Origin of the sequence: Amycolatopsis sp. ATCC 39116 (genome assembly GCF_000231075.2) — a bacterium.
In the GTDB taxonomy this organism is placed as follows: Bacteria; Actinomycetota; Actinomycetes; order Mycobacteriales; family Pseudonocardiaceae; genus Amycolatopsis_E; species Amycolatopsis_E tucumanensis.
The window spans coordinates 218,962-300,560 of sequence record NZ_AFWY03000004.1 but is presented as its reverse complement, the minus strand read 5'-3'; the positions used below and the strand labels follow the sequence as shown (position 1 = coordinate 300,560).

At 71.4% G+C, this 81,599-nt stretch carries 77 protein-coding genes, 1 tRNA gene and 1 pseudogene (1 of these 79 running past the window's edge); 38 read left to right on the top strand and 41 right to left on the bottom strand.

Features of this window, described 5'->3' with window-relative positions; genetic code table 11:
- The first annotated feature begins 272 nt into the window (after nucleotides 1-272).
- The 5 genes from AMY39116_RS0307625 (at nucleotide 273) to AMY39116_RS0307605 (ending at nucleotide 4,592) form a co-directional block, all read left to right on the top strand.
- Entirely contained in the window at nucleotides 273-1,379 is a 1,107-nt protein-coding gene (locus AMY39116_RS0307625; RefSeq protein ID WP_020417093.1) for a PrsW family intramembrane metalloprotease, read from the top strand.
- 146 nt (nucleotides 1,380-1,525) lie between these two features.
- Entirely contained in the window at nucleotides 1,526-2,419 is an 894-nt protein-coding gene (locus AMY39116_RS0307620; RefSeq protein WP_027935730.1) for a Rossmann-like and DUF2520 domain-containing protein, read from the top strand.
- The gene (panC, locus tag AMY39116_RS0307615) at nucleotides 2,416-3,300 is read left to right on the top strand and encodes a pantoate--beta-alanine ligase (protein WP_020417091.1); all 885 of its coding nucleotides are present in this window, start codon (nucleotides 2,416-2,418) and stop codon (nucleotides 3,298-3,300) included. Before AMY39116_RS0307620 ends, panC begins: the two co-directional genes overlap by 4 nt.
- A 2-nt stretch (nucleotides 3,301-3,302) precedes the next feature.
- Entirely contained in the window at nucleotides 3,303-3,800 is a 498-nt protein-coding gene (panD, locus tag AMY39116_RS0307610; protein ID WP_017985424.1) for an aspartate 1-decarboxylase, read from the top strand.
- Between the two features lie 6 nt (nucleotides 3,801-3,806).
- Nucleotides 3,807-4,592 carry a type III pantothenate kinase gene (locus tag AMY39116_RS0307605; RefSeq protein ID WP_020417090.1) on the top strand — a complete coding sequence of 262 codons (786 nt, stop codon included), beginning with the start codon at nucleotides 3,807-3,809 and terminating at the stop codon, nucleotides 4,590-4,592.
- Here AMY39116_RS0307605 and AMY39116_RS0307600 read toward each other — a convergent pair.
- Nucleotides 4,589-5,344: a class I SAM-dependent methyltransferase gene (locus AMY39116_RS0307600; RefSeq protein WP_020417089.1), complete on the bottom strand. Its 756-nt coding sequence runs from the start codon at nucleotides 5,342-5,344 to the stop codon at nucleotides 4,589-4,591. The genes AMY39116_RS0307605 and AMY39116_RS0307600 overlap by 4 nt on opposite strands.
- An 85-nt stretch (nucleotides 5,345-5,429) precedes the next feature.
- Between AMY39116_RS0307600 and lysS the strand changes: the two genes are divergently transcribed.
- The 3 genes from lysS (at nucleotide 5,430) to AMY39116_RS0307585 (ending at nucleotide 8,182) form a co-directional block, all read left to right on the top strand.
- Nucleotides 5,430-6,941: a lysine--tRNA ligase gene (gene lysS / locus AMY39116_RS0307595; RefSeq protein WP_027935729.1), complete on the top strand. Its 1,512-nt coding sequence runs from the start codon at nucleotides 5,430-5,432 to the stop codon at nucleotides 6,939-6,941.
- Between the two features lie 143 nt (nucleotides 6,942-7,084).
- Nucleotides 7,085-7,438 (top strand): Lsr2 family protein, encoded by a 354-nt coding sequence (locus AMY39116_RS0307590; protein WP_020417087.1) that lies wholly within the window; start codon nucleotides 7,085-7,087, stop codon nucleotides 7,436-7,438.
- Nucleotides 7,439-7,600: 162 nt separating this feature from the next.
- On the top strand, nucleotides 7,601-8,182 hold the full coding sequence (locus tag AMY39116_RS0307585; protein WP_027935728.1) for a TIGR03086 family metal-binding protein: 582 nt from the start codon (nucleotides 7,601-7,603) through the stop codon (nucleotides 8,180-8,182).
- A 276-nt stretch (nucleotides 8,183-8,458) separates the two neighbouring features.
- Here AMY39116_RS0307585 and AMY39116_RS0307580 read toward each other — a convergent pair whose 3' ends face one another.
- The gene (locus tag AMY39116_RS0307580) at nucleotides 8,459-9,196 is read right to left on the bottom strand and encodes a (2Fe-2S)-binding protein (RefSeq protein ID WP_020417085.1); all 738 of its coding nucleotides are present in this window, start codon (nucleotides 9,194-9,196) and stop codon (nucleotides 8,459-8,461) included.
- Nucleotides 9,197-9,573: 377 nt separating this feature from the next.
- On the opposite strand from AMY39116_RS0307580, the gene AMY39116_RS0307575 reads away from it, so the two are divergent.
- The 5 genes from AMY39116_RS0307575 to AMY39116_RS0307555 all read left to right on the top strand — a co-directional run bounded on the left by AMY39116_RS0307575 (nucleotide 9,574) and on the right by AMY39116_RS0307555 (nucleotide 17,951).
- Nucleotides 9,574-12,126, top strand: coding sequence for an ATP-dependent Clp protease ATP-binding subunit (locus AMY39116_RS0307575; RefSeq protein WP_020417084.1), 2,553 nt, complete (start codon nucleotides 9,574-9,576; stop codon nucleotides 12,124-12,126).
- Between the two features lie 110 nt (nucleotides 12,127-12,236).
- Nucleotides 12,237-12,599 carry a type II toxin-antitoxin system RelE/ParE family toxin gene (locus AMY39116_RS0307570; protein WP_020417083.1) on the top strand — a complete coding sequence of 121 codons (363 nt, stop codon included), beginning with the start codon at nucleotides 12,237-12,239 and terminating at the stop codon, nucleotides 12,597-12,599.
- Nucleotides 12,599-12,955, top strand: coding sequence for a helix-turn-helix transcriptional regulator (locus AMY39116_RS0307565; protein WP_020417082.1), 357 nt, complete (start codon nucleotides 12,599-12,601; stop codon nucleotides 12,953-12,955). The genes AMY39116_RS0307570 and AMY39116_RS0307565 overlap by 1 nt, the downstream gene beginning before the upstream one ends.
- Nucleotides 12,956-13,043: 88 nt before the next feature.
- On the top strand, nucleotides 13,044-14,825 hold the full coding sequence (locus AMY39116_RS0307560; RefSeq protein ID WP_020417081.1) for an Hsp70 family protein: 1,782 nt from the start codon (nucleotides 13,044-13,046) through the stop codon (nucleotides 14,823-14,825).
- An 18-nt stretch (nucleotides 14,826-14,843) separates the two neighbouring features.
- On the top strand, nucleotides 14,844-17,951 hold the full coding sequence (locus tag AMY39116_RS0307555; RefSeq protein ID WP_020417080.1) for a BTAD domain-containing putative transcriptional regulator: 3,108 nt from the start codon (nucleotides 14,844-14,846) through the stop codon (nucleotides 17,949-17,951).
- A 45-nt stretch (nucleotides 17,952-17,996) separates the two neighbouring features.
- Here AMY39116_RS0307555 and AMY39116_RS0307550 read toward each other — a convergent pair whose 3' ends face one another.
- Together AMY39116_RS0307550 and AMY39116_RS0307545 are read right to left on the bottom strand one after the other, a co-directional pair.
- The gene (locus AMY39116_RS0307550) at nucleotides 17,997-18,791 is read right to left on the bottom strand and encodes an ABC transporter permease (protein ID WP_020417079.1); all 795 of its coding nucleotides are present in this window, start codon (nucleotides 18,789-18,791) and stop codon (nucleotides 17,997-17,999) included.
- Nucleotides 18,788-19,753, bottom strand: coding sequence for a daunorubicin resistance protein DrrA family ABC transporter ATP-binding protein (locus AMY39116_RS0307545; RefSeq protein ID WP_020417078.1), 966 nt, complete (start codon nucleotides 19,751-19,753; stop codon nucleotides 18,788-18,790). Before AMY39116_RS0307545 ends, AMY39116_RS0307550 begins: the two co-directional genes overlap by 4 nt.
- 104 nt (nucleotides 19,754-19,857) lie before the next feature.
- Between AMY39116_RS0307545 and AMY39116_RS0307540 the strand changes: the two genes are divergently transcribed.
- A complete protein-coding gene (locus AMY39116_RS0307540) occupies nucleotides 19,858-20,775 on the top strand; it encodes an endonuclease/exonuclease/phosphatase family protein (RefSeq protein ID WP_020417077.1) in 918 nt (305 codons plus the stop codon).
- On the opposite strand, the gene AMY39116_RS0307535 is transcribed toward AMY39116_RS0307540, so the two are convergent.
- Nucleotides 20,762-21,628 (bottom strand): LysR family transcriptional regulator, encoded by an 867-nt coding sequence (locus AMY39116_RS0307535; RefSeq protein ID WP_020417076.1) that lies wholly within the window; start codon nucleotides 21,626-21,628, stop codon nucleotides 20,762-20,764. The genes AMY39116_RS0307540 and AMY39116_RS0307535 overlap by 14 nt on opposite strands.
- A gap of 86 nt (nucleotides 21,629-21,714) precedes the next feature.
- Here AMY39116_RS0307535 and AMY39116_RS0307530 point away from each other — a divergent pair, with 86 nt between their 5' ends.
- The gene (locus AMY39116_RS0307530; RefSeq protein ID WP_020417075.1) at nucleotides 21,715-22,548 is read left to right on the top strand and encodes an SDR family NAD(P)-dependent oxidoreductase; all 834 of its coding nucleotides are present in this window, start codon (nucleotides 21,715-21,717) and stop codon (nucleotides 22,546-22,548) included.
- Between the two features lie 215 nt (nucleotides 22,549-22,763).
- On the opposite strand, the pseudogene AMY39116_RS0307525 reads toward AMY39116_RS0307530, so the two are convergent.
- The 3 genes and pseudogenes from AMY39116_RS0307525 to AMY39116_RS0307515 all read right to left on the bottom strand — a co-directional run.
- Nucleotides 22,764-23,903: pseudogene (locus AMY39116_RS0307525) on the bottom strand (FAD-dependent monooxygenase); the annotation flags it as partial.
- Nucleotides 23,904-23,950: 47 nt separating this feature from the next.
- Nucleotides 23,951-24,760, bottom strand: coding sequence for a Sir2 family NAD-dependent protein deacetylase (locus tag AMY39116_RS0307520; protein ID WP_020417073.1), 810 nt, complete (start codon nucleotides 24,758-24,760; stop codon nucleotides 23,951-23,953).
- On the bottom strand, nucleotides 24,760-25,056 hold the full coding sequence (locus AMY39116_RS0307515) for an antibiotic biosynthesis monooxygenase (protein WP_020417072.1): 297 nt from the start codon (nucleotides 25,054-25,056) through the stop codon (nucleotides 24,760-24,762). The genes AMY39116_RS0307520 and AMY39116_RS0307515 overlap by 1 nt, the downstream gene beginning before the upstream one ends.
- Nucleotides 25,057-25,088: 32 nt before the next feature.
- Here AMY39116_RS0307515 and AMY39116_RS0307510 point away from each other — a divergent pair, with 32 nt between their 5' ends.
- Together AMY39116_RS0307510 and AMY39116_RS0307505 are read left to right on the top strand one after the other, a co-directional pair.
- Nucleotides 25,089-26,492, top strand: a complete 1,404-nt coding sequence (locus AMY39116_RS0307510; RefSeq protein ID WP_020417071.1) for an ATP-binding protein — start codon at nucleotides 25,089-25,091, stop codon at nucleotides 26,490-26,492.
- 4 nt (nucleotides 26,493-26,496) lie between these two features.
- Nucleotides 26,497-27,255, top strand: a complete 759-nt coding sequence (locus AMY39116_RS0307505; RefSeq protein WP_020417070.1) for an alpha/beta fold hydrolase — start codon at nucleotides 26,497-26,499, stop codon at nucleotides 27,253-27,255.
- A gap of 5 nt (nucleotides 27,256-27,260) precedes the next feature.
- Here AMY39116_RS0307505 and AMY39116_RS0307500 read toward each other — a convergent pair whose 3' ends face one another.
- Nucleotides 27,261-28,094, bottom strand: a complete 834-nt coding sequence (locus AMY39116_RS0307500; protein WP_020417069.1) for a helix-turn-helix transcriptional regulator — start codon at nucleotides 28,092-28,094, stop codon at nucleotides 27,261-27,263.
- A 117-nt stretch (nucleotides 28,095-28,211) separates the two neighbouring features.
- Here AMY39116_RS0307500 and AMY39116_RS0307495 point away from each other — a divergent pair, with 117 nt between their 5' ends.
- Complete coding sequence (locus AMY39116_RS0307495) at nucleotides 28,212-29,258, top strand: aldo/keto reductase (RefSeq protein ID WP_020417068.1); 1,047 nt, start codon at nucleotides 28,212-28,214, stop codon at nucleotides 29,256-29,258.
- Nucleotide 29,259: 1 nt separating this feature from the next.
- On the opposite strand, the gene AMY39116_RS0307490 is transcribed toward AMY39116_RS0307495, so the two are convergent.
- The 3 genes from AMY39116_RS0307490 to AMY39116_RS0307480 all read right to left on the bottom strand — a co-directional run bounded on the left by AMY39116_RS0307490 (nucleotide 29,260) and on the right by AMY39116_RS0307480 (nucleotide 31,814).
- Nucleotides 29,260-30,138 (bottom strand): A/G-specific adenine glycosylase, encoded by an 879-nt coding sequence (locus AMY39116_RS0307490; RefSeq protein ID WP_020417067.1) that lies wholly within the window; start codon nucleotides 30,136-30,138, stop codon nucleotides 29,260-29,262.
- 9 nt (nucleotides 30,139-30,147) lie between these two features.
- Nucleotides 30,148-30,645 (bottom strand): carbonic anhydrase, encoded by a 498-nt coding sequence (locus tag AMY39116_RS0307485; RefSeq protein WP_020417066.1) that lies wholly within the window; start codon nucleotides 30,643-30,645, stop codon nucleotides 30,148-30,150.
- 68 nt (nucleotides 30,646-30,713) lie between these two features.
- Nucleotides 30,714-31,814, bottom strand: coding sequence for a LacI family DNA-binding transcriptional regulator (locus tag AMY39116_RS0307480; RefSeq protein ID WP_027935726.1), 1,101 nt, complete (start codon nucleotides 31,812-31,814; stop codon nucleotides 30,714-30,716).
- A gap of 196 nt (nucleotides 31,815-32,010) precedes the next feature.
- Here AMY39116_RS0307480 and AMY39116_RS0307475 point away from each other — a divergent pair, with 196 nt between their 5' ends.
- Genes AMY39116_RS0307475 through AMY39116_RS0307465 form a run of 3 tightly spaced genes read left to right on the top strand, consistent with a single transcriptional unit; the run spans nucleotide 32,011 to nucleotide 34,596 of the window.
- A complete protein-coding gene (locus AMY39116_RS0307475; RefSeq protein WP_020417064.1) occupies nucleotides 32,011-32,904 on the top strand; it encodes a metal ABC transporter solute-binding protein, Zn/Mn family in 894 nt (297 codons plus the stop codon).
- A complete protein-coding gene (locus tag AMY39116_RS0307470; protein ID WP_020417063.1) occupies nucleotides 32,901-33,695 on the top strand; it encodes a metal ABC transporter ATP-binding protein in 795 nt (264 codons plus the stop codon). The genes AMY39116_RS0307475 and AMY39116_RS0307470 overlap by 4 nt, the downstream gene beginning before the upstream one ends.
- 22 nt (nucleotides 33,696-33,717) lie before the next feature.
- On the top strand, nucleotides 33,718-34,596 hold the full coding sequence (locus AMY39116_RS0307465; protein ID WP_020417062.1) for a metal ABC transporter permease: 879 nt from the start codon (nucleotides 33,718-33,720) through the stop codon (nucleotides 34,594-34,596).
- On the opposite strand, the gene AMY39116_RS0307460 is transcribed toward AMY39116_RS0307465, so the two are convergent.
- Genes AMY39116_RS0307460 through AMY39116_RS0307450 form a run of 3 tightly spaced genes read right to left on the bottom strand, consistent with a single transcriptional unit; the run spans nucleotide 34,556 to nucleotide 38,377 of the window.
- Nucleotides 34,556-35,872 carry a hypothetical protein gene (locus AMY39116_RS0307460; protein WP_020417061.1) on the bottom strand — a complete coding sequence of 439 codons (1,317 nt, stop codon included), beginning with the start codon at nucleotides 35,870-35,872 and terminating at the stop codon, nucleotides 34,556-34,558. The genes AMY39116_RS0307465 and AMY39116_RS0307460 overlap by 41 nt on opposite strands.
- A gap of 15 nt (nucleotides 35,873-35,887) precedes the next feature.
- Entirely contained in the window at nucleotides 35,888-37,111 is a 1,224-nt protein-coding gene (locus tag AMY39116_RS0307455) for a DUF445 family protein (protein ID WP_020417060.1), read from the bottom strand.
- Nucleotides 37,112-37,144: 33 nt separating this feature from the next.
- Nucleotides 37,145-38,377 carry a DUF445 domain-containing protein gene (locus AMY39116_RS0307450; RefSeq protein WP_020417059.1) on the bottom strand — a complete coding sequence of 411 codons (1,233 nt, stop codon included), beginning with the start codon at nucleotides 38,375-38,377 and terminating at the stop codon, nucleotides 37,145-37,147.
- Between the two features lie 135 nt (nucleotides 38,378-38,512).
- Between AMY39116_RS0307450 and AMY39116_RS0307445 the strand changes: the two genes are divergently transcribed.
- Nucleotides 38,513-39,571, top strand: coding sequence for a hypothetical protein (locus AMY39116_RS0307445; protein ID WP_235716078.1), 1,059 nt, complete (start codon nucleotides 38,513-38,515; stop codon nucleotides 39,569-39,571).
- Between the two features lie 989 nt (nucleotides 39,572-40,560).
- Here the strand turns inward: AMY39116_RS0307445 and AMY39116_RS0307440 are convergent.
- The 4 genes from AMY39116_RS0307440 to AMY39116_RS0307425 form a co-directional block, all read right to left on the bottom strand.
- Nucleotides 40,561-41,964 (bottom strand): FGGY-family carbohydrate kinase, encoded by a 1,404-nt coding sequence (locus tag AMY39116_RS0307440; protein ID WP_020417057.1) that lies wholly within the window; start codon nucleotides 41,962-41,964, stop codon nucleotides 40,561-40,563.
- Nucleotides 41,961-43,292: an MFS transporter gene (locus tag AMY39116_RS0307435; RefSeq protein ID WP_027935724.1), complete on the bottom strand. Its 1,332-nt coding sequence runs from the start codon at nucleotides 43,290-43,292 to the stop codon at nucleotides 41,961-41,963. Before AMY39116_RS0307435 ends, AMY39116_RS0307440 begins: the two co-directional genes overlap by 4 nt.
- Nucleotides 43,293-43,365: 73 nt before the next feature.
- Nucleotides 43,366-44,154: a DeoR/GlpR family DNA-binding transcription regulator gene (locus tag AMY39116_RS0307430; RefSeq protein WP_020417055.1), complete on the bottom strand. Its 789-nt coding sequence runs from the start codon at nucleotides 44,152-44,154 to the stop codon at nucleotides 43,366-43,368.
- Nucleotides 44,155-44,163: 9 nt separating this feature from the next.
- A complete protein-coding gene (locus AMY39116_RS0307425) occupies nucleotides 44,164-44,769 on the bottom strand; it encodes a histidine phosphatase family protein (protein WP_020417054.1) in 606 nt (201 codons plus the stop codon).
- Nucleotides 44,770-44,837: 68 nt separating this feature from the next.
- Here AMY39116_RS0307425 and AMY39116_RS0307420 point away from each other — a divergent pair, with 68 nt between their 5' ends.
- The 7 genes from AMY39116_RS0307420 to AMY39116_RS0307390 are packed head-to-tail and all read left to right on the top strand — an operon-like array spanning nucleotide 44,838 to nucleotide 51,345.
- Nucleotides 44,838-45,515, top strand: a complete 678-nt coding sequence (locus AMY39116_RS0307420; protein WP_020417053.1) for an HAD family phosphatase — start codon at nucleotides 44,838-44,840, stop codon at nucleotides 45,513-45,515.
- Nucleotides 45,512-47,200, top strand: coding sequence for a dihydroxyacetone kinase subunit DhaL (dhaL, locus tag AMY39116_RS0307415; RefSeq protein WP_020417052.1), 1,689 nt, complete (start codon nucleotides 45,512-45,514; stop codon nucleotides 47,198-47,200). Before AMY39116_RS0307420 ends, dhaL begins: the two co-directional genes overlap by 4 nt.
- Nucleotides 47,200-47,664, top strand: a complete 465-nt coding sequence (locus tag AMY39116_RS0307410) for a ribose-5-phosphate isomerase (RefSeq protein WP_017985389.1) — start codon at nucleotides 47,200-47,202, stop codon at nucleotides 47,662-47,664. Before dhaL ends, AMY39116_RS0307410 begins: the two co-directional genes overlap by 1 nt.
- A 28-nt stretch (nucleotides 47,665-47,692) precedes the next feature.
- A complete protein-coding gene (locus AMY39116_RS0307405) occupies nucleotides 47,693-48,724 on the top strand; it encodes a 2-hydroxyacid dehydrogenase (RefSeq protein ID WP_020417051.1) in 1,032 nt (343 codons plus the stop codon).
- Nucleotides 48,721-50,169, top strand: a complete 1,449-nt coding sequence (locus AMY39116_RS0307400) for an FGGY-family carbohydrate kinase (protein ID WP_020417050.1) — start codon at nucleotides 48,721-48,723, stop codon at nucleotides 50,167-50,169. The genes AMY39116_RS0307405 and AMY39116_RS0307400 overlap by 4 nt, the downstream gene beginning before the upstream one ends.
- Nucleotides 50,166-50,816 carry a class II aldolase/adducin family protein gene (locus AMY39116_RS0307395; protein ID WP_020417049.1) on the top strand — a complete coding sequence of 217 codons (651 nt, stop codon included), beginning with the start codon at nucleotides 50,166-50,168 and terminating at the stop codon, nucleotides 50,814-50,816. Before AMY39116_RS0307400 ends, AMY39116_RS0307395 begins: the two co-directional genes overlap by 4 nt.
- Nucleotides 50,817-50,841: 25 nt before the next feature.
- Nucleotides 50,842-51,345 (top strand): GNAT family N-acetyltransferase, encoded by a 504-nt coding sequence (locus AMY39116_RS0307390; protein WP_020417048.1) that lies wholly within the window; start codon nucleotides 50,842-50,844, stop codon nucleotides 51,343-51,345.
- Here the strand turns inward: AMY39116_RS0307390 and AMY39116_RS0307385 are convergent.
- Entirely contained in the window at nucleotides 51,342-51,647 is a 306-nt protein-coding gene (locus tag AMY39116_RS0307385; RefSeq protein WP_051123489.1) for a hypothetical protein, read from the bottom strand. The genes AMY39116_RS0307390 and AMY39116_RS0307385 overlap by 4 nt on opposite strands.
- Nucleotides 51,648-51,803: 156 nt before the next feature.
- Between AMY39116_RS0307385 and AMY39116_RS42365 the strand changes: the two genes are divergently transcribed.
- On the top strand, nucleotides 51,804-52,220 hold the full coding sequence (locus AMY39116_RS42365; protein WP_020417046.1) for a hypothetical protein: 417 nt from the start codon (nucleotides 51,804-51,806) through the stop codon (nucleotides 52,218-52,220).
- Here the strand turns inward: AMY39116_RS42365 and AMY39116_RS0307375 are convergent.
- The 7 genes from AMY39116_RS0307375 to AMY39116_RS0307345 form a co-directional block, all read right to left on the bottom strand.
- Nucleotides 52,208-53,641: an MBOAT family protein gene (locus tag AMY39116_RS0307375; protein ID WP_020417045.1), complete on the bottom strand. Its 1,434-nt coding sequence runs from the start codon at nucleotides 53,639-53,641 to the stop codon at nucleotides 52,208-52,210. The two genes, AMY39116_RS42365 and AMY39116_RS0307375, sit on opposite strands and share 13 nt — an antisense overlap.
- A 166-nt stretch (nucleotides 53,642-53,807) precedes the next feature.
- Nucleotides 53,808-54,764 carry a 23S rRNA (guanosine(2251)-2'-O)-methyltransferase RlmB gene (rlmB, locus tag AMY39116_RS0307370; RefSeq protein WP_020417044.1) on the bottom strand — a complete coding sequence of 319 codons (957 nt, stop codon included), beginning with the start codon at nucleotides 54,762-54,764 and terminating at the stop codon, nucleotides 53,808-53,810.
- Nucleotides 54,765-56,156: a cysteine--tRNA ligase gene (gene cysS, locus AMY39116_RS0307365; protein WP_027935722.1), complete on the bottom strand. Its 1,392-nt coding sequence runs from the start codon at nucleotides 56,154-56,156 to the stop codon at nucleotides 54,765-54,767. It abuts the gene before it with no gap.
- 31 nt (nucleotides 56,157-56,187) lie between these two features.
- The gene (locus AMY39116_RS0307360) at nucleotides 56,188-56,874 is read right to left on the bottom strand and encodes an HAD family hydrolase (protein WP_027935721.1); all 687 of its coding nucleotides are present in this window, start codon (nucleotides 56,872-56,874) and stop codon (nucleotides 56,188-56,190) included.
- A 41-nt stretch (nucleotides 56,875-56,915) separates the two neighbouring features.
- Complete coding sequence (gene ispF / locus AMY39116_RS0307355; RefSeq protein WP_020417041.1) at nucleotides 56,916-57,383, bottom strand: 2-C-methyl-D-erythritol 2,4-cyclodiphosphate synthase; 468 nt, start codon at nucleotides 57,381-57,383, stop codon at nucleotides 56,916-56,918.
- Nucleotides 57,380-58,015 carry a 2-C-methyl-D-erythritol 4-phosphate cytidylyltransferase gene (locus AMY39116_RS0307350; protein WP_020417040.1) on the bottom strand — a complete coding sequence of 212 codons (636 nt, stop codon included), beginning with the start codon at nucleotides 58,013-58,015 and terminating at the stop codon, nucleotides 57,380-57,382. The genes ispF and AMY39116_RS0307350 overlap by 4 nt, the downstream gene beginning before the upstream one ends.
- A 98-nt stretch (nucleotides 58,016-58,113) precedes the next feature.
- Entirely contained in the window at nucleotides 58,114-58,605 is a 492-nt protein-coding gene (locus tag AMY39116_RS0307345) for a CarD family transcriptional regulator (RefSeq protein WP_020417039.1), read from the bottom strand.
- Nucleotides 58,606-58,930: 325 nt separating this feature from the next.
- Between AMY39116_RS0307345 and AMY39116_RS0307340 the strand changes: the two genes are divergently transcribed.
- The 3 genes from AMY39116_RS0307340 to AMY39116_RS47375 all read left to right on the top strand — a co-directional run bounded on the left by AMY39116_RS0307340 (nucleotide 58,931) and on the right by AMY39116_RS47375 (nucleotide 61,699).
- Nucleotides 58,931-59,608 (top strand): hypothetical protein, encoded by a 678-nt coding sequence (locus tag AMY39116_RS0307340; RefSeq protein WP_027935720.1) that lies wholly within the window; start codon nucleotides 58,931-58,933, stop codon nucleotides 59,606-59,608.
- A 33-nt stretch (nucleotides 59,609-59,641) separates the two neighbouring features.
- Nucleotides 59,642-61,000: a DNA repair protein RadA gene (gene radA, locus AMY39116_RS0307335; protein WP_020417037.1), complete on the top strand. Its 1,359-nt coding sequence runs from the start codon at nucleotides 59,642-59,644 to the stop codon at nucleotides 60,998-61,000.
- Nucleotides 61,001-61,525: 525 nt separating this feature from the next.
- On the top strand, nucleotides 61,526-61,699 hold the full coding sequence (locus tag AMY39116_RS47375) for a hypothetical protein (RefSeq protein WP_020417036.1): 174 nt from the start codon (nucleotides 61,526-61,528) through the stop codon (nucleotides 61,697-61,699).
- Nucleotides 61,700-61,750: 51 nt separating this feature from the next.
- On the opposite strand, the gene otsB is transcribed toward AMY39116_RS47375, so the two are convergent.
- The 3 genes from otsB to AMY39116_RS0307315 form a co-directional block, all read right to left on the bottom strand.
- Nucleotides 61,751-64,282 carry a trehalose-phosphatase gene (gene otsB, locus AMY39116_RS0307325; protein WP_027935719.1) on the bottom strand — a complete coding sequence of 844 codons (2,532 nt, stop codon included), beginning with the start codon at nucleotides 64,280-64,282 and terminating at the stop codon, nucleotides 61,751-61,753.
- A 47-nt stretch (nucleotides 64,283-64,329) separates the two neighbouring features.
- Entirely contained in the window at nucleotides 64,330-65,772 is a 1,443-nt protein-coding gene (locus AMY39116_RS0307320) for a trehalose-6-phosphate synthase (protein WP_017985373.1), read from the bottom strand.
- 82 nt (nucleotides 65,773-65,854) lie between these two features.
- Nucleotides 65,855-67,375: a threonine/serine exporter ThrE family protein gene (locus tag AMY39116_RS0307315; protein WP_020417034.1), complete on the bottom strand. Its 1,521-nt coding sequence runs from the start codon at nucleotides 67,373-67,375 to the stop codon at nucleotides 65,855-65,857.
- A 150-nt stretch (nucleotides 67,376-67,525) separates the two neighbouring features.
- Between AMY39116_RS0307315 and AMY39116_RS0307310 the strand changes: the two genes are divergently transcribed.
- Nucleotides 67,526-67,598 (top strand) — tRNA-Thr (locus tag AMY39116_RS0307310).
- Nucleotides 67,599-67,678: 80 nt separating this feature from the next.
- Here the strand turns inward: AMY39116_RS0307310 and AMY39116_RS47370 are convergent.
- The 4 genes from AMY39116_RS47370 to AMY39116_RS0307285 form a co-directional block, all read right to left on the bottom strand.
- The gene (locus tag AMY39116_RS47370) at nucleotides 67,679-68,260 is read right to left on the bottom strand and encodes a tyrosine-type recombinase/integrase (RefSeq protein WP_235716077.1); all 582 of its coding nucleotides are present in this window, start codon (nucleotides 68,258-68,260) and stop codon (nucleotides 67,679-67,681) included.
- A 332-nt stretch (nucleotides 68,261-68,592) separates the two neighbouring features.
- Nucleotides 68,593-68,781 carry a hypothetical protein gene (locus tag AMY39116_RS44610; RefSeq protein WP_020417033.1) on the bottom strand — a complete coding sequence of 63 codons (189 nt, stop codon included), beginning with the start codon at nucleotides 68,779-68,781 and terminating at the stop codon, nucleotides 68,593-68,595.
- Nucleotides 68,782-68,898: 117 nt separating this feature from the next.
- Nucleotides 68,899-70,188, bottom strand: a complete 1,290-nt coding sequence (locus AMY39116_RS0307290; protein ID WP_020417032.1) for an SLC13 family permease — start codon at nucleotides 70,186-70,188, stop codon at nucleotides 68,899-68,901.
- Nucleotides 70,189-70,198: 10 nt separating this feature from the next.
- Nucleotides 70,199-70,639, bottom strand: a complete 441-nt coding sequence (locus AMY39116_RS0307285; protein ID WP_027935716.1) for a CBS domain-containing protein — start codon at nucleotides 70,637-70,639, stop codon at nucleotides 70,199-70,201.
- 387 nt (nucleotides 70,640-71,026) lie between these two features.
- Between AMY39116_RS0307285 and AMY39116_RS42350 the strand changes: the two genes are divergently transcribed.
- From AMY39116_RS42350 to AMY39116_RS0307270, 3 genes are all read left to right on the top strand, one after another.
- Nucleotides 71,027-71,617, top strand: a complete 591-nt coding sequence (locus AMY39116_RS42350) for a hypothetical protein (protein ID WP_157358452.1) — start codon at nucleotides 71,027-71,029, stop codon at nucleotides 71,615-71,617.
- A gap of 60 nt (nucleotides 71,618-71,677) precedes the next feature.
- On the top strand, nucleotides 71,678-72,487 hold the full coding sequence (locus AMY39116_RS0307275; RefSeq protein WP_020417029.1) for a PrsW family intramembrane metalloprotease: 810 nt from the start codon (nucleotides 71,678-71,680) through the stop codon (nucleotides 72,485-72,487).
- Nucleotides 72,488-72,600: 113 nt separating this feature from the next.
- Entirely contained in the window at nucleotides 72,601-73,038 is a 438-nt protein-coding gene (locus AMY39116_RS0307270) for an ester cyclase (RefSeq protein ID WP_020417028.1), read from the top strand.
- Nucleotides 73,039-73,051: 13 nt separating this feature from the next.
- Here the strand turns inward: AMY39116_RS0307270 and AMY39116_RS0307265 are convergent, their stop codons facing one another.
- The 5 genes from AMY39116_RS0307265 to AMY39116_RS0307245 form a co-directional block, all read right to left on the bottom strand.
- The gene (locus AMY39116_RS0307265) at nucleotides 73,052-74,260 is read right to left on the bottom strand and encodes an RNA polymerase sigma factor (protein WP_020417027.1); all 1,209 of its coding nucleotides are present in this window, start codon (nucleotides 74,258-74,260) and stop codon (nucleotides 73,052-73,054) included.
- 2 nt (nucleotides 74,261-74,262) lie between these two features.
- Nucleotides 74,263-74,607, bottom strand: coding sequence for a YciI family protein (locus tag AMY39116_RS0307260; RefSeq protein WP_020417026.1), 345 nt, complete (start codon nucleotides 74,605-74,607; stop codon nucleotides 74,263-74,265).
- A gap of 97 nt (nucleotides 74,608-74,704) precedes the next feature.
- Complete coding sequence (locus AMY39116_RS0307255) at nucleotides 74,705-75,613, bottom strand: endonuclease/exonuclease/phosphatase family protein (RefSeq protein ID WP_051123487.1); 909 nt, start codon at nucleotides 75,611-75,613, stop codon at nucleotides 74,705-74,707.
- A gap of 75 nt (nucleotides 75,614-75,688) precedes the next feature.
- A complete protein-coding gene (locus tag AMY39116_RS0307250; protein WP_020417024.1) occupies nucleotides 75,689-76,984 on the bottom strand; it encodes an MFS transporter in 1,296 nt (431 codons plus the stop codon).
- Nucleotides 76,985-77,103: 119 nt separating this feature from the next.
- A complete protein-coding gene (locus tag AMY39116_RS0307245; protein ID WP_020417023.1) occupies nucleotides 77,104-78,222 on the bottom strand; it encodes a CdaR family transcriptional regulator in 1,119 nt (372 codons plus the stop codon).
- A gap of 108 nt (nucleotides 78,223-78,330) precedes the next feature.
- On the opposite strand from AMY39116_RS0307245, the gene AMY39116_RS0307240 reads away from it, so the two are divergent.
- Entirely contained in the window at nucleotides 78,331-79,107 is a 777-nt protein-coding gene (locus AMY39116_RS0307240; RefSeq protein ID WP_020417022.1) for an SDR family NAD(P)-dependent oxidoreductase, read from the top strand.
- A 1-nt stretch (nucleotide 79,108) separates the two neighbouring features.
- Here AMY39116_RS0307240 and AMY39116_RS0307235 read toward each other — a convergent pair whose 3' ends face one another.
- On the bottom strand, nucleotides 79,109-79,513 hold the full coding sequence (locus AMY39116_RS0307235; RefSeq protein ID WP_020417021.1) for a CoA-binding protein: 405 nt from the start codon (nucleotides 79,511-79,513) through the stop codon (nucleotides 79,109-79,111).
- A 28-nt stretch (nucleotides 79,514-79,541) separates the two neighbouring features.
- Nucleotides 79,542-81,599, bottom strand: partial view of a P-loop NTPase fold protein gene (locus AMY39116_RS0307230; protein ID WP_020417020.1) — the 3' portion only. Its footprint extends 90 nt past the window's final position; the window shows 2,058 of its 2,148 coding nt (coding positions 91-2,148); its start codon lies off the right edge, out of view; the stop codon is at nucleotides 79,542-79,544.

Below are 81,599 nucleotides of genomic sequence, written 5' to 3'. Positions count from 1 at the left end.
TGGGGGGTTACCGCCGTGGTTTCGGTGGGTGCGGCTTTGAACCAGGGCGACCCCGCGGCGCTGCCGACCCGGCCCGGCCCACCAACGATCTTGTGGCGGGCTGCGGGATTGGAACCACCGTGGTTCCGCGGGTGCGGCTCTGGACCACGCCGGTTCCGCTCAGCAGCGCCTCGCGCTGCCCGCCCACCCAGACCCCCCGCCCACCCCGCTCGCCCCCGCAGCCAGTCACCGTAGAGTGCCGGGCTGTGACGGCACCCCCTCGCAGGCTCACCGTGCTCCTGCCCGTGCTCGGCCTCGTCATCCTGGCCGTGTGCGGCCTGACCGTTCTCGGCCTGGTCACCGTGCAGGTCGGGCCGCTCGCGGTGGCCATCGGCGTCGCCGCGGCGCTCGTTCCCGTCGCGGTCGTCGTGGCGACCATCCTGTGGGTGGACCGCTGGGAGCCGGAGCCCGCGAAGTTCCTCCTGGTCGCCTTCTTCTGGGGCGCGTGCCTCGCCGCGATCACCGCCCTGCTGATCAACAACACCGCCGAGACGGTGGGCGACCTGCTGCTCGGCGAGGGCAGCGGCAGCAAGCTCAGCGCGCTCCTGTCCGCCCCGCTCGTCGAGGAGGCCGCGAAGGCCTCGTTCGTGCTCGCCGTCCTCCTGCGCCGCGCCGACGAGTTCGACGGGATCATCGACGGCATCGTCTACGCGGGGTTCACCGCGGCCGGCTTCGCGTTCACCGAGAACATCTACTACTTCGGCCGCGCCTTCGCCGACTACGGCTTCGGCGACGCCACCAGCACCGGCGTGATCGCCGCGTTCGTGCTGCGCGGCGTGCTGTCGCCGTTCACGCACCCCCTCTTCGCCGCGATCACCGGCATCGGCCTCGGCTACGCCGCCCGCACCGACAACCGGGCCGTCAAGGTCCTCGCCCCGATCGGCGCCTACCTGGGCGCCGTCCTGCTGCACGCCCTCTGGAACGGCGCGGCGGTCCTCGGCGGAGCGCAGACGTTCCTCAACGTCTACTTCCTGATCATGGTCCCGATGTTCATCGCGGTCGTGATGCTCGTCCTCCTGCAACGCCGCCGCGAACAACGCATCGTCACCGCCGCACTGCCCGCGATGGTCCAGGCGCGGCTGATCGCCCCGTCGGAGGTCGAGCTGCTGTCCACGCTCGCCGGCCGCCGCGAGTGGCGGCGGCAGGCCCGGCGGCAGTCCGGGCGGGCGGCGGCGAAAGCCGTGGCCCGTTACCAGGCGAGCGTGACCGAACTCGCGTTCCTGCGCCGCCGCAAGGAGACCCCGGACCACGAGAAGCGCAAGCGGGAACTGCTGGCCACGCTGCGCGCTTCCCGCGCCGACGCGGTCCGGCTGGCGGGTGAAGGCAGTCATACCGGGTAAACCGGGTCGGGTGAAGCTGGTCACCCGCCGCCGACCCGGGGCGTTTCCGCGAGCTACTCTCGCCCCGTCGTCCGGTACCCGCGAACGGAGCGGGACTGGAACGAGCTGAGGAGTTCTGCTGCCATGAGCGTCCACAGGGGCACGCCGTGAGTCGTCCCGCCAGGCTCGGCGTCGGAGTGATCTCCGCCGGCCGCGTGGGCAGCGTCGTCGGCGCCGCGCTGACCCGGTCCGGGCACACGGTGGTCGCCGCCGCCGGCATTTCCGCCGCTTCCCAGGCCCGCGCCGAGCGCATGCTGCCGGGCGTGCCGCTCAAACCGCCGGACGAGGTCGCCGCGGCCGCGGACCTCGTGCTGCTGGCCGTGCCCGACGACGAACTCGCCGGCCTGGTCCGCGGCCTGGCCGCCACCGGTTCCTGGCGCCCCGGCCAGATCGTCATCCACACCTCCGGGGCGCACGGCCTCGACGTGCTGGCCCCGGCCGCCGAAGCCGGAGCGCTGCCGCTGGCCCTACATCCGGTCATGACGTTCACCGGCCGGTCCGAGGACCTCGACCGGCTCGCCGCCTGCAGCGTCGGCGTCACCGCCGCGGCCGACGACGAGGCCGCGTGGAGCGTGGGCGAGGCGCTGACCGTCGAGATGGGCGCGGAACCGGTGCGGGTGCCGGAAGCCGCCAGGGCGCTCTACCACGCGGCGCTCGCGCACGGCGCCAACCACCTGATCACGCTCGTCGACGACTGCGCGGACCTGTTGCGTGGCGCGGGGATCGGCGACGCGGAGCGCATGCTCGGCCCGTTGCTGTCGGCGGCGCTGGACAACGCGCTGCGGCACGGCGACCGCGCCCTGACCGGTCCGGTCGCCCGCGGCGACACCGGTACTCTGCGCAAGCACCTGGGCGTGCTCGAAGCCACCGAGCCCGCGATCGTGCCCGCCTACACCTCGCTCGCCCGGCGCACCGCGCAGCGAGCCGAAGCGGCCGGCCTGCTCGACGCCGGCGCCGCCGCCGAGATCACCGAACTTCTGGAAAGGCCGGAAAACCCGTGACCACACCGAAATTCAGCCGCGGGCAGCTGAACACCTACCAGACGCCCGGCGACGTGCACCGGGTCACCGCGGCGCTGCACTCGGTGGGCCGCAAGGTCGCGCTGGTGCCGACCATGGGCGCGCTGCACGCCGGCCACCGCGAGCTGATCCGCCGCGCCAAGCGCCTGCCGAACACCGTCGTCGCCGTGTCGATCTTCGTGAACCCCCTGCAGTTCGGCGAGGGCGAGGACTTCGACGCCTACCCGCGGCCGCTGGAGCGGGACCTGGAGATCCTCGCCGAGGACGGCGTGGAGATCGCGTTCGTGCCCAAGGTCGGCGACCTCTACGCCGACGGACACGCGGTGACCCTGCACCCGGGCCCGCTCGGCGACGAGCTGGAGGGCGCCCACCGCCCCGGCCACTTCGCCGGTGTGCTGACGGTGGTGGCGAAGCTGTTCAACATCGTCACGCCGGACTTCGCGTTCTTCGGCGAGAAGGACTACCAGCAGCTGGTCCTGATCAAGCGGATGGTGCGCGACCTGAACCTCGACGTCCGCGTGATCGGCGTGCCGACGGTGCGGGAGTCCGACGGCCTGGCCCTGTCCTCGCGCAACGTCTACCTCTCGCCGGAACAGCGGGAAGCCGCCGTGGTGCTGTCCGCGGCGCTCGCGGCCGGCGGGCATTCCGGCCCGAACGGCGGGGAAGCGGTCCTCTCGGCGGCGCGCGCGACGCTGGCCGCCCGCCCGGAGGTCGACGTGGATTACCTCGAATTGCGCGGAACCGATCTCGGTCCCGCGCCCGTCGATGGGGAAGCACGGTTGCTGATCGCCGCCCGGGTCGGGCGGACCCGGCTGATCGACAACGTCCCGGTGGTGCTGGGCGCGTCGGAGGAAGTGAGATAACCATGTACCGCACGATGCTGAAGTCGAAGATCCATCGCGCGACGGTCACCCAGGCCAACCTGCACTACGTCGGGTCGGTCACGATCGACGAGACGCTGATGGAGGCGGCCGACCTGCTGCCGGGCGAGCTGGTGGCCATTGTGGACGTCACGAACGGGGCGCGGCTGGAGACCTACGTGATCCCGGGCGAGCGGGACAGCGGCGTCATCGGCATCAACGGCGCCGCCGCGCACCTCGTGCACCCGGGCGACCTGGTCATCCTGATCTCCTACGGGCAGATGGACAACGCCGAGGCGGCCACCTACCAGCCGCGGATCGTGTTCGTCGACGACGAGAACCGGATCAAGCACGAGGGCAGCGACCCCGGGCACGCGCCCGACGGCTCCGGCCTGGTGAGCGGCAGCATCCCGATCGCGTCGCCGGACCGGGAGAACCCGTTCCCGGTCGCCGAAACCGTCGACGCCGCGCGGCTCGACGCGCTGCTGCACGCCGAGAGCTGAACTCCCTTGCTCCTGGCGATCGACGTCGGCAACACGAACATCGTGCTCGGCCTGTACGAGGGCCGTGGGGACGCGGCCAAGCTCGTCGGCGACTGGCGGATGCGGACCGACGCGCAGATGACCGCCGACGAGCTGGCGCTGACCATGCGCGGCCTGCTCGGCGAGCACGCCGACGCGATCACCGGGATCAGCGCGCTGTCCACCGTGCCCGCGGTGCTGCGCGAGATGCGGGTCATGCTCGGCCGCTACTACGCGCGGGTGCCGAAGGTCGTGGTCGAGCCCGGCGTGCGCACCGGCGTGCCGCTGCTGGTGGACAACCCGCGTGAGGTGGGCGCGGACCGGCTGGTCAACACGCTCGCCGCGCACCACCTGTACCGCACGGCGTGCGTCGTCGTGGACTTCGGGACCTCGACCAACGTGGACGTGATCTCCGCGAAGGGCGAGTTCCTCGGCGGCGCGTTCGCGCCCGGCATCGAGATCTCCGTCGATGCGCTGGCCTCCCGCGCGGCGGCGCTGCGCAAGGTCGAACTGGTCCGGCCGCGATCGGTGATCGGCAAGAACACCGTGGAGTGCCTGCAGTCCGGCATCGTGTTCGGGTTCGCCGGCCAGGTCGACGGCCTGGTGCGGCGGATCGTGCGTGAGCTGACGGCGCGGACGCACGAGCCGGTCACCGTGCTCGCGACCGGCGGGCTGGCGCCGCTCGTGATCGGCGAATCGGAGACGATCACCGAGCACGTGCCCGACCTGACGCTGCTGGGCCTGCGCCTGGCCTTCGAACGTCAGACGCGTTAGCGGCGGACGGCGCGCAGCACCGTCGTCAGCAGCGGCAGGTCGAATTCGCCGTTCGCGGTGGCCGGGTTGGCGCGGAGGAATTCCAGCACCCGCCGCCGCGTCTCCGCGCGCTCGGCATCGTCCGCGACGAGCAGGTGGGAATGCGTGGAGATCGTTTCGACCAGGCTTTCGGGTGTGCGCCGGTGCGAGTGCCGGAACGTCTTCTCCTCGAACGCGCCGAACGCGGGGTGTTCGGGCAGAGTCGCGACCGACCGCCCGCGCTGCACGAAACCGGAGGCCCGTGCGAATTCCGCGACCCACGGGACGGAATCGTCGTTGCCGTTCCACAGCCCGGCGACCACGCTGCCCGGGCGCAGCACGCGTGCGATTTCGGGGAGCGCGGCGTCGAGGTCGAACCAGTGGAACGCCTGGCCGGCCAGCACCGCGTCGGCGCTGGCGTCGGGCAACGGGATCCGCTCCGCCGTGCCGTCCAGGACTTCGACGCACGCGTGCCGGCGGGCGAACTCGGCGCGCATGCCCGGATCCGGTTCGACCGCCGTGACGCGCAGCCCGAGCGCGCGCAGGCCGCCGGTGAGCTTGCCGGTGCCCGCGGCGAGGTCCACCACTTCCGCGGCCCCGGGCGGCAACGCCCAGCGGATTCCGTCGAGCGGGTAATCCGGGCGGTGTTCGTCGTAGGCGTCCGCGTGCCCCCCGAATGAGCGGGACCGCCGGCTCCACAGCTCACGATCGGCGGATGAAGTGGTTTCGCTCACTCCGGCGATGCTATCGGTGTGCTTGTGCTGGTCGTACAGGTAATCCGGTTGGCCTAGTCGTCGCGGGGGTTCGTACCCTATCGGCATGACGGATTCCCCCTCCCCGGATCGCCCGGTGCCCGCTGACGACCTGCCCGAACAAATGCGGGTCCGTCGGGCCAAGCGCGATCGGCTGCTCGCGGAGGGTGTGGAGCCGTACCCGGTCGAAGTGCCGCGCACCCACACGCTCGCCGAAGTGCGTGCGGCGCACCCGGACCTGCCCGCCGACACGGCCACCGGCGAGGTCGTCGGCGTGACCGGCCGCGTGATGTTCTCCCGCATCGGCGGCAAGCTCTGCTTCGCGACGCTGCGCGAAGGCGACGGCACCGAACTGCAGGCCATGATCAGCCTCGCGAACGTCGGCGAGGAAGCGCTGGCGGCCTGGAAGGCGGACGTCGACCTCGGCGACCACGTCTACGTGCACGGCGAGGTCATCACGTCCAAGCGCGGCGAGCTGTCCATCATGGCCGACGAGTGGCGGATGGCCGCGAAGGCGCTGCGCCCGCTGCCGGTCGCGCACAAGGAGCTGGCCGAGGAGACCCGCGTCCGCCAGCGCTACGTCGACCTGATCCTGCGCCCGCAGGCCCGCGACGTGGTGCGCACGCGCGCCTCGGTGGTCCGTTCGCTGCGGGAATCGTTCCACCGCCGGGGTTTCACCGAGGTGGAAACGCCGATGCTGCAGACCCTCCACGGCGGCGCGTCGGCCCGGCCGTTCATCACCCATTCGAACGCGTTCGACATCGATCTGTACCTGCGGATCGCGCCGGAGCTGTTCCTGAAGCGGTGCGTGGTCGGCGGGATCGAGAAGGTCTTCGAGATCAACCGCAACTTCCGCAACGAGGGCAGCGACTCCTCGCATTCGCCGGAATTCGCGATGCTGGAGTACTACGAGGCCTACGCCACCTACGACACGAACGCGGTGATGACGCGGGAGCTGATCCAGGAAGCGGCGCAGGCCGTTTTCGGTGGCCTGGAGGTCACGCTCGCCGACGGCTCGTCGTACGACCTGTCCGGCGAATGGACGTCGCTGAGCATGTACGACTCGTTGTCCGACGCGCTTGGCGAGGAAGTGACGCCGGAAACGTCGGTCGAGAAGCTGCGCGGGTTCGCGTCCGCGCGCGGCCTGGAGGTCGATCCGAAACTCGGCCATGGGAAGCTGGTCGAGGAACTGTGGGAGCACCTGGTCGGTGATCACCTGCACGAGCCGACTTTCGTACGGGATTTTCCGATCGAGACCTCGCCGCTGACGCGGCAGCACCGGACCAAGCCCGGTGTGGCCGAGAAGTGGGACCTCTACGTCCGCGGATTCGAGTTGGCCACCGGATACTCGGAGCTGGTCGATCCGGTGATCGAGCGGGAAAGATTGCTGGACCAGGCCCGCCAGGCCGCGGCCGGGGATAGCGAAGCGATGCGCCTCGACGAGGATTTCCTGCGCGCGCTCGAGTACGGAATGCCACCGAGTGGTGGCGTGGGAATGGGCATCGATCGTCTCCTGATGGCCCTCACCGGCCTCGGCATCCGCGAGACCATCCTCTTCCCGCTGGTGCGCCCCGAATAGCAGGCACGAACTAGTCACGGTATCGGTAACGTGATTTGCGTGCTGCCCTGATTCCGGGTATTAATGTCCTAGTCAATGGCTTCTGGTCAGGGCGCCTGCCCCTGCCCGATCATTCGTGGCTGGCCGAAAACAGGAGGAAACACATGGCACAGAAGGTGCTGGTGTCGCTCATCGACGACATCGACGGCTCGGAGGCGGACGAGACCGTCGAGTTCGGACTTGACGGCATCTCGTACCAGATCGACCTGTCGGCGGAAAACGCCGAGGAGCTCCGTGACGCGCTGGCCCAGTACGTCGAGCACGCGCGGCGTGCCGGTGGCCGCAAGCGGGGCACGCCGGGCCGTCAGCCCGCCGGCAAGGTCGCGGGTCGTTCCGCGTCGGTCGACCGCGAGCAGAACCAGGCCATTCGGGCCTGGGCGCGCAAGAACGGCTACCAGGTTTCCGACCGCGGGCGTATCCCGTCGGAGGTCGTGGAGGCCTACCACAAGAAGAACTGAGCGCAGTTCGGGTAAAGAGGGGCGTGGAAGAGCCGCCGGGGATTCCCGGCGGCTTTTTTCATTGCGCGGCAGGTTGAACACGGTTCTGTCCGGGCGGGTCATTCGTGAGCGGCTGTCGCTTTTGTTCAAGACGGCGGCGTCGCGATTCGGCTGAATGGAGGCATGACCGACCTTCGACCGATGCTGGAGCGGGCCGCGCGCGAGTTCACCGGGCTGCTCCGCGCCATCGAACCAGCCCAACTGGACAACCGGACTCCGTGCGCCGAATACGACGTGCGCGCCCTGCTCAACCACCTTCTCTATTGGGGCCCGTGGCTGGCGGCGGCGCTGCGCCGCGAACCGGCGCCCGCGGTGACCGCCGGCGAGCGGGACGTCGATCTCACGCAGGGTGACTGGCTGGGTGAGCTGTGCACGCTTGTGGATGGACTTGTGGATACCTGTGGGCGGCCGGGGGCGCTCGAGGGCACCACGAAGTTCGGCGACGCGGAGATGCCGGCCGAGATGATCGCCGGAATGGTGCTGACCGAATGGGTGGTGCACGGCTGGGACCTGGCCCGCGCGACCGGCCTGCCGCTGACCGTGGACCCCGAGGTGGCGGCGGCGCTGTACGCCTCGGCCAAGGCGACGGCGGAGCAGGCGCGGGAGATGAAGGTGTTCGGGCCGGAGGTGCCGTGCGCGGACGAGGCGCCGGTGCTGGTCCGGCTGCTGGCGCTGACGGGCCGCGATCCGGAGTGGCGCGCCTAGCGGGGCGCCCTGGGGTGTCGGGGCCGAGGTGGCGCGGCTAGGGCTGCCGGCTGCCGGCCGCTGGCTGTTGGGCCGGGGGCTGGGGGTGGCGTCCGCCGCGGGGTGCCGTGCGGGGGCGAGGCGCCGGTGCCGGACCGTTTGTGGCTGAACGCTGCCCGGCTCCCGGCTACTGGCCGCCCTGGAGTTCGGCGTGCCGGGGCGAGGGCTTCGCCGCGGCGGGGTTGGTCCCGTCGGTGAACGACCCGGATCAACCGCGTCGGGCCGGTGTGGTGAAAGTCACCGGCGGCAGGTGCGCGGGCAGCCCTCGCACAGGGGCTGTTCCGGCAGCAGGTACGAGAAGCAGCAGCTCTCCCGCCGCCGGGCCCACCCGTCCTCGGTCGGCCGCAGTCGGGTCGACGCCGTCAGCGGCGGGTAGTGCTCGTCCAGCACGAGCTGCGCGTCCGCGACGCCCGCCGCCTCGTCCCCGGCGTACAGGCCCGCCCACCAGAGCGTGCTGTCCAGCGCGTCCGTCGCCGCCGCCCAGAGCATCCGGCGGCCGAGCCGGCTCAGCGGCGCGTACGCCTGCACGAACTGCGCAGCGTGCGCCGTGTAACGAGCGCGCAGCACCGCGGCCAGCGCCCGGTCGTCCGCGACCACCGTCGCCTCGGGGCGGTCCGCGTCGGGGTCCCCGGGCAGGCAGTAGAACTCGTCCCCCAGCACCGCCACACCTTCGGGGTGCGGGCGGTCCGCGCACAGGCGGAAGGCGAGTTCACCCGGCCGCAGCATGGGTACTCGCCGTTCGTGATGGAGCAGCAACGCACCGGTGAACGCCGGCACGTGCAGGTACCACGACATGACGAACCCGGCCGTCGTCCGTTCGGGCGCCTCGCCGAAGCCGTCGCGCAGCCACTCGCCGAGGAGCTTGCGCCACACGTCGAACCGCGCGGGGTCGGCCAGCAGGTCGCCGCAGCGCTGCCAGCCGCCCGTCGCGGGCAGGTCGGCGCGCACTTCCATGCGGTCCTGCAGGGCGGCCACCCTCGTGACGGACGCTCCGAGAGCGCCCAGCGCGGTTTCGATGGCGGACCTCCCTGCTCCATCCGAGTGGTTAGGTTGGCCTTACCTTACTCAATTCACGCGCGAGCGCCAGTCCCGTCCCCGTCCCGGGGGTGTTCGCGGTGAGCGGACAAACCGGGGCTTGCGGAATCGTCGGGAGAAGTCCCGCGTTGCACATGTACGTCAGCTACCAGCGCAGACTCATCGCCGGGGGTTTCCGGCATCTACACCAGCTGTGACCTAATCCGCCCCAGTGGTAGTCCGGTGGGACCGCATGGCTACTACAGTGGACTCACGGTGCTGAATCCATCGCGAAGTGATGGGTGCTCACCGCCGGCGCAGCAGTCGAGGGAGTGGGAATGTTCGAGAGGTTCACCGACCGCGCGAGGCGGGTGGTCGTCCTGGCCCAGGAAGAGGCCCGGATGCTCAACCACAACTACATCGGCACCGAGCACATCCTCCTGGGCCTGATCCACGAGGGTGAGGGTGTCGCCGCCAAGGCGCTCGAATCGTTGGGTATCGCGCTGGAAGGCGTGCGGCAGCAGGTCGAGGAGATCATCGGCCAGGGCCAGCAGGCCCCGAGCGGGCACATCCCGTTCACCCCGCGCGCCAAGAAGGTGCTCGAGCTGTCGCTGCGCGAGGCGCTGCAGCTCGGCCACAACTACATCGGCACCGAGCACATCCTGCTCGGCCTGATCCGCGAGGGCGAAGGCGTCGCCGCGCAGGTGCTCGTCAAGCTGGGCGCGGACCTGAACCGGGTGCGCCAGCAGGTGCTGCAGCTGCTCTCCGGCTACCAGGGCAAGGAGCCGGCCGAGGCCGGCGCCGGCCGCGGCGAGGGCACCCCGTCCTCCTCGCTGGTGCTCGACCAGTTCGGCCGCAACCTCACCCAGTCGGCGCGTGAGGGCAAGCTGGACCCGGTCATCGGGCGCGGCAAGGAGATCGAGCGGGTCATGCAGGTGCTGTCCCGCCGCACCAAGAACAACCCGGTTCTGATCGGCGAGCCCGGCGTCGGCAAGACCGCCGTCGTCGAGGGCCTCGCCCAGAACATCGTCAAGGGCGAGGTGCCCGAGACGCTGAAGGACAAGCAGCTCTACACGCTGGACCTGGGCTCCCTGGTCGCCGGTTCCCGGTACCGCGGTGACTTCGAAGAGCGCCTGAAGAAGGTGCTCAAGGAGATCAAGACCCGCGGCGACATCATCCTGTTCATCGACGAGCTGCACACGCTCGTCGGCGCGGGTGCCGCCGAGGGCGCGATCGACGCCGCGTCGATCCTCAAGCCCATGCTGGCCCGCGGCGAGCTGCAGACCATCGGCGCCACCACGCTCGAGGAGTACCGCAAGTACATCGAGAAGGACGCCGCGCTGGAGCGCCGCTTCCAGCCGATCCAGGTGGGCGAGCCGTCGCTCGAGCACACCATCGAGATCCTCAAGGGCCTGCGGGACCGCTACGAGGCGCACCACCGCGTGTCGATCACCGACTCCGCGCTGGTCGCCGCGGCCACCCTGGCCGACAGGTACATCAACGACCGGTTTCTGCCGGACAAGGCGATCGACCTGATCGACGAGGCCGGCGCCCGCATGCGCATCCGCCGCATGACGGCTCCGCCGGACCTGCGCGAGTTCGACGAGAAGATCGCCAAGGTGCGCCGCGACAAGGAGTCCGCGATCGACGCGCAGGACTTCGAGCGCGCCGCCCGGCTGCGTGACGAGGAGAAGAACCTCCTCGCGCAGAAGTCCGAGCGGGAGAAGCAGTGGAAGGACGGTGACCTGGACGTCGTCGCCGAGGTCGACGACGAGCAGATCGCCGAGGTCCTGGCCAACTGGACCGGCATCCCGGTGTTCAAGCTCACCGAGGAGGAGACCACGCGTCTGCTCCGCATGGAGGACGAGCTGCACAAGCGGATCATCGGCCAGGAGGACGCCGTCAAGGCGGTCTCCCAGGCGATCCGCCGCACCCGTGCCGGCCTGAAGGACCCGAAGCGCCCGTCCGGCTCGTTCATCTTCGCCGGCCCGTCCGGTGTCGGTAAGACCGAGCTGTCCAAGGCGCTGGCGGAGTTCCTGTTCGGCGAGGACGACGCGCTCATCCAGATCGACATGGGCGAGTTCCACGACCGCTACACCGCCTCGCGGCTGTTCGGCGCCCCTCCGGGGTACGTCGGCTACGAGGAGGGTGGCCAGCTGACCGAGAAGGTCCGCCGGAAGCCGTTCTCCGTGGTCCTGTTCGACGAGATCGAGAAGGCCCACCAGGAGATCTACAACACCCTCCTGCAGGTGCTGGAGGACGGCCGGCTCACCGACGGTCAGGGCCGCACGGTCGACTTCAAGAACACGGTGCTGATCTTCACCTCGAACCTGGGCACGTCGGACATCTCCAAGACCGTCAGCCTCGGCTTCTCTTCGGGTAACGACGAGGGATCCCGTTACGAGAAGATGAAGCAGAAGGTCAACGAGGAGATGAAGAAGCACTTCCGGCCCGAGTTCCTCAACCGGATCGACGACATCATCGTGTTCCACCAGCTCACCCAGGAGCAGATCATCGAGATGGTCGACCTGATGGTGACGCGGGTGGAGAAGCAGCTGAAGGCCAAGGACATGGCTCTCGAGCTGACCGACAAGGCGAAGGCGCTGCTGGCCAAGCGCGGCTTCGACCCGGTGCTCGGCGCCCGTCCGCTGCGCCGGACCATCCAGCGGGAGATCGAGGACCAGCTGTCCGAGAAGATCCTGTTCGGTGAGGTCGAGGCTGGTCAGATCGTGATCGTCGACGTCGAGGGCTGGAGCGGCAACCCGGAGGACCGCGACGACGAGGCGCGCTTCGTCTTCCGCGGCGAGCCGAAGCCGGCCGACGTCCCCGACGCCCCGCCGGTGAGCATCGGCGCGGGCACCCACGAGGACGACGCCGAAGGCGAGCGCTGATCTCGTAAGACCGCCAGACGAGAGTGCCCCCAGGGACTGGTTCCCTGGGGGCACTTTCGCGTTTCCGGGCTGGTTACTTGCACTCATAAGGTGTGCGTTATATTCTGCGCATGGGGTGGGAGATCGAGTTGCACCGGGAGGTGGACGAGTGGTTCGTCGATCTGTGCTGGACCGATCCGCTTTCGGCCGACCTCGTCGAGGCAGCCATCGACCTCCTCGCGTGCCACGGGCCAGGGCTCGGCAGGCCGCTGGTGGACCGGTTGCGGGGCTCACGCCTCCACAACTTGAAGGAGTTGCGCCCGGCGTCCGCGGGTAGCACAGAGATCCGGATATTGTTCGCGTTCGATCCCTTTCGCCGGGCGATACTCCTCGTGGCCGGCGACAAGGCGGGCAACTGGAAGCACTGGTACGACATCAACATCCCGCTGGCCGACAACCGGTACGAGAAGCACCTGGCGGGGGAGGAGGACTGATGGGCCGCTCGTGGAACGAGGTCAAGGCGGAGAAGCTGAACATCGACGTCCAGGCCGGCCGGGACGTGAACGTCGTCATGGCCGATGCCGCGGAGGCGACTCAGGCCTACGTCCTCGGGTTCCGGCTCGCGCAGTTGCGTGAGGACGCCGGTGTGAGCCAGACCGAGCTGGCGCGCCGCATGGGGGTCAGCCAGCCGCGCATCAGCCAGCTCGAACAGGGCGACCCGCGGCAGATGGAGCTGGACACGATCGCCCGCTACGTGGCTGCGCTGGGCGGCAGGCTGCGCGTCGTGGCGGACTTCGACGACCACGACGTCACCGTGTCGGCCACCGAGCCGGCACACCGGTCGGCCTGATCGCCGAAACGAGAGCGCTTCCGGGGGCGACTCCTCTCGGGGCGCGGGGGCTCCCCGATAGTGTGATCGCTGCGCTGAGGGGAGGCACATGAACGTCCTGTCGATCGATCTGGGCACGTCGAGCACCGTGGCCGTCCTGTCCGCCTTCGGTCGCGGGCCGCGCGTCATCGAGGTCGACGGGTCGGTCACCATGTCCTCCGCGGTCTTCGCGGGTGAGGACGGCACGCTGGTCGTCGGGCAGGACGCGGAGCGCCGGGCGCGCCTCGACCCGGCCCGGTTCGAGCCCAACCCCAAGCGGCGCATCGACGACGCGACCCTCCTGCTCGGCGACACCGTCGTCGAGGTGACCGACGCCCTCGCCGCGGTCCTGCGCCGCGTCGCGGAGGAGGCCCACCGCCAGCTCGCCGGGCAGCCGCTTGACCACGTCCGCCTCTCCCACCCCGCCCGCTGGGGCACCACCCGCCAGCAGCTCCTCCGCCAGGCCGCGGTCAAGGCCGGTCTCGGCCCCAACCCGGTCCTCATCCCGGAACCGGTCGCCGCCGCCGCGCACTACGCCTCCCTCGGCCGCACCCTGCCGCCCGGCAGCACCCTCGCCGTCTACGACCTCGGTGCCGGCACGTTCGACTGCGCCGTCGTCGGCGTCACCGACCGCGGCTTCACCGTGCTCGCCGACAACGGCCTGCCGGACCTCGGCAGCCTCGACATCGACCAGGCCCTCCTCGAACACGTCGGCCGCCAGGTCTCCCACACCGACCCGGCCCAGTGGCAGCGGATGCTGCGCCCGCAGAGCCTCGCCGACCGCCGCATCCGCCGCGCGCTCCTGCAGGACGTCCGCGAGGCCAAGGAAACCCTGTCCCGCCACGCGCACACCGAAGTGCCGATGCCGGAACCGTTCGACGACGTCTTGGTCACCCGCGCCGAACTGGAGGCCCTCGTCCGGCCGAACCTGTTGCGCAGCGCCGAGATGCTCGCCGCGACCATCCGCGACGCCGGGCGCACCCCGCAGCAGCTCACCGGCGTCTACCTGGTCGGCGGGCCGAGCCGCATGCCGCTGGTCGCGGCACTGCTCGCCGAGCAGCTCGGCGTCCTGCCGACCACCCAGGACCAGCCGGAGACCGCGGTCGCGTTCGGACTGCACCACGTCCCGGCCGCCCCGCCGCCGACCCCGCCCGCGATCCCCGCGATCGACGGCCGCACCGTCCCGGCCATGGCGCCGGCCACCCCGCCCGTCGCCTGGCAGCCACCGCCGCCCAAGCCCAGGGGCGTCCGCAAACCGCTGCTCATCGGCGCCGGCGTCGGCGTGCTGGTCGCCGCGCTGGTGATCACCCTCCTCGCCGTCACCCGCGGCGGGGCCGGCGGCCCGGCCGCGGCCGGCAGCACCGGACACTCCACCCAGCAGGTTTCCGCGGGCTGCTCGACCGGCGGCGAGCCGGACGCCGACGGCTTCACCTCCTGCATGCGCCGCCTCGCCGGCACCGTGCCGGACGTCGGGACCTGCGAACGCGGCGGGGCCGGCGTGCCGATCCAGCAGGCGGGCGCCGAGAACGTGGTGACCTGCACGCTGCCCAGCGACTCGACCACCAGCGGCCGGTCCGTCGTCTACTACGAGGGCATGTCGTTCGACGCGCTGAAACCGGGTATCGAGTCCCAGCTGGGCGCTTCGGACACCGCGCTCGAAGGCCGCTGGAGCGGTGACGGCCTCAGCGGCGACTACCTGGCGGGCACGACCACCGGCATGGGCATCATGCTCTTCGGCACGGACGACGCCGAGATCTGCGGCCTGCTGGTGTGGATCGACTTCGGCACGGACGGCCCGACGCCGCAGGACATGGTCGACTACTTCGAGCAGAGCCTCAAGCCCGGCGCCTGATCTGGAACAGTGGTACCCGTGCGGGTGGCACTGCTCGGCCCGGTCCGGGCCCAGGCGGACGACGGCACGCCGATCGACATCGGCGGCGCGCGCCTGCGCATGCTCCTGGCCCGCCTGGCGCTCGACCCCGGGCGCGCGGTGGGCGCCGATGCGCTGATCGACGACCTGTGGGGCGCCGAACCACCCACCGACGGGGCGAACGCCCTGCAGTCGCTGGTGTCCCGGCTGCGGCGCGCCCTGGGCGGCGCGGGCACGATCACCTCCGGCTCCGGCGGCTACGCGCTCGACGCCGACGTCGACGCCCACCGGTTCGAGGAGCTGGCCGCGCGTGGCCGGCGCGAGCTCGCCGCCGGACGGCACCGGGAGGCCGCCGCGGTCCTCGGCGAAGCGCTCGCGTTGTGGCGCGGCGAGGCGCTGGCCGACGTGCTCGACGCGCCGTTCGCGCAGGCCCCGGTCGCGCGGCTGGACGAGCTGCGGATCGCCGCGGTGGAGGACCGCTTCGAGGCCGAGTTGGCGCTCGGCCGCCACGCCGAGGTGCTCGCGGACCTGGACGCCGCTGGGGAAGCGCACCCGCTGCGGGAACGCCTGGCGTCGCTGCGGATGCGGGCGCTGGCCGCGAGCGGCCGTCAGGCCGACGCCTTGGCCGTGTTCGAGCGGATCCGGTCGACCCTTGCCGAGGAGCTGGGCGTCGACCCGTCGGCCGAACTCCGCGAGGCCCACCTCGCGGTCCTGCGCGGGGAGGTGGCGCCGCCGCGTGCCGAGCCCGCGCTCCCGGTGCGGCTGACCAGTTTCGTCGGCCGCGAGCGGGAACTCGACCAGGTCTCGCACGCGCTGTCGGCGTCGCGGCTGGTCACGCTCGTCGGGCCGGGCGGGGCGGGCAAGACCCGGCTGGCGACCGAAGTGGCGGAACGCCACGCGGCTCGCGCGTGGTTCGTCCCGCTCGCGGGTGTGCGCGACGCCGACGACGTGACCGGTGCGGTCCTCGGCGCGCTGGGGCCACTGGACTTCCGCGTCACCAGCGCGCCGAAGGCGCCGGTGGACGGGATGGCGCAGATCGTGGCGCTGCTCGACGGCGGCGACGCGTTGCTGGTGCTGGACAACTGCGAGCACGTCGTGGACACCGCCGCCGACGTGGCTTTCCAGCTGCTCGCGCGGGTGCCGGGGCTGCGGGTGCTGGCCACCAGCCGGGAACCGCTCGCGATCACCGGTGAGGCGCTGTGCCAGGTGGGTCCGCTGGAGGTCGCCGAGGCGGTGCGGTTGTTCACCGAACGGGCGGTCGCGGTGCGCCCCGGATTCGTCCTCGACGAGTCCACTTCGGACGCCGTCACGGAGATCTGCCGGAGCCTGGACGGGATGCCGCTCGCGCTGGAGCTGGCCGCCGCGCGGCTGCGGTCGATGACGGCGGACCAGATCGCGCGACGGCTGGACGACCGCTTCCGGCTGCTGAACTCCGGCAGCCGCACCGCCGTGCCGCGGCAGCGCACCCTGCGGGCAGTCGTCGAGTGGAGCTGGGACCTGCTGGAGAAGCCGGAACGGATCCTGGCCCGCAGGCTCTCGGTGTTCACCGGGGGCGCCACGGTGACCTCGGCGGAGGCCGTCTGCGCCGACGAGCTGCTGCCCGCCGAGGACGTGCTCTACGTGCTCGGCTCACTCGTCGAGAAGTCCATTGTGGACGCGGTGTCGACCGGTGGGGAGCCGCGGTACCGGATGCTGGAGACCATCCGCGCCTACGGCGCCGAACGGCTGGACGAGTCCGGCGAGCGGGACGACGTGGTGCGGCGGTTCACCGGGTTCTTCGCCGGGCTGGCCGAGGAGCACGAGCCGAAACTGCGCGGGCACGAGCAGGTCCGCGCGATCGAGGTGTTCGGCGCGGAGCACGACAACATCATGGCGGCGGTGCGGCGCGCCCTCGACGGCCAGGACGCGGGCACGGCGGCGCGGCTCGTCGTCGCGACGCTCTGGTACTGGGTGATCCGCGGGTTCAACGCCGAACCGGCGCCGCTGCTGGACGAGGTGCTGCGCCACGACGGCCTGCCGGACCACGCCCGCGCGTGCCTCGACGTCATGCACGCGCTCATGACGAGCCTGCCGATGGTGCACCGGGACGACCTCCCGGAATTGACCGCCGAGTGCGTGCGCACCGGAGCGGTCGAGCGGTACCCGATGCTGGCGCTGGCCCTGCCGATGAGCTGTTTCCTCGGCGGCCGCCGGGATCTCGCCGAGCAGGAGGTGCGCCGCGTGCTGCGGGGCTCGGACCGCTGGGCGATCTCGTGCGCGAGCTGGGCCGACGGGTTCATGGCCGACCAGGACGGCGACCTGGACCGCGGCGGTCGCGCCAGGGACCGGGCGGTGGCGGGTTTCCGCGAGTGCGGGGACCGGTGGGGCACCGCGATGACGGTCGCGATGCAGGCGGAGGCGCACTCCCTGCGTGGTGAGCACGCTGCGGCGATCGCCGGGTTCGAGGAGGGCGTGCGGATCGCCCGCGAGCTGTCCGCCGCGGACGACCTGGTGCAGCAACTGTCCCGGCTGGCCGAGGAGCGGTTCCGGGCCGGGGACGCCGAGGCGGCCTGGCAGGACATCGCCGAGGCCGAGCGGCTGGTGGGGGACAAGATCGACCGCAGGGCGATGGTGGCGCTGCGGAAGTTCGACGTGGCCCGGCGCTCCGGTGAGCTGGAGCTGGCGCGCGCCGAGCACGCGTGGCTGGCGGCGAACTCGGCTCGGATCCCGTTCCCGGTCGACCTGGCGGGGGAGCTGGTCGCGGTCGCCGGCGCGGCGCTGCTCGTCACCGAGGGGCGGCCCGCGGAGGCCCGTGCGTTGCTGGCGGCGCCGCTGCGCTCGTCCAGCGAGCGCCGGGACCTGCCGGACGTGGCGAAGGCGACCACCGTGGTCGCGCTCGCGTTCCACGCGGAGGGCGACCCCGAGCGGGCCGCTTGGGCGCTTGGGCTGAGCGCGGCCATCCGCGGCGTCTTCGACTCCGGCGACCCGGAGCTGCGCGCGGTGGTCGCCGTCCTCCGGGAGATCCTCGGGGCGGACGCCTACGAGGAGGCCTACCAGCGGGGCGCACGGCTCAGCAGCTCGCAGGCGATGGCCGCGGTCAAGGCCGCGGTCGCCGATCGGATCGGGTGACCGGGTCTCCGCCGGACCCCCAGCGGCCGGCGGAGACCCGGTGGGTCAGGCCACCCGGCGCCGGTAGGCGCGCATCGCCAGCGGGAAGAACACCGCGACGATCCCCGCCATCCAGGCGAGCGCGCCCAGCAGCGGCCCGGCGACCGGGCCGCCGTTCAGCAGGCCACGCATGGCCTCGGTCAGCAGGCTCACCGGGCTGACGTCCGACCACGCGCGCAGCCAGCCGGGCATCGTGTCGGACGGGACGAACACGTTGCTGCCGAAGGTGATCGGCATCATGACCGCCACCATCACGCCCTGCACGGCGCCGGGGCTGCGCATGAGCATCCCGACGAACACCGCGATCCAGCAGAAGCACAGCCCGGCCAGCAGCATCAGCGCGACGCCGACCACCAGCGAACCCGGATCGGTGTGCAGCCGGTAGCCCATGACCGTGCCCGCGACCAGCAGCACCGCGAGCGCCACCGCGTACCGCACGACGTCCGACACCACCGCGCCGATCAGCGGCGCGGACCGGGCGATCGGCATGCTGCGGAACCGGTCGAAGACGCCCTTCGTGACGTCGGTGTTGAGCGAGGTGCCGGTGGCCATGCTCGCGAACACCGTGTTCTGCACCATCAGCCCGGGCACCAGCACCTGCAGGTAGGCGCTCGTGCTGCCGGCGATCGCGCCGCCGAACAGGTACCCGAACATGAGCAGGAACAGGATCGGCTGCAGCGTGACGTCGGCCAGCTGCTCCGGGTTCTTGCGGATCTTCAGCACACCCCGCCAGGCCAGGGTGAGCCCGTCCTGCAGGGCCTTGCCCGGGCTGATGCGCCGGGGCAGTTCGAGCACGGTCACACCAGGCTCCCTTCCGGTGCGGTTTCCTCGGCCGGCTTTCCGGTCAGCGCCAGGAAGACCTCGTCGAGGCTGGGCAGGCGCAGCGCCAGCTCGTCGGCGGTGATGCCGGCTTCGTCCAGTTTCCGGACCAAAGTGGACATCAGGACCGGATCGCCGACCGGCGCCGTCAGCAAGCCGACATCGGTGTCGCGGGCCGGTTCGATGCCGGTCAGGCCGGTCAGGATCCGCGCCACGGCTTCGAAATCGGCTCGCGAGGTCGGCCGGACCTGCACGGTCTGCCCGCCCACCCGGCGCTTCAGCTCGTCGGGGCGGCCCTCCGCGACGACCCGCCCGTGGTCGATCACGGTGATGGTGTCGGCGAGCTGGTCGGCCTCGTCGAGGTACTGCGTGGTCAGCAGCACGGTCGCGCCGTCGTCGACGAGCCGCCGCACCACCTGCCACACCTCGTTGCGCGCGTGCGGGTCCAGCCCCGTGGTCGGCTCGTCGAGGTAGAGCAGCTTGGGGCGGCCGACCAGGCTCGCGGCGAGGTCGAGCCGCCGCCGCATGCCGCCCGAGTACGTCTTCGCGGCGCGCCCGGCGGCGTCGGACAGCTCGAACTGCTCCAGCAACTCGGCCGCGCGCGCCCGCGCGCCGGCCCGGCTCAGCCCGAGCAGACGGCCCAGCAGCACAAGGTTCTCGGTGCCGGACAGGTCCTCGTCGACCGACGCGTACTGGCCGGTCAGGCCGATCAGGCCGCGCACCCGGACCGCGTCGCGCACGACGTCGTAGCCCCCGACCGTCGCGCGGCCGGCGTCCGGACGCAGCAGCGTCGCCAGTATCCGCACGGTGGTGGTCTTCCCGGCGCCGTTCGGGCCGAGCACGCCGACCACCTTGCCGGTCGGCACCTCCAGGTCGACCCCGTTCAGCGCGGTGGTGCCCCCGAACCGTTTCACCAGGCCCTCAGCCTGGATCGCCAAGGTCATGAAATCCTCCTCCTGTGTCGGAACCGACTCTTCCGGGGGAACCTGACAGCGCGCGCACAGGCGACTGTCAGCCGCCGCCCAGACGTGACAGGAAGACTGGGCGGGTGGTCTTCTTCGCCGTCCTCGCCGCGGTCTTCGTGGTGTTCGCCGCGATGCGCCTGTTCGGCGTCGACGGCGGGCGGCTCACCGCGTCGCTGATCGCGCTGACGCCGTACTGGATCGTCTGCGGCCTGTTGCTGGCGGCGCTCACCCTCGCGCTCCGGCACTGGTGGATCGGCGGGACCGTGCTGGTGCTGGCCCTCGTGCTGGGCGGGGTGGTGGTGCCGCGTGCCTTCTCCTCGGCGCAGCCGCAGGTGCACGGGCGGACGCTGCACGTGATGTCCTCGAACATGTACTACGGCGAGGCAGATCCGCAGACCATCGTGCGGCTGGTGCGGGAGAACCAGGTGGACGTGCTGAACCTGCTGGAGCTGACGCCGCAGGGGGTGTCCGCGCTGGAGGCGGCCGGGTTGTTCGAGCTGCTGCCGCACCGGGTGCTGGAGCCGGCGCGGCGGGGCGCCGGGTCGGGGCTGGCGTCGCGCTACCCGGTCACGCAGCTGTCACTGGCGGGACCGTCCGAGTTCGCCCAGCCGAGCGCGCGCCTGGACCTCGGGGGCGGGGTGTCGGTCGAGGTCGTGGCGGTGCACCCGACGGCGCCGGTCGCCGACGCGGGGGCGTGGAAGTCGGAGATCGCCGGACTGCCGCACCCCGATCCGGACGGCCCGGTGCGCATCCTGGCCGGCGACTTCAACGCCACGCTCGACCACGGCACGCTGCGGGACCTGATCGCGACCGGCTACACCGACGCCGGCGACGCCACGGGCGAGGGCTTCACGTCGACCTGGCCGTCGAAACTGCTGCCGCCCCCGGTCACGATCGACCACGTCCTGGTCGACCAGCGCGCCGCGGTCACCGCCTACCGCGTGTTCCCGATGCCGAACTCCGACCACAAGGCCGTGTTCGCCGCGATCACGCTCCCGTGAGCTGCGCGTGCCGGACGAACCGCGCGATGTCCGGGGACGTGGCGGTCGCGGCCCACACGACGTGCAGCTCGCTGGGTGACAGGCCGTGCACCGGCACCACGGCGATCCCGTTGAGCGGCAGTTCCGGCAGCAGCGTCCTGGGCACGAAACCGACCGCCTGACCGAGCCGGACCGCGCTCGCGTACTCGGCGCCGCTGCGCACCAGCGGGCCCGGTCGCCAGTCGTAGGGGATTCGGTCGGTGCCGGTCCAGTACGCCGTCTCGGTGGCCGACATGTCGACCCAGCGCGGGAACGTCTCGCCGTCCAGCTCGGCCCGCTCGATCGACTCCCGGCCGGCCAGCGGGTGCGACCGCGGCAGCAAGGCGACCCGTTCGTCGATCCGCACCGGATCGCTGTCCAGGCCCCGGCTCTCGAACGGGACGCGCAGCAGACCCACGTCGGCGGCGCCCGTGCGCAGTTCGTCCGCCTGGACCTGCCAGTCCGCCACGGTCGCGACGGCCCGTGGTTCGTACTGCTCGTTGTAGGAATCGACCAGGCCCTGGAGCGTGGCGACGTCGCAGGCGCGCGCGGTCACCCGCAGCTGCGGCCCCTCCTGCCCGAACCGCGCCACCCTGGCGATTGCCGCGCGCGCGTGCTCGTCGATGCCCCGGGCGTCCTCGGCGAGCATCCGCCCGGCCGGGGTGAGCTCCGCGCCCTGGTGCCCACGGGCGAACAGCGCCGTCCCGACTTCGTCTTCGAGCGCCCGGATCGCCCGGGACAACGCCGGCTGCGTCATGCCGAGCCGTTGCGCGGCGGCGGTGAACGTGCCTTCCGTGGCGACCGCCAGGAAATACCGCAGGTGCTTCAGATCCACTCCGACAGGCTGCCATGCCGGCCCGGCATGAGCCCATGTCCGCGCGGCTTTGGACGGATTCCCGCCACTGCGCTGAGCTGAACGGCATGACACAGAAGGCAATCGTGACCGCGGCCACCGGGGGACTCGGCTTCGAGGTGGCCCGGCAACTGGCCCGGCTGGACCACGACGTGGTGATCGTCGGACGCGACCCGGAACGCGGCGCGGCGGCGGCGCGGACCATCGGCGGCCGGTTCGTCCAGGCCGACCTCTCGGTGCTGGCGGAGGTGCGTGCGCTCGGCGAACGGCTCGCCGCGGAGGGACCGTGGCAGCTGCTGGTGAACAACGTGGGCGGCATGTGGTCGGAGCGCTGGGAGACGGCCGAGGGCATCGAGGCGAGCTTCGCGGTGAACCACCTCTCGCCACTGGTGCTGACCGAAGCGCTGCTGGACTCGCTGCGCGCCGGCCGCCCGAGCCGGATCGTCGACGTCACGTCGTCGTCCATCCAGGCCGCTCTGACGCTGGGCACCCCGTCATACGCGGAGGTCGAGCCCGGCGAGTACTACGGCATGGCGGTGTCCGGACGGGCGAAGCTCGCGCACCTGGCGTACAACCGGGAACTGGCCGAGCGGTTGCGGGGCAGCGGGATCGCGGTGTTCGCGGCGGACCCGGGCGCGGCGGCGACCCCCAACGCGGCCGCGATGACGCCCGAGATCCTGCCGCCGGCGCTGCGCCCGATGTGGGAGCAGATCCTGGAGGGCGTCCAGCGACCGGCGTCGGAGGCCGCGCGGTCCATCGTGTTCGCGGCCACCGATCCGTCGCTGGACACGGGGCTGGTGATCGGCCCGGACTGCACGCCGTCCGAGGACCTGACCGGGGCGCTCACCGACGAGCTGGTGGCGGCCGCCCGTGACCTGACCGAGCGGGTGCTGAAGCAGTAGTGCGCGTACCGGATCCGGCCGCTCGGGGGGCGTGACGGCCGGATCCGGTATGCCGGACGACTGCGAGGAGCACGGTGGCGCCCGTGCGGCCGCAGCCGTCTGGTTAGAGGGCACGACGGCCCCGACGGGACGCGTGGAACCCTCACGTTCACCGGATCGAGTGGCGCGGGTCAGTAGTCCTTGACCGCGTAGGACGCCACCACCTGCGCGAACTCCGCCACACCCGTTTCGACCAGGACCTCGGCCGCGGCGCTCGCGTCCGCCGCCTGACCGGCCTCGGCCCGGCGCTCCCGCAGGTTCACGACCGCCATCTCCTGGTTCGCGCGGGCGTAGTCCCGCAGTTCCTCCTCGTACGCCGCGAACGCGGCCCGGTGGTCGCCGCCGGCCGCGGCCAGCTCGCCGGCCAGCACGTACGCCCCGATCAGCGCCAGGCTCGTGCCCTGCCCGGACATCGGCGAGCCGCAGTACCCGGCGTCGCCGAGCAGCACGACCCGGCCACGCGACCACGAGTCCAGGAGGATCTGGGCCGCGGAGTCGAAGTGGAAGTCCGCGGCGGCTCGGGCGTGTTCCACCAGCCGCGGCATCTCCCAGCTGTCCCCGGCCAGCGCGCGGGCCACGATCTCCTTCTGGGCCTCGACGTCGCGGTGGTCGTAGCCCACCGGCTCCGCCGAGCCGAACATCAGGTAGGCGCGGGCTTCGGTGTTGTCCCGTGCGCTCATCACCATCGCGCCCCGCATGTCCCCGTCCGGCATCTGGTGCATGACCTGCCAGTTCTCCAGCCCCAGGAAGTTCGGGACCGTGCACACGGCCATGTTCACGCCGAGGTGCCGGATGAACCGCTCGGTGGGGCCGAAGACCAGGCGGCGGGTGTTCGAGTGCAGCCCGTCCGCGCCGACCACCAGGTCGAAGGTGCGTGCCCGGCCGGACTCGAACACCACGCGGACCTCGTCGTCGTCCTGGTCCAGCCCGGCGATCGAGTCGCCGAAGAGGTACTCGACATCGCCGGCGGATTCGGTGATGATCCGCGCGAGGTCGTCCCGCAGGATCTCGACGTCCGGGTTGTCCAGCTCGCCGCCGCTGACCGTGCGCTCGGTGGTGCGGTAGACCTCGGCGCCGGTGGAGTCCACGACCGACATCCCGCGCATGCCGGTGCTGTGCGCGCGCAGCTGGTCGAGGATGCCCATGCGGTCGGCGACGTCCAGCGCCGGGCCGCGCACGTCGACCGCCTGCCCACCGGGCCGCGGGCCGGGCGCGCGCTCGACCACGGTGACGCTGAAGCCGTAGCGGGTGAGCCAGTGGGCGAGGGCGGGTCCGGCGATGCTGGCGCCGGAAACGAGGACCTTGGTGTCGTTCATGCCGCCACGCTGCCGGGCGCCGCTTACCGGTCGCTGACCGGAAACTGTCAGCCGTCGAGCAACGCGGTCAGCGCGGGCAGCGCGGCACGGGGGACGGAGACGCCGCGGCCGTGCCGGACCTCCGGTTCCCGCGGGTTGATGCGGATCAGCGCGCCGGTCGCGGCGGAAGCGAGCTCGGCGTACCGGCGGACGGTCGGCACCGCGCGTCCGGCGCCGATCTCGACCACGACGGCGTTCCGGTTCGCCCGCCGCCACTCGGCCAGCGCGCGCATCTGGCCGTCCGTGCGGGACGGCAGCCAGTCGAAGTCGCCGAACATCATGATGTTCGGCCGGGCCAGGCCGCCGCAGTTCGGGCAGGACGGCAGCGGCGGGCGGGCGCGCATCGTCGACTCGTCGACGTCGAGGGAGAAGTCCGCGGGCCAGATGTCCGGGCCGCACGGCAGGGCACACTGCAGGTGGTGGATCGACCCGTGCGCCTCGGCGACCAGCTCGAACCCGGCGCGCTGGAACTGGCCGTCCACATTGGACGTGAACACCGCGACGCCGCCGGGCAGGCTGCGACCGTGCCGCAGCAGCAGGCCGAACCCCGCGTGCGGTTCGGTGCGCTGGTACATCGCCAGCCGGTGGCCGTAGAAACCCCACGCCAGCTCGGGATCCTCGGCGAAGTGGCGGGGGTCGGCGAGTTCGGCGAAGCTCAGCCCGAGCCGCGCGTACGGCGGATAGGCCCGCCAGAACCCCTCGTTCCCGCGGAAGTCCGGCAGCCCGGAGTCGACGCCCATGCCGGCGCCCGCGCACACGAGGAGCGCGGAGGCGCCGGCGAGCATCTCGGCGGCCTCGGCCAGGCCGTCGCCGGTCATCAGTCGAGCGGAACGACCTCGAACTCCAGCAGGTTCGCCCCGCTGGCCACCGGCCGCGAGCTCTGGCCCGCGTGCGCCTCCTTGGCCGGGCCGCTCGCCCACGCCTGGTACGCCTCCTCGGACTCCCACTTCGTGTAGACGAAGTAGCGGTTCTCGCCTGCGACCGGGCGCAGCAGCTCGAAGCCGAGGAAGCCGGGCTGCCCGTCCACCGAGTGGGCCCGGTTCGCGAACCGCTTCTCCAGCTCGGGGCCCGCGCCCTCGGGAACCTCGATCGCATTGATCTTCACGACTGCCATGACCTCAGCCTACCCAGCTATGCTGGGACGTAATGGGGATCACAGGGGAAGATCGCAAGCTGGCCCGGGGGCTCGCCGGGGACCTGCGGAAACTCGTCCAGACGGCCGCGCTCGTGGTCGACGAGGACAACCCGGCCGAGGAGCTCATCAGCCGGATCACCGGGCACCTCGGCGTCGGGTTCCGGCAGATCGTGCTGGTCGGCCAGGACTTCCCGCCGTGGGAGCACGTCAACGTGCACCGCGGCGTCGAGGCCTACCTCGCCGAACGCGGCGGCGAGCCGGAGTGGTTCGGCGTCACCGGCGCGAACCGGGTGCACGAGGAACTGACCGGGATGCTGTCGTCCGCGCGGCGGCACGGCGCCTTCGAACTGGGCGCGGTCGACATGGCGACCGTCGCGATCGGACCGGAGGCGACCGAGGAGGTCGTGCAGTTCGGGCTGGTGCTGACGACGGCGCCGGACGGCGGGCCGGTGGTCGTCGCGCTGCGCGGGCCGAACCCGCAGCACGGGCCGTCCGCGTTGTCCAAGGTCGAGGTGCTGGCCGGTGACCGCGCGGCGGCGGGCGCGGCCCGCGACCGCATCGAGCAGCTCGCCCGTGAGCACGACGTGCTGCGCGGCCAGGTGCTCGCTTTCGGCAGCAGCGAGTACCGGGGCAACGAGCTGCTGACGTTCCTGCCGCGCCCGGCCCTGACCGCCGAGCAGGTGGTGCTGCCCGAGGGGGTGCTGCCCGCGATCGAGGACCACATCGTCGGCATCGCCGAGCACGCCGACCGGCTGCGCGCCGCGGGGCAGCACCTCAAACGGGGCCTGCTGCTGCACGGTCCGCCCGGCACCGGCAAGACCCACACCGTGCGGTACCTGCTGAGCCGCCTGTCCGGCAGCACGGTGATCATCCTGACCGGCGCCGCGATGCGGTTCATCGGCAAGGCCGCCGAGCTGGCCCGGCGGCTGCAGCCGTCGATCCTGGTGGTCGAGGACGTCGACCTGGTCGCCGAGGACCGCACCATGCCGGGCGCGGGCGGCTCGCTGCTGTTCACCCTGCTCGACGCGATGGACGGGATCGGCGCGGACGCGGACGTCACCTTCGTGCTGACCACCAACCGGCCGGAGGCGCTGGAGTCCGCGCTGCGCGACCGGCCGGGCCGGGTCGACCTGGCCGTGGAGATCCCGCGCCCGGACGCCGAGGGGCGGCGCAAGCTGTTCGAGCTGTACGCGCGCGAGGTGGAGCTGGCGGCGGACCTCGAACCGGTGATCGCCGAGACCGATGGCGTCACCGCGTCCTACGTCAAGGAGCTGCTGCGCCGCGCGGTGCTGCACGAGATGCGCGACGGCGCGGACGGCGAACGGATCCGGGTCGGCGACAAGGCGCTCACCACCGCGCTGCGGGACATGCAGGAATCGCGGAACTCGCTCACCCGGTCGCTGCTCGGTAGCTGATTCAATGGGCGCCGTGAGCGTCGTGGACTTCGGCGGCGACGGCCGTCCGATCGTGTTGCTGCACGGTCTGATGGGCCGGGCGCGCACGTGGTGGCGGGTCGCGCAGTGGCTGCGCCGGTACGGGCACGTCGTCGGCCTCGACGCCCGCGGGCACGGGCGCGGGCCGCGGGGCGGGCCGTGGACGACGGAACAGTTCGTCGCCGACGCCGCCGAAGTGGTGCGGTCGCTGGGCGAACCGGCCGTGGTGATCGGGCATTCGATGGGCGGCCTGCACGCGTGGTCACTCGCCGCCGCCGAGCCGGACCTCGTGCACGCCGTCGTGGTCGAGGACATGGCGCCGGACCAGCGCGGCAAGACGGTCGAGACGTGGCGCGGGTACTTCGAGTCGTGGCCGGTGCCGTTCCAGTCGCTCGCACACGTGCGGGAGTTCTTCGGTGACACGGGCGAGTACTTCACCGAGTGCGTGGAGGAGCGCCCGGACGGCTACCACCTGATCGCCGCGCTCGACGACCTGTACGAGATCGCCGCCGAGTGGGGCAGGCGCGAGTACTGGTCCTCGGTGGAGGCCGTGAAGTGCCCGATGCTCGTCGTGGAGGCCGAGCACACCCTCATGCCGCCCGGCCAGCAGGCGGAAATGGCGCGCCGCGCGCAATCGGGGCGGCACCTGGTGGTCCCCGGCGCGAACCACGTCGTGCACGACTCGCAGCCGGACATCTACCGCGGCGCGGTGGAGGCGTTCCTCTCGGCGGTGCTGGGGCGGTAGGCGCGTCACCGCGCGGACAAGCGCTCCAGCGCCGACCGGCTCTCGTCGTCCGCGGGACGGAAGATCACCAGCAGCTGCGCCGCGTCGCGAAGTGGCGTGAGCGTTTCGAACTGCAGGGCGATTTCGCCGGCTTCGGGGTGCCGCACCACCTTGTGGCCGCGGCCGTCGACCTTGACGTCCCGTTCCGCCCACCATCGCGCGAAGTCCGCGTCCCGCCTGGCGCATTCGGCGATGAGGTCCGTCAACGCCTGGTCGTCCGGATGCGCCGCCCAGGCCGCGCGCAGGTGGGCGATCCCTTCCCGCACAACGCGTTCGCGGTCGACGTAGAGCTCACGCGTCTTCGGGTGCAGCAGGCACAACCACATCGCGTTGCGCTGCGACGGCGGGAGGGTGTCGAAATCGAGGAGGAGCTTCGCCATTCCGCCGTTCCAGGCCAGGATGTCGAAGCGGTGGTTCATCAGCATCGCGGGCAGCGGGGCGAGGTCCTCGACCAGCCGGGCCAGCTGCGGCGCGGCGGCGGTGGCGGGTTCGCCGGTGTCGCGGGGGCGCTGCCGGGTCAGGTCGAACAGGTAGGCGCGCTCTTCCGGGGTCAGGCGCAGAGCCTGGGCCAGCGCGTCCACGACGTCCGCCGATGGCCGCAGCCCACGGGCCTGCTCCAGCCGCACGATGTAGTCGACGCTGATCCCCGCCAGCTCGGCGACCTCTTCCCGGCGCAAGCCCGGGGTCCGCCGGGCCCGCCGCCCCGACGGCAGGCCGACATCACCTGGCTCCAGCCGTTCGCGGCAGCTGCGCAGGAACGTGGCCAGCTCCTGCGCGGGGTCCACGGTGCGAGTGATCACGGACGGTCCAACAGCCGGGGTAGGACCGGTGTTCCCAGGAAACCGGTTCCCTTACCCCCGGCTCGCCGTGCCCACAGACTCGTCCTCGGCAACGGATCACGAGCACTGGAGGACACGATGCCGCTCACCCTCGACACCTACCGCCTGCTGGGCCGCTCCGGCCTGCGGGTCTCGCCGCTGGCGCTGGGCACGGCGACCTTCGGCACGGAGTGGGGCTGGGGCACCGAGCCGGACGACGCGCGCAAGTTGTTCGACACCTACGTCGAGCGCGGTGGCAACTTCATCGACACCGCCAACACCTACACCGACGGCAGCTCCGAACGCCTGCTGGGGGAATTCACCCGGGGCAACCGGGAAAGCCTCGTGCTGGCGACGAAGTACACGACGCTGAGCCGGCCCGGCGACCCGAACTCCGGCGGCCCGCACCGGAAGAGCATGTTCACGTCGGTGGAGACCAGTCTGCGACGGCTGAACACGGACTACCTCGACCTGCTCTACCTGCACGTGTGGGACGACACAACGCCGGTGGAGGAGGTCCTGCGCGGCATGGACGATCTCGTCCGGCAGGGCAAGGTCCTGCATGTGGCGATGTCCAACGTCCCGGCGTGGCAGGTGTCGCGCATGCAGGCGATCGCCGACCTGCGTGGCTGGTCGCCGCTCGTCGCGCTGCAGATCGAGTACAGCCTGGTGGAGCGCACCGGGGAACGCGACCTGATCCCGATGGCACGCGAGCTGGGCCTGGGCGTGGTCCCGTACTCGCCGCTGGCGGGCGGGGTGCTGACCGGCAAGTACCGCCGCGACGACGGTGCCGGGGGAAGCACCCGCAGGAGCTTCAACGCCGGTCTGGGCCTGGTCACCGAGCGCAACCTCGCCATCGCCGACGTCGTGCAGGAGGTCGCCGCGGAGCTGGAGTGCACCCCCGCGCAGGTCGCGCTCGCCTGGACCCTGCGGAACCCGGGTGTCACGGCACCGATCATCGGCGCTCGCACCACCGCCCAGCTGGAGGACAACCTCGGCGCACTGGCGGTCGCCTTCAGCCCCGCCCAGCTGGCCCGGCTCGACGAGGTCAGTGCGATCGATCCCGGCTACCCGCACGCCCTGCTCGCCAGTGACCACATCCGGAAGGTCACCATGGGCGATCTGCAGATCGACAGCCGCCGCTGACCTACTTGTGTTCGCCCGGCAGCGCGAACCGGCCGTCCGCGGTCTGCTCCACCAGACCGTCCACCAGCAGCGAGTCCAGGCAGCGGTCCCGCTGGCCGGTGTCCGGCCAGACCACGTCCAGGCTCGCCTTCCACACGGGTTCGGGGGTGCCCCGCAGGACGTCCAGCAGCAGGCCGCGCACGTGCCGGTCGGTGCCGGCGTACTTCTGCGTCGCCTTAGCGGGGCCGTTGTACGCCGGGCGGCCGGCCTTCTGCCAGGCGCAGTCCGCGTACACCGGGCAGTCCGCGCAGCGCGGCGAACGCGCCGTGCACACCACCGCGCCCAGTTCCATCAACGCAGCCGAGAACCGCGCGGCCCGCGCCTCGTCCAGCGGCAGGATCGCCGACACGTCGGCCATGTCGCGGGTGTTCGACGGCGGCCCCGCGTCGCCCGCGCCGTGGATCGCCCTGGCCACCACGCGCCGCACGTTCGTGTCCACCACCGGCGCCCGCTTGCCGTACGCGAACGCCGCCACCGCCCGTGCCGTGTAAGCGCCGATACCGGGCAACGACAACAGGGTGTCCACATCGGACGGCACCACGTCACCGTGCTCGGTGGCGATCGCCGTGGCCGCCGCGTGCAGCCGCAGCGCCCGGCGCGGGTAGCCGAGCTTGCCCCACGCCCGCAGCACCTCGCCCTGGCTCGCCGCGGCCAGCGCCGACGGCACCGGCCACCGCGCGAGCCACTCGTGCCAGATCGGTTCGACCCGTGCGACCGGCGTCTGCTGCAGCATGATCTCGCTGACCAGCACGCCCCACGCCGTGCACTCCGGCCGCCGCCACGGCAGGTCCCGGGCGCACGAGTCGAACCAGTCGATCAGCAGTTCGGAGTCGATGGGCACCGGCCCAGGTTAGTTGTCCAGGACCTCGGTGACCTTGCCGGTGTGCACGTCGTAGACGAACCCGCGCACCTTGTCCGTGTGCGGCAGGTAGCGGCTGGTCCGCACGCGCCGCATCGAGCGGCGCACGCTGTCCTCCACGTCGCGGAACGCCTCGACCGCCCACGTCGGACGGACACCGCCGGCTTCCTCCAGCTCGTCCTTGAACCCGTCTTCGGTGACGGTCGAGACACCGCAGGTGGTGTGCTGCATGATCAGCACCTCTTCGGTGCCCAGCTTGCGCTGCGACAGCGCGAGCGAGCGGATCACGTCGTCGGTCACCACACCGCCGGCGTTGCGCAGGATGTGCGCCTCACCCTGGATCAGGCCGAAGATCTCGAACACCCTGATCCGGGCGTCCATGCAGGTCAGAATCGCGATCTTCATCGACGGGCTGGCCGTGGAACGGTCGCCGAGCACGGGGTCGGTGAGTTCGCTGTTGCGCTGCAGCAGGGTGTCGATCGCGGTCAAGAATGCCTCCCGGGAGATTGTCCGGATTTCATTCCACCGGACCCATCAGCACCCCGCAATGAGAGAGATCACGGCCCGAACCAGTGCTGCTCCATCGTGCGCGGCGGCGCGGACGTCGTGCCGATCCGCAGCTGCGTGTTGAGCGTGATGATCCGCGGCTTGACGTGGTCGCCGGAGGACAGCAGCAGCTTTCCCGCCGCGCGGCCCTTCTCCAGCACCGGCTGGTGCACCGTGGTCAGGCCGGCGCGCTCCGCCTCGGCGATGCCGTCGAACCCGGTCACCGTGAGGTCCGCGGGCACCCGCAGGCCGCGCCGGTTCGCCTCCGCCAGCGCGCCGAGCGCGAGGATGTCCGAAGTGCAGATCAGGGCGGTCACCTGCGGGTGGGCGTCGAGCAGGTGGCGGGCCGCGGCGGCGCCGTCGTCCACGGTGTGCTCGAAGCGCTCCACGACCGGCACCGTCGACCAGTCGACCCCGACCTTCGCGAACGCCTTCGCCAGCGCCTCCAGCCGGGCGCGCTGCACGTGGAAGTGCGCGCTCTGCTGCCGGTCCAGGTAGGCGAACCCGTCGTTGCGGTCGCGCGCGAGCCGCATGCACAGCACGCCGACCTGCCGGTGGCCGAGCTGGATGATGTGCTCGGCGAGCGCGGTGACCGCCGTCGTGTCGTCGGGGCCGACTCGGTCGACGCCCTCGATGCGCGGCTGGTCGATGATCACCGTCGGCACCGGGCGGGCCAGCACGGCGCCCAGGTGCGGGTCGTCGTCCGGCACCGAGTAGACGACGAAACCGTCGACACCGGCGCGGTGCACCGCGGCCACGTCGTCCCGGCCGGGGCTGGCCGGCACCAGGTGCAGCCCGACGCCGGCGTCCTCGCAGGCCAGCGCGAGGCCTTCGAGCACGCCGATCGCCGCCGGGTCGCGGAAGGCGTAGGACAGGTTCTCGGTGAGCAGCAGGCCGACGGCGCCCGCCTTGCGGGTGCGCAGCGACCGCGCCACCGGGTCGGGGCCGGGGTAGCCGAGGCGGCGGGCGGTCTCCAGCACCCGCTTGCGCAGTTCCGGCGACAGCTGGTCCGGGCGGTTGTAGGCGTTGGACACGGTGGTCCGAGACACGCCGAGCTCCGCGGCGAGCGACGCCAACGTCGCCTGTCGCCTCATGCGCATAGGACGCCCCATGGGGGAACCGTAACGGTTCAGAACGGAGTCGTGAAGTCGAACGCCGTCCGTGCGGCGTGCGCCACTGCGCAACGTGACGTTCAGGCGGGGGTAACCGAGGCGGTGAGATCGTCACCCGTTCAGGTAAGGTGAACTCGAAAACCGTTTCCAATAGTTCTGACCATGCGTCCCACCTCGTACTTCAGGAGTGCTCGCGATGAGTTTCCCCCGCCTGATCGGTCTCGCGTCCGCCGCGACGGCCCTCGTACTCGGCCTCACCGCCTGTGGTGGGACTAACACCGCGAGCGACACCGGGGACAAGATCAACGTCGTCGCCTCAACGAACGTGTGGGGCAGCGTGCTGTCCGCGGTCGGCGGCGACCAGGTGGCGGTCACCTCGATCATCGACGACCCGAGCGCCGACCCGCACTCCTACGAGACCACGCCCGAGGACGCCATCGCCGCGCAGAACGCGCAGCTGACCCTCGCCAACGGCGGCGGCTACGACGACTTCTTCGGCAAGCTCGCCGACCAGGCCGCGAACGCCCGCAAGCTCAACGCGTACGACATCGGCGCGACCGGCGACGAGAACGAGCACGTCTGGTACAGCTTCACCACCGTCGCCAAGGTGGCCGACCAGGTCGCCGCGCAGCTCGGCCAGATCAAGCCGGACGCCGCGCAGACCTTCACCACCAACGCCACCAACTTCAAGGCCCAGCTGGACCAGCTCACCAGCAAGGCAGGGCAGATCGGCGCCGGCCACCCGGACACCAAGGTCCTGGTCACCGAGCCCGTCGCGCACTACCTCATCCAGGCCGCCGGGGTCACCGACGCCACCCCGGAGGAGTTCTCCGAGGCCGTCGAGGAGGAGACCGACGTCCCGCCCGCGGCGCTGGCCGAGTTCAACTCGCTCATCACCGGCAAGCAGGTCAAGGCCCTGATCAACAACGAGCAGACCACCACCCCGGTCACCGAGCAGGTCGTCGGCGAGGCGAACCGCGCCGGCATCCCCGTGGTGGGCGTGACCGAGACGCTGCCCGCCGGGACGACGGACTACATTGCCTGGATGACCAGCGAAGTCGACGATCTGGCGAAGGCCTTGAACTCTTGAGCCCTGCTGTAGAGATCTCCGGCGCGACCCTCGCGTTCGGTGCGCGCACGCTCTGGTCCGGTCTGGACCTCTCGGTCGAGCCCGGCGAGTTCGTCGCCGTGCTCGGCCCGAACGGGTCGGGCAAGACCAGCCTGCTGAAGGTGCTGCTCGGTCTGCAGCACCTGTCGCGCGGCAGCGTGCGCATCAACAGCGATCACCCGGTCGGGTACGTCCCGCAGCAGCGGGCGATGTCCGAAGCGCTCACGCTGCGCGGGGTCGACCTGGTGGGGCTGGGGCTCGACGGCCACCGGTGGGGCACCGGGCTGCGTGGACTCGCCGAGCGGCGGCGGCGGGTGTCCACCGCCGTCGCCGCGGTCGGCGCCCAGTCCTACGCCAAGCAGCCGGTCGGCAAGCTCTCCGGCGGTGAACAGCAGCGGCTGCGGGTCGCGCAGGCGCTGGTCGGCGAGCCGGACGTGCTGCTGTGCGACGAGCCGTTGCTGTCGCTGGACCTCGCGCACCAGCGCGCGGTGAGCGAGCTGATCGACGCCCGCCGCCGCGAAGCCGGCACCGCGGTGCTGTTCGTGACCCACGAGATCAACCCGATCCTGCCCTATGTGGACCGGGTGCTGTACCTGGTCGACGGCCGGTTCCGGATCGGCCCGCCGGAGGTCGTGATGACCTCCGAGACGCTGTCCGAGCTGTACCGCGCCCGGGTGGAGGTGGTCCGCGTCGGCGGCCAGATCCACGTGGCCGGCGCGCGCAGCGCGGTCTGCGAGGACGAACCCCACCACCTGGACGAGCGCGTTTCGTGAGCACCGAAGGTTCCCGCTGAACATGGACAAGTTCTTCGACTTCGGTCTGACGGCGCAGCTGCTCGGGCTGCCGTTCGTGCAGACCGCCCTGCTCGCCGCGGCCGTGCTCGGGCTGGTCGCCGGTGTGCTCGGACCGCTGATCGTGACCCGCCGGATGTCGTTCGCCGTGCACGGCACCGCCGAACTCGCCTTCACCGGCGCGGCCGGCGCGCTGCTGCTCGGCGTCGGCGTCGAGTTCGGGGCGCTGGCCGGCGCGGTGATCGCCGCGCTGCTGCTCGGCCTGCTCGGCGGCCGGGAGTCCGATCGCGACTCGGTGATCGGCGCGATCCTGTCCTTCGGGCTCGGCCTCGGCGTGCTGTTCCTGTGGTTCTACCCGGGCCGCGCGGCCAACAAGTTCGGCATCCTGGTCGGCCAGATCGTGTCGATCGAGACGACCAACCTGATCGTGCTGGTCATCGCCGCGCTGGTGGTGCTGGCGGTGCTGGCCCTCATCTACCGGCCGCTGCTGTTCGCCAGCGTCGACCCGCACGTCGCGGCCGCGCGCGGGGTCCCGGCGCGCACGCTGTCCGTCGTGTTCGCGGTGCTGGTCGGCGTCGCGACCGCGCTCGGCGTGCAGATCGTCGGGGCGCTGCTGGTCGTGGCGATGATGGTGACCCCGGCCGCCGCGGCCGCGCGGCTGACCGCGAGCCCGTGGAAGGCCACCGTGCTGGCCGTCGTGTTCGCCGAGACGGCCGCGCTGGGCGGGATCGTCCTGTCACTCGCGCCGGGCGCGCCGGTGAGCGCGTTCGTCACCGCCATCGCGTTCACGATCTACCTGGTGTGCCGGCTGGTCGCCTACCTGCGTGACCGGGCGGCCCGCGTCACCGAGGACTCGCCTGCAGTTGCGCCTGCAGCGCCGTGAGGAACTCGTCGGTCAGGAACGGCAGCTGACCGCTGGACACGCTGCGCTCCACGGTCTCCAGCACGATCACGTCCGAGTTCGCGAACATCCCGATCGCCTGGTCCCGGCTCGTCTTCGGGGTGAAGTAGGCGAGCATCGTCAGGTTCGCGAACCCGGCCGCCAGGTAGCGCGACGACGCCTTGGTGAACGAGTCGCCGTAGAACAGGGTCTTCTCGTTCACCGTCGAGGACATCGGCGAGGCGAACCGGTAGGACGGGGTTTCGATGTCGGCGATGGTCTGCCCGGCCCGGTCGACGATGCCGTCCGGGCGCAGGTCGTAGAGCACGTTCGTCTTGTCGGCCTTCTTGCCCAGCAGCGGCGGCAGGTCCGCGGCGACCGTGTAGGTGCCGATCTGCTTGCTCTGCCAGGTCGCGGTGACCCCGGGCTGCACGGCCTCGGCGACCGCGCGGGTCATCACCAGTGAGCCCTCGTCGGTCCAGTGCGTGTCGTTGGACGGGTAGACGGGACGGTTGACGCGCCGCGCCTCCTGGGTCAGGGCGGGCCGCAGGTCCACCGCGCCGGCCGCGTCGATCTGCTGCCAGGTCGGCGCCTCCGCGGCCCGGTGGCACTCCCGGCCGGGGTAGCTGGACGGCAGGTTCTCCGGGACCATCGTGGACTTGTCCGGCGCCACCACCCAGACGAACTTGCGCCCGGACGCCTCGATGATCGTGCGCAGCCGGTTCATCCGCTCCAGCGTGTCGGACAGCATCCGGACCGGGGAGCACTTGGCCTCGGCGTCGTAGCCGAAGTACAGCCAGCCGTCGCGGCCCTCGATGACCTGCCGGTAGCCCGCCTGGTCGAGCGGGCCGGAGGTGGTGGGCTGGTCGTCCGTGCCCTGCGTCTGGGTCGGCGGCGGGCTGCCGGGCAGGGGACCGGTTTCAGTGGTGCCTGCCTGGTCGCGCGGTGGGGTCTCGCCGAAGAACGTGCGGCTGATCCAGTCCGCGGCGTCGATCGCCGCGCTGCGGAAGGTGAGCTGGTCGGTGGCCCAGCCGGGCAGGCTGGTGAAGAACGCCCAGCCGTCGCCGATGCTGGGGAAGCTCGCCAGGTGCCGGTTCTCGATCTCGGCGGGGCGCGCGCCGAACACCCACAGCAGCGCCGGGGTCGTGAAGAACACGATCGCGCTGATCAACGCGGTGAGCTGACGGCCGCCGTGCCGGGGCCGGTGCAGGGAGTGCTCGCGGGGAAGCCACGCCTCGTGCACCGCGGGGAGCTGCTGCGGTTCGTGCGCCACGCGCACACGTTAACCGTTCACCTAGTGAAGCATCAGCAAAACCTGCAACTCACCGACGACGAACCCGATCACACCGCCCACCGCGATCAGCTTCCACTCCTCCTGGCGGAACGCCGGGCGGAGCAGGTTCTCGTACTCCTCGGGCGTCAGCGCGAGCATCCGCCGCTCCACCATGTTCGCCAGGTCCATCGCCTCGACCAGGTACGGCTCGGCGTGCCGGAGCAGGTACGGCATCTGCGCGAGCGACCCGGCCGCCGCGGTCGCGGTCATCTCACGCAGCCGCTCGCCGCCGACGGTCGCGGACACCAGCGGCCGGATCAGGCCGACCTGCTCGTCGACGGCCCTGGCCACCACGCGCCGCACGAGCGCGGCGAGCCGGTCGGCGCGCGGGCCGGTCAGCAGCTCGTCGAGGAGGTTGGGGACGGTCAGCACCTCGCGGGCGATGATCTCACCGTACTGGCGGGCCACCTCGGCCTTGCGGCGCTGGAACTTGCCCTGCAGCGTGATCGGCCCGATCTTCACCGGGCGGCGCGGCAGGAAGATCATCTTGATCGCGAGCCAGTCGGTGAACAGGCCGATGGCGCCGCCGAACACCGGCAGCACCCACGGGTTCTTCGTCAGCGCCCACACCACCGCCTGCACGATGCCGAGGACGAATCCGAAGTAGATCCCGCAGCGGGCGATGAACGCCATTTCCGGCCGGGACGTCTCGCGGATCAGGCGCACCAGCAGGGCGCGGTCGCGGGTGAGCCGCTCGACGGTCATGTGCTTGACGTCGAGCACTCCGTCGAGGTTGGCGCGGACCTCGTCCAGCAGCTCGCGAACCAGCTTCGGCGAGCCGGCCTGCAGCTGCTTGACGATCAGGTCCTGCGCCATCGGCGGCAGCGACTCCCACAGCCGCGGGTGGTGCTTGGCCATCACGTCGCGGGCCAGGTCGTCGATCGCCCGCAGCAGCGGCTGCTCGATCTCCCGCACCAGCCGGTCCGGCTGGATGCGGCCGATCACCTCGCCGAGGTCGATCAGGTTCGCGGTGAGCAGGTCGGTGGCGATGGCCGCCATCCGGCCGCCGTGCTTGGGCACCACGCCCTGCCAGCCGAAGATCGGGCGGATGCCGACGAACTCCAGCGGGCGGAACATCATTTCGATGGCGACGCGCTTGGTGACGTAACCGATGAGGGCGGCGATGAACGGGATCGCGGTGTAGAGCGGCCAGTGCTGCGCGAAGTCGGCCAGCACCCCGTCCATCCGGCCACCCCCTCGGAAATCCTGGCCGCGAGATTAGTGGAGGAGCAGGATCGCCTGGAGCTCGCCCACGAGCCCGCCGATGATCGCACCGACGGCGATCAACTTCCACTCGTCCTGCCGGAACGCGGGCCGCAGCAGCTCCTCGAACTCCATCGGCGACAGCTGCCGCATCCGGTCGACGATCGTGTTCCGCACGTCCAGGGCGTTGACCGCGTACTCCTCGGCGTACCGGATGGTGTCCGGCACCCGCTCCGCCGCCTTGAGCGCCGCGGCCTGCTTCATCTCCTGCCACTTGCGCGTGCCCACCGCGGCCGCGACGAGCGGTTTCACGACGCCGGCCTGCGCGTCGATGGTGCGCTGCACCTCGCGGCCGATCAGGTGGAACAGCCGGTCGGCCTTCGGGCCCTTGAGGATGGCTTCCAGCAGGTTCGGGATGGTGATGATCTCGCGGGCGATCATGTCGCCGTAGTCGGCGGCCACCTGGTCGCGGCGTTTCTGGAACACGCCCTGCCAGGTGTAGAGGCCGAAGAACTCGCGCGGCTCCCGCGGCAGGAAGATCATCTTCAGGGCGAGCCAGTCGGTGAACCAGCCGATGCCAAGGCCGAACAGCGGCATCACGATCGGCGACTTGGTCAGCGCCCACACGAGCAGCTGGACGCACCCGAGGGCGAAGCCGAACACCAGCCCGGAATTCGCGATGAACCGCATCTCAGGTCGTGAGATGTCCCGGATGAGCCGGTTGAGCAGGCTCTTGTCGCGGACCAGGTTGGTGATGACCATGTTCTTGAGGTCGAGGACGTCCTCGATGTTGTCCGACAGCTCCCGCATGATCTTCGCGATCACCTTGGGCGCTTCGGCCTGGATGCGGCGCAGCAGCAGTTCCTTCGCGCCGCTGGGCAGTGCCTCCCACAGGCGTGGCTGGTACTGCTCCATGACCTCTTCGGTGATCTCCTCGACCACCTGCAGGAGCGGTTGTTCGATCTCCTTGGCGAGCTGGTCCGGGTCGAGCCTGGCGAAGATCTCCTTCGGGTCGACCAGGTTGTTCGTGAGCATGTCGGTGGCGGTGGCCGCCATGCGCTCGGCGTTGGCGGGCAGCACGCCCTGCCAGCCGAGGAACGGCCGGATCCCGACGAACTCGATCGGCCGGAACATCATCTCGATCGCCACGCGCTTGGTCACGTAGCCGATGAGCGCGGCGATGAACGGCATCGAGACGTAGAGCGGCCAGTGTTCGGCCAGGTCGGCCACGATCTCCTGCAGTTGCACCGGCCCCTCCTCGCGAGTTCCGCCGAACCGTATCCCAGCCGTTTGGAGGGAGGCGCGGACCGGATTCAGTTGATCTTCGATAATGTGTCACCCGAAAGTATGGAAACCCAGGTCCAATAGCACTAAGGTGCCCGCATGCCTCCTGCCGAGTCCCAAGATCCCATCGCCGGTAATCCCCTGTTCCCGCTCGTGTTCCGCGGCTACGACCGGCCGCCGGTGGACGAGAAGTTCGCCCAGCTGAACGCCGAGCTCAAGGAGACGGCCGTCTCCCGTGACGAGGCCCTCTCGTCGGTCGCCGAGCTGACCCGTGCCCTGTCCTACGCCCAGCAGGAGCTGAGCGAGGCCAAGCAGGCGCTGTCGCGGATGGCGAGCGACCCGTCGAGCGCCGCGACGATGACCGAGCGCGTCCGCACGATGATGACGCTCGCCGAAGAGGAGATCGCCGAGCTCAAGAACCGCGCCGAAGCGCAGGCCGACGACATCCGCGCCGCGGCCGACAAGTACGACCTGGACACCCGCAAGGCCGCCGACAAGATGGTCGCCGAGCGCGAGGCCGAGCTCGCCAAGCGGCGTGACGACCTCGAGCTGGAGTTCCAGGAGCGGCACACCGCGCTCACCACCGAGCACGAGAACCTCATGGAGCAGGCCCGCGCCGAGATCGCGCGCCTGAACGAGGAGGCCGCTGAGGAGCGCGCCCGCCTGGACGCCGAAGCCGCCGAAGCGCGTGCCAAGGCCGAGCAGGAGACCGGCGAGGCGCTCGCTCGCAAGACCGAAGAGGTCGAGACCGCGCTGGCCCGCAAGACCGAAGAGGTCGAGACGGCGCTGGCCCGGAAGACCCAGGAGGTCGAGGAGCGCCTGGCGAAGGACACCCGGGAGACCGAGGAGCGCCTGGCCAAGCTGGTCGCCGAGACCGAGGCGAAGATCGCCAAGGACACGGAGGAGACCGAGACCCGGCTGGCGAAGATCACCGCCGAGACGGAGTCGCGCCTGGCGAAGCAGACCTCCGAGGCGGAGACCCGGGCAAGCACCCTGGTCGCCGACGCGGAGCGCCAGCTGTCCGAGGCGCAGCACGCCCGCACCGAGGCGTTCGAGTTCCGCCGCGAGGTCACCGAGCGCCTCACGGCCACCCACTCGGCCCTGCAGGAAGCGCTGGAGACGCTCGTTCCCGCCGACGACCGGACGCCGGTCGCCTGACGGGGTTTTTTAGGAAGCGCCGGCGTGCTTTGCGCCGGCGCTTCTTTTTTGCACCAAACCCGGCTGGGTGGTCATCCCGTCGCCTGACACCGGCACGATCACCTTGAGCCAGGGCCGCAACCTCCGTGCTCACCGGCGGCCGAACATGCCAACCTTGCGGCCCTGGCTCAAGGTGATATGCACAAACCGGAAGGCGACGGGATGACCACCCAGCGGAACCACCTCGCCAAGGCGGGATGAGGCACCCAACCCCTGGTCATCCCGGAGCCTGCCCGTCCGGCGAGGACTCTTTTGATCTTTAAAGCCGCGCTGTCGCGCGGCGGGGAGTCCGCCCTGCGGGCGGAATGCGCCTCACGGCGCTCAAATGGTCACCTTCCGACCACCCCCGCCCCCGATGCCTGATTGTGTTTCAGTCGCCGAGCAGCCGTGTCAAGGCGGGAAAGCGTGCCTTGACACGGCTGGTCGGCGACTAAAGATCGGCTGTGGATCGGGGGCGGGGGAGGTCTGGTTGGGGTGGTCGGTGGCGTTGCGTTGCCGGCTTGCTTGTAAAACCAGATCCGGCCTCGGGCTTGTTTGCCAAACGAGATCCGGCGTGCGGCTTGCCCGTCAGACCAGGCCCGGTGTGCGGCTTGCCCGTCAGGCCAGATCCGGTGTGCGGCTTGCCTGCCAGACCAGGCCCGGTGTGCGGCATGCCTGCCAGGCCAGGCCTGGTCTCCGGCTTGCCCGTCAGACTAGGCCCGGCCACCGGCTTGCTTGCCAGACCAGGCCCGGCGTCCGGCTTGTCCGTCAGACCAGCCCTGGTCTCCGGCTTGCCCGTCAAGCCAGCCCCGGCCTCAGGCTTGCCCGCCAGACCAGCACGCTCGGGCTTGAGCAGCCCGGCTTTCGGTTTCCCTGTCGGAGCTGGCCCGGTTTCCGGTCTTGCCTATCAGCAGTTTCCGGATTCCTGTCAGAGCCGCCTCAGTCTTCCCACTCGCCAGAGCCAGCCGTCCTCAGTTCTGCCGCTGGAGCCAGCCCCGGTTCTGCAATTCCTCTTTGAACCGCCGGTAGTTCTCTTCCATCGGCTCTCGCTCCGCCGCGTCCGGCTCGATCACCGATGCTTCTTCGCCGATCATTTCCGCCGCCTCGGTCAGTCCCCCCGGCAATACCGCCGCGGCAGCCAGCATCGCCGCGCCGTAGCCGGTTTCGGCTTGGGGCGACACACGCAGTTCCATCCCACTTACCGTCGCTCGGATGCGGGTCCACAACGGACTCTTGCTGCCCCCGCCGGCGGCCACCAGTGGGCCGGTCACGGGCACTCCCAGCTCCCGCAGCCGCTCCAACGCCAGCCTCTCCACGAAGGCGACGCCTTCCAGACGAGCCCGGTGGAGCTCCACCTCGTCCTGCGGCTCGCCCAGTACGAAGCCCCGCGCGTCGGGCGTCACGAACGGGAAGCGCTCTCCCGGCCGCTTCAAGGGGTAGGCCACGACCTGCGCCGGGCCGCGCCGGGCTGCTGCCTCGTCCAGTTCGGCGAGGTTGGGCACACCGGCCACCGCCTCGCCGCCGGTGTTCGACGCTCCGCCGGGCAGCCACCAGCCGTCCGGGTGGCGGTGGCTGTACATCGCGCCGGACGGGTCTCGCACCAGGTGTTCGGTCACGCCCTTCAACACGTAGGTCGTGCCGAGGATCCCCGCGAAACGGCCCGGCGTCACGGCGCCCGTCGCCAGCTGGCCGGCGCAACCGTCGGTCATGCCGGCCACCACCAGGCAGCCCTCGGGCAGGCCGGCGACCGGGCGGGGCAACTCGCCGTGCACGGTCGTCGGCCGTACGACCTCGGGGAGCCAGTCCACCCCGAAGTCGAACACCTCGGCCGCCCACTCCTCGCGCAACGGGTCGTACCCGCTCTTCAGGGCATGCGAGGAGTCGGTCGCCACCGGACGGCCGAGGAGCTTCTCACCGATCAGGTCCGGCGTGTGCCGGACACCGGCGGCATCCGGGTAGGCGCGTCGCAGCCAGTTGATCCGGCCCAGCGCCGCCGTCGGCGACACGCTCATCCCCAGCTCGTGCCACCGCTGCGCGCCCACCTCCGCCGCCTTCGCGTTGTCGTCCGCGCCGCGCCGGTCGTCGTACATCAGCGCCGGGCCGAGCGGCTCACCCCGGCCGTCGACCGCGACGACCGTGCCCGAGGTGGCCGACACCGCGACCGCCCGCACCGGCTCGGCCACCTCCGCAGTCACCCGCCGCAGCACCGACTCGACCGCGGGCCACCACGCCCGCGCGTCCTGCTCGCTGCGGCCGGACTCGTCCCGGACCGGGGCGGGCAACGGCTCGGCAGCCGTCGCCCGCACCGAGCCGTCGCCGCCGACCGCGAAGGCACGCACCCCCGCGGTCGCGACGTCGACACCGACAACCGTCACGGGCGGACCGCCGTCACGTCCTGCAAGCTGACGTCCTCGTCGATGGCCTTCCGCGTCGCCTCCGGCAGCTTCAGGAACCGGGTGAGCACCGCCGCCACGATGTACAGCGCCGCGAAGATGATCACCACGCCTGCCGCGCCGGCCGGGCCGAGGAACAGCGACACGATCGCAGGCCCGACGAACGCCGCGGCACCGGCGCCCAGGTTCAGCAGCGCCATCGCGCCGCCCTTGTTCTCCGGCGCGAGCGAGGGCAGCAGCGCCGAGATCGGCACGAACCCGGCCAGCGTCGCCCCGTAGAGCGCACCCACGAGCAGAGCCACCCAGTAGTAGTCGGCGCCCAGCGAGGTCGGCACGAAGTACAGCAGCAGGATCGAGATGGCGCAGCCGATCGCGCCGAACCAGAAGATCGTCCGCTGCCAGCCGATCTTGTCCGAAGCCACGCCGAAGATCAGGTTGAAGAAGATGTTCGTGCCGTAGATGACCGACACCAGCAGCAGCCACCGGCCCTCGCCGAACCCGATCTGGTCGGCGAAGATCGTCGGGAAGAACACCAGCATGCCGAACTCCGGCGCGGTGTTGATGATCCGCACGATCATCCCGACGCCCACGCGCGGGTTCTTCCACGCGATCGACACGCTGGACACCAGGCTCTGCACCGGCTGGACGCCCTCCGGCGCGAGCCGCGTGAACCCGGTCCGCTCCCGCACCCCGAGCACGCACAGCAGACCGCCCGCGGCCAGGATGCCGACCGACAGCCACAGCGTGCCGTAGTGGCCGAGCACCGGGTTGGTGAAGCTCGCGACCAGCGAGCCGAGCGTGGGCAGGCCGCCGGTGAACGCGAAGTAGAACCAGCCGACCGCGGCGCCGAGCCGCGCGACGGGCGCCACCGCGGTGATCCACACCAGGAACCCGAACGCGAACATCGGGTACCCGAAGCCGCGGATGCCGTAGGTGATCAGCATCAGCGGGTAGTTCTCGCTGGGCACCGCCACGGCGAGGAACAGCACGTCGAACACGAGCCAGATCGCCAGGCCGATCCACATGACGCGGCGCGGCCCCCACAGCTCCGACAACGCGCCGGACAGCCAGGACGCGAGCATCACGGCCACGCCGTACGCGGTGATCACATAGGACGCGTGAATTTCGTCCCCGGCACCGTGGTCGGCCATGAACGGGGCGATGAACCCGGACTCCACGCCGTCGCCGACCATGAACAGCAACAAGCCGACGTACCCGAGGAACAACGGGGCCGGTAGCCCCCACCTGGCGAGAAGCCCCCCGAACCCCCTGTCCGGCTGGGACAACCTCGATGTTGCCGTCTGCGTCATCACGCCTCCATGAGTGTGCGGAACCCAAGTTATCATGGAGCACGTGAAATTAACACGCAAGGGTGTGATGCGATCAGACCTCGGCGACGAGCACGTTCGTCTGGTCCTCGTACTGGTCGAGCAGGTAGGCGGACACGGCTGAGTCGACCACGAGGTGGTGGAAGTCCTCGATCTCGGCCAGGCGGTGCAGCGCGGTGCGCGGCATCTTGCTGGAGTCCATGAGCAGCACCCGGATCTCCGCGCTGGCCAGCATCGCCCGCTTGACCATGACGATCTCGGGCTCCTGGTGGAATGTCATCTCCGCGTTCATCGCCGAGGTCGACACGAACGTGAGGTCCACGGTGAGCCGCTCGACGGCCTCCAGGCAGGGCATGCCGAGGAACGAGTCGTGGGTCGCGGAGTAGTCGCCGCCGAGCCCGATCAGGCGCACGTCGTCGACCTGCTTGAGCACCTCGATGATCCGCAGGTAGTTCGTCGCCACGGTGAGCGGCGTGACCTGGTGCAGCAGCTTGGCCAGGGCGAGCGCGGTGGTCGAGTCGTCGAGCAGGATCGACATCCCCGGTTCGACCAGCGACAACGCCTTCTCGGCGATCGCGGCCTTCGCCTCGACATGGGCGTTGAGCCGGTACTCGGTGTTGCTCTCGAACACCGTCGACGGCTGCGCCGAGACCCCGCCGCGGTACTTGCGCAGCAGGCCGCGCCGGGCCAGTTCGTCCAGGTCGCGGTGCACCGTCATCACGCTCACGCCGGTCAGCTCGGCCAGCTCCGCTGCGGAGGCCTGGCCCTTCTTCACGACGTAGTCGGTGATGCGCTGCTGCCGGATGTTACGGGAGCGCGCGCTCCCGCTGGACTTGTCTTCCACGGGACAAGGCTAGGACGTGGGCAGGTTGAAGTGCCGCAGGCTCGTCGCGTCGCCGTCGATCCCGATCTCGGTGATGGCCGCGTTCTCCAGGCGCGGGAACACGCGGCGGTAGTCGCGGACCGGGATGCCGAGCAGCTCGCACAGCGTGACCCGGATCAGCGTGTTGTGCGCGACGACCAGCACCCGCCCGCCGTCCTCGCGCTTCGCGATGGTGCGCAGCGCCGTCGCGCCCCGCCGCGCGGCGTCGGCCGTCGGCTCGGCCCCGGGGAACGCGCCGGCCACCGGATCCGCCCGGAACGCGGCCACGACCTGCGGATCCAGCTCGGACAGCACCTTGCCCTCGGCGATCCCGAAGTGCACCTCGCGCAGCTCGTCGAGCACGACGGGCTCGAGGCCGAGCGCCCGCGCGGACGGCTCGGCGGTGACCCGCGCCCGCCCCTGGGGCGACCGGTAGAGCGCGGTGACCGGCTCGCCGGCGCCGGCCAGGTACGCCGCCAGTCCCTCGGCCTGCCTGCGGCCCCGCTCGGTGAGGCCCACCTCGCTGGTGCCGGCGTAGCGGTTCTCCGCGTGCCATTCGGTCTCGCCGTGGCGGACCAGCAGCAACCGCGTTCCCATCGGACCTCCCGTGACAAATCTCGGCAGCGGTGTTAATTTAACACCAACGGCGTGAAAGGGGTTGTTGCATGGGTTTCGCCGCGGTGGTGTTCGACCTCGACGGTGTCCTGGTCGAGAGTGAACACCTCTGGGAGGAGAACTGGGTCGCCTACGCGGCGGCCCACGGTGTCGAGTGGACGGCCGCCGACACCGCCACCGTCCAGGGCATGAGCGCGCCCGAGTGGGCCGCGTACCTGGCGGAGCGCAGTGGCACCCCGGAGACCCCGGAGCAGGTCGAGAAGGCCGTGGTCGACGGGATGATCCGGTCGATCGCCAACGGTGAGGCCCCGCTGCTGGACGGCGCCGACGCGATGGTGCGCGACGTCGCGGCCCGCGTCCCGGTCGCGCTCGCGTCCTCGGCCGCGCGCCGGGTGATCGACGCGGTGCTGGAGACCCACGGGCTGACGGGGGAGTTCTCGGCGACCGTGTCCAGCGCCGAGGTGCCGCGCGGCAAGCCCAGCCCGGACGTCTACGCCGAGGCCGCGTCCCGGCTCGGCTTCCGAGGCGAGGAGTGCCTGGGGGTCGAGGACTCCAGCAACGGCATCCGGGCCGCCGCGGCCGCGGGGCTGACCGTCATCGCCCTGCCCAACCCGACCTACCCGCCGAAGCCGGACGCGCTGGAGCTGGCCGCGCAGGTCGCGGAGTCCAACCACGACGTCCGGAAGCTGCTGCTCGCCTACCTCGCCGGGGAGCTGGTGCGCTCATGACCACGCTCGGAACGGCCGCGACGTTCAAGCGCGACTGGCTGGACGGCTTCGTCACCGCGTACGGGCGCGAGGTGCGCAAGGTGCCGGGCGCGTACGGCGTGCTCGGCCGGAACGTGCCGCGGCGGGGCAAGGTCGCCGTGGTGATCGGCGGCGGCTGCGGCCACTACCCGGCTTTCGCCGGGCTGGTCGGGCCCGGCCTCGCCGACGCGGCGGTGGTCGGTGACGTGTTCACCAGCCCGAGCGCCGAGCAGGTCTACCGCACGGCCCGCGCCGCCGAGGGTGGCGCGGGGGTGCTCTTCGCCTACGGCAACTACGCCGGTGACGTCCTGCACTTCGGCCTCGCCGCGCGCCGCCTGGCCGCGGAGGGCATCGAGAGCCGCACCATCCTGGTCACCGACGACATCGCGAGCGGGCAGGCCGACGCGCCGGAGAAGCGCCGCGGGGTGGCCGGCGACTTCATCGTCTTCAAGGTCGCAGGCGCCGCGGCCGAGCGGGGTGACGATCTCGACGCGGTGCACGCGGCGGCGGTCAAGGCCAACGCGCACACCCGCACCTTCGGCGTCGCCTTCGGCGGCTGCACGCTGCCGGGCGCCGACCAGCCGCTGTTCACCGTCGGCGAGTCCGAGATGGAGCTGGGCCTCGGCATCCACGGCGAGCCGGGGGTGCGGACCGTCGGCCGCCTCGGCGCGGCGGAGCTGGCCGACGAGCTGGTCGACGGCCTGCTGCCCGAGCTGCCGCGGGGCGACGGCCGGGTCGCGGTGCTGGTCAACGGCCTCGGCCGGACCAAGTACGAAGAGATGTTCGTGACCTACACCCGGATCCACGAGCGGCTGACCGGCGCCGGGCTGACCCCGGTGCACACGGAGGTCGGCGAGTTCGTCACCTCGCTGGACATGGCCGGGGTCTCGCTGTCGGTGCTGGTGCTGGACGACGAGCTGGCCGAGCTGTACGGCGCGCCCTGTGACACCCCGGGCTACCGCAGCGGCGGGGCGGTCCTGGAGCCGGTCGAGCTCTCGTCCACTGTGGACAAGCAGCTGGCCCGGCCGGAGGGTGAGGGCGTCGAGGTCGTCGACCGCCTGCTGACCGCGGCCATGCGCCGCATCGAGGACAACGAGTCCGAGCTGGGCCGCCTGGACGCGGTCGCCGCCGACGGTGACCACGGCCTCGGCATGACCCGCGGCATGCGGGCCGCGGTTTCGGCCGCCCGCGGGGCCGCCGGGTCCTCGGTGGCCGACACGCTGCTGGCCGCCGGCACCGCGCTCGCCGACGCCGCCGGTGGCGCGTCCGGCGCCCTGTACGGCGTGCTGCTGGCCGAGACCGGCGCCGGACTGCGGGTCGACGAGATCACCACCACGGTGGTCGCGGACGCGGTCGACGGCGCGGTGCGCGCGTTCACCGAGCTGGGCAAGGCCGAGCTGGGCGAGAAGACCATGCTCGACGCGATCGAGCCGTTCCGGCAGGCGCTGCGCAAGCAGGCCGAGGCCGGCGCCGCGCTGCCGGACGCGTGGCGCGAGGCCGCGCAGGCGGCCGCGCTCGCCGCCGAGGAGACCGCGAACCTGGTGCCCGCCAAGGGACGCGCGGCCCGGCTGGCGCAGCGCAGCAAGGGGCACGCCGATCCCGGCGCGACCTCGTTCGCCCTGATCGTCACGGCGATCGGGGAAGCTCTGGGCAAGGAGGGGAACTGATGCGGGTCGTGGTGGCCGCGGACAACGCAGGCGTGCTGCTGAAGAACGAGGTGCGGGACCTGCTGGCGAAGGACGAGCGGGTCACCGAGGTGATCGACCTGGGCGTGGACAGCCCGGACGACGACCGCGCGTACCCGATCTTCGGCCTGGCGGCGGCGGAGAAGATCGCCAACGGCGAGGCCGACCGCGGCGTCCTGGTCTGCGGCACCGGCATCGGGGTGGCGATCTCGGCCAACAAGGTGCCGGGGGTGCGTGCGACGGTCGCGCACGATTCATACTCGGCCGAGCGGTCGGTGAAGTCGAACAACTGCCAGATCATCACCTTCGGCGCCAGGGTCATCGGGGCCGAGCTGGCGAAGAAGATCGTCACCGAGTGGCTGGGGTACACGTTCGACCCGGGGTCGCCGAGCGCGGCCAAGGTCGCTCACATCACCGAATACGAACAGGTCCACGCGGCCGGCTGAGGCCCGGCGGTTCAAGGAGGAGCCAGAAGTGCGCGTTCTCTGCGCGGGAGACGAGTTCGTCGGCAACAACCTGCTTGCCGACGCGGTCCGGGCCGAGCTGGCCACCGAGCCCGAGTTCACCGAGCTGTCGCTGCCCTGGCCGGTCGAGCCGTTCGGCCCGGTCGGCGGGGTGCACGAGGCGAGCGGCACCGAGGAGCAGGTCATCGAGGCGCTGGCCGGGGCCGAGGTCGCGGTCACCCAGATGGCGCCGTTCACCAAGAAGGTCTTCGCCGCCGCGCCCGAGCTGAAGCTCGTGTCGGTGTGCCGGGGCGGGCCGGTGAACGTCGACCTCGCCGCCGCCACCGAGGCCGGCGTGGCGGTCACCTACGCGCCGGGCCGCAACGCGACCGCCGCCGCCGAGTTCGCGATCGGCATGATCCTCGCCGCCATGCGCCGCATCTCGACGTCGTCGGCCGAGCTGCTCGGCGGCACCTGGCGCGGTGACTACTACGCCTACCCGAACGCCGGGCTCGAGCTGGAGGGCACCACAGTCGGCCTGGTCGGCTACGGCGCGATCGGCTCTCGGGTGGCCAAGGTGCTCGTCGCGTTCGGGTCGAAGGTCCTGGTCGCCGACCCGTACGCGAAGCCGGAGCAGATCGCGGCGGACGGGGCCGAGCTGGTCGAACTGGACGACCTGCTCCGCCGCAGCGCGGTGGTCAGCCTGCACGCTCGCCTGACCGACGAGACGCGCCACCTGATCAACGCCGAGCGCCTTGCCCTGCTGCCCGAGGGCGCGGTGCTGGTCAACTCCGCCCGCGGTGGCCTGCTGGACTACGCGCCGCTGCCGGACCTGCTGAAGTCCGGGCGGCTGGGCGCGCTCGCGCTGGACGTCTACGACGTCGAGCCGCCGCCCGCCGACTGGGCCCTGCGGGACGCGCCGAACGTGATCGCGACGCCGCACCTGGCGGGTGCCAGCCGCCAGACCGCCGAGCGCGCCGCGCGGATCGTCGCCGCCGAGGTGGGCCGGTACGCCCGTGGGGAGCAGCTGGCGAACGTCGCGAACCCGGAAGTGCTGCGATGATCATCGGCGTCGACATCGGTACTTCACTGACGAAGGCCGTCGTGTTCGACGAGGCCGGGGTGTCGCTGCACCAGGCCTGCACGCCGTCGGAGGTGCACCACCTGTCCGGCGGCCGGGTCGAGCAGGACCTCGACCAGGTCGTCGGCACGGTCGCGACCGTCGTGCGCGAGGTCGCGGCGAAGCTGGACGCCCCGGTCACCGCGCTGGCGCTGACCGGCCAGGGCGACGGTGTGTGGCTCCGCGACGAGGACGGCAACGCGGTGCGGCCGGCCATTTCCTGGCTCGACGGCCGGGCCAACGCGCTGCTCGCCAAGTGGCAGGCCGACGGTGTGTCGCGGGAGGTGTTCCGGCGCACGGGTTCGGGCATGTTCCCCGGCTGCGCGGCCGCGATCCTGTCCTACCTGGACACCCACGAACCCGAGGTGCTGGACCGGGCCGCGGTGGCCGGGTACTGCGTCGACGCCGTGGTGCAGCGGCTGACCGGTGAGATCACGGTCGACGTGTCCGACGCATCCCTGCCGTTCCTCGACCCGAAGACCCGCCGCTACGACGAGGGCGCGATCGCCGCCGTCGGACTGTCCCACCGGCGGAACCTGCTGGCCGAACCGGCGGCGCCGAAGGCCGTGTTCAGCCTGAACCGCCGCGGCGCCGAACTTCTCGGGCTGCCCGAGGGGCTGCCGGTCACCGCCGGCCCGTTCGACCTGCCTGCCAGCGCCATCGGCGCCGGCGTTCGCGCGCCGGGGGACGGCATCCTCACCGCGGGCACCACGCTGGCCTGCCAGGTGCTCACCGACAACGCCGAGTTCGACGGCGAGGGCGAGCCGGCCGGGATGTTCCTGTCCACGCCGACCCCCGGCGAGTACCTGCACGCGATGCCGGCGATGGTCGGCACCGCGAGCATCGACTGGATCTGCCGTCTGCTGGGCATCGAGGTCACCGAGATCGGGACGTTGCTCGCGCAGAGCCCGCCCGGTGCCGCCGGGGTGCGGGCGCTGCCGTTCCTGTCCGCGTCCGGTGAGCGGGCGCCGTTCGTCGACGCGTCCGCGCGGGCGCAGTTCGCCGGGCTGAGCCTGGAGCACGGGCGGGCGGACGTGGTGCGTGCGCTGTGCGAGTCGATCGCGTACGCGGCACGGCACTGCTTCGACGCGGCCGGGTTGTCCGGCCGGCTGTACGCGTGCGGCGGCGGGGTGCGCTCCGCCGAGTGGACGCAGATCTTCGCCGACGTGCTCGGCCGCCCTATCGTGATCCCGAGCGATCCGGGTGTCGGGGCGCGGGGTGCCGTCCTGGTCGCGGCCGAGGCGCTGAACCAGCCGTTCGACGCGGAGCTGTGGGCGAGCAGTTCGCGGACCGTGTCGCCGGTACCCGAAAATGTCGAGTTCTACCAGAGCGGTTACGCGGACTACCAGGCGTCGCTGACCGCCGCGCGGGGGTTGTGGCGACTGTGATCCTGGCCGACGAACGGCGAGCGGTGTGCGAGTACGCGCGGCGGTTGACCGCCGATGGGCTCGTGGTGGGCACCTCCGGCAACATCTCCGCCCGCTCGGGCGAGCTGATCGCCGTGACGCCGACCGGGGTGGACTACGGCGTGCTGACGCCTGAGGACATCCCGGTGGTGGCGCTCGACGGGTCCATTGTGGAGGGCGAGCTGCGGCCCACGAGCGAGATGCCGATGCACCTGTCGGTGTACACGAAGGCGGCCGACCCGGACGGCGCGCCGATCACCGGCATCGTGCACACGCACTCGGTGCACGCGACCGCGGTGTCCACTTTGGTCGACGAAGTGCCCGCGGTGCACTACATGCTGGCCACGATCGGCCCGTCCGCGCGGGTGGCCCGCTACGCGACGTACGGCACGGAGGAGCTGGCCGAGTCGATGCTCGCCGCGCTGGAGGGCCGCCGGGGCTGCCTGCTGGGCAACCACGGAACCATCACGTACGGCGACGGTCTTGCGGCGGCGTACAGCCGGGCCGAGCAGCTGGAGTGGCTCTGCCAGGTGTGGCTGCTCGCCCGTTCGGCGGGCAACCCACGGCTGCTGCCGGACGAGGAGATCGCCCACGTGGTGGAGAAACTGCGGGGGTACGGCCAGAAATAGGTCGCGCGAGCCGGGAGCGGTCGGCATGCTGGGCGGGGTGGAGGAGATCGTCACCCATCTCGAGATGACCAGCCCGGCCGACCTGCGCCCGGCGCCGCCCGTGCCGGGGGTCGCGGTGGAGCCCGTCCCCGCCGACTCCCCGCTGGTGCGCCCGACGACGGTGCGGATCGGCAAGCCGTACAACTGGCCGAGCTCCCGCTGGTCCGATGACGACTGGGAGTGGTACCTGTCCCGCGAGGGGCGCTACTGCGTGCTGATCCGCCACCTGGGCGAGGTCGCGGGCCTGGCGGACTACCAGTCCCACGGCGACGGCGAAGTGGAGATCACTACTTTCGGCCTGGTCCCGGAGTACGTGGGCAAGGGCATTGGCGGCTACGCGCTGACCCTGGCGGTCGAGCAGGCGTGGCAACTCACGCCGGACGTCCGCCGCGTGTGGCTGCACACCTCGGACCTCGACCACCCGCACGCCCTGCCGAACTACCATCGCCGAGGCTTCCGCACGTTCCGCACCGCCCGCGGACAGCGCTAACCGTCCTCCCGCCCCGGCAGTGGCTCACCGCGGAGGAAGGCCTCGTAGGCTTCGCGGGCGTCCTCTTCGACCTCCGGAAGCTCGGGGCCGTAGCGGGTGTCCGTCCGGTCGCGTTTCGGGCCGGAGAGCCAGAACAACTCGTCCGTCTCGACGTCGACGAAGTTCGCGCTCGGCAGCCCGGTCCAGCGGCGCAGCGTCCGGCCGTGGAAGTAGGCCGTCTGCCACGTCCGGGAAAACCGCACCCACCCGATCCACGACGGACCACGATCGGTGTCGAAGCCGGTCTTCAGCTGAACGAACATGATCCGCTCCGGCACGGCATCCCCTCACCCCGGTGATACTGGGAAACGTAGCGTCGAGCAGGCGAAACAGCCACCGGTTAAGTCGCGGGCAGCGTCAGAGCCAGACAAGGAGCCGGCCGATGTTCCAGAACTTCGGACTGAAACCCGCCGTCCGCGGTGGCGCTGGTGCTGGGGGCCGGTGCAAGGCGCAGGCGACGGGAGTTCCTGGACTTCGTGATCGATGACCGGCCCCTGCTGTCGCTCTTCGACGACGAGGACGTGGTTTCGGCGCTCGCCACTGATCTTCCGCCGCGTGCCCTGAGCGGAGAGGTGGACCGTCTGCTGCTCCGCGGCCCGTCCAGCCTTCCGGACGGACGGCAGGTGCTCTACTGCTGCCCGAAGTGCGGCGATCTCGGCTGCGGAGCCATCACCGCGATGATCACCCAGCAGGACGACTGCATCATCTGGCGCGACTTCCGCTGGCAGGACTCACAAGACCAGGAGCTCGAAAGCTACCCGGGCGTCGGCCCTTTCCGGTTCAGCGCGGACGAGTACCGGAACGCCCTGGAGCGCGCTGCCACTCAGAACTGGTAGTACAGGAACGGGCTGAAAGTCCCGTTCGCGACCAGGATCGCGGCGTACAACGCGCCTGCCGTCATCACGCCGATCCGCAAGCCGACGGCGCCGCGGGTTCGGGCGGACTCCAGCAGCGGCCCGGTGACCGGGTTGGCAGGCAGCGCGAAGATCGCCAGCGCGGCGATCAGGATGACCACCCGCTGGTTGGTCAGCGCCGCCTCGACGACGTCCGTCAGGCCGTCGAAATCGGGGACCAGCATGTGCCCGATCATGGTGAACGCGTGCCCGATGTCGGCCGACTTGAAGAACACCCAGCCGAACACCACGAGCACCAGCGTCAGCACCCGGCGGCCCACCCGTGCGGCCACCGCGGCCGGGGTGCGGTCCCAGCCGAACCGCCGCTCGATGATCAGCAGCAGCCCGTGGTAACAACCCCACACCAGGAACGTCCAGTTCGCGCCGTGCCAGAAGCCGGTCAGCACGAACACGATGCACAGGTTCCGGTACGTCTTCGCGGCGCCGGCGCGGTTGCCGCCGAGCGGGATGTACACGTAGTCGCGGAACCAGCGGCTCAGCGACATGTGCCAGCGCCGCCAGAACTCGGTCACCGTCACCGACGAGTACGGCCGCGCGAAGTTCTCCGGCAGCCGGAACCCGAGCATCCGGCCCAGCCCGATCGCCATGTCCGAGTAGCCGGAGAAGTCGAAGTACAGCTGCAGCGTGTACCCGACCGCGCCGAGCCACGCGATCGCGAACGTCATCTCGTCGCCGGGCGTCGCGAAGCACGCTTCCACCATCGGGCTCAGCGAGTCCGCGATGATCGCCTTCTTGCACAGGCCCAGCGCGAACCGCGGGAAGCCCGCGGCGATGTCGTCCAACCGGTGCGACCGGTGCTGCGGCAACTGGTCCGCGATCTCCCGGTACCGCACGATCGGCCCCGCCACCAGCTGCGGGAACATCGCGATGTAGGTCACGAACGACACCGGGTTCCGCAGCGCCCGCCGCTCACCCCGGTAGATGTCGACCACGTACGAGATGTGGTGGAACGTGAAGAACGAAATGCCGATCGGCAACGCCAGGTGCGCCACCGGGAACGAGCCGTCGAAGAGCTGGGTGAAGTAGTCGATCTGCTGTGTGGCGAACCCGGCGTACTTCCAGACCACCAGGATGCCGACGTCGAAGCAGATGACCGCGATCAGCAGCGACCGCTTCCGGCTCGACCGCGGCTCCCACGGGTTCGGTTCCAGCGCGGTGCCTGCCGCGAAGTTGACCACCATGCACGCCAGGAGCAGCAGGGTGAACGCGCCCGCGCCACTGGCGTAGAAGATCAGGCTGGCGACCGCGATGATGCCGTTCCGCCAGCTCCTCGGCAGCACCAGCACGGCGAGCAACGTCGCCGGGAGGAAGTACCAGAGGAACAGCGGTGAAGCGAACGACATCGACCTGGGGTCCCCCTGTGCAAGCGGATCAGCGCACTGACCTTAGCCGACCCGGTTGGCCCGAAGGAGTGAAACTCACCGCTTCAGCAGCGGGTGTGTGAAGTTCCCCGCTGCCCGCCACAAAAAGAAGCGGCGCCGGAGACCGGCGCCGCTCGAACAGCCACGATCAGATGCGGCCCGCCACCCGACGCCGCCGCGCGACCTCCGCCAGCAGCACCGCCGCCGCGACGGACGCGTTCAGCGACTCCACCCCGGCGGCCATCGGGATCGACACCGTCTCGTCGCAGGTCTCGCGCACCAGGCGGGACAGGCCACGCCCCTCGGAGCCCACCACGACCACCAGCGGATCCGTCGCCAGCGACAGGTCGTCGATCCCGACCGAGCCGTCCGCGTCCAGGCCCGCGATCATCAGGCCCTCCTCCGCCCACAGCTTCAGCTGCCGGGTCAGGTTGGTCGCGATCGCGATCGGCATCTTCGCCGCGGTGCCGGCGCTCGTCCGCCACGCCACGGCCGTGACGCCCGCGCTGCGACGCTGCGGCAGCAGCACCCCGTGTGCCCCGAACGCCGCCGCCGAACGCACCACCGCACCCAGGTTCCGCGGGTCGGTCACGCCGTCGAGCGCCACCAGCAGCGGCGGCTCACCCGAGTTCTTCGCGATCGCCAGCAGGTCGTCCGGGTGGCTGTACTCGAACGGCGGCACCTGCAGCCCGAGCCCCTGGTGCACCGCGCGGTTGGTCTTGCGGTCCAGCTCCTCGCGCGGGATCTCCAGGATCGAGATGCCCTTGTCCGCCGCCAGCCGCACCGCTTCGGTGACCCGGTCGTCGGCGTCGATGTTCAGGGCCACGAACAGCGTGGTGCCCGGCACGCCCGCGCGCAGGGCCTCGACCACCGGGTTGCGGCCCGCGATGATCTCCGGCCCTTCGCGGCGGTCGCGGGACTTCTCGGCGCGCGCGGCAGCCGCCGCGGCACGCTTCTGCTTCGGGTGCCCGGGGCGCATCTCCGCGCGCGGCGTCGGGCCCTTGCCCTCCAGCCCGCGGCGGCGCTGACCGCCGGAGCCGACGACGGCGCCCTTCTTGGTGCCCTCTTTGCGAACCGCACCCCGGCGCTTGGAATTGCCTGCCATTTAAGCTTCTTTCACGGTCCACACCGGACCATCGGGAGTATCTTCGACCGCGATCCCCGCCTTGAGCAGGCGGTCGCGCACGGCGTCGGCCCTGGCGAAGTCACGCGTGGCGCGCGCCTCCTGGCGCTCCACGAGCATCGCCTCGACCAACTCGGCCAGTGCGGCCCTCGCCGGCGTCTCCGCCGCCGAGCTCTCCGCCCATTCCGGTGCCAGCGGGTCCAGCCCGAGCACACCCATCATCGCGCGCACCGAGCCCGCGGCCGCGCGCGCCTTGGCGTCATCGCCGGAGTCCAGTGCCGCATTACCCTCGCGGACCAGGTTGTGCACGGCCGCGACCGCCGCCGGCGTGGACAGGTCGTCGTCCATCGCGGCGACGAACTCGGGCGCCAGCTCACCCGGCTCGACCGTGCCCGTCCGCTGCGCCGCCCGGCGCAGGAAGCCCTCGATCCGCCGGTAGCCCTGGGCCGCCTCGGACAACGCGCCGTCGGAGTACTCGATGGTCGACCGGTAGTGCGGCTGCACCAAGTAGTACCGCAGCTCGGCGGCCCGGTAGTTGCGCAGCATCGCCTCGATCGACACCACGTTGCCCAGCGACTTCGACATCTTCTCGCCGGACAGCGTCACCCACGCGTTGTGCAGCCAGAACCGCGCGAACGGGTCACCCGCCGCCTGCGACTGGGCGCGCTCGTTCTCGTGGTGCGGGAACACCAGGTCGACGCCGCCGCCGTGGATGTCGAACTCGGCGCCCAGGTAGGTGGTCGCCATCGCGGAGCACTCCAGGTGCCAGCCCGGCCGCCCGTCGCCCCACGGGGTCGGCCACGACGGCTCGCCCGGCTTGGCGCTCTTCCACAGCGTGAAGTCCCGCGGGTCGCGCTTGCCCTCGGCCAGGGTCTCGCCCTGCTGCACCTCGTCCAGCTTCTGCCGGGACAGCGCGCCGTACTCGGGGAACGTGGACACGGCGAAGTACACGTCGCCGCCTGCCGCGTAGGCGTGCCCGGCGTCGATGAGGCGCTGCATCAGCTCCACCATCTGCGTGACGTGCCCGGTGGCGCGCGGCGCGATGGACGGCGGCAGGCAGCCGAGGACCGTGTAGGCCTCCTCGAACGCCCGTTCGTGCGTCGCCGCCCACTCCCACCACGGCCGTCCGGCGTCGGCGGCCTTGGTGAGGATCTTGTCGTCGATGTCCGTGACGTTCCGCACGAACAACACGTCCAGTCCACTGTGGATCAGCCAGCGGCGCAGGACGTCGTAGTTCAGGGCGCCGCGGACGTGCCCGATGTGCGGAATGCCCTGCACGGTGGCCCCACACACGTACATGGACGCCGTTCCGCTACGGGCGGGGTGGAACTCCCGCACGCTCCTGCTCGCGGTGTCGTACAGATGAAGGGCCACCCTGAAATGGTACGGGTCACCTTGACGCCGCTCAGAGCACCCCGTGCGTGCGCAGGGCCGTGAGCAGGCCGTCCGGGCGTTCGGCGGTCGGCAGCGGGTCGACGAGGGCGAACGCGCAGCCGAGCGCCTTCGCCCCGCCGTCGGCCTCCTCGCTGTCGCCGACCATGAGCGTGTTCTCCGGCGCCACCCCGAGCTTGTCGATCAGCAGCCGGAACACCTCGGGCTGCGGCTTGATGTAGCCCTCCTCGAAGGAGAGCAGGAACTCGTCGACGAAGTCGGTGTAGCCGCGCATCGCGAACGCGGGCCGGATGTCGAAGGCGATGTTGCTCAGCACGCCGACCTTGACGCCCTTGGCGGCGGTGTCCTTCAGCGCGGCCTCGGTGTCCGGGTACGGCGTCCACTCCGCGGGGTCGATCAGGCGGTTGTAGAGCGCCTCGGCCTGGTGGGCGTGCGCGACGCCGGACTTGCGCAGCACCTCGAGGTAGATCTTGCGGTGCAGCGCCGGGTCGAGGTCCCGGTTCTCCCACGCGTGCTGGTACTCCTCGGACAGCTCGACGACCTGCCCGGTCGGGGCGGTCATGCGGCGCATCAGCTCGGTCTGCGCCTCGACGTCGAGCGGGGCGCCGTCGGGGGTCGTGAGGTCGGACAGCCAGCTGGAGTTCTGCTCGAGCCGGAAGAGGGTGCCGGAGAAGTCGAACATCACCGCCTGAATCGTCACAGAACACAGGCTACCGGGGATGACCTCGGGATTCGTGTGACTTATTCCGCCGGCAGCAGCAGCGCGGTGGCGACCGCGGCGATGCCCTCGCCGCGGCCGGTCAGGCCGAGCCCGTCGGTGGTGGTGCCGCTGACGCTGACCGCGCCGCCCGCGGCCTTGCTCAGGACGTCCTGGGCCTCTTCACGCCGCTTGCCGATGCGTGGCGCGTTGCCGATGACCTGCACCGACGCGTTGCCGAGCCGCCAGCCTTGGGCCTCGACGAGCCGACGCGCCTCGGCCACGAACTCGGCGCCGTGCGCGCCTGCCCAGCGGGGGTCGCTGGTGCCGAACACCGCGCCCAGGTCGCCGAGCCCGGCGGCGGACAGCATCGCGTCGCACAGCGCGTGGGCGGCCACGTCGCCGTCGGAGTGGCCGGCGCAGCCGTCGGCGCCCTCCCACAGCAGCCCGGCGATCCAGCACTCGCGGCCAGCCTCGATCGGATGGACGTCGACCCCGGTCCCGACCCTCAACCCTGCTCCTCGAGTAGTGCTTCCGCGACGGCCACGTCGAAGGCCGTGGTGAGCCGGAGCGCGGTGGGGTGCCCGGCCACGGTGCGCACGCTACCGGGCAGGTCCGACAGCGGGTCCGCGCCGCGTGCGCAGAGCTCGCGGAGCACTTCGGGGCGGTAGCCGACGGGGGTCTGCACGACACGCAGGTGGTCCCGGTCGGAGGTGGCGGCGATCACGTCGCCGGAAACGAGTTTGACGGTGTCGGTCACGGGTAGGACCGGGATGATCGCCTCTGCCCCGGCGAACACCGCCTCGGCCACCGCGCGGACGGTGGCGGGAGGCACGAACGGACGCGCGACGTCGTGCACGAGCACGACATCGGATTCCCCGGTGGCCTCGACGGCCGCCCGGACGGATTCGGCGCGCTCAGGACCACAGGCCAGTACCCGGCACCGGGAACCGGCGCCGGGTACTGCCCGTATGATCAATTCACAATCCCCGAGCACGGGTTTGGGAACCGCCACCGCCAGGCGGTCCGCGCATCCGGACTCCAGCAGGCCGTCCACGGCGTGCCGCAACAGCGGCGCACCGCGCACGAGCGCGCACGGGTCCGGCCCCTCGGGGTCGGCGATGAGGACTGCCGCGACCTTCATCGCCGGGGTCTCACTTCGCGGGACGAGCTGTGTCTCATGAGGCACACGCAGTAGATGAGCACGTCTGCCCGGCTCATCTCGCGAGGTCAGCCTGTGCTCTAGACGGCCGCTGTCTCCAGGACCTCGTCGAGCAGCGTCTCTGCCTTGCCCTCGTCGGTGCCCTCCGCCAGGGCGAGCTCACTGACCAGTATCTGCCGCGCCTTGGCCAGCATGCGCTTCTCGCCGGCGGACAGGCCGCGGTCCTTCTCGCGCCGCCAGAGGTCGCGCACCACTTCGGCCACCTTGTTCACATCGCCCGAGGCGAGCTTCTCGAGGTTGGCCTTGTACCGACGAGACCAGTTCGTGGGCTCCTCGGTGTGCGGCGCTCGCAGCACGTCGAAAACCCGGTTCAGACCATCCTGGCCCACGACGTCCCGCACGCCGACGATCTCGGCGTTGTCAGCGGGCACGCGAACCGTGAGGTCCCCTTGCGCGACTTTGAGGACGAGGTACTGCTTCTCCTCGCCCTTGATCACGCGGGTCTCGATCGCTTCGATGAGTGCGGCACCGTGGTGCGGGTAGACGACGGTCTCTCCGACCTTGAAAACCATGTGTCCTCTGCCCCTTTCGCTGCCTCCATCCTAGCACGCGGCGAGGGGGCCCACCTAGCGGGCCGAGATCGTCGTCGCAGGTCAGGGGCCATCCGGGGGGTTGACAAACCGATAAAGTGCATGCTCATGCAGGTGGTGGGGAACCCTGTCGACATTGATTGTCTGATCCATTGTGGACGGTTTCCGGCCCCCTCGGCGCACCCTCGGTGGCGGGCTTTCCGGCCATAGCTAGGCCCCTCCCGCCGGCCCACCACCACCCTCAACGGAGCCGCTTCGCGGCGCAGATAGGATCGGGCTGCCACTGGCTTTAGGAGGGACTGAGACCGTGAGGCTGCAGAAACGTCGTGTGGTCGGCGCGAGCGTGGTCGCCGTGGGTGCCGCCCTGGCTCTGGCCGGGTGCGGGGCCGGGCAGATCACCCAGACCAACACCATGCTGCCCGCGGTCAACGGCGCCATGGCCCAGGCGGGCAAGCTCGTCCTGCGGGACGCCGGCCTGGTGAACCGCAACGACTGCCAGCAGGCCTACGCGACCGGGTCGAGTGCCCCGCTGACGCTGGTGATCGCCAACGACGGCACCGCCGACGACGAGCTGGTCTCCGTGAGCAGCGCGAACGCGGCGAGCGCCACCGTCGAGGGCCAGAAGGCCATCGTCGCGGGCAGCAAGCTCCTGATCGGCCCGGCCAACGAGGGCGAGTCCGTGCAGCAGCCGGAGTCCAGCTCCGCGGCGCCGAGCTCGACCCAGACCTCGCCCACCTCGTCGGCCTCGCCCACCTCGTCGGCGTCCGCGTCGCCGACCGCCGGCCCCACCGGGCAGCCGACCCGGATCGGTCACGCCGAGGTCGTCCTGCAGGGCATCAAGCAGGTCGTGTGGCCCGGCCAGACCATCCCGGTCACCTTCACCTTCCGCGACGCCGGCCCGGTCACCGTGCAGCTGCCGATCCAGGCGCCCACGGTCGAGCTGAGCTGCCAGCCGTCCGGCGAGGCGGAAGCCGGCGGTCACTAGAACTGTCGGTGGTGCCAGCTAGCGTGACCGACCATGGTCAAGAAGGGCACCAGCTACCGCTGCGGTGAGTGCGGGTACGAGACCGCCAAGTGGGTCGGCCGCTGCCCGGAGTGCCAGGCGTGGGGAACCATCGAGGAGCGCGGTGACGCGCGCCCGGCGATAGCCCGCGTGGCGGCCGGCGCGCCCAGCGCCCCGGCGCGGCCGATCGGCCAGGTCGACATCGAGGCCGCGCGCGCCCGCACCACGGGCGTCGGCGAGCTGGACCGCGTGCTCGGCGGCGGGCTGGTGCCCGGCGCGGTCGTGCTGCTGGCCGGCGAGCCGGGCGTGGGCAAGTCCACCCTCCTGCTCGAGGTGGCCTACCAGTGGGCCCGCGGCGGGTCCGGGCCCGCGCTGTACGTCACCGGTGAGGAGTCCGCGGGGCAGGTCAGGCTGCGCGCCGAGCGGACGAAGAACGTGCACGAGGGCGTGTTCCTGGCGGCGGAGAGCGATCTTTCGGCGATCCTCGGGCACGTCGACGCGGTCAAGCCGGGTGTGCTGATCGTCGACTCGGTGCAGACGATGGCCTCGCCGCAGGTGGAGGGCGCGCCGGGCGGTGTCACGCAGGTCAGGGCGGTCACGGCCGGCCTGGTGGCGCTGGCGAAGGAGCGCGGCCTGCCGGTCGTGCTCGTGGGGCACGTCACGAAGGACGGCTCGGTCGCCGGGCCGCGTGTGCTGGAGCACCTGGTCGACGTGGTGCTGCACTTCGAGGGCGACCGGCACTCCACGCTGCGGATGGTGCGCGGGGTGAAGAACCGGTTCGGGCCCGCGGACGAGATCGGGTGCTTCGAGCTGCGTGAGGACGGCATCGTCGGGGTGCCGGACCCGTCCGGGCTGTTCCTGAACCGGCGGGAGGACGCGGTGCCGGGCACCGCGGTGACGGTCACGGTCGAGGGCAAGCGGCCGCTGCTGTGCGAGGTGCAGGCGCTCGTGTCGAGCGCGGGCGCGCCGCAGCCGAGGCGGGCCGTGAGCGGCCTGGACTCCGCGCGGGTGGCGATGATCCTCGCCGTGCTGGAGAAGCGCGGCAGGATCAAGCTGGGCGACCGGGACGTCTACTCGGCGACGGTCGGTGGGATGAAAGTCACCGAGCCCGCCGTCGACCTGTCGGTGTTGCTGGCGCTGTGGTCGTCGGTGCGGGACGTCGCGTTGTCGCCGCGGCTGGTGGTCGTCGGCGAGGTCGGGCTCGCCGGGGAGGTCCGCCGGGTGACCGGCGCCGGGCGGCGGCTGGCGGAAGCCGCCCGGATGGGGTTCACGCACGCGCTGGTGCCGCCCGACCCGGGCAAGCTGCCGGACGGGATACGGGTGCTGGAGGTCGACTCGGTGGCGGCGGCCCTGCACGCGGCCAACTACGCCTGACGGAGCCTGCCCGGCGTCGGCGCGCGCCGCGATGGTGTTCCCATGAGCGCAACGACCTGGACCGGGATGGGCCCCTTCGAAGACCGGCGCCCTCGCCGTCACCGACCCCCGCGGCCGGTCGCGGCGGTCGGCGGACTACTCCGTCGAGGCGTGCGTCCGCGACGTCGACGCCGTCCTCGACGCGACCGGTGTGGAGCGGCCGACCCTCGTCGGCTGGTCCGACGGCGCACTGGGCGGCCCGCAACCCGGAGCGCGTCGCCGGTGTGGTCGTGGTGGACGGCGCGTTGCCCTACGGCCTGACCGGCGAAGAGGGCCAGGAGCGGATCCAGCAGCTGTTCCACCGCATGCGGTTCCTGCTGCCCCTGGCACGCCCGTTCGGGATGGTCGCGCGGATGTCCGCCGAGCAGCACGCCGAGGTCGACATCGAGTTGAACGAGATCGCCGCGGCTCTCGCGCCGGTGCTGGAGAGCGTGTCCTGCCCGATTCGGCTACGTCCTGGCCACCGGGTCGAATCTCGGCGGTGGCGTGGAGGAGATGGAGGCGTCGCGGGCCTCGCTCGAACCGGTGCTCGCCCGCAACCCGAACCTGCGGATCAGCGCGAAGGTCGCCAGCAACCACTCGAAGATTCTGCAGAAGGACTTCCGGGCCGTCGCCGAGGCCATGCGCGAGGTCGCGGCGGCCGACCGGGTGGCCCGTTGAGACGCGAACGGCCCCTCCGGACGTGCCGGAGGGGCCGTTCGCGCAGTCGGATCAGGCGCCGGACAGCAGCTTGGCGCAGCGGATCAGCCCGAGGTGCGAGTACGCCTGCGGGTGGTTGCCCAGCGAGCGCTCCGCCACCGGGTCGTACTGCTCGGGCAGCAGACCCGTCGGGCCTGCCGCGTCGACCAGCTGCTCGAACAGCTCCTCCGCCTCGGTGCGGCGGCCGGTCAGCAGGTACGCCTCGATCAGCCACGCGGCGCACAGGTGGAACCCGCCCTCGCCGCCGGGCAGGCCGTCGTCGCGGCGGTAGCGGTACACCGTGGAACCGCTGCGCAGCTCGGCCTCGATCGCGGTCACCGTGTGCTGGAACCGCTCGTCCGACGGGTCGATCAGCCCGGCCAGCCCGACGAACAGCGAAGCCGCGTCCAGGTCGGTGCCGTCGTAGGCCGTGGTGAACGCCTGGACCTCGTCGTTCCAGCCGTGGGTCAGCACGTCGGTCGCGATCTCCTCGCGCAGGTCGTGCCACCCGGCCGGGATCTCACGCCCGTACACCTCGCCGAGCTTGATGGCGCGGTCGACGGTCACCCAGCACATGACGCGCGAGTACACCCGGTGGCGCGGCACGTGCCGCTCCTCCCAGATGCCGTGGTCGGGCTCCGACCAGCGCCGCGTGACGGCCTCGGCCATCGCGCGCACCAGCTGCCAGTCCTCGTCCCGCAGCTCGCCGCGCACCTGCGCCAGCTCGGCCACCAGCTCGACGACCGGGCCGAACACGTCCAGCTGCACCTGGTGGTTCGCCAGGTTGCCGACGCGCACCGGCCGCGAACCCGCGTAGCCGGGCAGCGAGTCGATCACGGCCTCGGCGCCCAGCTGGGTGCCGTTGATCGTGTACAGCGGGTGCAGCCGCTCCGGGCCCGCCAGCGTCGACAGCACGCCGTGCAGCCACCGCAGGTAGCCCTCGGCCTCGGCCAGCGAACCCAGCCCGACCAGCTCGCGCACGGTGAACGCCGCGTCGCGGATCCAGCAGTAGCGGTAGTCCCAGTTCCGCACGCCGCCGATCTCCTCCGGCAGCGACGTCGTGGCCGCCGCGAGCACCGCGCCGGTGTCGGCGTTGCACAGCCCGCGCAGCGTCAGCGCCGAGCGCGCGACCAGCTCCGGCTCCACGTTCGGCAGCTTCAGCGTGGTCGCCCAGTCGCTCCAGTAGGCGCCCGCCCGCGCCCGCCGCTCCGGTTCGGACAGTTCGTGCGCGGTCAGGTCGGTGGTGCCGCACCGCAGTTCGAGCACGACCGGCTCGTCCTGGGTGGGCTGGACGAGCGCGGTCGCGGTGTCGTGCAGGCCGTCGGAGGTGATCTCCCACGCCACGCCCGGCGAGCGCAGCACGATCGGCTCCGACGTGCCCAGCACGCGCAGGCCCTCGGGGTCGGGCACCAGCCGGACCGGGACACCGCCGAACTCCGGCCGCGGCGCGAACACCACGGACGCGGCGGCGGTCCCGGAGACCACGCGCACCAGGTCGGTGCGGTGCGGCGGGCCCTCCGGCTCCAGGTAGTCCGTCACCAGCAGCCGTGACCAGCGGGTCTCCACCGTCATCGTGTTCGGCAGGTACCGCTGGCCCAGCGGCAGGCCGTTGTGGTGCGGCTTGATCGAGAAGTGGCCCGCGCTGGTGCCGCCGAGCAGGTCGGCGAACACCGCGGGCGCGTCCGGGCCGGGGTGGCACATCCAGGTCAGCCGGGCGTCGGGCGTGACCAGGGCGACCGCGCGCTCGTTGGACAGCATCGACAGCCGCTCGATCGGCGGCGCCTGCTCGCCGTAGAGCCAGTTGCGGCGCTCCTCCAGCATGAACGCCAGAACCGTGGCGACGTCCTCGGTGCCGGGCACGCGGTAGGCGGCCAGGGTCTCCCCGTCGCCGACCTTGACGCCGACGTCGGGGCCGGACAGCCGCGCGAACGCCTTCTCGTCGGTGACGTCGTCACCGAGGAAGATCGCCGCGGTGGCGCCGACCTGGTGGCGCAGGGTGTCCAGCGCGCGGCCCTTGTCGGTCTGCACGACGGCGAGCTCGACGACCTCCTTGCCGTCGGTGGTCGTCACGCCCTCCCACGTGCACGGTCCACTGTGGACCTCGTCGAGCACGCGGCGGGCGGCGTCGCGGTCGGCGCGGCGGACGTGCACGGCGATGCTGGCCGGCTTGACCTCCAGGCTCACGCCCGGCACGTCACCGGCGATGCGCTCCAGCTCCTGCTCGACCCTGCGGTGCAGGTCGCGGGCCTGGGCGTCGAGCTCGTGCACGAAGCCGATGTCGAATTCGGAACCGTGGCTGCCGACCAGGTGCACCTCGTGCGGCAGTCGCGACAGGATGGCGAGGTCGCGCAGCGCGCGGCCGGAGATGACCGCGGTGGTCGTCTCGTGCAGCCCGGCCAGCGAGCGCAGCGCGCCCACCGACTCGGGCAGCGGGCGCGCCTCGTCCGGGTTGGTCACGATCGGAGCCAAGGTCCCGTCGTAGTCGCAAGCGACCAGCAATCGCGGCGTGCGAGCGATCTGCACGATCGCACGGCGCAGCTCAGCGGGCAGGGACTCGGCGGTCACCACTCCTCCTTAAGGAGCTCAAAAGCTTGTTGCTGCAGGTGGGCCACTCAGGCGGCCGGTTCGGACCCGAGTGCCTCGAGGAACGACCGTGCCCACCTGTCGACGTCGTGGGTGAGGACCTGACGCCGCAACGCGCGCATCCGGCGTCTGCCCTCGGCAGGGTCGAGCGTAATGGCCGCCTCCAACGCGTTCTTAACCCCGTCGAGATCATGCGGGTTGACGAGAAAAGCGCTGGTCAGCTCGGCGGCGGCGCCGGCGAACTCGGACAGCACGAGCGAGCCGCCGAGATCGTGACGGCACGCGACGTACTCCTTGCAGACGAGATTCATCCCATCGCGTAGTGGGGTGACGACCATGACGTCGGCCGCACTGTAGAACGCGGCCAGCTCCTTGCGGTCGACCGACTGGTGCAGGTAGTGCACCACCGGGTGACCGACGCGGGCGAACTCGCCGTTGATGCGGCCCACCATCTGCTCGATCTCGGTGCGCATCCGCTGGTAGTGCTCGACGCGTTCCCGGCTCGGGGTGGCCAGCTGGACGAAGGTGACGTCCTCGGGCTGGACCCGGCCCTCCTGGAGCAGTTCGTGCAGCGCCTGCAGCCTCAGGTCGATGCCCTTGGTGTAGTCCAGGCGGTCGACCCCGAGCAGGACGGTCTTCGGGTTGCCCAGGTCGCGGCGGATCTGCGCGGCCCGCTCCGCGACCTCCTTGGTGCGGGCGAGCGTGTCCAGGCCGGCCGCGTCGATCGAGATCGGGAACGCGCCGACCCGGACCGTGCGGTTGCCGACCTGCATCATGCCCGGCCGGGACCGCACGCCGACCGCGCCGCGGCTGGGCTCCAGCCCGAGCAGCGTGCGGGCCAGCCACAGGAAGTTCTGCGCGCCGCCGGGCCGGTGGAACCCGACCAGGTCGGCGCCGATCAGGCCGCGCACGATCTCCGCACGCCACGGCAGCTGCATGAACAGCTCGACCGGCGGGAACGGGATGTGCAGGAAGAAGCCGATGCGCAGGTCGGGGCGCAGCTCGCGGAGCATGCTCGGCACCAGCTGCAGCTGGTAGTCCTGCACCCACACGGTGGCGCCCTCGGCCGAGACCTGCGCGCTGGCCTCGGCGAAGCGGCGGTTGACCTGGACGTAGCTCTCCCACCAGCCGCGGTCGAACACCGGCGGCGCGACCACGTCGTGGTAGAGCGGCCACAGCGTGGCGTTGGAGAAGCCCTCGTAATAGTCGCGGACCTCTTCGGTGGACAGCGAGACGGGGTAGAGGACCATGCCCTCGTCGCTGAACGGGTCGACGTCGACACCCGGCACGCCCGGCCAGCCCACCCAGGCGCCCTTGCGCGAACGCAGGAACGGCTCCAGCGCCGACACCAAGCCGCCCGGACTCGCGGTCCAGCGCTGGTTGCCGTCGGCCGTCCGTTCGAGGTCGACGGGCAGCCGGTTGGCGACCACGACGAAGTCCGCCGAAGCCGTGCCGATCCCTGGTTCGCTCACGTGGCCATGCTCCCTTGTCGTCCGCTCGAACACTATCTCGCGACGGCGAACCAAGATCCACCGCGCGGTGGCCCACCAGCGGCTACTCCAGTCGCCGATCGGTCGTCCGCAGCGGACCCGCCATCCGGGGGCCGGCGAGCTTCCGTTCGAGCCGGCCGAGACCGGTCCGGACCGGCTGCGCGAGGTACTCCCCGAGTACCACGCCGGCGGCCAGCGCAAGCCCGATCGCCGCGGCTTTGATCAGCGTGGAGAGGTTGCCGTTGCTCTGCGTGGCCAGCTCATATAGGCCACGGTACGTCGACAGACCGGGCAGCAGGGGCGTGATTCCCGACACCGCCACGACCAGCGGCGTCACCTTCAGGCGGCGGGCCAGAACGCCGCCGGAGAAGCCGATCACGACGGCCGCGACGGCGGAGGAGGTGATGACGTCGAACCGGCCGACGATCACCAGCGCGCCGTAGACACCGGCGCCGATCGCGCCCGCGGCGGCGGCCACGAGCATCGACCGCAACGTCGAGTAGGAGGCGACGGCGAAGCAGGCCGCCGCGGCCGCGCCCGCGGGCACGATCACCAGCAGGCTGTCGGCGGTCTGCGCGGGCAGCACGGGTTCGGCCGGGGTGAAGCCGAGCGCCTTGGCGATGTTCAGCGCGAGGGCGACGCCGGTGATCAGGCCCGCGGACATGAGGATCGTTTCCATCGTGCGGCCCGCGGCGGTGACGTTGTAGCCGGTGATGGCGTCCTGCACCGCGGACACGGTGGACAGACCGGAGAGGAGCACGGTGATCGCCGCGGCGGCGACCAGCGTGGAGAACCGGGTCGGCACAAGACCGGTGTTGACGGCGAAGGTGGCCAGCCCCGTCGCGACCAGCCCGCCGACGGCCTGCTGGAAGAAGAACGGCAGCGCGACGCGGTTGAGGAGGCGCCCGAGCCGGTCGATGAGGGCGGAGATGATCAGCGCGCCGACCGCGACGTCCAGGGTGCCGCTGAGCAGCAGGGTGATGAAGAAGGCCATGCCGCCCCAGGCCAGCGTGGCGAACCAGCGCGGGTACGGGTGCGGCGCGGTGGTGATCTTGTGCAGCTCGGTGTAGGCCTCTTCCGCGCTGAGGTTGCCGCGCAGGATCTGCTGGACCAGCATCTCCGTCTGCGACAGGCGGGTGTAGTCGAGGCTGCGCGAGCGGACGACGCGCAGTGCCGTGATCGGGTTCGCGTCGGTGCCCCGGTGGCAGGTGACGGTGATGGACGTGAAGATGACGTCCACCTCGCAGTGCGGGAGACCGAAGGCCGCGGTGAGGGAGAGGATGGTGGCGGTCACGTCGGAGGCGCCGGCGCCGCTGGCCATCTGCACCTCGCCGACCCGGAGGACCAGGTCGAGGACGAAGTTGACCGTCGCCTCGTCCGGCAGGGCGGGACCGAGTTCGGTGGTCGCGTCCGGCGCCGGCTGCTCGCCGGTCGGCGCTTCCAGGATGTGCCAGGCCCGGCGACGCGGCTCGGTCGCCCGCCGCCGCCGGTTCGCCTTCTCGACGCCCGGGTCCTCCGGCGCTTCGAGGATGTGCCAGCCGCGCCTGCGGGTCACCGGGCCCCGGACGCGCTGGGTGCTGTTCATACGGCCGTCACCTCCTTGATTGGCCTCCCGGGTGCCCATCGCCTGGATCACGCCGGTCGTTGCAAAGGGGCAACCGTGGCGTGCGCCACTTCGCCGATCATCCACGAATCCGGGGGGCCCGGCAGCGGTTGCTAGGATGACCCCGATCAGGCCGACTTAGCTCAGCTGGTAGAGCAGCTGTCTTGTAAACAGCAGGTCAGGGGTTCGAGCCCCCTAGTCGGCTCCCCGTCTGACCAGGGTGTTTCCCTGTGGTGGGAAACACCCTGGTCAGGGCTCGTCTCAGTTTCCGTCTCAGTTGGTCGTTCAGGCCGGTACCGAAGCGGCTGTCGGTTCGTCGCCGTCACCGTCGTCTGGGCCTGTCCAGAGCAGTCCGCCGAGCTGCGTCGCGATGCTCTGCCGTAGCTCGTCGGGCACGTGCTGGTACCGCTGGGCCATGTCGATCTTGGACCAGCCCATCACGTCCATGACCGCCCGCTGCGCGACGCCGAGCACGAGCAGGAACGTCGCGGCGGTGTGCCGGGCGTCATGGAGCCGCGCCTCGCGCACCCCGGCCGCCTTCAGGACGTCCTTCCACTCGCCGTAGTCGGCTCGCGGGTCGGTCGGCCGGCCAGTTGGCTGGGCGAACATCCACCCGTCGTCCTGCCAGACGTCGGCCGCTCGCTGCCGCTCTGCGTCCTGGACCTTCCGGTGTTCGAGCAGCGCGAGCACCAGCGGCGGCGGCACGCTCAGCACGCGTCGACCGGCGCGGGACTTGGGTTCCACGACGACGAGGCCGCCACTGTGTCGTGCCGGGCAGTCAGCGCCCCGCTTGCGACCGCACTTCTTGTCCGGGTCGCAGCCGTGCTGCCAGGTCTGCCGTTGCAACGCTCGCCGGACCGTCAGCATTCCCGTGACCTGGGCAAACGGACAGTCTTCCGGACGCTTCTTCGCGCACGGCTCCGCCACCCCACACCCGTGGTGCCACTGGCCTTGAGGTCGGTCCACTTGAGGCCGATCGCCTCGCCCTGCCGCAGTCCCAGCGCGAGGGCGATGGCCCAGCGCACGCCGTTTCGCCGGTCATGGGCAACGTGGAGGATTGCCCGCGCGTCGTCCACGGTCAGAGGCTCGATCTCGGTCTCTTCGATCTTCGGTGACCGCACGGCGCGGATCGGATTGCGCGTGATCCGGTTCCGTCGCTCGGCTTCGTTGAGGGACGCGCGCAGAGCGATGTGGACCTGTTACAGGGTTGCCGACTTGGCGCCTTCATTCCGCAGGCGCGCATAGAACCGTTCGATGTGTTCGGATTCGAGCCGCGTCAGCTTGTGCGTGCCGATCCCCGGGACGATGTACTTGTCGACCGCAGTCCAGTAGTAGCTGCGGGTCTTGTAGCGGACGTTCGGCACGGCGATCGTTTCGTACCAGTGCATCACCCACTTCTCGACCGTCCATTCCTGGCCGGGCCTCCGGACCGTGCCCGCGTCGCGCTCTCGTTCGAGTTTCCGGACCTTTTTGATGACCTCGGTTTCCGTCTTGGCTTGAAGGGCTCACCCCAGCACGAAGTACCTCAGCCACAGGTACGGCGCCGCCAGCGTGACGGTCATCAAAGTGACCACCGCGCCTTTCCGGGTGAATTCCCAGAACGAGATCGGTGTGCCGGCGCGCGCGGCGATTCCCAGCATCACCACGTTCGCGCTGGCGCCGATCGCCGTGAGGTTTCCGCCGAAGTCGGCTCCCAGGGCCAGCGCCCACCACAGCGCCTGGGCCTGCCCGGGATCCGGCAGGTCCGCCACCAGGCCCGCCACGAGCGGGCTCATCGTCGCCACGTAGGGGATGTTGTCGATGAAACCGGAGAGCACCGCGGAGACCACCAGGATCAGCATCACGGCCAGCAGCGCGTTCCCGCCGGTCGCGTCCGCCGCGAGTCGCGCCAGGCGGCCGATCACTCCGGTGTGCACGAGCGCGCCGATCATGATGAACAGGCCCGCGAAGAACAGCAGCGTCTCCCATTCGACCGCGGCCAGGTAGTCCCGCGGCCGGGTGCCCGAGACGAGCACGAGGACCCCGGCGCCGAGCAGCGCCACGACCGACGGGTCCAGGTGGAACACCGAATGCCCGATAAACCCGGTGAACACCAGCGCCAGCACGACGCCGCACTTCACCAGCAACCGCTTGTCGCGGATGGCTTCGCGCTCGTCGAGGGTCATCACCTCGGCGATGCGCGCCGGGTCCGCGTCGAATGCGCCGCGGAACAGCCAGCGCAGCACCAGCGCGAACACGGCGACCTCGACGACCACGATCGGCGCCAGGTGCACGAGGAAGTCGTTGAACGTCAGGCCGGCGCGGCTGCCGATGATGATGTTCGGCGGATCGCCGATCAGCGTCGCGGTGCCGCCGATGTTCGACGCGAACACCTCGGCGATCAGGAACGGCACCGGGCTGATCCCGAGCCGGTCGCACACCAGCAGCGTCACCGGTGCGATCAGCAGGACCGTGGTGACGTTGTCCAGGAACGCCGACGCCGTCGCCGTCAGCAGGACCAGCAGGACCATCACCCGCAGCGGCGAGCCCTTCGCGCGCTTGGCCGCCCAGATCGCGGTGAACTCGAAGACACCGGTGCGGCGCAGGATCCCGACGATGATCATCATGCCGAGCAGCAGGAACACGACGTCCCAGTCGATGCCGGTGTCGTGCGAGTAGAACGCCTCGTCCGAACCGACCACGCCCGCCGCGAGCACGATCCCGGCGCCACCCAGCGCCGCGGCCGCCTTCGGGACGCGGTCGGTCGCGATCAGCAGGTAGGCGACCGCGAACACGACGATCGCGAGCACGGTCACCGCACACCGCCTACCGCAGCGCCAGCTCCAGCAGCCGCGACGCGGTGATCACCCCGGTGAGCCCGTCGCCGTCCACCACCGCCACCAGGGGACAGCGCAACCGCGCCATCGCCGCAGCGACCTCCACGATCGTGTCGTCGGCCTTGACCACGGGCAGCTCCGGCCGGTCCTCGGGCAGCAGAGCCCGGACGGTCTTGCCGTGCAGCTTCTCCGCCACCCGGTCGGCCATCGACTCCGACAGCACCCCCGCGAGCGACGGGTCGTCCTGGACGTAGTGCGGCACCAGCAACCGCACCACCTGCGACGCGGGCAGGACCGCCACCGGACGGCCGCGCGGATCGGTGACGACCAGGCCGGGCAGCCGGTTCGCGGCCAGCAGGCGGGCCGCCTCGAGAGCGTCCGAATCCGACGCGACGACCGGGAAGTCCTCGGCCATCTCCGACGCGTGCATGCCCGCAGCGTACGACGATCTCGCCGCGGTCACCGGTTCTTGCCGGGATCCTGACGAGCACCACCGCGCCACTCCTGCCGTCGACCGTTCGCCCGGCCCTGCTCAGGACGGGTGTGCCGACCAGACTTCCCGGCGCGCCGACCGTAAAGATGCCGCACGGAGGCGACCGCGGCAAGCCGGGCGGCGTCGACGGTGCACGGAATGACGCGGGTATCGGAATACCTATTGCCAATCGCTCATTCGGCGGAATCGCGGCCGCCCTCCTGGACATAAAGTCCGGCGGGGAGGTTTTCCGTGGGCAGAAGAATCGGCGGTAAGGGCGGTGGTTCCGACCCCGGTCCCGGTAAGAAGACCGGCCGGGTCGTGGCTGCGGCCGCACTGGTCGGCGTGGTCGGCGTGACCAGCGGGACGGTCAGCCTGGGTGGCAGTGCCGCGATCGAGGGCGCGGTCGCGGACTCGGGCGCGAACGCGGTGGCTGGACGTGGCCTGAACAGCCGGAAGGCCGACAGCAAGCGTTCCGCAGGCCGAGGACGTCCGGATGAGGCGTGGCAGCGTCTGGGACTGCGCGGCATGCGGAAAACCGCGAAGCGGGATGCCTCGTGCCTGATTCATTCGCACGGCGAAATCCGCGAATTCTTCCTGCGCACGCCGTGCACTTCGCTGGACCGTCAATTGCTCGCGATCGGTGACGGCAACGGGAACACCGCGCTGGTGTCCGTCGTCTGGGTGAGTTTCCGCTCTCGTGGCCAAGCGCGCGACTTCGAGCGCCTGGAGAAGATCCACGGCAACGGTGACATCACGCCACTGGCGGCCTCGCTGATCCAGATGGCCGACGTGCGGTTCACGGCGCACCACTTCGACTCCCGGTTGGCGGGCAACACCGTCGTCATCGCCGAGAGTGAACGGGCGACCGGGCAGGTCAGCGAAGCCGTGCTGGACGCGCTGGCCGAGGTGGCCGTCCACCTGCCGCGCGCCTGAGCGGGGTAACGCCGCCTGGCGTCGGGCCGATTTCTGGTCACCGGGCTTAGCGGAGGTGCCATGCGGACGCGGACCGCGACTTGGAAGGTGTCCTGGCGGTGGGCGTGGGTGCTCGTGCTCGTCGTGGGGCTCGGGTTGTTCGAGCTCGTCCGGCGGGTTCTGCTGGACACCGAGAACCCCAACCTGGTGCCCTCCCTGATCCTGCTCGGCGCCGTCGTCGGGCCGGCCACCTTCGTCACCTTCGTGTGGGGGCGGCGGCTCTCCTTCGGGGTCGATCCGGTGCTCGTCGGGCTCGTCGCCATCGTGGGCGGTGTGGTCGGCGTCGTCACGGCCGGGGCGCTCGAGTACGACGTTCTCAAGGACCTCGGTCCCTTCCAGATGGCCGGGGTCGGCGTCATCGAGGAGACCGCGAAGCTCATCGCGCCCGCCGTCGTCCTCCTGGTCGTCCGCGACCGCCGCGCGGCGACCGGGCTCCTGCTCGGCGTCGCGTCCGGGGCGGGCTTCGCGGCGCTCGAAACGATGGGCTACGCCCTCGTCGCGTTCCTCAAGTCCCAGGGCGAGATCAGCGCCGTCGACCAGACGCTGCTGATCCGCGGCGTGCTCAGCCCGGCCACGCACATGGCCTGGACGGGGCTGACCGCCGCCGCGTTGTGGGCGGCGGTCCGGCACCGCGGGCGGTCCCGCTGGATGGGCCGCTTCGCCGTGACGTTCGTCGTCGCCGTGGCGCTGCACGCCGCGTGGGACGGGATCGGCACGACGCTCAGCTACGTCGTGCTCGCCGCCCTCAGCCTCGGGCTGCTCGCGCTGGCCGTGCACCGCATCGGCCACCACCGCTCGCCCTACAGCCGCCGCGTCCGCGCCGCGCGATAAAGAGCCCTAAGCCTCTGGCCGTGCCGCGCGCGCCGGGTGTGCACTGCGGGTCGCGGCCGCGGCAGTACTCAGCGGGCGCCGCCCGCCCCGGCGCGGCCGGAAGGAGGCACCTCATGACTTCCGACGAGCGGCGCGAACGGTTGCGCCGGGTGCTGGACCTGATGTGGAACCAGGGCGAGCTCGACGCCTGCGAAGAGCTGTGCGCGCCGCACTGCACGTTCCACGACCCGACCTTCGAAGTGGACGGCGTCGCCGGGTTCCAGCGCCAGGTCAGCGACCTGCGCACCGCCAACCCGGACCTGCACATGGACATCCACGACGTGCTCGTCGACGGCGACCTGTGCGCGGTCCGGTTCACCATGGGCGGCACGTCGCGGGCGGAATTCCGCGGCCTGCCCGCGACCGGCAAGACGTACGTGATGACCGGCATGATGTGCGCCAAGTGGGCCGACGACCGGATCGTGGAGATGTGGGTCAACTACGACATGCTCGGCGCGTTGCAGCAGCTGGGCATCATCCCGGAGATGGCGCCCCGCGAGACGGCCGGCTGAAAACCGGCGCGCCTCAGCCCAGTTCGGCGAGGCGCAGGCGCAGGTGGGCGGCCTGCGGTTCGCTCATCCCGAGCGCCAGCGCCTGCCGGTACGCGGTCCGCGCCTCGGCTGCCGCACCCAGCCGGTGCAGCAGTTCGGCGCGGGCCGCGTGCCACCACGGGTACGAAGTCAGCCCGGGGATCGCGTCCACCAACGCCAGGCCGGCCGCCGGGCCGTCCCGCTCGGCCACCGCCACCGCGTGGTTCAGGCGGACCACCGGCGTGTCGGAGATGCGCAGCAACACGTCGTACCAGGAGATCACGGCGTCCCAGTCCGTCTCGGCGTAGGACGGCGCCAGCGCGTGGCAGGCGGCGATCGCGGCCTGGACGACGTACCGGTCCGGTTCCACCGCGCGCCGCAGGCCGCGGCCCACCAGCGACACGCCCTCCTTGATCGCGGAGCGGTCCCACCGCGACCGGTCCTGGTCCGGCAGCAGCACCGGCACCCCGTCGGCGTCCACCCGCGCGTCGCGTCGGGAGTTCTGCAGCAGCAACAACGCGAGCAGCCCCAGCACCGTCGGCTCGTCGGGCATCAGCGAAGCCAGCAGCCGCGCGAGCCGGATCGCCTCCGCGGTCAGCTCGGCGCGCACCAGGTCGGCGCCCGCCGCGGCGGCGTAGCCCTCGTTGAAGATCAGGTACACCGTCGCGGCGACCGCCGTCAGCCGGTCCGGCAGCTCGGCCGCCTCCGGCACGCGGTACGGGATCCGCGCCCGCGCGATCTTCTGCTTCGCCCGCGTCAGGCGCTTCGCCATCGTCGCCTCGGGCACCAGCAGCGCCCGCGCGACCTCGGCGGTCGACAACCCGCCGAGGGTCCGCAAGGCGAGCGCCACCTGAGCCTCCAGCGACAACGCCGGGTGGCAGCAGGTGAACACGAGGCGCAACAGGTCGTCCGCGACCACCTCGGCCGGCTCCGGTTCGACGAACGGCATCGCCGCCGCCTCCTTCCCGGATCGCGCGGCCTCGCGGCGGAACAGGTCCACGGCCCGCCGCTTCGCGGTGACCAGCAGCCAGCCACGCGGGTTGTCCGGCACGCCGTCGCGCGGCCAGGTCTCCAGCGCCCGCACGACGGCGTCCTGCACCGCGTCCTCGGCGAGGCCGACGCTGCCGGTGACGCGGATCAGCGTGGCCAGCACGCGGGTCCCCTCGTCCCGCACCAGCCGCGCGACCGCGTCACCGGCCTCCACGGTCAGAACTCGATCACCGGGCGGACCTCGACGACGCCGTCCCAGGCGGCCGGGAGCTGCGCGGCGAGCTTCACCGCCTCGTCGAGGTCGGCGCACTCGAGCAGGTAGAAGCCGGTCAGGGCCTCCTTGGTCTCCACGTAGGGGCCGTCGCTGGTCAGGATTTCGCCGCCCTTCCCGCCGGACACCCGCACGGTGGTCGCGGTCGAGGTCGGGTACAGCGCCTTCCCGCCCCTGATGACGGCGGCGGCGGCTTCGCCGAACTCCCGGTACTCCTTGATCGTCTCCGCGTACTCGGGCTGCGACCAGTCGACGTCCGCGGCGTACAGCAGGGCGGCATAGGTGGGCATTGGCTGCTCCTCCCGTGTGGGCACCGGCGCCGGTCGCCGGTGTTCACGATAAGGACGAACAGCCTCCCACCGCGCGGGACACCGGGCCGGACTTTTTTCAGCTCAGCCGCACCAGCGCCTGCACCGGCACGTGGTCGGACGGGTAGCGGCCGTCCACGCGGAACGTGTTGATCGCCGCAGCCAGGACCGACACCCGCGAGTTCGCCAGCACCCAGTCGATCCGGTTCGCGCCCAGCACCGGGTCGCGGTAGTTCGGGAACGTGCCCCACTCCGGCGTGAGCTGCTTCGCCGCCGTGCGCCAGGTGTCGGACAGCCCGCCCTCGATCAGCGTCCGGTACGACACCGAGTCGGCCGGGGTGTTGAAGTCGCCGGTCAGCACCACCGGCAGCGCCGGGTCGAAGCCGGCGATCCGGTCGCGCACCAAGCCCGCGCTGCGCTGCCGCGCGTTCTCCGACTGGTGGTCGAAGTGGGTGTTGACGTGCACGAACTCCTTGCCGGTGCGGGCATCGCGGAAGCGCACCCAGGTGACCATCCGCACGACGTTGTTGCCCCAGGACTTCGACCCGATCACGTACGGCGTGTCGGACAGCCAGAAGTGGTCGAAGTCGAGCGGCTCGACGCGGCGCGTGTCGTAGTAGATCGCCATGAACTCGCCGCGCCCGCCGCCCTCGCGGCCGAGGCCGATCCACTCGTAGTGCTTGGGCAGGTCCGCCGCGATCTCCTTGACCTGGTGGTACAGGCCCTCCTGGATGCCCAGCACGGTGGGCTGCTCGATCTCCAGGAACCGCGCGAGCACCGGCCGCCGGTCGGTCCACGAGTCCGGCGTGCCCGGCGCGGCCTTGGTGTCCAGGCGGATGTTGAACGTGGTCACGTGCAGCGTGTCGCCGGCGGCGCGGCCGATCACCGCGTCGTCCCCGGGCCGGGCCTGCGCCCCGCTCGCGGTCATCAACGTCACCGCACCCGCGCCGGCGAGGCCGAGTGCACCCCTTCGAGTGATGTCAGACATGTGCGCACTTTGTCCGTTCCGCGTGTGGCGGTGCCGGCCGTCAGGCGACGCCCGGGCGAACAACGCGCGTCGATCTCACTCGAGTTCGTTGCCCCGGGTCTCGCGCAGGAACCAGACGCACACCGCGCAAATCACCGCTATCCCCGCGACGTACCCGGAAACCGGCAGGGACGAACCCGTCGCGGCGATGAGTTGCGTGGCCAGGATCGGGCTCACCCCACCGCCGATCACGCCGCTGGCGTTGTACGCGATCGACGCGCCGGTGTAGCGGTAGCGGGTCGCGAACAGCTCCGGCAGGAACGCGCCCATCGGCGCGAACAACGCGGCGAACGCGATCATCCCGACCGCCATCGCGAGCGCGATCAGCACCGGGTTGCCCGTGTTGATCAGCGCGAACAGCGGGAACGCCCAGGCCACCGCGAGCACCGCGGCGCCGAGGCACACCCGGCGGCGGCCGACCCGGTCCGACCACGTCGCGAGCAGCGGGGTCGCCAGGCCCATCACGAGCGCGCTGATCATGGCGCAGATCAGCAGCATGTTCTTGTCCAGCTTGAGCACCGTGGTGCCGTAGGACAGCGAGAACGTGGTGATCGTGTAGAAGAGCGTGTGCGCCAGGATGAACGCGCACGTGCTGAGGAACAGGGTCTTCGGCTGCCGCTGCAGGACCTCGACGATCGGCACCTTCGCCTTGTCGTGCTCGGCCATCGCGCGCTCGAACACCGGCGTCTCGGCGATCTTCATCCGGATGTAGTAGCCGATGACGATGAGCAGCGAGCTGGCCAGGAACGGGATGCGCCAGCCCCAGTCGTCGAAGGACTCCTGCGACATCGTCCCGCCCAGCACCAGGAACGCGCCGCCCGCGATGATGAACCCGATCGCCGGCCCCATCTGCGGGAAGCTCGACCACAGGCCGCGCCGGTTGCGTGGCGCGTACTCGGTGGCCAGCAGCACCGCGCCGCCCCACTCGCCGCCGAGCCCGAAGCCCTGCAGGAACCGGCACAGCACGAGCAGGATCGGCGCGCCGATGCCGATCGCGCTGTAGGTGGGCAGCGCGCCGATCGCGACCGTGCCGGTGCCCATGACCAGCAGCGACGCGACGAGCATCGCCTTGCGCCCGATCCGGTCGCCGAAGTGCCCGAACACGACCGCGCCGACCGGCCGCGCGACGAACCCGACCCCGAAGGTCGCGAACGCGGCCAGCGTGCCGGCTAGCGGGGAGAACGTCGGGAAGAACTGGTGCCCGAACACCAGCGCCGCGGCCGTGCCGTAGAGGTAGAAGTCGTAGAACTCGATGGCTGTGCCGATGAAACTGGCGATCGCGATCCGCGAGGCCGACACCGGGGCGGCGGACGTCTGCGCGGCGGTACTCATCGGCTGCTCCTTCGGGGCCGGTTGATCCGGTGGGAGTATCTGCGCAACCCCGGCGGGTGACGACCTACGGTGGTCGGGTTTTGCCGGCCGCGATTCCTCATCCTGTCGAAACGGGCAGGTCAGTCGCGTACCAGGGGGAGCAGTTTCAGGCCGAGGTGCAGGGTGAGCCGGTGTTCGCCGTCGGCGAGGTCGAGTCCGGTGATCTCCTCGATCCGGTGCAGCCGGTAGTACAGCGACGTGCGGTGGATGTGCAGCGCGGCGGCCGTGTCCAGGCTCGATCCGGCGTGGTCGAGGTAGGCGGCGAGGGTTTCCACGAGCCGTCCGCCCGGGTCCTTGGCGACCAGCGCGAGCAGCGGCTCGGGCAGGTGCGCCCTGGCCGGCGCGGGGACGCGCAGGAGCAGGCCGTAGGCGCCGAGGTCGTTCCAGTGCGCGATGCCGTCGAAGCGGGGCAGCGTCGCGGCGGCCCGGACGGCGACGGCGGCGCGGTCCCGGGCGACCCACGCCTGGCCGTCGGCGGACGTGCCGATGCCTGCCACGCAGCGGGCGCCCGCGCCGAGGACGTCCTCGGCCTGCTTGACGATCGCCGCGGCGTTCGCGGCGCCGAGCAGCACGCCCTGCCGTCCGCGCACGTAGAAGGACGGTTCGCGGCCGCGGGTGGCGGCCTCCAGCGCGGTCCGCAGCGCCACTTCGATCCGGGCGGTTTCGCCGGAGAGGACCTCGGCGATCAGCACCGTGGACGTGTCCGGGAAGTCGTGCGTGACCGCGCGCTCGGCCGGGTCCGCGCTGAGCAGCCGTTGCAGGGTCTCCTCGCGCGCCGCGCGTTCGGAGTCGGCGACCAGGAAGTCCCGGTAGAGCAGGGCGGCCATGGGCTCGGCGGCGGTCTTGATCGCGTCCAGGTCGGCGGCGGTGAGCGTGCCGTCCGGGTCGATCACCATCAGCAGGCCGAGGAGGGTGCCGCGCCAGCGCAACGGCATGCTGACGCGGGCGAGCATGTCCAGGTCGGGCCGGGGCGGGATGACGCCGGGGCCGGTCCACCGGGTCACCCCCTGGGCCAGGATGTGGCCGATCGCCTCGCTGCCCGCGCTGCGCTGCAGCATCGCGCGCACCCGCACGGCGTCCTCGTCGCCGAAGTGCCTGCTCGCGCACAGCAGCCGGACCGACGGGTCGTTGATCGCCACCGACCGGCCGAGATCCTCCGCGAGCGCGTCGACCCTCCGCTGCAGTTCGCTCCCGACCATGGACCCATGATCCACCAGGCCGTTCCTCCGGTTTTCGGAACGGCCGCCGCGCGGTCTTCGACGTCCGTCGGTTCCGGGCAGGCCGGTGGCGTGCCGATACTGCGGGGCATGGGGAGACTGGCCGGCAAGGTGGCGCTCGTCTTCGGCGCGGGCTCCAGCGGTGACGGGATGAGCAACGGCAAGGCGGCCGCGCTCGCCTTCGCGCGGGAGGGGGCGCGGGTCGCGGCGATCGACATCCGGGCCGCGGAGGCGACGCGCACTGCCGCGGAGATCACGGCGGCGGGCGGTGACGCGCTGGCGCTGACCGCGGACGTCACGGACGAAGCGCAGGTGGCCGAAGCGGTCGAGGCCGCGTCCGAGCTGGGGCCGCCGTCGGTGCTGCACAACAACGTCGGCGCGACGCGGGTCGGGGACGTGGCGGACCTGTCACTGGCGGAGTGGGACGCCGCGCTCGCGGTGAACCTGCGGCCGGTGTTCCTGACCTGCAAGCACGTGGTGCCGCGGATGCTCACGGCAGGCGGCGGCGCGATCGTGAACGTCTCGTCGATCGCCGCGATCCGCGACACCGGTTACGTCTACCCGGCCTACAGCTCGGCGAAGGCGGCGGTGAACCAGCTGACGGTCGCGCTGGCGCTGCGGTACGCGGATGCCGGGATCCGGGTCAACGCGATCCTGCCGGGGCTGATCGAGACGCCGCTGGTGACACGCGGCATCGCGGCCGATCCCGGTGAGCTGGCGCGGCGGCACGCGGCCAGCCCGACGGGGCGGATGGGCAGCCCGTGGGACGTGGCCGCCGCGGCGGTGTTCCTGGCCTCGGACGAGGCGGCCTACGTCAACGGGGTCTGCCTGCCGGTGGACGGCGGGCTGACCGCGCGCTGCGCCTGACTCACTTCCGGATCCGGGCGAGGGCGCGGACGACCGCGATGCACCGGTCCTCGACGTAGTTCAGCCCGCCGGACTCGGCGATGCGCCGGGCCTCCGCCGAGACGATGCCCTGCTGCAGCCACAACGTCTTCGCCCCGATCGCGACAGCCTGCTCCGCCACCCCCGGCGCCTCGCGCGCCGGGCGGAAGACGTCGACGATGTCCACGGGCTCGGGGATGTCGGCGAGGCTCCGGTAGACCTTCTCGCCGAGGAGCTCGTCGGCGGAGGGGTGCACCGGGATCACCCGGAACCCGGCGGCCTGCATCGCGGCCGGAACCGAGTGCGCGGCCTTCGCCGGGTCACGGCTCAGGCCCACCACGGCGATGGTGTTCGCGGCTTTCAGGACTTCTTCGGCAAGGTCGGCCATATCCGTGGAAACCGCCGCCGAACAGGCGCTATTCCACGGCGAGCCCGCGGGCGGCGCGGAAGGAGGCGAGCAGGTCCATCGACACCCGCGGGTCGAACGCCATCTGCTGCCGGGCCAGCGCGAGCAGCTGCGGTTCGCCGCCGGGCACACCGTAGAGCCGGTCGCGGGTGAGGTCGTCGGTGAACACCTCCAGGATCGTCGCGCTGAACAGCAGGTACGCGGCGGCCTGCGTGCGCAGCGCGGCGAGCCCGTCGCCCGAGTCGATCTTCGTCGCCAGCGCGCGCAGCTCCCCGGGTCCGCGCACGGTCGGGATCGACACCAGGTCCGCGATGAGCCCGGACCGCTCCGGCGAGGGTTCGATGCCGCGCGCGGCCCCGGTGAAGGCGTGCGCCTTGCGGTCCAGCTCGCGCCGGACCAGCACCTCGACGACCGCGCTCAGCTGCTGCCCGGCAGGCACGTCGAGCAGTTCGACGACCGTGCGCCGCAGGTCCCGGGGCAGGCCGCCGGACAGGCAGTGGCACAGGCAGACGAACTGCTCCGGCAGCCCGAGCACGCGGCGGCTGATCCAGTTCCGCGTGTCGTCCGGGGTGAAGTTGTCCAGCCGCACCATCTCGGAGAAGGCGCTGTCGAACGCGTCGCGCGCCGGGATGCCGCGGCGCTCGAAGGAGACGATCGCGTCGTCCGACACCGACACCAGGAACAGGCACCCGGGCACGTCGAAGACGCCCTTGATGTCGTTGATCAGCTCCTGGGCCTTCTCCGGCTCGGCGATCTTGTCCAGCTCGTCGATCGCGATGACCACCCGCTCGGTCACGCCGGTGGCCCGCAGTACCTCGGCCGCGTGCTCGGCGAAGGCGCGGAACTCGTCGACGACCTCGGGGTAGCTGAGCTGCTGTTCGGCGCTCTGCGTGGAGCGGGTCCACCCGGCCTCGCTCTTCAGCGGCAGGGTGAGCTTGCCGGACCAGCCGGTGGTGTAGGTCTGCAGGAACCGGATGCGCCGCAATTGCTGCCCGGCGACCGCGCGCAGCTCACGCAGGCGCGGGTCGGCCGGCCGCAACGGACGCAGTCCGCGCGCCGCCCGCCAGGCGAACGCGCTCAGGTCGGCGACGACGGCCAGCGCGACGAGCGCGGCGAGCACCAGGACCGCGATCCGCCAGCCGGTCAGATCGCGGAACAGCGGCGGCGGATCGGTGACGAACTCCAGCGGCGTCCGCCCCCACGCCCAGGCGCCGAGCAGCACCGGCACCGCGATCGCGACGAGGTGGGCCAGCAGGGAGCGCACCACGTGCGCGGCCCGTTCCCGTCGCCGGACCGGGGCCGCCAGGCGGGCGAACGTCGCCCACCGCTGCGGTTGCCCGGCGCCATGGGTGCGGGTGATGACCTCCTTGCACAGCAGGGCGTGCAGGTAGAGGACGAAGTCGCGGGCGTCGTAGCGGGCGGGCGCGGACGCGACCACGGCGAGCGGCGGCCGGTCCGGATCACCGAGCACCCCGCCTGCCACGAACCGGATCGCGGTGGTCTTGCCGACCCCGCGGTGCCCGGCGAGCGCGATCGCCCCGGTCTCCGACCGCGCGACGGCGGTGCGCAGACGCTCCCCGGCGCCCGTGATGACCGGCGTCGCGGAGGGGGATTCGCGGTAGAGGCCGTCGACCGCGCGGTAGGCGAACTCGGTGCTGTCCGGCGGAGTCCGCTTCTCCTCGACGTAGCGGACCAGCGCCGGCCACACGATCTGCTCGACCGCGTACACCCGCCACAGGTCCTCGACGGGCAACGCGCCGACGCGGCGGAACAGCCCGCGCAGCGGCGCGATCCAGCGGTACCCGATGCGGCAGGCGATCGCGAGCACGGCGAGGTAGGCGGCCACCGCGAACGCGGCGAACCCCCACGGCAGCTGCGGCCACGCCCGGACCAGCAGCAGGTGGTAGCCGAACACGACGGCGAAGGCGGCGGCGAGCCGGAGGTCGACGAGCCGGTGCTCGGGCAGCCTCGACGTGATCACGCCCTCGAAGGCGGGGTCGCGCAGGAAGGTGTCGCGCCCGGTGGTCAGCCGTTCGCGCAGCTCCGGGTCCGCGGACAACGCCTCGCG

What these genes read in the sequence shown, in the direction of transcription:
- AMY39116_RS0307510 (WP_020417071.1), top strand. Translation starts at nt 25,089, where the DNA reads ATGGGGATCACAGGGGAAGATCGCAAGCTGGCCCGGGGGCTCGCCGGG.
- AMY39116_RS0307495 (WP_020417068.1), top strand. Translation starts at nt 28,212, where the DNA reads ATGCCGCTCACCCTCGACACCTACCGCCTGCTGGGCCGCTCCGGCCTG.
- AMY39116_RS0307270 (WP_020417028.1), top strand. Translation starts at nt 72,601, where the DNA reads ATGACTTCCGACGAGCGGCGCGAACGGTTGCGCCGGGTGCTGGACCTG.
- rlmB (WP_020417044.1), bottom strand. Translation starts at nt 54,764, where the DNA reads ATGGCAGGCAATTCCAAGCGCCGGGGTGCGGTTCGCAAAGAGGGCACC.
- AMY39116_RS0307245 (WP_020417023.1), bottom strand. Translation starts at nt 78,222, where the DNA reads ATGGTCGGGAGCGAACTGCAGCGGAGGGTCGACGCGCTCGCGGAGGAT.
- AMY39116_RS0307425 (WP_020417054.1), bottom strand. Translation starts at nt 44,769, where the DNA reads ATGGGAACGCGGTTGCTGCTGGTCCGCCACGGCGAGACCGAATGGCAC.
- radA (WP_020417037.1), top strand. Translation starts at nt 59,642, where the DNA reads ATGGTCAAGAAGGGCACCAGCTACCGCTGCGGTGAGTGCGGGTACGAG.
- AMY39116_RS0307375 (WP_020417045.1), bottom strand. Translation starts at nt 53,641, where the DNA reads ATGTCGTTCGCTTCACCGCTGTTCCTCTGGTACTTCCTCCCGGCGACG.
- panD (WP_017985424.1), top strand. Translation starts at nt 3,303, where the DNA reads ATGTACCGCACGATGCTGAAGTCGAAGATCCATCGCGCGACGGTCACC.
- AMY39116_RS0307530 (WP_020417075.1), top strand. Translation starts at nt 21,715, where the DNA reads ATGACACAGAAGGCAATCGTGACCGCGGCCACCGGGGGACTCGGCTTC.
- AMY39116_RS0307385 (WP_051123489.1), bottom strand. Translation starts at nt 51,647, where the DNA reads ATGTTCGTTCAGCTGAAGACCGGCTTCGACACCGATCGTGGTCCGTCG.
- AMY39116_RS0307585 (WP_027935728.1), top strand. Translation starts at nt 7,601, where the DNA reads ATGACCGACCTTCGACCGATGCTGGAGCGGGCCGCGCGCGAGTTCACC.
- AMY39116_RS0307410 (WP_017985389.1), top strand. Translation starts at nt 47,200, where the DNA reads ATGCGGGTCGTGGTGGCCGCGGACAACGCAGGCGTGCTGCTGAAGAAC.
- AMY39116_RS0307520 (WP_020417073.1), bottom strand. Translation starts at nt 24,760, where the DNA reads ATGACCGGCGACGGCCTGGCCGAGGCCGCCGAGATGCTCGCCGGCGCC.
- AMY39116_RS0307285 (WP_027935716.1), bottom strand. Translation starts at nt 70,639, where the DNA reads ATGCACGCGTCGGAGATGGCCGAGGACTTCCCGGTCGTCGCGTCGGAT.
- AMY39116_RS0307345 (WP_020417039.1), bottom strand. Translation starts at nt 58,605, where the DNA reads ATGGTTTTCAAGGTCGGAGAGACCGTCGTCTACCCGCACCACGGTGCC.
- AMY39116_RS0307435 (WP_027935724.1), bottom strand. Translation starts at nt 43,292, where the DNA reads ATGACGCAGACGGCAACATCGAGGTTGTCCCAGCCGGACAGGGGGTTC.
- AMY39116_RS0307275 (WP_020417029.1), top strand. Translation starts at nt 71,678, where the DNA reads ATGCGGACGCGGACCGCGACTTGGAAGGTGTCCTGGCGGTGGGCGTGG.
- AMY39116_RS0307455 (WP_020417060.1), bottom strand. Translation starts at nt 37,111, where the DNA reads ATGGACGGGGTGCTGGCCGACTTCGCGCAGCACTGGCCGCTCTACACC.
- AMY39116_RS0307255 (WP_051123487.1), bottom strand. Translation starts at nt 75,613, where the DNA reads ATGTCTGACATCACTCGAAGGGGTGCACTCGGCCTCGCCGGCGCGGGT.
- AMY39116_RS0307235 (WP_020417021.1), bottom strand. Translation starts at nt 79,513, where the DNA reads ATGGCCGACCTTGCCGAAGAAGTCCTGAAAGCCGCGAACACCATCGCC.
- AMY39116_RS0307390 (WP_020417048.1), top strand. Translation starts at nt 50,842, where the DNA reads ATGCTGGGCGGGGTGGAGGAGATCGTCACCCATCTCGAGATGACCAGC.
- AMY39116_RS0307420 (WP_020417053.1), top strand. Translation starts at nt 44,838, where the DNA reads ATGGGTTTCGCCGCGGTGGTGTTCGACCTCGACGGTGTCCTGGTCGAG.
- AMY39116_RS0307400 (WP_020417050.1), top strand. Translation starts at nt 48,721, where the DNA reads ATGATCATCGGCGTCGACATCGGTACTTCACTGACGAAGGCCGTCGTG.
- AMY39116_RS0307505 (WP_020417070.1), top strand. Translation starts at nt 26,497, where the DNA reads ATGGGCGCCGTGAGCGTCGTGGACTTCGGCGGCGACGGCCGTCCGATC.
- AMY39116_RS47370 (WP_235716077.1), bottom strand. Translation starts at nt 68,260, where the DNA reads ATGCTGACGGTCCGGCGAGCGTTGCAACGGCAGACCTGGCAGCACGGC.
- AMY39116_RS0307565 (WP_020417082.1), top strand. Translation starts at nt 12,599, where the DNA reads ATGGGCCGCTCGTGGAACGAGGTCAAGGCGGAGAAGCTGAACATCGAC.
- AMY39116_RS0307465 (WP_020417062.1), top strand. Translation starts at nt 33,718, where the DNA reads ATGGACAAGTTCTTCGACTTCGGTCTGACGGCGCAGCTGCTCGGGCTG.
- dhaL (WP_020417052.1), top strand. Translation starts at nt 45,512, where the DNA reads ATGACCACGCTCGGAACGGCCGCGACGTTCAAGCGCGACTGGCTGGAC.
- AMY39116_RS0307260 (WP_020417026.1), bottom strand. Translation starts at nt 74,607, where the DNA reads ATGCCCACCTATGCCGCCCTGCTGTACGCCGCGGACGTCGACTGGTCG.
- lysS (WP_027935729.1), top strand. Translation starts at nt 5,430, where the DNA reads ATGACGGATTCCCCCTCCCCGGATCGCCCGGTGCCCGCTGACGACCTG.
- AMY39116_RS0307445 (WP_235716078.1), top strand. Translation starts at nt 38,513, where the DNA reads ATGCCTCCTGCCGAGTCCCAAGATCCCATCGCCGGTAATCCCCTGTTC.
- AMY39116_RS0307570 (WP_020417083.1), top strand. Translation starts at nt 12,237, where the DNA reads ATGGGGTGGGAGATCGAGTTGCACCGGGAGGTGGACGAGTGGTTCGTC.
- AMY39116_RS0307560 (WP_020417081.1), top strand. Translation starts at nt 13,044, where the DNA reads ATGAACGTCCTGTCGATCGATCTGGGCACGTCGAGCACCGTGGCCGTC.
- AMY39116_RS0307590 (WP_020417087.1), top strand. Translation starts at nt 7,085, where the DNA reads ATGGCACAGAAGGTGCTGGTGTCGCTCATCGACGACATCGACGGCTCG.
- AMY39116_RS0307545 (WP_020417078.1), bottom strand. Translation starts at nt 19,753, where the DNA reads ATGACCTTGGCGATCCAGGCTGAGGGCCTGGTGAAACGGTTCGGGGGC.
- AMY39116_RS0307515 (WP_020417072.1), bottom strand. Translation starts at nt 25,056, where the DNA reads ATGGCAGTCGTGAAGATCAATGCGATCGAGGTTCCCGAGGGCGCGGGC.
- AMY39116_RS0307250 (WP_020417024.1), bottom strand. Translation starts at nt 76,984, where the DNA reads ATGAGTACCGCCGCGCAGACGTCCGCCGCCCCGGTGTCGGCCTCGCGG.
- AMY39116_RS0307240 (WP_020417022.1), top strand. Translation starts at nt 78,331, where the DNA reads ATGGGGAGACTGGCCGGCAAGGTGGCGCTCGTCTTCGGCGCGGGCTCC.
- AMY39116_RS0307315 (WP_020417034.1), bottom strand. Translation starts at nt 67,375, where the DNA reads ATGAACAGCACCCAGCGCGTCCGGGGCCCGGTGACCCGCAGGCGCGGC.
- AMY39116_RS0307575 (WP_020417084.1), top strand. Translation starts at nt 9,574, where the DNA reads ATGTTCGAGAGGTTCACCGACCGCGCGAGGCGGGTGGTCGTCCTGGCC.
- AMY39116_RS0307480 (WP_027935726.1), bottom strand. Translation starts at nt 31,814, where the DNA reads ATGGGGCGTCCTATGCGCATGAGGCGACAGGCGACGTTGGCGTCGCTC.
- AMY39116_RS44610 (WP_020417033.1), bottom strand. Translation starts at nt 68,781, where the DNA reads ATGCACTGGTACGAAACGATCGCCGTGCCGAACGTCCGCTACAAGACC.
- AMY39116_RS0307475 (WP_020417064.1), top strand. Translation starts at nt 32,011, where the DNA reads ATGAGTTTCCCCCGCCTGATCGGTCTCGCGTCCGCCGCGACGGCCCTC.
- AMY39116_RS0307350 (WP_020417040.1), bottom strand. Translation starts at nt 58,015, where the DNA reads ATGAAGGTCGCGGCAGTCCTCATCGCCGACCCCGAGGGGCCGGACCCG.